114 protein-coding genes, 2 tRNA genes and 1 other RNA gene (1 of these 117 running past the window's edge) are annotated in these 111,227 nt (G+C 58.0%); 51 read left to right on the top strand and 66 right to left on the bottom strand.

Features of this window, described 5'->3' with window-relative positions; translation table 11 throughout:
• Together AC2FF8_RS00585 and AC2FF8_RS00580 are read right to left on the bottom strand one after the other, a co-directional pair.
• A protein-coding gene (locus AC2FF8_RS00585) for a DUF2059 domain-containing protein (protein ID WP_496878665.1) crosses the window boundary here: on the bottom strand, positions 1-744 show its 5' portion. Its footprint begins 57 nt before the window's first position; 744 of the gene's 801 nt are visible here — the first part of the coding sequence; the start codon lies at positions 742-744; its stop codon lies beyond the left edge, outside the window.
• A complete protein-coding gene (locus AC2FF8_RS00580) occupies positions 744-1,586 on the bottom strand; it encodes a DUF2059 domain-containing protein (protein ID WP_496878664.1) in 843 nt (280 codons plus the stop codon). Before AC2FF8_RS00580 ends, AC2FF8_RS00585 begins: the two co-directional genes overlap by 1 nt.
• A 123-nt stretch (positions 1,587-1,709) precedes the next feature.
• Here AC2FF8_RS00580 and AC2FF8_RS00575 point away from each other — a divergent pair.
• The 9 genes from AC2FF8_RS00575 (at position 1,710) to AC2FF8_RS00535 (ending at position 10,474) form a co-directional block, all read left to right on the top strand.
• Positions 1,710-1,799, top strand: a tRNA-Ser gene (locus AC2FF8_RS00575).
• A 261-nt stretch (positions 1,800-2,060) separates the two neighbouring features.
• Positions 2,061-2,585: a hypothetical protein gene (locus AC2FF8_RS00570; protein ID WP_496878663.1), complete on the top strand. Its 525-nt coding sequence runs from the start codon at positions 2,061-2,063 to the stop codon at positions 2,583-2,585.
• Positions 2,586-2,784: 199 nt separating this feature from the next.
• Complete coding sequence (locus AC2FF8_RS00565) at positions 2,785-3,813, top strand: alcohol dehydrogenase catalytic domain-containing protein (protein ID WP_496878662.1); 1,029 nt, start codon at positions 2,785-2,787, stop codon at positions 3,811-3,813.
• Positions 3,814-3,888: 75 nt separating this feature from the next.
• A complete protein-coding gene (locus AC2FF8_RS00560) occupies positions 3,889-4,764 on the top strand; it encodes a branched-chain amino acid ABC transporter permease (protein WP_496878661.1) in 876 nt (291 codons plus the stop codon).
• A gap of 3 nt (positions 4,765-4,767) precedes the next feature.
• Complete coding sequence (locus AC2FF8_RS00555) at positions 4,768-5,865, top strand: branched-chain amino acid ABC transporter permease (protein WP_496873571.1); 1,098 nt, start codon at positions 4,768-4,770, stop codon at positions 5,863-5,865.
• Positions 5,862-6,626, top strand: coding sequence for an ABC transporter ATP-binding protein (locus tag AC2FF8_RS00550; protein ID WP_496873572.1), 765 nt, complete (start codon positions 5,862-5,864; stop codon positions 6,624-6,626). Before AC2FF8_RS00555 ends, AC2FF8_RS00550 begins: the two co-directional genes overlap by 4 nt.
• Positions 6,623-7,396 (top strand): ABC transporter ATP-binding protein, encoded by a 774-nt coding sequence (locus AC2FF8_RS00545; protein ID WP_496878660.1) that lies wholly within the window; start codon positions 6,623-6,625, stop codon positions 7,394-7,396. Before AC2FF8_RS00550 ends, AC2FF8_RS00545 begins: the two co-directional genes overlap by 4 nt.
• 5 nt (positions 7,397-7,401) lie before the next feature.
• On the top strand, positions 7,402-9,288 hold the full coding sequence (locus AC2FF8_RS00540) for an AMP-dependent synthetase/ligase (protein WP_496878659.1): 1,887 nt from the start codon (positions 7,402-7,404) through the stop codon (positions 9,286-9,288).
• Positions 9,289-9,313: 25 nt separating this feature from the next.
• On the top strand, positions 9,314-10,474 hold the full coding sequence (locus AC2FF8_RS00535) for an ABC transporter substrate-binding protein (RefSeq protein WP_257600713.1): 1,161 nt from the start codon (positions 9,314-9,316) through the stop codon (positions 10,472-10,474).
• A 71-nt stretch (positions 10,475-10,545) separates the two neighbouring features.
• Here the strand turns inward: AC2FF8_RS00535 and rpsI are convergent, their stop codons facing one another.
• On the bottom strand, positions 10,546-11,031 hold the full coding sequence (gene rpsI / locus AC2FF8_RS00530; protein WP_152457951.1) for a 30S ribosomal protein S9: 486 nt from the start codon (positions 11,029-11,031) through the stop codon (positions 10,546-10,548).
• Positions 11,032-11,037: 6 nt separating this feature from the next.
• Complete coding sequence (rplM, locus tag AC2FF8_RS00525) at positions 11,038-11,496, bottom strand: 50S ribosomal protein L13 (RefSeq protein WP_152457950.1); 459 nt, start codon at positions 11,494-11,496, stop codon at positions 11,038-11,040.
• A 242-nt stretch (positions 11,497-11,738) separates the two neighbouring features.
• Between rplM and AC2FF8_RS00520 the strand changes: the two genes are divergently transcribed.
• Entirely contained in the window at positions 11,739-12,104 is a 366-nt protein-coding gene (locus AC2FF8_RS00520) for a nuclear transport factor 2 family protein (protein WP_496878658.1), read from the top strand.
• A 3-nt stretch (positions 12,105-12,107) separates the two neighbouring features.
• On the opposite strand, the gene AC2FF8_RS00515 is transcribed toward AC2FF8_RS00520, so the two are convergent.
• Complete coding sequence (locus AC2FF8_RS00515) at positions 12,108-13,511, bottom strand: aminotransferase-like domain-containing protein (protein WP_171168210.1); 1,404 nt, start codon at positions 13,509-13,511, stop codon at positions 12,108-12,110.
• Positions 13,512-13,610: 99 nt separating this feature from the next.
• Between AC2FF8_RS00515 and AC2FF8_RS00510 the strand changes: the two genes are divergently transcribed.
• On the top strand, positions 13,611-13,838 hold the full coding sequence (locus AC2FF8_RS00510; protein ID WP_152457947.1) for a DUF1127 domain-containing protein: 228 nt from the start codon (positions 13,611-13,613) through the stop codon (positions 13,836-13,838).
• A 62-nt stretch (positions 13,839-13,900) separates the two neighbouring features.
• Here the strand turns inward: AC2FF8_RS00510 and AC2FF8_RS00505 are convergent, their stop codons facing one another.
• A complete protein-coding gene (locus AC2FF8_RS00505; RefSeq protein WP_170344338.1) occupies positions 13,901-14,344 on the bottom strand; it encodes a PaaI family thioesterase in 444 nt (147 codons plus the stop codon).
• A gap of 58 nt (positions 14,345-14,402) precedes the next feature.
• On the opposite strand from AC2FF8_RS00505, the gene AC2FF8_RS00500 reads away from it, so the two are divergent.
• From AC2FF8_RS00500 to gluQRS, 4 genes are all read left to right on the top strand, one after another.
• Positions 14,403-15,188 carry an enoyl-CoA hydratase gene (locus tag AC2FF8_RS00500; protein ID WP_170344339.1) on the top strand — a complete coding sequence of 262 codons (786 nt, stop codon included), beginning with the start codon at positions 14,403-14,405 and terminating at the stop codon, positions 15,186-15,188.
• Positions 15,189-15,441: 253 nt separating this feature from the next.
• Positions 15,442-16,782 (top strand): methylenetetrahydrofolate--tRNA-(uracil(54)-C(5))-methyltransferase (FADH(2)-oxidizing) TrmFO, encoded by a 1,341-nt coding sequence (gene trmFO, locus AC2FF8_RS00495; protein ID WP_496878657.1) that lies wholly within the window; start codon positions 15,442-15,444, stop codon positions 16,780-16,782.
• Between the two features lie 37 nt (positions 16,783-16,819).
• The gene (locus AC2FF8_RS00490; RefSeq protein ID WP_496878656.1) at positions 16,820-17,434 is read left to right on the top strand and encodes a class I SAM-dependent DNA methyltransferase; all 615 of its coding nucleotides are present in this window, start codon (positions 16,820-16,822) and stop codon (positions 17,432-17,434) included.
• Positions 17,431-18,312 carry a tRNA glutamyl-Q(34) synthetase GluQRS gene (gluQRS, locus tag AC2FF8_RS00485; protein ID WP_496878655.1) on the top strand — a complete coding sequence of 294 codons (882 nt, stop codon included), beginning with the start codon at positions 17,431-17,433 and terminating at the stop codon, positions 18,310-18,312. The genes AC2FF8_RS00490 and gluQRS overlap by 4 nt, the downstream gene beginning before the upstream one ends.
• Before the next feature lie 10 nt (positions 18,313-18,322).
• Here gluQRS and hisI read toward each other — a convergent pair whose 3' ends face one another.
• A complete protein-coding gene (gene hisI / locus AC2FF8_RS00480; protein WP_425078239.1) occupies positions 18,323-18,712 on the bottom strand; it encodes a phosphoribosyl-AMP cyclohydrolase in 390 nt (129 codons plus the stop codon).
• A 48-nt stretch (positions 18,713-18,760) separates the two neighbouring features.
• On the opposite strand from hisI, the gene AC2FF8_RS00475 reads away from it, so the two are divergent.
• Positions 18,761-19,213, top strand: a complete 453-nt coding sequence (locus tag AC2FF8_RS00475) for an iron-sulfur cluster assembly scaffold protein (RefSeq protein WP_496878654.1) — start codon at positions 18,761-18,763, stop codon at positions 19,211-19,213.
• 59 nt (positions 19,214-19,272) lie between these two features.
• Entirely contained in the window at positions 19,273-19,911 is a 639-nt protein-coding gene (locus AC2FF8_RS00470) for a MarC family protein (RefSeq protein ID WP_496878653.1), read from the top strand.
• A 183-nt stretch (positions 19,912-20,094) separates the two neighbouring features.
• Here AC2FF8_RS00470 and AC2FF8_RS00465 read toward each other — a convergent pair whose 3' ends face one another.
• The 5 genes from AC2FF8_RS00465 to sciP form a co-directional block, all read right to left on the bottom strand.
• Positions 20,095-20,217 carry a hypothetical protein gene (locus AC2FF8_RS00465; RefSeq protein WP_256367496.1) on the bottom strand — a complete coding sequence of 41 codons (123 nt, stop codon included), beginning with the start codon at positions 20,215-20,217 and terminating at the stop codon, positions 20,095-20,097.
• A 112-nt stretch (positions 20,218-20,329) separates the two neighbouring features.
• A complete protein-coding gene (gene recG, locus AC2FF8_RS00460; protein WP_496878652.1) occupies positions 20,330-22,420 on the bottom strand; it encodes an ATP-dependent DNA helicase RecG in 2,091 nt (696 codons plus the stop codon).
• Positions 22,417-24,669, bottom strand: coding sequence for an NAD-dependent DNA ligase LigA (gene ligA / locus AC2FF8_RS00455; RefSeq protein ID WP_496878651.1), 2,253 nt, complete (start codon positions 24,667-24,669; stop codon positions 22,417-22,419). Before ligA ends, recG begins: the two co-directional genes overlap by 4 nt.
• A gap of 123 nt (positions 24,670-24,792) precedes the next feature.
• A complete protein-coding gene (gene ctrA / locus AC2FF8_RS00450) occupies positions 24,793-25,509 on the bottom strand; it encodes a response regulator transcription factor CtrA (RefSeq protein WP_152457936.1) in 717 nt (238 codons plus the stop codon).
• 86 nt (positions 25,510-25,595) lie between these two features.
• A complete protein-coding gene (gene sciP / locus AC2FF8_RS00445; RefSeq protein ID WP_170344350.1) occupies positions 25,596-25,889 on the bottom strand; it encodes a CtrA inhibitor SciP in 294 nt (97 codons plus the stop codon).
• A gap of 128 nt (positions 25,890-26,017) precedes the next feature.
• Between sciP and mnmA the strand changes: the two genes are divergently transcribed.
• On the top strand, positions 26,018-27,163 hold the full coding sequence (gene mnmA / locus AC2FF8_RS00440) for a tRNA 2-thiouridine(34) synthase MnmA (RefSeq protein WP_170344352.1): 1,146 nt from the start codon (positions 26,018-26,020) through the stop codon (positions 27,161-27,163).
• Here the strand turns inward: mnmA and AC2FF8_RS00435 are convergent.
• The 19 genes from AC2FF8_RS00435 to AC2FF8_RS00345 form a co-directional block, all read right to left on the bottom strand.
• A complete protein-coding gene (locus AC2FF8_RS00435; RefSeq protein ID WP_496878650.1) occupies positions 27,160-27,705 on the bottom strand; it encodes a carboxymuconolactone decarboxylase family protein in 546 nt (181 codons plus the stop codon). The genes mnmA and AC2FF8_RS00435 overlap by 4 nt on opposite strands.
• 101 nt (positions 27,706-27,806) lie before the next feature.
• On the bottom strand, positions 27,807-28,382 hold the full coding sequence (locus AC2FF8_RS00430; protein WP_171168233.1) for a hypothetical protein: 576 nt from the start codon (positions 28,380-28,382) through the stop codon (positions 27,807-27,809).
• The gene (lpxB, locus tag AC2FF8_RS00425) at positions 28,375-29,541 is read right to left on the bottom strand and encodes a lipid-A-disaccharide synthase (protein ID WP_496878649.1); all 1,167 of its coding nucleotides are present in this window, start codon (positions 29,539-29,541) and stop codon (positions 28,375-28,377) included. The genes AC2FF8_RS00430 and lpxB overlap by 8 nt, the downstream gene beginning before the upstream one ends.
• Positions 29,541-30,335, bottom strand: a complete 795-nt coding sequence (locus AC2FF8_RS00420; RefSeq protein WP_496878648.1) for an LpxI family protein — start codon at positions 30,333-30,335, stop codon at positions 29,541-29,543. The genes lpxB and AC2FF8_RS00420 overlap by 1 nt, the downstream gene beginning before the upstream one ends.
• 4 nt (positions 30,336-30,339) lie before the next feature.
• Entirely contained in the window at positions 30,340-31,125 is a 786-nt protein-coding gene (gene lpxA / locus AC2FF8_RS00415) for an acyl-ACP--UDP-N-acetylglucosamine O-acyltransferase (protein ID WP_257600698.1), read from the bottom strand.
• Positions 31,122-31,595, bottom strand: a complete 474-nt coding sequence (gene fabZ, locus AC2FF8_RS00410) for a 3-hydroxyacyl-ACP dehydratase FabZ (RefSeq protein WP_117869011.1) — start codon at positions 31,593-31,595, stop codon at positions 31,122-31,124. The genes lpxA and fabZ overlap by 4 nt, the downstream gene beginning before the upstream one ends.
• Positions 31,596-31,668: 73 nt before the next feature.
• On the bottom strand, positions 31,669-32,184 hold the full coding sequence (locus AC2FF8_RS00405) for an OmpH/Skp family outer membrane protein (RefSeq protein WP_425079029.1): 516 nt from the start codon (positions 32,182-32,184) through the stop codon (positions 31,669-31,671).
• Positions 32,185-32,253: 69 nt separating this feature from the next.
• A complete protein-coding gene (gene bamA / locus AC2FF8_RS00400) occupies positions 32,254-34,614 on the bottom strand; it encodes an outer membrane protein assembly factor BamA (RefSeq protein WP_496878647.1) in 2,361 nt (786 codons plus the stop codon).
• A gap of 127 nt (positions 34,615-34,741) precedes the next feature.
• The gene (locus tag AC2FF8_RS00395; RefSeq protein WP_263618400.1) at positions 34,742-34,870 is read right to left on the bottom strand and encodes a hypothetical protein; all 129 of its coding nucleotides are present in this window, start codon (positions 34,868-34,870) and stop codon (positions 34,742-34,744) included.
• 78 nt (positions 34,871-34,948) lie between these two features.
• A complete protein-coding gene (rseP, locus tag AC2FF8_RS00390; protein WP_170344366.1) occupies positions 34,949-36,301 on the bottom strand; it encodes an RIP metalloprotease RseP in 1,353 nt (450 codons plus the stop codon).
• Positions 36,302-36,305: 4 nt separating this feature from the next.
• Positions 36,306-37,478, bottom strand: a complete 1,173-nt coding sequence (gene dxr / locus AC2FF8_RS00385; RefSeq protein WP_496878646.1) for a 1-deoxy-D-xylulose-5-phosphate reductoisomerase — start codon at positions 37,476-37,478, stop codon at positions 36,306-36,308.
• Positions 37,478-38,260, bottom strand: a complete 783-nt coding sequence (locus AC2FF8_RS00380; RefSeq protein ID WP_170344370.1) for a phosphatidate cytidylyltransferase — start codon at positions 38,258-38,260, stop codon at positions 37,478-37,480. Before AC2FF8_RS00380 ends, dxr begins: the two co-directional genes overlap by 1 nt.
• Complete coding sequence (uppS, locus tag AC2FF8_RS00375) at positions 38,257-38,988, bottom strand: undecaprenyl pyrophosphate synthase (RefSeq protein ID WP_170344372.1); 732 nt, start codon at positions 38,986-38,988, stop codon at positions 38,257-38,259. Before uppS ends, AC2FF8_RS00380 begins: the two co-directional genes overlap by 4 nt.
• A gap of 9 nt (positions 38,989-38,997) precedes the next feature.
• Positions 38,998-39,561: a ribosome recycling factor gene (gene frr / locus AC2FF8_RS00370; RefSeq protein WP_496878645.1), complete on the bottom strand. Its 564-nt coding sequence runs from the start codon at positions 39,559-39,561 to the stop codon at positions 38,998-39,000.
• 182 nt (positions 39,562-39,743) lie between these two features.
• Positions 39,744-40,739: an acryloyl-CoA reductase gene (acuI, locus tag AC2FF8_RS00365; protein ID WP_425078228.1), complete on the bottom strand. Its 996-nt coding sequence runs from the start codon at positions 40,737-40,739 to the stop codon at positions 39,744-39,746.
• An 89-nt stretch (positions 40,740-40,828) separates the two neighbouring features.
• On the bottom strand, positions 40,829-41,932 hold the full coding sequence (locus AC2FF8_RS00360) for a dimethylsulfoniopropionate demethylase (RefSeq protein ID WP_496878644.1): 1,104 nt from the start codon (positions 41,930-41,932) through the stop codon (positions 40,829-40,831).
• Positions 41,933-42,463 carry a DinB family protein gene (locus tag AC2FF8_RS00355; protein ID WP_496878643.1) on the bottom strand — a complete coding sequence of 177 codons (531 nt, stop codon included), beginning with the start codon at positions 42,461-42,463 and terminating at the stop codon, positions 41,933-41,935. It lies immediately after the preceding gene.
• Complete coding sequence (locus AC2FF8_RS00350) at positions 42,460-43,164, bottom strand: DUF1326 domain-containing protein (RefSeq protein WP_152457918.1); 705 nt, start codon at positions 43,162-43,164, stop codon at positions 42,460-42,462. The genes AC2FF8_RS00355 and AC2FF8_RS00350 overlap by 4 nt, the downstream gene beginning before the upstream one ends.
• Before the next feature lie 4 nt (positions 43,165-43,168).
• A complete protein-coding gene (locus AC2FF8_RS00345; RefSeq protein WP_496879258.1) occupies positions 43,169-43,933 on the bottom strand; it encodes a DUF2182 domain-containing protein in 765 nt (254 codons plus the stop codon).
• Positions 43,934-44,048: 115 nt separating this feature from the next.
• Between AC2FF8_RS00345 and AC2FF8_RS00340 the strand changes: the two genes are divergently transcribed.
• The 10 genes from AC2FF8_RS00340 (at position 44,049) to AC2FF8_RS00295 (ending at position 51,720) form a co-directional block, all read left to right on the top strand.
• Positions 44,049-44,780, top strand: a complete 732-nt coding sequence (locus AC2FF8_RS00340) for a FadR/GntR family transcriptional regulator (RefSeq protein WP_480684375.1) — start codon at positions 44,049-44,051, stop codon at positions 44,778-44,780.
• A 117-nt stretch (positions 44,781-44,897) separates the two neighbouring features.
• Positions 44,898-46,298 carry a selenium-binding protein SBP56-related protein gene (locus AC2FF8_RS00335; protein ID WP_496878642.1) on the top strand — a complete coding sequence of 467 codons (1,401 nt, stop codon included), beginning with the start codon at positions 44,898-44,900 and terminating at the stop codon, positions 46,296-46,298.
• Between the two features lie 13 nt (positions 46,299-46,311).
• Entirely contained in the window at positions 46,312-46,965 is a 654-nt protein-coding gene (locus AC2FF8_RS00330) for a hypothetical protein (RefSeq protein WP_170344381.1), read from the top strand.
• Positions 46,966-47,023: 58 nt separating this feature from the next.
• Positions 47,024-47,674: a TenA family protein gene (locus AC2FF8_RS00325; RefSeq protein WP_170344382.1), complete on the top strand. Its 651-nt coding sequence runs from the start codon at positions 47,024-47,026 to the stop codon at positions 47,672-47,674.
• A gap of 15 nt (positions 47,675-47,689) precedes the next feature.
• Positions 47,690-48,052 carry a DUF4345 family protein gene (locus AC2FF8_RS00320; RefSeq protein WP_170344383.1) on the top strand — a complete coding sequence of 121 codons (363 nt, stop codon included), beginning with the start codon at positions 47,690-47,692 and terminating at the stop codon, positions 48,050-48,052.
• 36 nt (positions 48,053-48,088) lie between these two features.
• Positions 48,089-48,461, top strand: a transfer-messenger RNA (tmRNA) gene (gene ssrA / locus AC2FF8_RS00315).
• Positions 48,462-48,562: 101 nt separating this feature from the next.
• Entirely contained in the window at positions 48,563-48,994 is a 432-nt protein-coding gene (locus AC2FF8_RS00310; RefSeq protein WP_170344384.1) for an ester cyclase, read from the top strand.
• A gap of 125 nt (positions 48,995-49,119) precedes the next feature.
• Positions 49,120-49,935, top strand: a complete 816-nt coding sequence (locus tag AC2FF8_RS00305; RefSeq protein WP_496878641.1) for a chromate resistance protein ChrB domain-containing protein — start codon at positions 49,120-49,122, stop codon at positions 49,933-49,935.
• Positions 49,932-51,185 carry a chromate efflux transporter gene (chrA, locus tag AC2FF8_RS00300; RefSeq protein WP_496878640.1) on the top strand — a complete coding sequence of 418 codons (1,254 nt, stop codon included), beginning with the start codon at positions 49,932-49,934 and terminating at the stop codon, positions 51,183-51,185. The genes AC2FF8_RS00305 and chrA overlap by 4 nt, the downstream gene beginning before the upstream one ends.
• A 76-nt stretch (positions 51,186-51,261) precedes the next feature.
• Entirely contained in the window at positions 51,262-51,720 is a 459-nt protein-coding gene (locus AC2FF8_RS00295; protein WP_170344387.1) for an SspB family protein, read from the top strand.
• A 27-nt stretch (positions 51,721-51,747) separates the two neighbouring features.
• Here AC2FF8_RS00295 and AC2FF8_RS00290 read toward each other — a convergent pair whose 3' ends face one another.
• On the bottom strand, positions 51,748-52,311 hold the full coding sequence (locus tag AC2FF8_RS00290) for a hypothetical protein (protein WP_425078221.1): 564 nt from the start codon (positions 52,309-52,311) through the stop codon (positions 51,748-51,750).
• A 205-nt stretch (positions 52,312-52,516) separates the two neighbouring features.
• On the opposite strand from AC2FF8_RS00290, the gene fumC reads away from it, so the two are divergent.
• From fumC to AC2FF8_RS00270, 4 genes are read left to right on the top strand one after another with little or no spacing between them, the layout of a single operon-like run.
• Positions 52,517-53,911 (top strand): class II fumarate hydratase, encoded by a 1,395-nt coding sequence (gene fumC, locus AC2FF8_RS00285; RefSeq protein WP_224855678.1) that lies wholly within the window; start codon positions 52,517-52,519, stop codon positions 53,909-53,911.
• On the top strand, positions 53,911-54,087 hold the full coding sequence (locus AC2FF8_RS00280) for a DUF4169 family protein (RefSeq protein WP_170344391.1): 177 nt from the start codon (positions 53,911-53,913) through the stop codon (positions 54,085-54,087). Before fumC ends, AC2FF8_RS00280 begins: the two co-directional genes overlap by 1 nt.
• Positions 54,084-54,305, top strand: a complete 222-nt coding sequence (locus tag AC2FF8_RS00275; RefSeq protein ID WP_170344392.1) for a ribbon-helix-helix domain-containing protein — start codon at positions 54,084-54,086, stop codon at positions 54,303-54,305. Before AC2FF8_RS00280 ends, AC2FF8_RS00275 begins: the two co-directional genes overlap by 4 nt.
• A gap of 58 nt (positions 54,306-54,363) precedes the next feature.
• Positions 54,364-54,966: a DNA-3-methyladenine glycosylase I gene (locus tag AC2FF8_RS00270; protein WP_496878639.1), complete on the top strand. Its 603-nt coding sequence runs from the start codon at positions 54,364-54,366 to the stop codon at positions 54,964-54,966.
• Between the two features lie 4 nt (positions 54,967-54,970).
• Here the strand turns inward: AC2FF8_RS00270 and AC2FF8_RS00265 are convergent, their stop codons facing one another.
• The 4 genes from AC2FF8_RS00265 to AC2FF8_RS00250 all read right to left on the bottom strand — a co-directional run bounded on the left by AC2FF8_RS00265 (position 54,971) and on the right by AC2FF8_RS00250 (position 59,289).
• Positions 54,971-55,852 (bottom strand): fructose bisphosphate aldolase, encoded by an 882-nt coding sequence (locus AC2FF8_RS00265; protein WP_170344395.1) that lies wholly within the window; start codon positions 55,850-55,852, stop codon positions 54,971-54,973.
• A 73-nt stretch (positions 55,853-55,925) separates the two neighbouring features.
• Positions 55,926-57,275 (bottom strand): cytochrome P450, encoded by a 1,350-nt coding sequence (locus AC2FF8_RS00260; RefSeq protein ID WP_496878638.1) that lies wholly within the window; start codon positions 57,273-57,275, stop codon positions 55,926-55,928.
• Entirely contained in the window at positions 57,272-58,474 is a 1,203-nt protein-coding gene (locus AC2FF8_RS00255) for a hypothetical protein (protein ID WP_496878637.1), read from the bottom strand. Before AC2FF8_RS00255 ends, AC2FF8_RS00260 begins: the two co-directional genes overlap by 4 nt.
• Positions 58,475-58,536: 62 nt before the next feature.
• The gene (locus AC2FF8_RS00250) at positions 58,537-59,289 is read right to left on the bottom strand and encodes a cytochrome c biogenesis CcdA family protein (RefSeq protein ID WP_210092321.1); all 753 of its coding nucleotides are present in this window, start codon (positions 59,287-59,289) and stop codon (positions 58,537-58,539) included.
• 106 nt (positions 59,290-59,395) lie between these two features.
• On the opposite strand from AC2FF8_RS00250, the gene AC2FF8_RS00245 reads away from it, so the two are divergent.
• Positions 59,396-59,629, top strand: coding sequence for a sulfurtransferase TusA family protein (locus AC2FF8_RS00245; protein ID WP_210092320.1), 234 nt, complete (start codon positions 59,396-59,398; stop codon positions 59,627-59,629).
• Between the two features lie 49 nt (positions 59,630-59,678).
• Here the strand turns inward: AC2FF8_RS00245 and AC2FF8_RS00240 are convergent, their stop codons facing one another.
• The 8 genes from AC2FF8_RS00240 to purC form a co-directional block, all read right to left on the bottom strand.
• Positions 59,679-62,561 (bottom strand): Rne/Rng family ribonuclease, encoded by a 2,883-nt coding sequence (locus tag AC2FF8_RS00240; RefSeq protein ID WP_496878636.1) that lies wholly within the window; start codon positions 62,559-62,561, stop codon positions 59,679-59,681.
• 508 nt (positions 62,562-63,069) lie between these two features.
• The gene (locus AC2FF8_RS00235) at positions 63,070-64,404 is read right to left on the bottom strand and encodes a sigma-54-dependent transcriptional regulator (RefSeq protein ID WP_050603452.1); all 1,335 of its coding nucleotides are present in this window, start codon (positions 64,402-64,404) and stop codon (positions 63,070-63,072) included.
• 12 nt (positions 64,405-64,416) lie between these two features.
• Positions 64,417-66,099 carry a sensor histidine kinase gene (locus tag AC2FF8_RS00230; RefSeq protein WP_371809329.1) on the bottom strand — a complete coding sequence of 561 codons (1,683 nt, stop codon included), beginning with the start codon at positions 66,097-66,099 and terminating at the stop codon, positions 64,417-64,419.
• Between the two features lie 132 nt (positions 66,100-66,231).
• Entirely contained in the window at positions 66,232-66,900 is a 669-nt protein-coding gene (gene purQ, locus AC2FF8_RS00225; protein WP_496878635.1) for a phosphoribosylformylglycinamidine synthase subunit PurQ, read from the bottom strand.
• Positions 66,901-66,911: 11 nt separating this feature from the next.
• Positions 66,912-67,955 (bottom strand): zinc-dependent alcohol dehydrogenase family protein, encoded by a 1,044-nt coding sequence (locus AC2FF8_RS00220; RefSeq protein ID WP_496873600.1) that lies wholly within the window; start codon positions 67,953-67,955, stop codon positions 66,912-66,914.
• A 4-nt stretch (positions 67,956-67,959) separates the two neighbouring features.
• A complete protein-coding gene (purS, locus tag AC2FF8_RS00215; RefSeq protein WP_117872765.1) occupies positions 67,960-68,190 on the bottom strand; it encodes a phosphoribosylformylglycinamidine synthase subunit PurS in 231 nt (76 codons plus the stop codon).
• 115 nt (positions 68,191-68,305) lie between these two features.
• Positions 68,306-68,971: a MarC family protein gene (locus AC2FF8_RS00210; RefSeq protein ID WP_496873602.1), complete on the bottom strand. Its 666-nt coding sequence runs from the start codon at positions 68,969-68,971 to the stop codon at positions 68,306-68,308.
• A 139-nt stretch (positions 68,972-69,110) separates the two neighbouring features.
• On the bottom strand, positions 69,111-69,866 hold the full coding sequence (purC, locus tag AC2FF8_RS00205) for a phosphoribosylaminoimidazolesuccinocarboxamide synthase (RefSeq protein ID WP_117869044.1): 756 nt from the start codon (positions 69,864-69,866) through the stop codon (positions 69,111-69,113).
• Between the two features lie 187 nt (positions 69,867-70,053).
• Between purC and AC2FF8_RS00200 the strand changes: the two genes are divergently transcribed.
• On the top strand, positions 70,054-70,371 hold the full coding sequence (locus AC2FF8_RS00200; RefSeq protein ID WP_152457893.1) for a DUF1476 domain-containing protein: 318 nt from the start codon (positions 70,054-70,056) through the stop codon (positions 70,369-70,371).
• A 121-nt stretch (positions 70,372-70,492) separates the two neighbouring features.
• Entirely contained in the window at positions 70,493-71,506 is a 1,014-nt protein-coding gene (gene bmt, locus AC2FF8_RS00195; RefSeq protein WP_171204712.1) for a betaine--homocysteine S-methyltransferase, read from the top strand.
• 11 nt (positions 71,507-71,517) lie between these two features.
• Here the strand turns inward: bmt and AC2FF8_RS00190 are convergent, their stop codons facing one another.
• The 10 genes from AC2FF8_RS00190 to AC2FF8_RS00145 form a co-directional block, all read right to left on the bottom strand.
• Positions 71,518-72,294 carry an enoyl-CoA hydratase-related protein gene (locus tag AC2FF8_RS00190; protein ID WP_480684388.1) on the bottom strand — a complete coding sequence of 259 codons (777 nt, stop codon included), beginning with the start codon at positions 72,292-72,294 and terminating at the stop codon, positions 71,518-71,520.
• Positions 72,295-72,369: 75 nt separating this feature from the next.
• Positions 72,370-72,825 (bottom strand): cytochrome c-type biogenesis protein, encoded by a 456-nt coding sequence (locus AC2FF8_RS00185; protein WP_171204710.1) that lies wholly within the window; start codon positions 72,823-72,825, stop codon positions 72,370-72,372.
• Positions 72,822-74,786 carry a heme lyase CcmF/NrfE family subunit gene (locus AC2FF8_RS00180; protein WP_480684390.1) on the bottom strand — a complete coding sequence of 655 codons (1,965 nt, stop codon included), beginning with the start codon at positions 74,784-74,786 and terminating at the stop codon, positions 72,822-72,824. Before AC2FF8_RS00180 ends, AC2FF8_RS00185 begins: the two co-directional genes overlap by 4 nt.
• A gap of 75 nt (positions 74,787-74,861) precedes the next feature.
• A complete protein-coding gene (locus tag AC2FF8_RS00175) occupies positions 74,862-75,440 on the bottom strand; it encodes a holin family protein (protein WP_496878634.1) in 579 nt (192 codons plus the stop codon).
• Positions 75,431-76,042 carry a holin-associated N-acetylmuramidase gene (locus AC2FF8_RS00170; protein WP_496878633.1) on the bottom strand — a complete coding sequence of 204 codons (612 nt, stop codon included), beginning with the start codon at positions 76,040-76,042 and terminating at the stop codon, positions 75,431-75,433. Before AC2FF8_RS00170 ends, AC2FF8_RS00175 begins: the two co-directional genes overlap by 10 nt.
• Before the next feature lie 118 nt (positions 76,043-76,160).
• Positions 76,161-76,607, bottom strand: coding sequence for a cytochrome c maturation protein CcmE (ccmE, locus tag AC2FF8_RS00165; RefSeq protein ID WP_170344431.1), 447 nt, complete (start codon positions 76,605-76,607; stop codon positions 76,161-76,163).
• Positions 76,608-76,614: 7 nt separating this feature from the next.
• The gene (argC, locus tag AC2FF8_RS00160; RefSeq protein WP_496878632.1) at positions 76,615-77,643 is read right to left on the bottom strand and encodes an N-acetyl-gamma-glutamyl-phosphate reductase; all 1,029 of its coding nucleotides are present in this window, start codon (positions 77,641-77,643) and stop codon (positions 76,615-76,617) included.
• Positions 77,644-77,737: 94 nt separating this feature from the next.
• Entirely contained in the window at positions 77,738-78,547 is an 810-nt protein-coding gene (locus tag AC2FF8_RS00155; protein WP_496878631.1) for a glutamate racemase, read from the bottom strand.
• 8 nt (positions 78,548-78,555) lie between these two features.
• A complete protein-coding gene (locus AC2FF8_RS00150) occupies positions 78,556-79,434 on the bottom strand; it encodes a lysophospholipid acyltransferase family protein (RefSeq protein ID WP_170344436.1) in 879 nt (292 codons plus the stop codon).
• A gap of 78 nt (positions 79,435-79,512) precedes the next feature.
• Positions 79,513-82,932 (bottom strand): indolepyruvate ferredoxin oxidoreductase family protein, encoded by a 3,420-nt coding sequence (locus tag AC2FF8_RS00145; protein WP_496878630.1) that lies wholly within the window; start codon positions 82,930-82,932, stop codon positions 79,513-79,515.
• A gap of 169 nt (positions 82,933-83,101) precedes the next feature.
• On the opposite strand from AC2FF8_RS00145, the gene AC2FF8_RS00140 reads away from it, so the two are divergent.
• The 5 genes from AC2FF8_RS00140 (at position 83,102) to grxD (ending at position 89,669) form a co-directional block, all read left to right on the top strand.
• Positions 83,102-84,010 carry a LysR family transcriptional regulator gene (locus AC2FF8_RS00140; protein ID WP_170344440.1) on the top strand — a complete coding sequence of 303 codons (909 nt, stop codon included), beginning with the start codon at positions 83,102-83,104 and terminating at the stop codon, positions 84,008-84,010.
• 270 nt (positions 84,011-84,280) lie between these two features.
• A complete protein-coding gene (locus AC2FF8_RS00135) occupies positions 84,281-86,527 on the top strand; it encodes a mechanosensitive ion channel family protein (protein WP_257600666.1) in 2,247 nt (748 codons plus the stop codon).
• Positions 86,528-86,708: 181 nt separating this feature from the next.
• A complete protein-coding gene (gene purL / locus AC2FF8_RS00130) occupies positions 86,709-88,868 on the top strand; it encodes a phosphoribosylformylglycinamidine synthase subunit PurL (protein WP_496878629.1) in 2,160 nt (719 codons plus the stop codon).
• A 135-nt stretch (positions 88,869-89,003) separates the two neighbouring features.
• Entirely contained in the window at positions 89,004-89,240 is a 237-nt protein-coding gene (locus AC2FF8_RS00125; protein WP_117869058.1) for a BolA/IbaG family iron-sulfur metabolism protein, read from the top strand.
• Positions 89,241-89,306: 66 nt separating this feature from the next.
• Positions 89,307-89,669: a Grx4 family monothiol glutaredoxin gene (gene grxD, locus AC2FF8_RS00120; protein WP_171116094.1), complete on the top strand. Its 363-nt coding sequence runs from the start codon at positions 89,307-89,309 to the stop codon at positions 89,667-89,669.
• Between the two features lie 6 nt (positions 89,670-89,675).
• Here the strand turns inward: grxD and AC2FF8_RS00115 are convergent, their stop codons facing one another.
• From AC2FF8_RS00115 to AC2FF8_RS00105, 3 genes are read right to left on the bottom strand one after another with little or no spacing between them, the layout of a single operon-like run.
• Positions 89,676-90,023 carry an MliC family protein gene (locus AC2FF8_RS00115; protein WP_425078206.1) on the bottom strand — a complete coding sequence of 116 codons (348 nt, stop codon included), beginning with the start codon at positions 90,021-90,023 and terminating at the stop codon, positions 89,676-89,678.
• Positions 90,020-90,415, bottom strand: a complete 396-nt coding sequence (locus AC2FF8_RS00110; RefSeq protein WP_117869062.1) for a cell division protein ZapA — start codon at positions 90,413-90,415, stop codon at positions 90,020-90,022. The genes AC2FF8_RS00115 and AC2FF8_RS00110 overlap by 4 nt, the downstream gene beginning before the upstream one ends.
• Positions 90,415-91,269, bottom strand: a complete 855-nt coding sequence (locus tag AC2FF8_RS00105) for a hypothetical protein (protein ID WP_496878628.1) — start codon at positions 91,267-91,269, stop codon at positions 90,415-90,417. Before AC2FF8_RS00105 ends, AC2FF8_RS00110 begins: the two co-directional genes overlap by 1 nt.
• A gap of 236 nt (positions 91,270-91,505) precedes the next feature.
• Here AC2FF8_RS00105 and tkt point away from each other — a divergent pair, with 236 nt between their 5' ends.
• A complete protein-coding gene (gene tkt, locus AC2FF8_RS00100) occupies positions 91,506-93,530 on the top strand; it encodes a transketolase (protein ID WP_496878627.1) in 2,025 nt (674 codons plus the stop codon).
• Between the two features lie 45 nt (positions 93,531-93,575).
• On the opposite strand, the gene AC2FF8_RS00095 is transcribed toward tkt, so the two are convergent.
• Entirely contained in the window at positions 93,576-93,983 is a 408-nt protein-coding gene (locus tag AC2FF8_RS00095; protein WP_496878626.1) for a hypothetical protein, read from the bottom strand.
• Position 93,984: 1 nt separating this feature from the next.
• Complete coding sequence (locus tag AC2FF8_RS00090; protein ID WP_425078201.1) at positions 93,985-94,944, bottom strand: DUF808 domain-containing protein; 960 nt, start codon at positions 94,942-94,944, stop codon at positions 93,985-93,987.
• A 182-nt stretch (positions 94,945-95,126) separates the two neighbouring features.
• Between AC2FF8_RS00090 and gap (AC2FF8_RS00085) the strand changes: the two genes are divergently transcribed.
• From gap (AC2FF8_RS00085) to gap (AC2FF8_RS00075), 3 genes are all read left to right on the top strand, one after another.
• Positions 95,127-96,128, top strand: coding sequence for a type I glyceraldehyde-3-phosphate dehydrogenase (gene gap, locus AC2FF8_RS00085; RefSeq protein ID WP_496878625.1), 1,002 nt, complete (start codon positions 95,127-95,129; stop codon positions 96,126-96,128).
• 72 nt (positions 96,129-96,200) lie between these two features.
• Positions 96,201-96,344, top strand: coding sequence for a hypothetical protein (locus AC2FF8_RS00080; protein ID WP_170344457.1), 144 nt, complete (start codon positions 96,201-96,203; stop codon positions 96,342-96,344).
• A gap of 82 nt (positions 96,345-96,426) precedes the next feature.
• Positions 96,427-97,431 (top strand): type I glyceraldehyde-3-phosphate dehydrogenase, encoded by a 1,005-nt coding sequence (gap, locus tag AC2FF8_RS00075; protein ID WP_496878624.1) that lies wholly within the window; start codon positions 96,427-96,429, stop codon positions 97,429-97,431.
• On the opposite strand, the gene coaD is transcribed toward gap (AC2FF8_RS00075), so the two are convergent.
• From coaD to AC2FF8_RS00060, 3 genes are all read right to left on the bottom strand, one after another.
• Positions 97,423-97,914, bottom strand: a complete 492-nt coding sequence (gene coaD / locus AC2FF8_RS00070) for a pantetheine-phosphate adenylyltransferase (protein ID WP_117869068.1) — start codon at positions 97,912-97,914, stop codon at positions 97,423-97,425. The two genes, gap (AC2FF8_RS00075) and coaD, sit on opposite strands and share 9 nt — an antisense overlap.
• Before the next feature lie 85 nt (positions 97,915-97,999).
• Positions 98,000-98,437 (bottom strand): CBS domain-containing protein, encoded by a 438-nt coding sequence (locus AC2FF8_RS00065; protein ID WP_170344460.1) that lies wholly within the window; start codon positions 98,435-98,437, stop codon positions 98,000-98,002.
• 60 nt (positions 98,438-98,497) lie between these two features.
• The gene (locus AC2FF8_RS00060; RefSeq protein ID WP_170344461.1) at positions 98,498-99,400 is read right to left on the bottom strand and encodes a LysR family transcriptional regulator; all 903 of its coding nucleotides are present in this window, start codon (positions 99,398-99,400) and stop codon (positions 98,498-98,500) included.
• Positions 99,401-99,504: 104 nt separating this feature from the next.
• On the opposite strand from AC2FF8_RS00060, the gene AC2FF8_RS00055 reads away from it, so the two are divergent.
• Both AC2FF8_RS00055 and AC2FF8_RS00050 read left to right on the top strand, forming a co-directional pair.
• Positions 99,505-101,004 carry a CoA-acylating methylmalonate-semialdehyde dehydrogenase gene (locus AC2FF8_RS00055; protein ID WP_170344463.1) on the top strand — a complete coding sequence of 500 codons (1,500 nt, stop codon included), beginning with the start codon at positions 99,505-99,507 and terminating at the stop codon, positions 101,002-101,004.
• Between the two features lie 204 nt (positions 101,005-101,208).
• Positions 101,209-101,793: a L,D-transpeptidase gene (locus tag AC2FF8_RS00050; RefSeq protein ID WP_171116564.1), complete on the top strand. Its 585-nt coding sequence runs from the start codon at positions 101,209-101,211 to the stop codon at positions 101,791-101,793.
• 67 nt (positions 101,794-101,860) lie between these two features.
• On the opposite strand, the gene AC2FF8_RS00045 is transcribed toward AC2FF8_RS00050, so the two are convergent.
• Positions 101,861-102,337 (bottom strand): fasciclin domain-containing protein, encoded by a 477-nt coding sequence (locus AC2FF8_RS00045; protein WP_170344465.1) that lies wholly within the window; start codon positions 102,335-102,337, stop codon positions 101,861-101,863.
• Between the two features lie 71 nt (positions 102,338-102,408).
• Complete coding sequence (locus tag AC2FF8_RS00040) at positions 102,409-103,260, bottom strand: class I SAM-dependent methyltransferase (RefSeq protein ID WP_425078198.1); 852 nt, start codon at positions 103,258-103,260, stop codon at positions 102,409-102,411.
• Between the two features lie 137 nt (positions 103,261-103,397).
• On the opposite strand from AC2FF8_RS00040, the gene AC2FF8_RS00035 reads away from it, so the two are divergent.
• The 5 genes from AC2FF8_RS00035 (at position 103,398) to AC2FF8_RS00015 (ending at position 107,956) form a co-directional block, all read left to right on the top strand.
• Complete coding sequence (locus AC2FF8_RS00035) at positions 103,398-104,513, top strand: carboxylate-amine ligase (protein WP_496878623.1); 1,116 nt, start codon at positions 103,398-103,400, stop codon at positions 104,511-104,513.
• A gap of 112 nt (positions 104,514-104,625) precedes the next feature.
• Positions 104,626-105,768 (top strand): acyl-CoA dehydrogenase family protein, encoded by a 1,143-nt coding sequence (locus AC2FF8_RS00030; protein ID WP_171725308.1) that lies wholly within the window; start codon positions 104,626-104,628, stop codon positions 105,766-105,768.
• A gap of 7 nt (positions 105,769-105,775) precedes the next feature.
• Positions 105,776-106,816, top strand: coding sequence for an enoyl-CoA hydratase/isomerase family protein (locus AC2FF8_RS00025; protein WP_496878622.1), 1,041 nt, complete (start codon positions 105,776-105,778; stop codon positions 106,814-106,816).
• 3 nt (positions 106,817-106,819) lie between these two features.
• The gene (gene mmsB, locus AC2FF8_RS00020) at positions 106,820-107,692 is read left to right on the top strand and encodes a 3-hydroxyisobutyrate dehydrogenase (protein ID WP_171725306.1); all 873 of its coding nucleotides are present in this window, start codon (positions 106,820-106,822) and stop codon (positions 107,690-107,692) included.
• A gap of 72 nt (positions 107,693-107,764) precedes the next feature.
• Complete coding sequence (locus AC2FF8_RS00015; RefSeq protein ID WP_480684408.1) at positions 107,765-107,956, top strand: YgaP family membrane protein; 192 nt, start codon at positions 107,765-107,767, stop codon at positions 107,954-107,956.
• Positions 107,957-107,994: 38 nt separating this feature from the next.
• Here AC2FF8_RS00015 and uvrA read toward each other — a convergent pair whose 3' ends face one another.
• Together uvrA and AC2FF8_RS00005 are read right to left on the bottom strand one after the other, a co-directional pair.
• Positions 107,995-110,853, bottom strand: coding sequence for an excinuclease ABC subunit UvrA (gene uvrA, locus AC2FF8_RS00010; protein ID WP_496878621.1), 2,859 nt, complete (start codon positions 110,851-110,853; stop codon positions 107,995-107,997).
• A gap of 177 nt (positions 110,854-111,030) precedes the next feature.
• Positions 111,031-111,107, bottom strand: a tRNA-Asp gene (locus AC2FF8_RS00005).
• Positions 111,108-111,227: the final 120 nt, after the last annotated feature.

The following is a 111,227-nucleotide window of genomic DNA, read 5'->3' as shown; positions in this document are numbered from 1 at the left end:
ATCGTTGAACATGCGGTCAAAGCCGTCGAACAGCGCCTCATTCAGGGCGCGCCCGGTTTCGGTTCTGGAAAACGCAATATTCTCGCGCATCTGGGTCTCGTCCAGAGGCCGATAGGCCATCAGAAGAAAAGAATAAAGCCACGCCTCGGTTTCAGCTGCGCGGCTCTCTTTCTGTGACAGAAGTTCGGCCAGCAATTCCTGATCGTCGCCTTGCGCGTCGATATCAAGACCCTGAAAGAAGCTGTAATCTGAACTCAGCGACCCCTGAACGTTCTTTTCGACAAGGTCATTGGCCTGGATGTACTCATCGACCAACTCGAACCGAGTCGAGTCGCGTTCAACGGACTCATAAGATTCTCGGGCCATGTCCTCGATGGCCTGGTCCGACATCGCCTGCCGGGCCGAGTTTTCCAGCGACACGATCGTCTGACCAAGGTCGCTTTCGAAAAACAGGATCGCCTGATCGAGCTGCGCAACTGAAAGACCTGCCTCAAAGGCATCCGTCAGGAATTGCTGCATCCAGACCGGGTCGTAGATATCTTTGACCTGCGCTTCAAAATATGCGCCGCCGGTATTGTCCAACAGCGTTTCGTCAAGTTCCTCGCGGTGCCCCTGCCCTTCCTGTACGAGAATTTCCATCACATGCGAAAGGTGCATGGCCTGCGCCAGCCGGTCGACCCTTTGATCGGCCAGCAATTGAGCGCCCCACAGAACAAACGCAATCGTCAGAAAAACGCGGTGCATCAAATATCCTGTGCGGGATGCAGCTCGGCCATTCGGGCCGCAAGAACTTCGAACCGCATGGCCATGATCTCGTATTGGATCGCGTTCAGCAATTCATACACTTCCTGCATCAGGGGTTGTTCCAGCGCCTCGACATACGAGTCGACATCCGCATCGGAAAAGTCCTGATAGGTATAAGCTGCGCCCGCAAGGCTGGACAGTTGCAGCGACTGGCGCATACCGGCTTCGTTCCGCTTCATCAGCGCACGCAATTCATCGGCATCCAGTTGCAGTTCGATGACACCTGATGCGCTGGCTGCCAGAAGAAAACGCACCTGAATTTCTTGCAGGGCCCGCACCGCGGTACCGGTCGAATCGATCGCGTTGTTCATGCGCTTGAAACTTTCGACCCGTTGCGATCCGTCCTTGATCAGGTCTGAAATGATTTTTTGACCTTCCAACTGCTTGGCTTCATCGTCCTCAAGCATATGCGAGGCGTTTTCGGCCTCGACCAGGCGCTGACCCAGGTCGGATGCATAAAAGTCTACCGCGTGCGTCAGCGCCTCATCACTCAGGGTTTGTTCCAGGATGGAAACCGCAGTCTCGTGCATGGCCCCAACATCAAAAACTTCGTCCGCCAGGCGGGCCCAGTCCGAGCCAAATCCCTCAGGGTCGATCCCCAGCATCTGTGGGGCGGACCTCGAGCTCAGCGCGATGCTGTCCAGGGCGACGTCAAACCCGGTTGTGGTCAGAAAGGCCTCTATCCGATCGCGGCTGGCGGCGGAAAGTTCCAAAGGGATCAGAACAAGCGCAAAGAGCGGGGCCAGAAACCAAAAGGCAGAGCGGCGTAGAAACTGTGTCATACCTATCAGACTAGGAGTTTTGCGCTGGCAGGCAACGGAAAATCCCCGGTTTCGCAAAATCCCGAATTTTCTGCTTGCACCCCTGCCCGTTCCTCACTAAATCCCCCCCTCACAGACCCCCGCGGAGAGGTGCCGGAGTGGTCGAACGGGGCGGTCTCGAAAACCGTTGTGGGTGCAAGCCCACCCAGGGTTCGAATCCCTGTCTCTCCGCCACTTTTCCAATGCTGGCTCAATGCTGCCTTTTGGGTTCACGATAAACGCCTGAAAATTGGTTGCGCCTGCGGTCCTTTCCCGGCGGATCGCTGCCAAAACAGGGCGCGTCACCTTTGTGCAGGCGTGTTCTTGCCGCGTTTCCAGGGGCAATGAGCATAGCCCGGCTTATACTCTATTCTGCTGAGAATTATTGGGAATTCCCCTTTGTACCTGAGTTATTTTTGGCGCATCCCGGCGACACATTTTCCAAAGGAGACACACATGTCGCGTACTCTCATTCTTGCCATCGTCATCGCCGCAATTGGCGCTGGCGGGTATTTCTATCTGAATCAACCCGAACCCACACCCGCTGAGCGTTTGGAAACGGCGGCAGAAGAAGCCGCCGAAGCGGTGACAGACGCGGCTTCATCCGCACAGGACGCTGCCTCTGACGCTGTTGATGCCGCGACCGAACAAGCCGCCGAAGCAGCTTCGTCGTTGGCGGATCAGGCAAGCGAAGCGGCGTCATCGGTTGCGGATCAGGCCTCTGACACCGCCCAGGAGGCCAGCGATCAGGTGGCCGCGCTGGCCGGTCAGGGGCAGGAGTTGCTGAACTCATGGATTCAGGAAGGCAAGCTGGACCCGACCAACTTCGACTATGATGGCATTATGGCATCCCTTCAGGACAGCACTCTGGCCACCGATCTGAAGGATCAGGCGATCAAGACTGTGAATGATATCAGGGACTCGCCTGAAACGATTGTTCAGAAAATTCAGGAACTGACCAACCTGCTGACCCAACAGTAGAGTTTTGAAGGCCGATCCACGGGTCGGCCTTTGCCCCAGAGCGCATCTGCGCTGCCCCTACGTTAGGGCGTCGTTGAATTGACCTCCTTCGCGGCTTTTGATTGGCTGTGCCTGACAAACAGCCTGCACCTTGCCCGTACTATCGGGGGCTTTCCAGATATGGTGCGCGCTGTGCTTTAGCCATTTCAAGGATGACCCGATGACCGACCTGCCCCAGACTATGTTCGCCGCAATCCTGAAGCATGACGGGTATTCCGGCACGGCCACCGGACCGGCCATTGAAAACGCCGCCGACTGGTTGGAAGAAGCCGAAGTTCCCACGCCGGAACCCGGCCCGGGTCAGGTGCTGATCCGGTTGCGCGCGGCTTCGGTCAATCCGTCAGATCTGCATTTCATCAAGGGTGAATACGGGCAGCCGAGGGTCAAGGGATCCCCCGCCGGCTTTGAAGGATGCGGAGACGTCGTGGCCGCCGGCAAGGGCGCCGAAGCCCTGCAAGGGCAACGCGTCGCGTTTGTTGCCGCCGGATCGGGGGCCTGGGCGGAATATGTCGTTACGCAGATGCAGATGTGCATCCCGCTGCGCCCTGATATCTCGGACGATGATGGGGCTGCTCAGATCGTCAATCCAATGACGGCGATGGCCATGGTGGATATGGCCAAGGCTGATGGCGATGCCTTTGTCGTATCAGCCGCGACCAGCCAATTGGGCAAGCTGATGTGCAGCCTTGGCCGCGACCTGGGGTTGAAGCCGATCGCTTTGGTGCGCCGGGCCGAGACGACAGGGATGTTGAAAGACATTGGCGCGGCCGAAGTGCTGGTGACAACCGATGAAGACGTTGTCGCCAAGTTTGCGGATCTGAGCGCGCAGCTGAAACCGCGCGTGTTTCTGGATGCCGTGACGGACCGGTTGTCTGAACAACTGTTCTGCGCCATGCCCAACCGGGCGCGCTGGATCAGTTATGGCAAGCTGTCTACCGAGGCGCCGACGCTGACGCAGACCGGTCAACTGATCTTCATGAGCAAGCGGATCGAAGGCTTCTGGCTGACAAACTGGATGATGTCGACCCCGCCCGCCGATCAGATGCGCGTCGTGGCCGAGGTTCAGGCCCGGTTTGCCGACGGGCGCTGGAAAACGGATGTTTCGGAACATCTTAGGCTGAAAAATCTTGTGCCAAATCTGGCGGATGCGCTGAAAAAGAGTGACGGCAAGGTGATTATCACGCCATAGTAGAACAAACCCGCGTCACCGCAGGATACGCGCGGGCAGAACGCGACACCGGCAAACCGGTCGAGGGAGGACAGTTTGGATAACGCACAGCTGCTGATCAGCGGACTGGCAAACGGGTGTGTCTATGGCCTGATCGCGCTTGGCTTTGTTCTGATCTACAAGGCGACCGAAGCGGTAAATTTCGCGCAGGGCGATTTCATGATGCTGGGGGCCTTTGTCACCATCGGCCTGACCAATACCGAGTACATGGGTCTGCCGTTCTGGCTGGCCCTGCCGATATCACTGGGGATCATGGGGGCATTGGGATATCTTCTGGATCGCCTGATCATCCGTCGCCTGTTTGGCGAAAGTCAGACAGCCGTTGTTATCCTGACCATCGCCCTGGGCTTTGTGATCCGTTTCGTGGCCGGATTGATCTGGGGGCACGAACCGCAAACACTGCAAAACCCGCTGGCGGGGAAAGATCTGCGCTTTGGCGGCCTTGTGCTGGGGCTGGAGGATGTCGCCGTGATCGTCGTGACCATCCTGCTGACATGGGGCCTTTACGCCTTTTTCAAACGCTCCAAACTTGGGCTGGCGATGCAGGGGGCGTCGCAAAACCAGCTGGCAGCGTATTACATGGGCGTACCTGTCAAGCGGGTTCAGGGGTTCATCTGGGCGCTGGCCGGTGTCGTTGCGGGGATTGCGGGCATTCTGTTCGCCGCCAAGGGCGCGGTGGATCCGACAACCGGATTGCTGGGCATCAAGGCATTTGCCGCCGCCGTTATCGGAGGTTTCGGAAGCCTGCCCGGTGCGTTGGCCGGTGGACTTATCGTCGGCGTGATCGAACCTTTTGCCAGCCGCTATATCGCGGCGGGTTACAGCCAGATCGCGCCATACGCCCTGCTGCTTGCCGTGCTGATCTTTCGCCCCAACGGGTTGTTCAGTCAGGTTCGGGTCAAAAAGGTCTGAGCCATGCGGATCGTCTTCAAAACCGACTACATGCAGGATATCCGCCCGTGGAAAGACCGCTATCAGCTTGTCCTGTATCTGATCCTTCTGACGGTTGTTGCCGTAGCCCCCTGGTGGCTTGACGAGTTCTATCTGGGTGAACTGACCAACGTCCTGATCTGGGCCATTGCCGGGTTGGGCCTGATGATCCTGACCGGGCATACAGGGCAAGTCAGTCTGGGCCACGCGGCCTTTCTGGCCTTTGGCTGCTATGCCAACGTCGCCCTGATAGAAGCCGGGGTGCCCTTTCTGGTTGCTTTCCCGCTGGCGGGCATTCTGACCGGGATAGCGGGCGTGACGGTCGCGATCCCTGCCCTGCGCCTGCATGGCATCTATCTGGCCATCTTCACCATGGCGCTTTCGATCCTGATGGACGACATCATCGTTCTGTCCGAACCCATCACCGGCGGTGTTGCGGGCAAGTATGTCGGCGGGGTCGAAATCTTCGGCCATCTGGTAGACCGCTGGGGAACGCCCGATCAGTTCTTCTGGCTGGTCCTGACCGTCGCCGTTCTGGTCACACTGGGATATATCAACCTGCTGCGCGCGCCTTTGGGCCGCAGCTTCATCGCTGTGCGCGACTCTGAGGTTTCGGCCCAGGCGATGGGAATCGATATCGCGCGGACAAAGATGATCTCTTTCGCCTTGTCCTGCGCGGTGACGGGCTGGGCCGGGGCGCTGATGGGGTTGTTCGCCGGAGCGTTCAACAACGAAACCTTCAGTGTTCTGATCTCGATCCAATTGTTGATGATGATCGTGATCGGTGGGCTTGGGTCGATCCACGGCGCGTTTCTGGGCGCGATCGTGATCGGGTTCCTGCCGCAGTTTCTGTCGATCTCAAAAGAATATGCCGGCGCTCTGTTCGGTGGCAGTACGGTGGCCATTCCGGGATTGGAGTTCGGCATCTTCGGCATGATCCTGATTGCCTTCATCCTGTTCGAACCCATGGGCATCTATGGCCGCTGGCTGAAAATCCGCACCTGGTTCGAGCTGTTCCCCTTCTATCGAAAGGACATGTTCAAACGGCAGAAGTCTTATCTCAAGACGGAGCGTCTGAGATGAGCTTGCTGGAGTTCGAAAATGTCACCCTCAAGTTCGGCGGCCTGACGGCGGTGGATGACCTGTCATTCGATGTTCGGGAAGGTGAGGTTTTCGCCATCGTCGGTCCAAACGGTGCGGGCAAGTCCACTGTTTTCAACCTGATTTCCCGGTTCTACGATCCCGTTGACGGGGCGATCCGGTTTGACGGGCATGATCTGCTTCAGGTCAAATCGTCCGGCGTCGCCGCCTATGGCGTGGCGCGGACCTTTCAGAACATCGAGCTGTTCGAACACGCCACCGTTCTGCAAAACCTGCTGGTCGGGCGGCACCGCCACCGCAGGACAAACCTGATTTCCGAGATTCTGTTCACCCCGTCCGCAAAGCAACAGGAACTGGAAAACCGCGAGAAAGTGGAACGGATCATCGACTTTCTCGACCTGCAAGCCTATCGCGACAAGATGATATCCGGGCTGCCCTACGGCGTACGCAAAGTGGTTGAAGTTGCTCGCGCTTTGGCAACCGACCCCAAATTGCTGCTACTGGATGAGCCGGCCTCGGGGTTGTCCGTCGAAGAGACAACGGACATGCGTTGGTGGATCGATGATATCCGACGGCAGATGGGCATCACCGTTTTGATGGTAGAACATGACATGGGCCTGGTCTCGGGCGTGTCAGACCGGGTTCTGGCCATGGCAGATGGTGCCAAACTGGCGCTTGGAACCCCGGCCGAAGTTCAATCGCACCCGGCGGTGATCGAAGCTTATCTGGGGAAAGCCTCATGAGCGCGCCAATCCTGAAAATCCGAAATGTCGAAAGCTTCTACGGCCCGATAATGGCCATTCGTGGCGTTTCTCTGGATGTTCACGAAGGTGCGATTGTCTCGATCCTTGGCGCAAACGGTGCCGGCAAGACGACGTTGATGAAAACCGTCTCGGGTGTGATGGACCCGGAAAAAGGCACGATCACCTTTGATGGAGACGACATTCAGGGGGCCGAGCCGCATACCGTCGTCCAGCGCGGGATTGTGCATGTGCCCGAAGGGCGCGAGGTGTTTCCCCTGCTCACCGTCGATGAAAACCTGAGCCTCGGCGCGTATACGCGATCGGACAAGGCGCAGATCGACCAGGATCGCGAGCTGGTTTTCAGTTACTTTCCCGTTCTGAAAGATCGCCGCACGCAAGAGGCCGGCACCCTGTCAGGTGGGCAGCAACAGATGCTGGCAATCGGACGTGGGCTGATGGCCCGCCCCCGCATCATGCTGCTGGATGAACCGTCACTGGGTCTGTCACCGCTTTTGGTGCAGGAAATATTCGCCATTCTGAAACGTCTGAACGAAGAACAGCATATGACAATGCTGCTGGTCGAACAGAACGCCAATGCTGCATTGGAACTGGCGCATCATGGTTACGTGATGGAGGTTGGACGCATCGTCATGGACGGCGCTGCGGATACGTTGCTGAAGTCCGAGGACATCCAGAACTTCTATCTAGGCGTGCGGGAAGAAGGCGCGCGCGAAAACCGCCGTTGGAAGCGCAAGAAGACGTGGAGGTAAGCAAGATGGATGCGACGCCCCTCGCCCCGCAGATCAGGATCAACGGCATTGAGCTTAATGCAACACCCGGACAACGCCCGTTGCGCGTGGATGGGTGCACCACCATCAGTGCGCTGTTTCAAAGCCGTTGTGCGGAAATGGGGGATCGAACGGCCCATCGTGAAAAGGACTTGGGCATCTGGAAGTCATATTCCTGGGCCGACTACTGGCAGCACGCCAAATGGATCGGGCTTGCCCTGCGAAAGCTGGGTTTGAAGCGCGGAGACGTTGTTTCGATCCTGTCCGAGGACCGCAAGGAATGGATGTGGTTCGACATGGGCATTCAGTGCGTCGGGGGCATTTCTTCTGGCGTCTACACCACGGATTCCGCCAATCAGCTGCAATATCTGGTCAACGACAGTGGCAGCAAGTTCCTGATCGTCGAGGACGAAGAGCATCTGGACAAGTTTCTGGAAGTCGAAAATCAAGTTCCGGATCTGGTCAAGGTGATCATTCTGGAGGGCGAGGGCTTGCATGACCTGACCCATCCACGCTGCATGATGGTCGACGATCTTTACGCTTTGGGCCAGCAGGCCGAACAGGAAGATCCGGAACGGTTCGAAGCCGAAATCGCACAGGCCAAACCTCAGGACACAGCTTTGCTCGTTTACACATCCGGCACCACCGGCCAACCCAAGGGTGCGATGTTGAGCCATGAAAACATCCTGGCCGGCATCGAGGCCGGTGCCTGGTCACTGCCAACACAGGCCAGTGACGAACAGCTGTGTTTTCTGCCGCTCTGCCACATTCTGGAACGCGACGTGTCTGTCTATTACCCTCTGGCCGCCCGCTGCACCGTGAATTTCGCGGAAAGCCCCGAGACGGTGTTTGCAAATCTGCAAGAGGTCTCGCCCTCGACCTTCACGGCAGTGCCGAGAGTTTGGGAAAAGATCCATGCGCAGGTGCAAATCCTGGCGCAGGATGCAACGGCGCTGGGTCGAATGGCATACGGTCTTGCCCTGAAGGCCGGCGCGCGCCGGGCCGAATACGTGAGTTCGGGAAAACCCGTTCCCGCCGCCATCGCGGCCCGGTTCTGGTTCTGGGATCAGTTGGTTCTGAAGAATTTGCGTCGGATGCTGGGCTTGGACAAGCTGCGCCGGGGTGGCACGGGTGCCGCGCCTATCTCGGCGGATTTGTTGAAATGGTACTGGGCCATCGGAGTGCCGATCGTCGAGGGCTTCGGCATGACCGAAACGTCCGGCCTTGCCACACTCAACACCGTGGAAAGCAACAAGATCGGAACCATCGGCAAGGTCGTCCCGGGGTGCGATATCCGTATCTCGGACGAAGGTGAAATTCAGCTCAAGGGCATGAACATCTTTCAGGGCTATTGGCGCAACAACGCCAAGACGGCGGAAAGCTTTACCGCCGACGGCTGGCTGCGCACCGGCGATATGGGGCATATCGACGAGGACGGTTTTGTCACCATCACCGGCAGGTTGAAAGACATCATCATCACCGCCGGCGGCAAGAACATCACCCCGGCCGAAATCGAAAGCCGGCTGAAGTTCAGCCATTACATCTCGGACGCGGTGATCATCGGCGACCGGCGCAAATACCTCACGGCGCTGATCATGATCGATCAGGAAAATGTCGAGAAATATGCGCAGGACCAGAAAATCCCGTTCTCGAACTTTGCTTCGCTCTGCGCCGCGGCCGAGGTGCGCGAACTGATCGGCGCCGAAGTGGCCGCGGTGAACAAGGAATTCGCACGGGTCGAACAGATCAAGGGTTTTCGCCTGATCGACGTTCTGCTGACCGCCGAGGATGACGAGCTTACCGCCACGATGAAGCTGAAACGCGGCCTGGTCGAAAAGAAACACGGACATCTGATTGAAGACATGTACACTTAGCCAAAGAATTTTCGGGAGGAGAAAGATGAAGAAGTCACTCAAATGGCTGGCCGCAGCCACGGCGTTGACCGCCTCGGCAAGCATCGGTTCGGCTCAGACACAGGGCGTTACGGACGAAGAGATAGTCATTGGGTCCGTCAACGACCTGAGCGGCATCTTTGCCGCAGTGGGTGTTCCGGCAACCAAAGGTGCCAACGTGGTATTCGACCGCGTGAACGAAGCCGGTGGCATACACGGGCGCAAAATCCGCTATGTGGTCGAGGACAACGGCTATCAGATGCCGCGTGCGATGCAGGGCTACAACAAGCTGCTGAACCGCGACAAGGTGTTCGCCATGCTGCAATCGCTTGGCACGCCGATGAACATGGCCGGGTTCAAGCTGTTGGATCCCAAGGGTATTCCCAACGTTGCACCTCTGACCGCCGCGCGTCAGATGTTGCAGGAGCCGATGCGGAACAAGTTCACGTCTTTCTCGACCTACTATGATCAGGCGCGTGTCGGTGTGAAATATCTGGCCGGCGAATTTGGATCAAAGACGGTCTGCACCATGTATCTGCCAACAGATTTCGGTGAAGAAATTCTTGAAGGCAGCAAGGCCGGCGCCGAAGAGGCCGGGATCGGTTTTGGATCTGAAACGACCCACAAGCCGGATGAGACGGATTTTGTCGGATCTCTCAGCAAGCTCAAGGAAGAAGGCTGCGATATCGTCACCATGGCGCTTGGGGTGCGTCAGGCGATCACCGTAGTTGGCACCGCCAAGAAGATGGGCCTGACGGACATGAAGTTCCTCGGCACTTCGGCCAGTTTCCTGACTGTCGTGGCACAGGTTCCCGGAGGGGTGACTGACGGGTTCTATGCGGCAGCCTCGTGGCAGGATCTGTGGGCGCGTGCAGATCAACCTGCCCCGGCGGCGTTTATCGAAGAATACAAGGCCGCCACGGGCGAAGACCCGGTTGGATTCGCCATGTTGGGCTATTCCGCCGCCGAAATGATGGTTAAAGCGCTTGAGGCCGCGGGCCCTGACCTGACGCATGACAGCTTTATCGAGGCGATGGAGTCACTGGACTATCAGGATGATCTGGTCGGCAACCATATTTCCTATGGCCCGGACGATCACCAGGGGGCGGATACGGTTTTCGTCAACGTGGTTGAAAACGGCGCGTGGAAGCTGGTTTACGAAGAATAAGATTTCCCGCAAAAACAATGCAAAAGGGCTCGCAATTGCGAGCCCTTTCTTTGTTGGGTTTTCCCGGCGAATTAACGCTTGGAGAACTGGAACGAACGGCGGGCTTTGCGCTTACCGAATTTCTTACGTTCCACAACGCGGCTGTCGCGGGTCAGGAAGCCAGCGGCTTTCAGGGCGCCGCGCAGGTTGGGATCGTACAGTTGCAGCGCTTTCGAGATGCCGTGCTTGACCGCACCGGCCTGACCGGTCAGGCCACCACCTTTGACGGTGGCGACAACGTCGAACTCGCCTTCGACACCAGCAACCTGGAACGGCTGGCGCAGGATCAGTTGCAGAACGGGACGTGCGAAATAGACGTCCTGATCCTTGCCGTTCACGGTGACCTTGCCGGAACCCGGCTTGATCCAGACGCGGGCAACAGCGTCTTTACGCTTGCCGGTGGCGTAGGAACGGCCCAGCTCGTCACGTACGGGTTCACGCACGATGACTTCTTCGGCCACGGTTTCAACGCCTGCGACGGCGCTCAGCTCTTCGAGAGTATTGATCTGATCAGCCATCGGTCATTAGCTCCGGGTGTTTTTCTTGTTCATGGACTTGACGTCCAGAACTTCGGGCGCTTGCGCCTCGTGGGGATGCTCGGCACCGGCATAAACGCGCAGGTTGGTCATCTGCTTGCGCGACAGGCGGTTGCCCGGCAGCATGCGCTTGACCGCTTGGGTCACGACGCGTTCGGGATGTGCACCTTCCAGAATCTGCTGTTTGGTGCGCGACTTGATGCCGCCCGGGTGGCCAGTGTGCCAGTAGAAGTTCTCTTCGCGCTTCTTGCCGGTCATCTGGATCTTGTCAGCGTTGATCACGATGACGTTGTCGCCCATGTCCATGTTCGGGGTGAACGACGCTTTGTGCTTGCCACGCAGACGCATGGCGACGATCGAGGCAAGACGGCCCAGAACAACGCCCTCGGCGTCGATCAGGATCCATTTCTTGTCGATGTCTGCAGGTGTTGCAGAGAAGGTTTTCATGGCAGGATAGTCCTGTTTGATGTGAAAGACCGCCCCAAGCGAGGCGGCCCGAATTCGATGGATGCGTATCTAGACACCCACGATTGCCACGTCAAGCGACCCAATGCTAATTAAATAGATTTAAAACAATAACTTACAAAATAGGTATTATTTTACCCCATATTTCTGATGTGGAATTCTCCCAAATTCAACACTCTGATACACTAGATAGGAATTGATCGCGTCCAGCCACGGAGAGTTGCATGCAGGATTTGATGTACACAATTGAAAGTTACGGTGCCGCCTGGCAGGAAAAGTCCTCAGGAAAACGGATTGAGTTCTTGGCGCATTGTTTTGCGGAAAACGGTCGATATGTGGATCCAACAGCTGATGTTTCGGGGCGTGAGCGTTTGAATGCTCATATTGGAGAGATTCTTGAAAGCTCGAATGGGCGCGTTGAAATCACCAGCAGTCCGGTTTCGCACCACGATGTCGTTCACTTCACTTGGCATATGGTGGCGCCCGACGGCGCAATCATGGTGGCCGGGCATGATTTCATTCGATTGGACGAAGATGGAAAGATCGCTCATCTGGCCGGATTTTTTGGCGATCCGCCCCCGCTGACCTGAATGCTAGACGCTGATCTGTTCCGGTGGATTGTCCAGCAACGCGCGCAGCCTCAGCATTGCGTCTTCGAACCGTTCCAAAGAAACGTGACCATTCATGGCGATGCGTACTGCATTCGGCGCGCGCCCATCGCGCAGGGCAAATTCATCCGCTGATCTGAGTTGAATGCCTTCTCGTTCGGCCGCGCGGCTGAACGCGGCAGAGCGCCACCCCGATGGCAGGTTCAGCCAGACAAAAGGCACGTCAGGAGCCCAGTTCAGATCGAACCCCCCCAGCGCATTGACGGCAATCCGGACATAGTCACCCATCCGCTTGCGCACATCCTGGGCAATTTGGCGGGTACGCGGGTCCGACAGCAGCAACCGCGTGAGTTCGGCCAGGGGTTGAGCCAAGCCAAAATACCCATATTCGGCAGATCGACGCAGATCGACACTGCGATCCTTTGGAGCAATGGCGAAACCCACGCGCAGCGCCGGTGTGAGTATCTTTGAAATGGACGACACGTGCCACCCTCGCTCGGGTGCAAGGGCGCGAAAGCTGGGTTCTTTGGCGTCCCCCATTCGATAGCAATCATCCTCAACGATCTGGACATCAAATTTCCGTGCGATCTCAACGATTTCTTTGCGTCTTTCCAAAGGCGTGTGTGTTGCGGTCGGGTTTTGAACTTCGGGTGACACGCATACCGCCTGCGCCGGGGTTTGGCGCAGAACATGTTCCATTGCTTCGGGATCGATACCCCATTTGTCCATCCGAATTCCGACCACCTCGGCGCGCATCAACTCTCCGGCACGACGAAAACCGGCGTAAGACAGGTCTTCAACCAAAACGACCGGCTTGGGCCCTTGCAGGATGGTTTGAAACACCAAGCATAGCCCATTCTGCCCCCCATGGGTCAGGACAATGTCATCATCGTTCAGTGGCCCCAGCGGAAGATCCGACAGCCAGTCAACCACAGCCTGTCGCATGGGCTGGTACGCATCGCGTGTGGGGTAGTTCATGAATAATGCGGGATCGGATTGAGAGACTTTCTGCAAGCACTCGCGGATCAAGGACACCTGCCCCATATCCACCAGCCTGGGGCTGAACAGGCTGACATGGTGGGTGTTCTGCGCCTCGGCCAGATGAAGCTGCCGGGACCAGACATCATCCAGAATCGGAGATTTTGGCGGGGCTACGAATGTACCACGTCCGACCTCGGCTTGTAGCAACCCCTCATCGGTGAGAATCGTATAGGCGCGCGCGACAGTGCCGGGTGTAATTTGCAATCGATACGCTAGCTCCCGCACCGGTGGCAGTTTGGTGCCGATATCCAAAGTTTTGTTATCAATAGCTTTTCGTATTGTGTCGGCAACCAAAGTATACTTTGGCCCCTTGGACTTTGGCAGCGCGCTTGGCCAAATTGTATCCATTACAATTCTTCCTTTGCCTTAGACACAATTTCAAATGTATCAAACTTATGTACCAAGCAATACTGTTTTGTGTCAATACAATTTGAAAGGAATTCCGAGATGACACGCACAATGCACACCCCCGCCCTTCTGCTGCTGAACGACAGCCCACGGCTGCCTCTGCTCGCTGCTCTGGCCGTGCGGTTTGCGGCGGCGGTCACTCAATGGGAACGCCGCCGCCGCAGTCGCGTCAATCTGAGCTATCTGGATGACCGTCTGCTTCAGGACGTCGGGCTGACCCGCCATCAGGCTGGCCGGGAAACAAAGCGCTTTTTCTGGCAGCCCTGACTGATCCCCAGTCCCAATTTATTGGGACCTCTTCCTGGGCCGGGGCCTGTCCCCGGCCTTTTTTATCCGAAATTCGCGGCAGCAGACCCTGCCGGCGGCAGGGAATAGGTCATCGTTGCCCGCGCAACCGGAAGATCACTGCCTTCCGAGTACAAAAGCACATCCCCAACGGCCAGTGTTCTTCCCAGCTTCAACAGACGACAGGCCGCAATCATATCGGCGCCACCATCCGGTTTGCGCAGGAAATCAAAAGAACTGTTGGTGGTGACGGCCAATGACTGACGCCCTTTTCGTGCCAGAACCATCGCATAGACACTGACATCGGCAAGCCCGAACATCGACGGGCCTGACACCGTGCCTCCGGGGCGCAGGTGTTGGTCCTGAACCACAAGGCGCATGGTGATCGTGTCTTCGGTCAAGTCTTCGACAACGAAATCCTTGTGTACCTGAGGGAACACCTCTTTGAGGTATTGTGACAGTTCGTCCCGGTTCATTTCCAAAGCCATACTTCCCCTCCTGCTCTTGCCGACCTAGAGTTGGCCCAACTTGGGATCGGAGGGCAAGATGACAATTCTGGAACGTAACGACACTGGCGCGGTTGCAAGGCTTACGATGAACGCGCCGGACCGGCTGAACGCATTGAGTGACGAGATGCTGGCTGCGCTGCAAGCCGAGCTTGATGCACTGCGCGACGACAGCGCGATCCGGGCCGTGGTCCTGTCGGGGGCAGGAAAGGCGTTTTGTGCCGGGCATGATTTGAAACAGATGACCGCCGGACGCCAGTCGGAAGATGGCGGCAAGGCCTACTTTCAAGATCTCTTTTCCCGTTGCGCCCGGATGATGATGTCGATCCAATCCCTGCCGCAACCCGTTATCGCGCAAGTCCATGGCATTGCGACCGCCGCCGGGTGTCAGCTGGTTGCAACCTGCGACATGGCGGTGGCCGCCGAAGGTACACGGTTTGGCGTCAACGGGGTCAATATCGGCCTGTTCTGTTCCACGCCGATGGTGGCTCTCAGCCGCAACATCCCCAGAAAGCAGGCTTTTGAAATGCTGACCACCGGCGAGTTCATTTCAGCGGAACGCGCCGCTGATCTGGGCCTGGTAAACCGTGTCGTTCCTGAAGAGGCGCTGGAACAAGAAGCCAACGGGCTGGCGGAACTGGTCGCATCCAAGCTTGGCGTGGCCGTGAAGATCGGCAAGGAAGCGTTCTATCAACAGCTGCAAATGCCTTTGGATCAGGCTTATGCCTATACCGGAGACGCAATGGCGCAGAATATGTTGTACCGCGATACAGAAGAAGGCATTTCCGCCTTTATTGAAAAGCGCCCCCCGAATTGGACCCAATGACGCAATTGTTTTGAACATTTTTTGCCACTGTTTTCATTTTAGCACTTTCCAAAAGGGCAACTCTGTGGCAAAGCTGGGTCGAGGCTAAGGCCTCAGTACACTTTTGGGTCGCCGTGGGCGGAAGGTCCCTCCAGCTGGTCTCTCTCACCAGCGCTGACATTCCCGCAGCGGCGACCCCAAGACCCCTCCACCAGATCGGTCACAAAAAATACGGCAGTTGCGCCTGTCTGTGCGGTGCCCTATGTGGCTGCACATGACACAAGTTTTGCATATCGTGGGCGGTGGAATGGCCGGGTCCGAAGCGGCCTGGCAAGCCGCTGAAATGGGCGTTGACGTGATCATTCATGAAATGCGTCCCACCGTTGGCACCTTCGCACATCAGACAGGAAACCTGGCGGAAATGGTGTGTTCAAACTCATTCCGATCGGATGACGATGAACAGAATGCCGTCGGTCTGCTGCATTGGGAAATGCGGGCAGCCAATGGGTTGATCATGACCACAGCCCATGAACATCGCCTGCCGGCCGGTGGTGCGCTCGCCGTGGATCGCGATCCCTTTGCCGAAGATGTCACCGCAAAACTCCGCGCACATCCGCGTGTGACGGTAACAGACGAAGAAGTGACCACCCTTCCCGATGATGGGCAGTGGATCTTCGCGACCGGTCCGTTGACCTCACCTGCACTGGGGGAAGCCATCCGGGCGGAAACGGGATCGGACGCGCTGGCGTTTTTCGATGCGATCGCGCCCATTGTCTACGCCGACAGCATCGACATGAGCAAAGCGTGGATGCAATCCCGGTACGACAAAGGCGAGACCGAGGAAGAGCGCACGGCTTACCTGAACTGCCCGATGGACCGTGATCAATACGAGGCTTTCATCGACGCCCTTCTGGCTGCGGACAAAACCGAGTTTCACGAAGGTGAGACCGCAGGCTATTTTGATGGCTGTCTTCCGATTGAAGTCATGGCCGAACGCGGACGCGAGACTCTGCGCCACGGTCCGATGAAGCCGGTTGGGTTGACAAACCCTCATGCGCCTGACGTTAAACCTCATGCCGTTGTTCAGTTGCGGCGCGATAACGCATTGGGCACATTGTTCAACATCGTAGGGTTCCAGACCAAGATGAAATACGGAGCCCAGACCGACGTGTTCCGCATGATCCCCGGTCTGGAAAACGCCAGCTTTGCCCGGCTGGGTGGCATCCACCGCAACACGTTCATCAACTCTCCCACCCTGCTTGATGCGCAGATGAGGTTGAAATCCAAGCCCAACATCCGCTTTGCCGGGCAGATTACGGGCGTCGAAGGCTATGTTGAAAGTGCCGCGATGGGATTGCTTGCCGGTCGCATGGCCGCCGCGGAAATACTGGGTCGTGACTTGCCCGAAGTGCCCAAGGACAGTGCAATGGGTGCGTTGATCCATCACATTACCGGCGGGGCCGAAGCCAAGACGTTTCAACCGATGAACGTAAACTTCGGCCTGTTCCGCCCCGTGGACGGCCTGAAAGGCGGGCGGCGCGGCCGGAAGGACAGGTACAAGGCCTATACCGATCGCGCCAAGGCAGAATGGCAAACCTGGTTGGATCAATGCTGACTGGACGCGCGGCGTGATCTCGGCCTAGCATGCCGGGATGAGCGACAAGTTCCTGAACAGCACCTACAATCTCGACACGCCTGAAGACACTGAAACGCATTATCAGAATTGGGCCGCGACCTATGAAAAAGAGGTCGCGGAACAGGGATATGCAACCCCGGGACGGGTGGCCGCGGCTTTGTGGCAATTCCACCCTCACCCCCAAACGCCGATTCTGGACTTCGGCTGCGGAACGGGGCTTTCCGGTCTCGCCCTGCGGGCGGCGGGATTTGAGGTCATCGATGGTATCGACCCCACACCAAAAATGCTGGAAGAGGCAGAGGCCAAGGGTGTTTACCGAACCCTTACCGGGTTTGACATCGCCAAGCCAGCCCCGCTCAGGCCCGGAGCGTATTCGGTGATCACGGCCATCGGTGTCATCGGTCAGGGCGCGGCGCCGCCCGAGACATTCGACCTGTTGATGCATGCCTTGCCAAATGGTGGGTTGTTGGCGTTTTCCCTGAACGACCATGCGCTGTCAGATCACAAATTCACCTGCCGAGTGACGGATTGGGTCGACATGGGTGCCGCACGTTTGCTATTTCGTGAACACGGGCCGCACTTGCCCGGCATCAACCTTAACTCTGACGTGTATGTATTAGAAAAAGCGTGACTTTCGTAACGCGTTTCGCGCCATCCCCGACTGGCCCGCTTCACCTTGGGCACGCCTATTCTGCGATGATCGCCAGCGACATGGCCAGATCCGAAAATGGACAGTTCTTGCTGCGCATCGAAGATATCGATCGGTCCCGCTCGCGTCCGCACTGGGAGGATCAGATCTACGATGACCTCAATTGGTTGGGGCTGACCTGGCCGGAACCGGTTCTGCGTCAATCAGATCGGCTGAGTATCTATGATCGCGCGTTGGATCGGTTGTGGAAAAAGGGTCTTCTGTATCCTTGCCTGTGCAATCGCAAAGATATTGCCGCCGCCGCAAGCGCGCCCCAGGAAGGCGCGCCCTTGCTTGGGCCAGACGGAATTATCTATCCCGGTACGTGCCGAAAAGAAAACCAGGGTATAGACTTACGCCAGAAACCTCATCCAAGAGACCAAGTGTTGCGACTGGACGTTGCCAAAGCCTGTCGAACAATCCGCGATCCGGCCAGGTTCCAATTCTTAGAACTGGGCTCCGGCCCCGGTGGCGAAACAGGAACAATTGCTTTTTCCCCGGATGAGATGGAAGCCAGTGTGGGCGATATCGTTCTGGCTCGCCGAGACATGGGCACGTCCTACCATTTGTCCGTCGTTCTTGACGACGCGGCCCAGGGGATCACCCGTGTGGTTCGCGGTCAGGATCTGTTCGAAGCCACCCGCATCCATGTTCTGCTTCAGGTGCTGTTGGATTTGCCTACACCCGAGTATTTCCACCACGATCTGGTCCGCGATGACGCCGGCAAACGGCTGGCGAAACGCGACGATGCGCGTGCGATCGCGAAATACCGGGCCGAAGATGCCAGCCCGGCAGACATCCGGCACATGGTGGGGCTTTGATCTGGCTCGGTTACTCCATTGGGGCCATCAGTTCGGTCTCGGCTCCGTCCCGCACCGCAGTATAAAAGCACGTCCGGCGGTTGGTGTGACAGGCAGCACCGGTTTGACGCACCAGAACCAACAGGCAATCGCGGTCACAATCGATGCGGAAGTCCACCAGTTCCTGCACATGGCCCGAGGTTTCGCCCTTGATCCAGAAGGACTGACGCGAGCGTGACCAGTAGGTCACCCTGCCCGTTTCCAGTGTCTTTTCAACGGCCTGCGCATTCATCCATGCCATCATCAGAACTTCACCCGACACCTCGTCCTGCGCAATTGCCGGAATCAGTCCCGCTTCGTTATATTTCAGAGTCGATGGATCAAACGCGACGGGGTGAGACATGACAAAAACCTTTTGCATCCGTTGGGCTGGCCACTATGTATGAGGAACACACGACGAGGGAAAGCCATGAGCGGCGAGAACGACCTGATCAAGCTGTATTCCGGACGCATTCTGGCGCTGGCGGCGGACATCCCGCATCTGAACCGGTTGGAAAACCCGGATGCAACGGTCAAGAAACGCGCGCCTCTTTGCGGCTCTACCGTGACGGTTGATCTGAAGGTTCAGGATGGTCGCGTCAGTGCCTTTGGACAGGACGTGAAGGCCTGTGCGTTGGGTCAGGCATCCGCTTCGTTGGTTGGCGACGCAATCATTGGCGCAACGCGTGCTCAGGTCGAAGCGGCGCGCGATCAGCTTGCTGCGATGTTGAAAAAGGATGGCCCCGCCCCGGACGCGCCCTTTGACGGTCTTGAGGTCCTGATGCCGGCGCGGGACTACAAGAACCGCCACGCGTCAATACTGCTGGCACTGGACGCCACTGCGGAAGCCATGGCGAAGGCGGAACAGGCCCATTGCGCCTGATTGTAGCTATTTGAGACAAACCCGTTTACCTTCCGCACAGATTTAAGGAGGGATGGGTATTGAATAATCTGCTTGAGCATTTCGTGACCCTTTGGGTCGTCATTGACCCGATTGGTACAATTCCCGTTTTCATTGCCGTCACTGCGGGGCTGGAGGCCGCCGCGCGTCGCAAGACAGCTTTGTTGGCATCGATAATAAGTGCCGGTGTTCTTTTGTTCTTCCTAGTGTTTGGGCAACTGCTGATCGAAGCGCTGGATATCGGTTTGAATTCATTTCAGGTCGCAGGCGGTATCATCCTGTTTCTGTTCGCTCTGACCATGATCTTTGGCGAAAGCAAACAGGAAATAGAACAGCGTCAGGCAGAAGAGGATCAGGAAGACAAGTACCACAAGCAGAATCCCGCGATATTTCCTCTTGCCGTTCCATCTCTGGCTTCACCCGGTGCGATGCTGGCGGTCGTCATCCTGACGGACAACCATCGATACAGTGCGGTAGATCAAGGAATTACCGCGTTGGTCATGCTCTCGGTTCTGGTTATTGCCTTTATTCTCATGCTTCTGGCGGAACCGATCATTCGCCTGATTGGTCACTCAGGAGCAGCGATCATCAGCCGTATCATGGGGATGATCCTGGCCTCGGTCGCGGTCAATTCGGTCCTGTCCGCATTGCTTGAGATTTTCAAAACCGGCCAGCTGTAAAAAAGCCGCCGCACCTTCCGGGCGAAAGGGCGGCGGCAGGCATTGCGTGTCTCGCGTGGGGTCCGGATTACCGCACGGGGCCGAGGCATGGCCCCTCAAGGGGTTTGGGACAGGCAGGTCACCCTTGACTGAAATGGGGATGACAGCGCGGTTTTTTCGGCACGAGATCGCAGGCAGAAAGGCTTAGAATCCAACCGGAAGGTGCAGGGCGACCATCAGGATCACGACCAGAGACATCACGCCCACGGCATCCTGTAGGATTGTCGATTGCGAGCGGCTGAATACGGTCTTGATCTGGGTCAGCATAGGGTCACCTCCGGTCAGAGTTTTAATCTTTTGTTGACCTTTTGTTCTCATATTTACCCGAGTCGGTAAAGAACTTTTTGAGAACATTTGTGAACTTTTTGGAACTTCCTGCCTAACCTACTGAAATCAAACGGATCGCCTGATCCTGTTTCATCAGCCACAAAACTACGCGCGCCGCGCGGCCCCGGTCCGAGGTCAGCTTGGGATCCGCATTCAGCAATGCCCGGGCATCGGATTGGGCCACGGCCATCAAGCCGGCCTGACGCTCCAGATCCGCAATGCGGAACTTCGGCAGACCGGACTGAGCGGTTCCGATCAGATCCCCAGCACCACGCATTTCCAGATCGGTTTCCGAGATACGGAACCCGTCTTCGGTTTCGCGCAGAACCTCCAACCGCTTACGTCCCCCCTCGCTGAGCGGTGGTTGATACATCAACAAACACGTCGATTCCGCATCACCACGGCCCACGCGACCGCGCAATTGATGCAGTTGGGCCAGACCAAAGATTTCGGCCCGTTCGATGACCATGATCGTGGCATTGGGCACGTTGACCCCCACTTCAATGACGGTCGTGGCCACAAGAACCTTGGTGGCCCCATTCTGGAATGCAGACATTGCCGCGTCTTTTTCGGCCGGCGGCATCTGCCCATGAACCAGCCCGACCACACCTTCACCCAATATGGCACGCAAGCGTTTGAAACGTTCTTCAGCGGCCGTCAGGTCCGAAACCTCTGATTCATCGACCAAGGGGCAGACCCAATAGCACTGCCGCCCCTCATCAATCGCGCGACGCAGGTGGGATACGACCTCGTCCATGCGCTGCGTGCTGACTATCGCCGTCTTGATCGGTTTGCGCCCCGGCGGCTTTTCGTCCAGCACCGACACATCCATGTCGCCATATTGCGCCAGCGCCAGACTGCGTGGAATAGGTGTGGCAGTCATCACCAATACATCCGCGCCCTGCCCTTTTTCCGAAAACTCCATCCTCTGACGCACGCCAAACCGGTGCTGTTCATCAACTATGGCCAAGCGCAGCGCCTTGAATTCAACATCACTCTGAAACACGGCGTGGGTGCCGACCAGAATTTGGATATTGCCATTTTTCAAAGCCTCAAGCTTGGCGCGCCGCTCTGCGCCCTTGTCACGCCCGGTGAGCAGTTCAAGCACCACTCCGGCCTCTTCCGCCAACGGGCGCAACCCTTCCAGATGTTGGCGCGCAAGGATCTCGGTCGGGGCCATCATCACACCCTGTCCGCCTGCCTCGACCGCGATCAGAAGGGCCATGAAGGCCACCAATGTCTTGCCGGCCCCCACGTCACCCTGCAACAATCGGTTCATGCGGGCGTCCGATGCCATATCGGCCGCGATTTCCTCGATCGCGCGGCTTTGCGCGCCGGTCGGACGATAAGGAAGACTGGCCAACACCCTGGATTGCAACGCGCCTGTCCCTACGCTGACGACACCACGGGATTTCCGCTCTCGCTGACGCGCCAGAGCCAACGTCATCTGATGCGCGAACAGCTCGTCATAGGCCAGACGCTGACGCGCGGGCGCAAACGCTGAGACATCATCAGCCCCTTGAGGATTGTGACCGGCTCGAATTGCCGAAATCCAATCCGGCCAGTTTTGCTGTGCCATCTGCGCAGGGTCGATCCATTCCGCCAGCTCAGGCGCACGCGCCAACGCGCTGCGGCTGACCTTGAACGCCGTCTTCTGGGTCAACCCATGTGTCAGATGGTATACCGGTTCAAATTCCGGAATCTCACCGGCTTGCTCGACCGGCAACATATGATCCGGATGCACCATCTGAGCCATGCCGTCGAACAGCTCCAGCTTGCCCGAGATCACACGGCGCGCGCCCTGAGGCAGCACTTTCTTCAGATAATCCCCGCGCGCGTGAAAGAACACCAGCTGAAAATCGGCCTGACTATCTTCGACATGCACGCGGTAAGCGCCCCCCTTGTTGCGCGGCGGCCTGTGTGGGCCGACCGTCACTTCGACCGTCAACGTCGCAGGCAGATCGACGCCCTGAATCGTCTCTCGCCGACGTCGGTCGACGACGGCATAAGGCAGGCCGAACAGAACGTCGCGTGGGCTCTCAACGCCGGCCTGTTGCAGGACTTGCGCGGTCTTGGGGCCGACGCCCTCGAGTGTCTCCAGCCCCGCAAACAGCGGGAACAGCTGTTCCGGCCTCCCGCTCATGCGCCTTCGATCAGCTGCAACCAGCCATCCTCATCCAGGGTTTCGATACCCAGCTCTGCCGCTTTCCTGGCTTTCGAACCTGCACCGGGCCCGGCGACCAGAATATCGGTTTTCTTGCTGACGGAACCGGAAACCTTCGCACCCAACGCCTCGGCCCGGGCCTTGGCCTCGGCGCGGGTCATCTTTTCCAACGTCCCGGTGAACACAACCGTCTTGCCAGCCACCGGGCTGTCTGAGGCGGGCGCATCAGGTGCGATTATTTTCAATTCCTTGCGCAACGTATCGAACGCGCGCCTCTCTTCCACGTTCGAAAACGCATCGGAGAGAGACAGACCCAGCGTTGCGCCGATCCCGTCAATTCCGATCAATTCCGCCCAGGCGGCATTGGCATCCGGCGGAACACACGCCGCAGCGATGGCAGCATCCCGCGCTTCCTTGACACGCGCCCGACGACCTTCTGCCAGCGCGGCCGCCCGTTCGGCATCTTCCGCCGCATCCGCTTGCCGCTGCGCCAGAGCTGCCGGGCGAGCGGTGTCCAGGGCTTGTGTCAGGGTCTCCCAATCGCGGTAATACAGCGCCAGATCGCGTGCTCCGACTTCACCTACATGTCGAATACCCAAAGCAAACAACAGGCGCGCAAACGGAATGGTCCGCTTTTCGTTGATCGCGGCAAACAGATTTCTGGCCGAGGTTTCCCCCCACCCATCCCGGTTTTTCAGCCGAGCCAGATTGGCCCTGTCACGCTGTTCCAATGTAAAGATATCCGCCGGAGTCTTTATCGGAAGGATCGGATCATCATAGAACATCTCGATCTGTTTCGCGCCAAGGCCTTCAATGTCAAACGCTTTGCGCGAGACGAAATGTTTCAGTTTTTCAACGGCCTGCGCGGGGCAAATCAAGCCACCGGTGCAGCGGCGGACCGCATCGCCTTCTTCACGGATCGCCTCGCTTTGACATTCCGGACACCGTGTCGGAAAGACAAATGGCTGCGACCCAGGCGGGCGTTTGGACAGATCAACATCAGACAGCTTCGGGATCACATCCCCGGCGCGATATACCTGAACCCAGTCACCGACACGTATATCCTTGCCATCGCGGATCGTGCCACCCTTGGCATCACGTCCCGCGATATAGTCTTCGTTGTGCAATGTGGCGTTGGACACGACAACACCACCCACAGTCACTGGATGCAACCGGGCAACCGGGCTAAGCGCGCCTGTGCGACCGACCTGAATGTCGATCGCCTCCAGCCTCGTCCAGGCCAGTTCGGCCGGAAACTTGTGTGCGATCGCCCACCGCGGCGTGGTTGAGCGAAACCCCAAACGCGCCTGAAGCGACAGATCATTCACCTTGTAGACAACCCCGTCGATGTCATAGCCCAAGGTGGAACGTTGCGCTTCGATATCCCGGTAATGCTCCAACATCTCTTGCGTCGTTGCGCACAGACGGGTCAGCGGATTCGTCGAAAAACCAAGTGATTTAAGCCGCTCGATCGCCCCCATCTGCGAGTCGGACAATGGTTCCGAAACCTCTCCCCAGGCGTAAGCAAAGAAACGCAGCGGGCGCGAGCGCGTGATTTCCGGATCCAGTTGTCGCAAAGACCCCGCCGCCGCGTTGCGCGGATTGGCAAAGGGTTTGCCGCCTCGCTCGGCCTGCCGCGCGTTCAACGCCTCGAAATCCGCATGAGACATGTAAACCTCACCCCTGACTTCCAGAACCTCGGGCGCGTTTTGCAGGTGCTGTGGTATATCGGATACGGTGCGGGCATTGGCCGTTACATTTTCACCGACTTCACCATCTCCACGCGTCGCAGCCTGAACAAGCTGTCCGTTTTCATACCGCAATGACAGGGACAGGCCATCAATCTTGGGTTCGGCCGTGTAGGCAAGGCTTTCCCCAGAGCCAAGGCCCAGGTATTTCCGGATCGATCTGTCGAAATCTGCCACGTCCTCATCATCGAAAGCGTTGCCCAGCGACATCATGCGCACGGCGTGCGTGACTTTCGAAAAACCATCAGCAGGCTTTGCACCCACTTGATCCGTCGGGCTGTCGGGACGTTTGAGATGAGGGAAGCGCGCTTCTATCTCGGCATTGCTGCGTTTGAGAGCATCATAGTCGGCATCCGACATGTCAGGCGCGTCAGCCGTGTGATACAGCGTGTTCGCTTTCGACAATAGTTCGGCCAGACGTGCAAGTTCGGCACGTGCCTCATCTTCTGTCAGCTCGGATATGGAAATCGGTTTACTCATGGCCTCGCCCTGTCACGCGTACTTGGACCTCAGTGATAGGGCGAGGCCATGGCCAGGTCCAGACGTGCTGAGCCGTGAGTGCAATGTGCCGCCCTGGACCACCGGCGGCACTGGTGTTTCAAATCAGAGACCGACTGCCATCCGTGTTTCGTCCAGCGTGTTGCTTTGCGGATCTCGCAGCACATAGCCACGGCCCCAGACGGTTTCGATATAGTTCTCACCGCCGGTCGCATTGCTGAGCTTTTTGCGCAGTTTGCAGATGAACACATCGATAATTTTCAGCTCGGGTTCATCCATGCCGCCATAGAGGTGATTCAGAAACATTTCCTTGGTCAGAGTCGTCCCCTTGCGCAGGCTGAGCAGCTCGAGCATCTGGTATTCCTTGCCGGTCAAATGAACGGTCTTGCCATCCACTTCCACGGTTTTTGCATCAAGGTTCACCGCAATACGCCCTGTATGAATGATCGACTGCGAATGCCCTTTGGAACGGCGGATAATGGCATGGATGCGCGCCACCAATTCTTCGCGATGGAAGGGCTTGGTCAGATAATCATCCGCACCAAATCCAAAGCCTTTGATCTTGCTTTCAGTATCATCAGCGCCGGACAGAATCAGAATCGGCGTTTCCACCCTTGCGATCCGCAACTGGCGCAGAACCTCATGCCCGTTCATGTCCGGCAGGTTCAGATCCAGCAAGATCAGGTCGTAATCATAGAGTTTCGCCAGATCGATTCCTTCTTCGCCAAGATCCGTCGCATAGACGTTCAGGTTCGCATGCGTCAGCATCAATTCGATGCTTTTGGACGTGGTCGGATCATCCTCGACTAGAAGTATGCGCATTTTTCACTGCTCCAATTCGGGTCAATAATTCCAATTGAAATTAAACCTGACCAAGAATGGTTAATCTGACGTTACCGTTGAATCATTTATTCACGCTCTCCTTTAGGTTGTCGATACTTTTTTAGCGCCGTCGCTTTCAACGCCTCGACGCCGTGTTCCGCGACCAAGGAAACCCAACCGTTGAATTCTTCGTCGCTCAGGCCGTATTTCTTTTTTGCGTCAGACAGGCTGATCAGCCCGTAAAGCACGCCGCGCACGACAAGAATTTTGCGTGACGCCACCCATCGCCTTGTGTTCGCCGGCGGTAAATCCGCATGCGTCAAAATGGATCCATCCGGCAGAGCAACAGACCTTGGCCCTTCAACTTTGTGCAAATACATCGCTTTACCCTTCTTGCTGCACCAAAGCTGACCTCAGCCTACTTAAAGTCGCGTGAAACCGCCCCTTGAGAGTGTGTAGAATTTTCTTATATTCTGCCGGTCTTTCTTAACCCGGACTGGAATCTGCAATGGCCCTCGATACCGAGACCCCTCTGAACTCGCTTGGCTTTGCCAAACCGCCCTCGGAAACGCGGGTCGTTGTGGCGATGTCGGGAGGCGTCGACAGTTCCGTTGTCGCGGCCTATCTGGCCGATCAGGGCTATGATGTGGTCGGTGTGACGTTGCAGCTTTATGACCACGGCGCGGCGTTGGCCAAGAAAGGTGCCTGTTGCGCTGGCATCGATATTCATGATGCGCGCCGCGTGGCGGAAGAGCGTGGATTTCCACATTACGTTCTGGATTACGAGAACATCTTCAAGGATGCCGTGATCGACGAGTTCGCAGACAGCTATCTGGCAGGCGCGACGCCGGTTCCCTGCATCCGCTGCAACGAGCGCGTGAAATTCAAGGATCTTCTGGAAACCGCCAAGGATCTCGAGGCAGACTGCATGGCTACCGGCCACTACATTCAGCGCAAGATGGGCGCCAACGGTCCGGAACTGCACAGCGCCGAAGACGCCAATCGCGATCAGTCCTATTTCCTGTTCTCGACCACACCCGAGCAACTGAACTTCCTGCGTTTCCCGCTGGGCCACCTGCCGTCAAAAGACGCAACCCGTGAGATGGCGGCGCAGTATGGGCTGTCCGTGGCGGACAAGCCCGACAGTCAGGATATCTGCTTCGTACCTGACGGCAACTATGCCAGCGTCATCGAAAAACTGCGCCCCGGAGCTGCGGAACCCGGCGAGATCGTTCACGCCGATGGCCGCGTTCTGGCGCAGCACAACGGTGTAATCCACTATACGATCGGGCAGCGTCGCGGTCTTGGCATCGGCGGCCTCAGCGAGCCGCTTTACGTCGTCAAACTGGACGTCGACAAAAAGCAGGTCGTTGTCGGCCCGAAAGAGATGCTGGCAACGCGCGTCGTTCCGGTGCGCGAGATCAACTGGCTGGGCGATGAACCCTTCACGTCACGCGATGAATGGCACCTGTCCGTCAAGGTCCGCTCGACCCGCCCGCCGCGCGAGGCGATCATTCGGCCGCTGTCGGACACCACGGCCGAGGTCGAACTGCTGACCCCCGAGGAAGGTATCTCGCCAGGGCAGGCCTGTGTGTTTTACGCGAACGAGGGCAGCCGCGTATTCGGCGGCGGCTGGATCTGGCGCGGGTATTAAGCTGAAACCGGTTTGACCTCGGGTTCGATCTGAATCTGCAATGCATCGTTGAACCGATTGAACGCACCGCACAAGGCGATGCGCCAGGTCAGTTCGACGATCTGAGCATCCGTGAACCATTCCCTCAGCTCCGCCACGTCGGCATCCTTCATGCGGCCCGACCGGATCGTCACGGCTTCGGCATAGCGGACAACCGCCTTGTCACAGGCATCCAGTTCCGGATGATCCTCGACGTCTGGCAGACGCGCCGCACCTTCGGGGCTCAGCCCCGCCACGGCCAGCAGCGGTGTGTGATGCGAGACGCAATAATCGCAGGCATTCAGTTTCGAAACCGTCACCATGGCCAGTTCCAACGCACGGCGCGGCAGGTTCTCCTGCTCTCGCAAGGTTGTCAGCATTCCCATGACATGGTTCAGAACCGGAGGGCAATACGCCGCAACGCGGGCCCAGTTGTCAAACGGACCATACGCGCCCAATGCTGCGTGGGATGCGCGCGCGTCGGCGGTCATGTCCTGATCCGACAAAGGGGGAATGCGGGTCATGTCGAAAGCTCCTTTATCTGGATCACGATACCTTGGACCTGCATCACTGCAACAGACCTTTGCAGGTCACATATGCGAGACGAAGCGCTCTCTTTGCCGGGTCACAGCATGTCGGTGGGAGAGTTGAAGAGAATATAGAGCCCGACGCAGACCATGATATATGGCGCAATCCGATCCAGCCGGGCAACGCGCGGGCCAAGGCTTTTGGCGTGGGGTGCCCCCCATGCCGCAACAACAACCAGCAAGGCGGCCGCGCTGGCGGCACCGATCAACGCCACGACCCGATAGGACGGCGCCGAATCCGCAAGCAGAGGGGTCATTACCGCAAAACTGTCTATCGAGAGGCTCAGGAAAAGCGTCACCACCGAAGTCACGGCCCCTTTTGACACAGCACCTTCGTTGTCCGCCTCGCGAAACTGATGCCAGATTCCGCGCAAGCCAAACACCAATGGGACAAGGCCAAGGTAGCCGATCCAAAACGGAAGGCCGCTCTGGTTCAGGCCCACGGCCACGGTCATGGCCAGGGAAAGTACGATCGTCTGAGCGACGGCAAAGCCCACGATCGCACGGCGCTGTTCCATCACCAGAATCAAGCCCAACAAGACAGCAAGATTGTCCAGATTGGTAGAGATCATCGCGATCCCCGCAGAGACTGCAAACAGCGCGTGATCAAGCATTGCGTGGCTGCATTCTGTTCAATACCGCCCGCGCCGCGCGCAAACCAGGTGCTTCGCCCCCTCGCCCCAACCTGTCCATTGTCAGGTTCATGGCGTGCTGTTGAGCGTCGGGTGCGTCGGCTACCTTTCGCAAGGCTTCGGCGATCTTTTCAGGCTGACAATCATCCAGCAGGCATTCCGGCACGGCGCGCGTGTCCGAGACCAGATTGACCAGAGTAACGGTGTCCAGATTGACCATCCGTTCTGCCACCTTCTGCGTCAGCCAGTTGAGTTTGTACGCAATCACCATCGGCGTATTCTGCGCCGCAAGTTCCAGCGAAACCGTCCCCGAGGCCGCCAGGGCAAGATCTGCGGCGCCAAAGGCTGCACGTTTGTCGGCTGTGGCTTGCTCTGCGCCTGCATTGCGAGGGTCCAGCACCACGGGGGTGCCGGGCCATTTTCGAACCACGTCATTTACCAGATCGGTTGTCGCACCAACGGTCGGGATCACCACGCGGTAATTCGGGTGGGCATCGACGAACAACCGTAACGCGCCGCCGAAAGACTCTGCAAGGCGTTCGATCTCACCCCGCCGTGACCCGGGCAAAGCCAGCAGGATTGGGGCGTCAGCCAGATCGAAGCGGTTCCGAAAGGCCGAGATCTCGTCTGGTGTGGCAATCGGCTCGCTGGCCACAGGATGACCGACAAAGTCGCAGTCCATCCCTGCCCGCTCCATGTACGGAGGTTCAAAAGGAAGAAGCGCCAGCACATGATCGATGACCTTTGCCATCTTGTCTGCACGCCCGGGGCGCCAGGCCCAGACACTGGGCGCGACATAATGCACGGTTCGGATTTTGCTGTTGGCTTTGACGATCTTGGCGACGCGCAAGCTGAAATCAGGGCTGTCTATGGTGATCAATACATCCGGTTTCGTGTCCAGCACCGCCTGTGCTGTCTCGGAAATACGCCGTTTCAGGTGGAAAAACTTCGGCAGAACTTCAACAAGCCCCATGACCGAAAGCTCGGACATTGGAAACCGGCTGCTCAGACCCTGCGCTTGCATCAACGGGCCACCGACCCCGTCGAATTCAACATCAGGCACCAGGGTTTTCAACCCCTCCATCAGCGCGCCGCCCAACCGGTCACCCGAAGGTTCACCAGCGACCAGAAAGACACGCATCAGACCGCCCGCTCGCGGATATAAAGGAACAGACCCAGGCGATTGCATTCAGCGATGACGCGATCTTTTTCCAGAACCAGCACACCGCCTTTTTCCAATACGATCCCGGACAAACCTGCCGCAACCGTATCGGTGACGGTTTCCGGCCCGATAGCGGGCAAATCGGCGCGCCGATCCTGATCGGGTTTGGGACCTTTGAACAGAATGCCGCCGCCTGCGTCGGGGCGTTGCGTCAGGGAGTGCAGCATCCACGCGGTACCGAACACCCCCTCGATGGCCAGCGCCTGCCCTTTGGATACGGCGCAGGCCTGCCCCGTATCCGCTGCCCCCATTGCCCGAAGAATCCCCGCGGCGCGGTCAGCGTCGGCCATGTCGGCATCCGAGGGCTGGGCCTCGGTCAGACATCCCACAGGCGGCAACAAACCGGGCGCGATCTCATGCGCGGCCCGCAAGTGTAGACCGGCCCCCTCGAGAATTCCGATCACGGCGCGCAAAGCTCCGTCATCCCCGGACAGGATGGCCTTTTGGATGATCGGAACCAGTGGCAGCGTCGCGGCGTCGATGCGCGAGGGGTCGATTGGCGGGCGCCGAACAGCGCCGGCCAGACAGATTTCAGTCACGCCCCGCGCCTTCAGGTCAGCGATGAAACTGCCCAGCTGTTCCAGAGGAAACACGACATCTGCGCTCAGGGTGTCCGGCAGAAACCCCTCCATCGCGCAGATCAGGGGACGTTCTGCCAACTGCGCAACAACTTCGGTCGGCAGCGCCCCGGTTCCCGCAATCAACGCAAGCATGACCCTATTTCCTCGGGGTCAGGAATGATCGGTCACTATGGCCGGTGACGAAATCCACGATCTGCTGCACATAGTCGCTTTCGTTGCCTTCACCGATCCGGCTGGCGCGATCCATAAAGGTGCCTTCGCCGTCGGACAATTCCTTGAAGGCCGCGCGCAGCGCCGAGATATCTTCGCGTGATACACCCTTGCGCTTGAGACCGACAAGGTTCAAGCCATCCAGCTCACCTCGCGACGCCTGTACCAGGCCATAAGGAATAACATCCTTGGGCACCATGGTCAGCGCGCCAATAATGGCCCCGCGTCCAACGCGCACCCATTGATGCAGCCCCGAAATGCCGCCGACGATCACGTCGTCTTCGACGATGCAATGCCCCGCCGCGCCTGCATGGTTGACCATGATCACACGGTTGCCGATCTGAACATCATGGGCCACGTGAACCCCCGCCATCAGCAGGCAGTCGTCACCGATCCGCGTGACACCACCGCCACCTTGGGTTCCGGTATTGATTGTCACATGCTCGCGAATGCGATTGCGTTTGCCAATCTCAAGACGGGTGTTTTCGCCACTGAACTTCAAATCCTGAGGGATCTCACCAATCACCGAGAAATTGAACACAACGGTATCTTCGCCGATCGAGGTGTCACCCGTCACGACCACGTGCGATTTCAACTCGACCCGATCGGCCAGTTTCACCTGTGCGCCCACATGGCAGAAGGGACCGATGATGCAATCCTGTCCAATCTGCGCACCGTCTTCGATAATTGCGCTGGGATGGACTCCGTTCATGTTGTTTTTTCCATATCCCAGTCGACATAGGCCGAGAATTCCGCCTCGGCGGCCACGTCACCTTCGACGGTGGCACGGCCGCTGAACTTGAACAGCTTGCCGCCTTTTTTCCCGCGCACGGTTTCCACATGCATTTCCAGCACATCACCGGGCACGACCTTGCGACGGAATTTGCACTTGTCGATGCTCATGAAGTAAATCAACAGCTCGGTGTCGATGACGTCCATTCCAACACCCAGCATCACACCGGCGGTCTGTGCCATTGCCTCGACAATGGTGACGCCCGGCATGATCGGCGTACCGGGGAAATGCCCCTGAAAATGCGGTTCATTCATGGTGACATTCTTGATTCCGCGCGCCGACTGATAGCCCGAAATATCTACCACCTTGTCGACAAGCAAAAACGGATAGCGGTGCGGCAGAATCCTCTGGATCAGCTGAATGTCTGCGCTTTTGGTTTCTGTGCTCATGGTGCAGATATCCCGTTTTGGATGTTTCTTTTTTTGCGTGGTTAGCAATACAGCACTGCAAGGGCAAGCGAACCTATTCGCCCTGCCCCTCTTGCAAATCGCTTCCATCACCAATCGCGGCGTTTATTCGGAGGATCGCGGCTTCGGTGATGTCGGACGTGCTGACGACGACATTGGATCGCTCGATCATCACGCTGGCCCCAATTTCGCGCAACAGATCGACAAGTACAGGGCGCACGATCTCGGAAAAGGTCTGCTGGGCTTCTTCGCTGCGACGGGCCAGAACGTCCAGCTTTGCCCTTTGCCCCTCGCGATGGGACTGAACCTTGAGATCAAACGCCTCGGCCAGGGGGCGGAACTCGTCGGCCGTCATGATGGCGCGCTGCTCGGTGAGTTCCTTTTCTTCGCGGCTCAGTTCCGCGACAATCCGTTGGTTTTCTTCGGCCAGTAACGCGCTTTCCTTTTCGATTTCGCGCAAAACGCGCTGACCGAAGGCAGACTTGGCAAACAGCTCTTCACTGGACAGGGTGACCACACTGGCTTGAGGCACACCAAGCTGCTGAGCATCTGCCAAAGGCGCCAGGACCATCGTCAAAAATGCACACAGGGCCCAAAGCGGGCCCCGTGTTCTGCCAAGCAATCTGTTCAGCATCGCGGATCAGAACCGGGCCTGGATCGTAAAGTCAAAGTTCTGCTCCTTGTCGAAAGATTCTTTCTTGAGAGGCTGCGAAAAGTTGAACTGCAACGGCCCGAACGGAGTTTCCCACAGCACCGAAATGCCGATCACGTGGCGGATCGATCCGTTTGCACCGACAATAGTTGAACCTGCCGTATTGACGTTGTCGATGTTGTAGAGGTTGCCGACATCATAGAACAGGCCACCACGCAGCCCCAGTTCCTCGGGCAGTCCCAGCGGGAAATCGGTTTCGAACCGAGCAACCCAGTAATAGTTGCCCCCGATTGCGTCATCCTGACCGTTGGACAGGTCACGCGGTCCGATACCCGCTGGTTCGAAACCCCGGAAGGTATTGGGGCCCAGCACGAACCGGTCCACAGTACGGCTGAAATCGCTTCCGCGCCAGTGCAGAGCGCCCAGCTCCATCGTTGCCCGAAGCACCACCTCTTCGTTCCATACTCGGGTTTGCGCGATACCACGCGCCGTGGTCTTGAAGTATTTGTTGTCCCCACCAAGTCCGGCGGCATCAACGCCAATCTCGAACAGAAAGCCGGTATTGGGGTCCAGACCGCCGAGACGGCTGTCATAAATGTAAGACAGTCCCAAAGAGCTGGACGTCCGTTTGCCCTGCGCGATTTCAGAAGCAATCACCGCACCGTTAACTTCGTTGTCCTGCTGCGTCATCTCGCTGCGGTCCCAGCGATAACGGAGCCGCAGCGCCGACAATTCACCAATCGCATAGGTCAGCTGTGGTGCAAAGAAAAGACTGCTTGTGTCGTAACTTGCAAACCCGGAATTGGTGGCCGACAGCCCCAGACCAATGTCAAAGCGCAGCTTGCGGCCCAGCAGGTAAGGCTCGGTGAAGCTGAGCGTGTATTGTTCCGAGTCCTGCGCGGTCGAGATCGACACACCGAGGTTCTGGCCACGACCCAGGAAGTTGGATTCGTTCAGACCGACCGCAATCCCGAAACCGTCCGTAACCGAGTAGCTGCCGCCAAGGCTCAGCGAGCCGGTAGGTTGTTCTTCAACGTCCACATCCAGAATGACCTGGCTGGGCGACGATCCTTCGCGCGGTTCGACTTCCGCGACAGCGAAGAAACCCAGGGCATTGATGCGCTCGGCGGCCTGACGGATTTCGCGGGGATTGAACGGGTCTCCTTCGACGGTGTCGAACTGACGGCGGATCACCCGGTCCAGGGTGGTTGTGTTGCCTTCAATATCGATCCGCTCGACAAAAATCCGAGGACCTTTTGTCAGGACAAATTCGATATCCAAAGTCAGATCGCGGTCATTGCGTGTGACACGTGGTTCCACCCGAAGGAAATCCACGCCTTGTTTCAGACCCAGACGTTCCTGGCGTGTAATGGAGTTTTCAACCAGAGACGGTGTATAGGTTACGCCGGGTTTGATCTTCAGCGCGTCCTGATAAGGGGCCGGATCCACGCCCGGAATCTCACTGACGGTCGTGATCTTACCGAACGAGAATTTCTGGCCTTCGGTTACATTCATCACCAGGAAAAACGCATCCCGTTCACGGGTAAATTCGACGTTGGCGCTGTTCACGCGGAAGTCGACATAGCCTCGTGACAGGTAGAAGTCCCGGATGACCTGCTTGTCGAACTCGATACGATCGCCGATGAACGTGTCGTTCCGGAAGAACGTCCGCAGAAACGTTGCCTGCTTGGTTTCCAGAACGCGGCGCAAGCGTCGGTCGGAAAAGGCACGGTTGCCGACAAAGCTGACACGTTCCACCTCGATGGTCGTGCCTTCGGCCACTTCAAAAACCAGATCAACCCGGTTGTCGCTGCGGCGGATAATCCGAGGGATCACGGTCGCGGCAACACGGCCTTGGGCTGAATACACTTCAGCAATCATATCGGCGTCAGACTCGGCCACCTGCGGGGTAAAGACGCGGCGCGGCTGAGATTCGATGACGTCCAGCAGAACGTCGTCCTTGACACGGGCGTTGCCCTCGATGCTGATCTGGTTGATCGTCGGATATTCCTGAACCGAGATGACCAGCGTCGAGCCGCGCGGCGTCAGTTCGACTGTTTCAAATACACCACTGTCAAGCAAACGCTGATAGGCATCATTGAGCTGACCCGCAGTTACGGTTTGGCCAGGTTCGATTCCCGTCCGGGCGATGATCGTACCGGTTTCAATCCGGCGATTGCCCTCAACATCAAACGAATTGATCGTATAGTTTTGCGCCTGTGCTGCATGCGGAAAAGTAATTAAGCTTGCAGCAACAAAAAGGAAAAGAACCGCTAGCGCCTGCCACAAAATATTGTTTGTTGGCATTTGCTGCCCGCAGGATGTGCCCGCCCCTCGCCTGTCAGTCATTTTATGCTCTACCCAGAATTTAAGACTTTAATGCTGAGTAGCGGGATTGAATGAGCTTGTCAAAAGGCGAAATCGAAGCAACCGCGCAGACTGCCAGTCAATTTGTCGACGTTGATTTCAGCAAGAATCACATGGCCGCCAAATAGGCGGCACCTGCCATAGCCAAAGCCGTAACCGCAAAGCTCAGCAGAACATCCCAATTCAACACGAACAGGAAGCTAAAGCTCTGATACGATCTTTTCAGCGTTTTGGTCATGGCTTTTCCCTCAGACGCAAAGAGAATAGCGCCCAATTAAGGCGATAATGCGGCTCAATTTTGCACCGAGCGCCACAATCAGCAGAACAGATCGTTGCTTACTGAAAACAGCATGAGGGTGAGGATTATCGTGATCCCTAGCCCCATGAGCACCCGCAAGGCCCCGTCACTGGGTGGTTTCCCTGCAATGGCTTCATAGGCGTAGAACACGAGATGCCCGCCATCCAATGCCGGGATCGGAAACAGGTTCAGCAATCCGACCGCCGTCGACAGAACCGCGATGAAGAAAATGAAGTTCTGCGCCCCCTGGCTGGCCATTGCCCCCGAGGTTTCGGCGATTCCGATCGGCCCCGAGATGTTGCAGGTGCTGATTGCACCCGTCACCATGTGCCACATGCCCGATAGCGACCCTTCGATAATGCGACCCGTCTGCCTGACACCGCCGGTCAGTGAATCCAGAATACCAGCTGGTTCAGTTGCCGGCTCCAACATCATGCCCCCGATGATCCCAATCCGCCAATGGGTGACGAAACCGCCTTCCGGCTGAGGTTCATCCGTGCGTCGGGGGGCCAATGCGAATTCCAGCTCGGATCCATCCCGCCAGACGTCCAACAGCAGAACCCGGCCGTCGGACCCTTCGACAAAATCCTTCAGCTGCTCGAAGGCAAAGATCGGTTCCCCGTTCACCGCCGTGATGACATCGCCTTGTTTCAGTTGAATATCCATCGCCGCGCTGCGTGGGGCCACTTGGCGGATCAGGGGTGGAAACATCCATGGTGCTTGAACATCCAGGGTTTCACCGTCCCGGATCACCGTGTAGTCCAGAACCGGTTCCACAGGCAGCGCCTCGATAAAGTCCTGCCAGGCCCCCTCTTCATCATAGTCAGGTGTCGGAATACCGGCGATGGCCGTGATCACGTCACCTTCTCTCAGTTCCTGCACGGTGCCGGGCAAGGGTTGCAACGATCCGACTGTCAGCGGCTCTTTCGATACGCCCTGTGACCAGAAGATCAGACCGAAAACCAGAATGGACATTGCAAAATTGAAGACAGGCCCGGCCGCGACCGTGGCGGCACGCGCCCACAAAGGGGCGCCGTGCATGGTGCGGCGCAGTTCTTCCGGGCTTTGGGTTGCGATGCCTTCCATCGCCTCTTCATCCTTGCCGGATGCGGCATTGGCATCGCCCAGGAACTTTACATAGCCCCCAAACGGCAGCAACGCGATCTGCCATCTGGTTCCCCGCTTGTCGATACGGCTCCACAGAACCGGGCCAAACCCGATCGAGAAGACCTCGGCATGGATACCGGACCAGCGCCCCACAATGTAATGTCCGTATTCGTGCACCGCGACGATGACCGACAACGCGATGACAAACGCGACAATCGTCCAGAGAAGATTGCCAAATTGGGGGATTAGCGAAAGTACGTCCAAAATTCTATCCTGCTCGTTCCACCACAGTGTCATCGACCCACTGACGTGCCAGATGGTCGGTTTGCTGTACGTTATCAAGGGTCATCGGGGCATCAATAAGGCTGTCTGACACGTCAAACCTGTCCAGGACCGCGGCGACGGCATCAGCCATATCCAGAAACCCGATCCGGCGTGCGATAAAATGATCCAGCGCGCGTTCCTTGGCGGCATTGAAAACAGCGCCTGCAAGGCCGCCACGCTCCATCACGTCCCGCGCGAGCTTCAGGGCCGGATACCGCGCCAAATCCGGTTCATTGAAACGCAATTGCCCCAGCTGGGCCAAGTCAAGCCGCTGTATTGGCAAGTCCCGTCTTTCGGGCCAATGCAGCGCGTAACCGATTGCGTGGCGCATATCGGGTGCCCCCATATGGGCCATCATCGCACCATCACGATACCCGACAAGGGCGTGTACTATGGATTCCGGATGCACCAGCACTTCGATTTGATCCGGCTCGACACCGAAATATTCTTTTGTTTCTATGACTTCCAACGCTTTGTTGAACATGGAGGCGCTGTCGATGGTGATACGCTGCCCCATATCCCAATTCGGATGGCTGGAGGCCTGTTCCACAGTCGCGTTTACCAGTTCACTCAGGTGCCAATCACGGAACGCCCCGCCACTGGCGGTGATGATCACACGCTCGACTGTTTCAACGTCTTCACCGACCAGAGCCTGAAACACCGCCGAATGTTCGCTGTCGACCGGCAGCAATCGCGCACCATGCTGTTTGGCCGTTTCCAGAACCAATGACCCGGCGCAGACCAATGTCTCTTTGTTGGCCAGTGCCAGGGTCGTTCCCTGTTTCAACGCTTCGATTCCCGGTGCCAACCCGGCCGAGCCGACAATGGCCGACATAGTCCAATCCGCCGGACGCGCAGCAGCTTCGACGATGGCGCCGGGGCCCGCAGCCGCCTCGACGCCACTGCCGGCCAAAGCGGAACGCAGGTCATCAAGCCGGTCTTCATGAGCGGTGACGGCAATATCGGCACCCAACCGACGCGCATCATCCGCAAGTTTTTGAATATTGGCGCCACCGGTCAAAGCCACGACGTCATACTCGGACGGTGCGCGCGAAATCAGATCAATCGTATTCTGCCCGATCGACCCGGTGGCCCCGAAAACAGATACCTTTCGCATTACATTTCACCCGGCGAATAGATCAGCCCTGCGATCAGAACAAACAGCGCGGCGCCCATCATGCCATCAAACCGATCCAGAAAGCCGCCATGACCCGGTATCAGGTTCGAACTGTCTTTGACGCCGAACTTACGTTTGACTGCGCTTTCAACAATATCACCGGCCTGGCTTGCCATTGAGGCCAAAACGGAAACAACGACAAAAGCGAATCCAAAGCCGGCCATGCTTGCAAAAACCGCGCCGACACATGCCGCGGCGGCCCACCCGCCGGCGGTTCCCGACCACGTCTTCTTCGGGCTGACTTTGGGCCAGAACTTCGGGCCGCCAACCGCCTTGCCCACGAAATAGCCCGCGACATCCGTGGCGACCACGACCGCGATCAGCCAAACCATCCAGCCAAAACCGAAGCTTTCCCGGATAGAAATGAAACCCAGCCCGGCCCCGACGATCCAGACCACAAACAGCCCGAACAGAACCTTCGAGCGACTGATCTGCCCCACACCCACAAGCGCTGGCGCGAGTACGACCGGCAAAGTATAAATCGGCGGCAGATGATAGCTGAGAACCACGGTGACGCTTGTCAGAATTCCCAATTGAACGGCCACGCCGCGGGCCTGCGGGTCGATCATCCGAACCAATTCCCACGTCATCAGACCACAGGCTGCGGCGATGAAGGTTTCGAACCACCACCCGCCAAGCCAGACCTCGATTGATCCGATCACGACCAGAACAGCAGCAGAAAGAACCCGTGTTGTCAGGTCAGACCATCGGCCGTCTCTCATGCCAGAACCGCTCCGAACCGCCGATCTCTTGAGCCGTAATTCTGGCACAGACGGGCCAGTTCATCAGCAGTGAAGTCCGGCCAGAGCGTATCGATGAATTCGTATTCCGAGTAAGCCGACTGCCACAGAAGAAAATTTGAAATCCGCGCTTCACCGCTGGTTCGAATCACAAGGTCGGGATCAGGAAGAACACGCGTATCCAGATACTTGGGAAGGGTTTCTTCATCCACCTCTTCGGGTTTCAGCCGCCCTTCAGCCACATCCCGCGCCAGACGCTTGGTGGCGCGCGCGACCTCGTCGCGCCCACCGTAATTCAGCGCGACGGTCAAATGAACCAGATCGTTGTTTTTGGTTTCTTCTTCCAGCGAGTCCATCAACTCGATCAACTTGGAATCCAGCCGGACCCGGTCTCCGATGAACCGAACCCGGATGCCATTATCCGCGAGTGTCCGGGTTTCCTTGATGATATAGCGGCGGAACAGGTTCATCAGACCAGCCACCTCGACCTGGGTCCGCTTCCAGTTTTCAGTCGAAAACGCGAACACCGTCAGGTACTTGATTCCCAATCCCGGGCAGGCCTCGACAACCTCACGCACGCGCCGCGCCCCGGCATGGTGGCCGAACAGCCGGGGACGGCCGCGCGCCTGCGCCCAACGACCATTGCCATCCATGATGATGGCCACATGGCGCGGGCCGGACTCCAGCTCGGTTTGCGGGTCTTTTGGCATCAGTCCGGCTCAGACCTGCATGATTTCGGTTTGCTTGGTTTCAAGCGCAGTATCCACGGCCTTGATCATCTCATCCGTCATGTCCTGAACTTCACTTTCCCAAAGCTTCTGGTCATCTTCCGACATGCCGTCCGCTTTGGCCTTCTTGATCTGATCCATGCCATCGCGACGCACGTTGCGGATCGCAATGCGCGCGCTTTCCGCGTACTGACCCGCGACCTTGCTCAATTCGCGGCGGCGTTCTTCGTTCAATTCGGGTATCGGCAGCATTATGATGGTGCCGTTCAATTGCGGATTGATCCCAAGGCCGCTTTCGCGGATGGCCTTTTCCACCTTACCGACCAGTGACTTGTCCCAGACGTTTACAGTAACCATACGCGGTTCGGGCACGTTCACGGTGCCCACCTGGTTGATCGGTGTCATCGAGCCGTAAGCGTCAACCATGACAGGTTCCAGCATCGAGGCCGATGCACGCCCTGTTCGCAATGATGCAAATTCGGTTTTCAGATTGGCCATTGCGCCATCCATGCGGCGCTGCAGATCATCGGTGTCCAGTTCGAAGTCGTCAGACATTCTGCTCACTCCCCGTCTTCAGGTACTCTTTGGATGGGTCTTACGCCATCGCAATTGGGATGTATAGCAATCATGATCGGGAATTGTATCAATGGCCAGAGGTGTTGCGACCAATTCGGACAAACATCGTTTTCCGGAACCTGGCCGAGTTCCTCCGGCCAGGTCGAGTTCACGGGTCAGCCTCAGGCGTTCACGTCCACCACGACACGCCCCTTGACCTGGCCCTTCAGAATGTCGGCGCCCAATTGCGGCAGATCGGACAGACCGGCCGGTTGAACCATCGCTTCAAGCTTGTCCATCGGCAGATCCGTGGCGATCCGTTTCCACGCGCGCACCCTGTTGTCATAGGGCTGCATCACGCTGTCGATACCCAAAAGGTTCACACCGCGCAGAAGGAACGGAATCACTGTCGCAGGCAAAGCAGCGCCCCCTGCCAAACCAACCGCGGCAACGGAGCATCCGTATTTCATCTGGCCCAGAACACGCGCCAGCATGGCACCGCCCACAGCATCAACGCAGCCCGCCCAGGTTTCGCTTTCAAGGGGGCGTTTTGTGGTCTCGTTCAGGTCGTCGCGCGGCACAATGGTCGTCGCACCAAGTGATTTCAGATAGTCCCCGGTTTCAGGCCGTCCGGTGACCGCGGCGACCTCATAGCCCAAATTGCCAAGAATGGCCGTGGCCACCGACCCGACACCACCCGCGGCCCCGGTCACCAATACCGGTCCACGATCCGGGGTCAGCCCATGATCCTCCAGCGCCATGACCGCCAGCATCGCAGTGAACCCGGCGGTGCCCACGGCCATTGCCTGACGCGTTGTCAACCCATTGGGCAGCGGCACCAGCCAATCGGCCCGCGCGTTGGCTTTTTGCGAATAGCCGCCCCAGTGAGCTTCGCCCACGCGCCATCCGGTCAGAACAACCTTGTCACCGGGTTTGTAGCGGTCATCCGATGAGGCTTCGACCGTGCCGGCGTAATCAATGCCGGGGACATGTGGATAGGCTCGCACCAGCCCGCCCCCTTTCGGAGACAGGCACAGGCCGTCCTTGTAGTTCACCGTGGAATATTCGACCGCAACCGTGACATCACCATGTGGCAGGTCATCCACCGACAATTGTTTGATCGAGCCGGTGGCAATTCCGCTCTCTTCATCCTTGTCCATCACAAGTGCATTGAACATCTGTCATTCCTTTCGTGTTCAGTGACCAGCCCATGTCGGCAGCTGGTTCAAAGTATCCCGAGGTCGACGCGGCAGCGCCCATGATTCTGCTAGATCCAGAAATGCGATTGCACGGTCGCGCGGCGCATCCCGGCCGGTGTTTCCACTTCCAGTTCCGTCCCGGCATCCCAATGGCTCAGGCGCACCATACCGATCGCCACATTGGTTTCAAAATCCGGAGACCAGGCCGCCGAAGTCACCTGCCCCACACGCTTTCCGTCCGCAAACATACCCCAGGGACGATCGCAACCCGGCACCGGATCACCATCAATGGCGATAGGTCGGATTTGCTGCACCGGCCCTTCCTTGGCGACACGCAACAGAGCGTCCCGACCGATGCAGCCGATCGCTGTGTGCGTGTTGCAGAACTTTCCCAGACCGCATTCATGCGGGGTGTTGTCATCGGTCATGTCGTTCCCATAGGACAACAAACCGCCCTCAATGCGTTCGATCAGGTTCGGGCAACCCGCGCGCACGTGCAGGTCTTCGCCGGCGGCAAACAGGGCGTTCCACAAAGGCATGCCGATATCGCCACCTTCCACGTATATCTCGAAACCACCCTGTTTCGAATAACCGGATCGCGCGACGGCCAGATCGCGCCCCTCGAACTCGAACAGGTCGAATTTGAAGAAACGGATGTCCCGCACGCGGTCCCCGAAGACACGGGCCATCAGCTCGTCCGCCTTCGGGCCCTGAACGGCAAGCGGCGACACGTCCGGTTCGTCCACCAGCACATCCAGACGGTAGCCAACGGCGATACCCTTGACCCAGAGCAACAGATCGCTGTCTGCAATCGAGATCCACCAGCGGTCTTCAGACAGCTTCACCGCGACCGGGTCGTTCAACATGCCGCCGGTCTCATCAACGATAGGCACATAGAAACACTGCCCCGGAAGCATACCGCGCAGATCACGCGGGGTCAGCATCTGCATCAGGCGCGCAGCATCAGGGCCACGCAATTCAACCTGCCGCTCGCACGACACATCCCAGACCTGCACATGGTTCTTCAGGTGCCGGTAATCGGCTTCAACGCTTTCAAAAACCGTCGGCAACAACATACGGTTGTAGACCGTATAGCCCTTGACCCCGGCAGCTTCGACCCCTTCAGAGAACGGAGTGCGCCGCAAGCGGCGTGACGCGGAAATCTGTGGCATTCATACCTCCTGAGGCATAAAGACGATATCACTCACAGGCGCTTCCGAGCCCGTCTCGGTCAGCATTTTATGCACTTGCCCCCTGTGGTGGGTCTGGTGATTGAAGAAATGGATCACGCACAACGCGTAAGACATTGTGACATCAGCCTCTTTCGCGGCGGAATACCACGTGAACGAGCCGGTCAGCGGATCGTCCCCCAACCCTTCGGCCCAGTTCAGGATACGCGCGTCGATCTTTTCGCGTAACGCCAACCAGCTTTGCAGGTCCGGGCACAGGTATACACTTTCATGGATACCCCCGCCGGCCTTGTGAATAGTGCCGCCGGGCCCGTCGCGCTTTTCGAAACGCGACATCCACATCCAGTCGCCCCACAACAAATGGTTTACCGTGCCCATGATCGAGCCAAAGAACGCCCCGCGTTCGAGGGTCAGTTCCTTGGATGTCAGAGATTGCAAAAACTCTGCCAACTGCTTGTTCTGCCAGTGATTGTACCGCGCCATTTCCTGCGCATACGCGCCCGTGATCATCATTTTGGCCCGTGCCAGTCGATGGGGCAGATTTCAGCGGACTTGCCGCCAAAGTCCCAGACCCGGCCATAGTCGCGCACCTTCGATTTGGTGCCACGCGCCACGATGATGTCAGGTCCCATCCAGTATTTGGAGTTTGAAACCATCACCGGATGCTCCGGATCCTTGCCCGCAAGCATCTCGATCTCGCCCTGGATTTTGCGACCAATCGCGATCCGACGTTTGTTTCCGTCACGCTCAATCTGGACCGGAGCTCGTTCCGCGCCAATGATCTCGCTGACCAGCATGGTAAACAGACCGGTGGTGCCGCCCGCCTGACCGCTGAAGATTTGCAACAAACCGTTATAAGCCTTGCCGCTTGCGCGCTCGTCGACATAAGCGGCGACTTTCCACTGGCCTTCACCCATCCGGCCCGGAATATCGACCAGCAACCCGACATTCAGACCCGACAGATCCTCGCCTTCATAGTGGCCCTCATCAACGATGATACCCATCCACGCATGACAATGACCTTCCGTCGGAGGATGCGCGCCCAGTGACACCACGCAGGGGCAGAACACGTCACATGAACAGTTCAGGATCAACTCGCCCTTGATGGCCCATTCCGTCGGGCTCATCTCTCGCCGCTTGGGATTGGGCATGCGGCTGTCGATGCGCTGACTGACGGGCAGCCGATCGGCGTCTGGTTTTCTGTTTTTAGCCATTGGTTTATCCTCCGTAGCTAATTGGATACACGAGCAGGATAAGACCGCCCGCAATCAGCACAAACCCCATCGGACGGGTCACGGCGTGCCCGATCTGAGGAAGTTTCTCCAAAACCATGAACAGGGTCGCGAGCCCCATCCACAACAGGCTCATGACACCGCCAACAAAGCCAAGTGCCATGAAGCCCCAGCAACAGCCGACGCAAAAGGCGCCAAGACCCAGGCCCATGCGCACGCCACCTGCAAAACCGGTTCTCCAATGCCCCAGGAAATAGGTCATCGGGGCATGGCAGACACCGTGGCAAACCTCTTTGGCGCGGGAAAACTGGAAGGCGCCCACGGCAATCATCAGACCGCCCGCGACCCAGCCGGATTTGGCAATTCCCAGCATATCGACAACGCCGCCAAACAGCAGAACCAGCTGAATTCCTGCGATCAGAGCCGCAAACCCGACCCAGACGACGGAATACCCGGCCAGAACCCCCAGCCAGCCGGCGCGGCTGCCATTTGCACTGCGGATCAGGTCATCGTAACTGCGCAGGGTCGGGATCAGGGTGGGCAGCATCATGGCCGCCATCATGATCGCCCACATTGAAAACAGCGGACCGAACTCGGCCATCGGCATATACATATCCATGCGCGGATCCATCGCGGCCATCGCCTGCCCCATCGGCCCCGGACGGCCGATCAGATCGAGGTCCATGTCCCGGCTCATCGAGAACATGACCCACCACGCCCACAGGATCAGAACATAAAAGCCCAGCCACATTCCGCTGCGCAGCCACGTACGACTCACTTCGGCCTCCCGACTCAACTCCCTTGCTTTTCAAATGTCAGACTTTTAAATGTCAGACAAATAAAAATTTGCCCAAGGTCGTCTGAAGATGAAAACCGCGCCCCGAAAAACCGCAGACCTGTCTGCCCAGATCGCCCAGGCCATTCGGGATGCGATCGTTTCGGGTGAGCTGATCGTGGACGCGCGCCTGCCCTCTGAAGCCGAACTGTCGGATCAGTTCCAGGTCTCTCGCCCCACAGTGCGCGAGGCGCTGAAACGACTGGCAGCGCAGTCGCTGATCCGCACCCAACGCGGCGCTTCCGGCGGGGCGTTTGTCAATCGCCTGAGCTTTGAGGATGCCTATTCTCAGCAAGTCACGACTTCGACATTGCTGCTGTCGATGAATGCGGTCAGCTTCGATACCGCATGCGAGGCGCGATATGCCCTGGAAAGGGCCTGTGCGCCCTTGTCCGCGCAGCGGCGCACGGCAGATCACCTGGCGACCATGCGGGCGGAAATATTCCGCCAGTCCCAACCGGGCCTGACGGACGAAGCCTTTTGCGCCTCGGACGTGACTTTCCATCGCGCGCTGGTGGATGGGGCTGGAAACCCGGTCCTGTCTTATCAGCTGGCGGGCGCCGTGGAAGCGATGCAGCCCTTGATGAATATGATCACCTTCACGGCGCGGTCCCGCGAAGAGATCATCGGACTGCACAGCAGAATAGTGGACGCGCTAGAGGCAAAAGACGCGGACACCGTAGACTCCGCCCTGATCGGTCTGGAACGTTACACACGACGGCTGGCCCATGACGTGGCCAAGAGCAAACGTAAACCCAACTGAGGGCGGCATTCGAAACAAGATCAGAACAAGGGGCACACGAGCAGGCAGATTGTCATCCGGCGCCAAGACCGGAACTCTCAATATGAATTGAAGATCAATGACTTACGGGAGGACGTTATGAACCAAAGACCGGACCCAAGTTTTTATCCATCCGCAAAACTGGCGATGGAGGGCCCCGCTGAGACACTTGCATTCACGCTGATGCTCAGCCCTGACTTTTCACAACCCGACGGACTGGCGGTTGTGAATGTCGATCCAAGCTCGGACGATTTCGGAAAGATCGTGCATCAGGTGATCATGCCCGAAAAGGGCGACGAGTTTCACCATTTCGGTTGGAACGCCTGTTCTTCGGCCCTGTCGCCGCTCAGCGGTCACGCGTTTCTGGAGCGGCGCTATCTGATCATCCCGGGCATCCGGTCCAGCCGGATTTATGTCATCGATGTCAAAAACCCGCTCGAAGCCAAGATTCACAAGATCATCGAACCCGAAGAAGTCTTTGCAAAGACAGGGTATTCCCGTCCGCACACGATCCATTGCGGGCCTGAAGGCATCTATGTCAGCACCCTTGGCGGTGGCGGTCCTGACGGCACAAATGGCCCTCCGGGCATTTTCATCATGGATTGCGAAACCTTCGACATCATCGGGCGCTATGAGATCGAGCGCGGCGTACAGGACAAGCATTATGATTTCTGGTGGAACCTGCCGCGTGACTACATGGTCAGTTCCGAATGGGGCCTGCCACCGCAATTCGAAAACGGGCTGGTGGCCGAAGACCTGTTGTCCAATAAATACGGCCACCGCATCCATTTCTGGAACCTTCGAAACCGGACGAATATTCAAACCATCGATCTGGGTGAAAACCATCAGATGGCCTTGGAAATCCGCCCCGCTCATGATCCCGTAAAGCAATACGGGTTCTGCGGCGTTGTCGTCGATACAACGAACCTGCAAGGTGCAATCTTCACCTGGTGGCGCAATGAAGACGGCACGTTCGAAGCCAAGAAGACCATAACAATCGATCCGCAACCCGCTGATCCCGATGATCTTCCCGAGCTTCTGAAGGGCTTCTCTGCCGTTCCGCCGCTGGTTACCGATATCGACCTGAGCCTGGACGACAAGTACCTCTACGTCGCCTGCTGGGGTACCGGCGAGATGCATCAATACGATGTTTCCGACCCGATGAACCCCACCCTTGCCGGCAAGGTCGAAATTGGAGGGATTGTAAAAAAGACCAAACATCCCAACGGCCAGACGTTCGGCTATGGTCCACAGATGGTCGAAATCAGCCGCGACGGCAAACGCGTCTACTGGACCAATTCGCTCTATTCCACGTGGGACGACCAGTTCTACCCCGAGGAAGGCGGTGCGGCCATGGTCAAAGCTGATGTCGGCGAGAATGGCGGGCTGACACTGGATCCGAAGTTCTGGGTGGAGTTCCCCAAAGGGTATCGCAGCCACCAGATCCGGTTGGAGGGCGGAGACTGTTCAACCGACAGCTTCTGCTATCCGTCGGTCTGAGTTGGAATTTTTGATGTCATCAACGGCTGGCCTGTGGCTGGCCGTTGTTCTGAGCGGCGCCTATCACGGCCTGAACCCCGGCATGGGCTGGCCGCTGGCGGTGTCTTCGGCTTTGATGGAACAACGCCAATCCGCCCTGTGGAGCGCACTCGCGGCTTTGGCTGGCGGGCATTTCGTGGCCATGCTGGGCGTACTTCTGCCTTTTGCCCTGATGGCCGTACTGGTCGATTATCAAAATGAAATCCGTATCGGCGCGGCCCTGGTCGTCATTGGCATGGGCCTGTACATCGCGATAACCCGCCGTCATCCCCGCTTTCTTTCGCGGATCCCGCCAAGCAGGCTTGCGCTTTGGTCTTTTCTGGTGGCGCTTGCCCACGGGGCCGCCCTGATGCTGGTTCCAATCTATCTGGGCCTTTGTGCCGTGGATGAACTGGACGCGGGACATCAAGCGATTTCCCAGATCATGACGACGAACACCCTTTTGGTTCTGGGCGTCGCCGCGCTGCATACGGCCGCCATGGTTCTGGGTGGCGGGCTGTTGGCCTTTGCGGTCTATCGTTGGCTTGGCCTGCAATTCCTGTCGCGCAGCTGGTTCAACCTGGAGCTCATCTGGGCCCTGAGCCTCATTCTGGTCGGTGGTCTGGGTCTTTGGTCCGCACTCGGCTGACCTTGTACTTTGTTTTGAAACGCGCTTTGTCTGCATCAAGACAAAACGGAGCTTCCGAATGCAGGACCAAACCCGCCCAACCGATGTGCTGCGTCAGGGTAAAATCGACGACTGGACGGCCGCCACGACCCATGCCTTCACCCGCGAACTGTCTGACGGCACCCTGCCCGAGGATAAAATGCGCTGGTACCTGCAACAGGATTATCAGTTCGTCGACGGCTTCGTGCGTCTTTTGGCCAGCGCCATCGCGCATGCGCCGACCCTTGCAGACAGCGTCCCGGCCGCGCAGTTTCTGGCGGTGATCACAGGCCCCGAGAACACTTACTTCCTGCGCGCGATGGACGCTTTGGGCACTGAGCCCAGCACCGAGCCCGCGCCCGCCACACGGGCGTTTCAGGATCTGATGGCCGAAGCCGCAGCCTCTGGCCGTTATCAGAACATGCTGGCGGTTCTCGTCGTGGCGGAATGGGTTTACCTGAGCTGGGCCAGCCCGGAAAACCCGCCCAAAGACGGCTTGCCGTTCTGGTTTGCGGAATGGATCACGCTACATGCGGGCGAAGGGTTCGAAAGCGTCGTGGAATATCTGCGCAGTCAGTTGGACAACGTCTGGCCGACGCTGGATGCGGCTGAACAGGCCGAGGTCACGCGACTGTTTCATCGCGCCATCGAGCTGGAACGTGATTTCTTTGACGCCGCCTACGCGGCCTGAACCCAGGAGGCCGCCATGGTCGCAACTCTGAACGTCATTGCAGCATTGCTGACCATCGGGTTCGGCGCGTTCGGGTTTCTAGCCCCGGCCCACACCGCGTCGGCCCTGGATCTGGCCCCGACCAACAGCACGATGGGGTTGTCCGAGATGCGCGCCTCGGTCGGTGGTTTGTTTGTTGTGACCGGGATCGCCGTTATCTGGCTGAACAACCCAATGGCCTATGTCATGCTGGGCATTGTCTATTCCGGTGCAGCGCTGGGCCGATTTGTGTCGGTCGCGCTGGACAATCCCCCCTTGGCCAAGGCGTTGATCTTTGGGGGAATCGAACTGGTTCTGGCGGTTTGGCTTATCTCTGCAAACTTCAACAAAGCCACCTAACGGATTGGAAATATAGGATACGGCAGACTTCATTCTGAGTTTGCATCCATCCATCACCTCACCTATATAAGAGATGTCCTTCGGGACTATGGACATAAACGCGCTCGTAATAAGCGGATCGGACCCGGGGGCGGTACCCGGCGGCTCCACCATACACCTTCTGGGGGTATCCTTCGTTTGGGGATCACTTTCAGAACCGGGGGGCCGAAATAGGATCGACGAACGTCTAAAGGGGTTAGCTTTGTCTCGGCTGTCTGCCACCGTTACCGGCGAAAACAGTACAATTGCAAACGACAATCGTGCTCCGGTTGCAGTTGCTGCGTAAGCAGTAGCAAGACCGAAACTTAAGCCCTTGCGCCTAGCCGCGTAAGGCGGGGTTCGCAGGTACCTGGCAACAGAAACCTGCATTAATCCCCCACATGTCTGAATTTATTTACCCGTCCCTTGGCGGATTCAGAGTTTATTCATTCCTTTTTGCCATCGTGCTAGCACTTGGACAGGAGAACTGGGATGACGAATTCAGAGATACTCAGAAAGTGGTACTCCGAAGTTTGGGAAAATGGAAACACCGAAGCGATTGATCAGTTCTTCGCGCCCGAAACGATGGCCGAGGGGCTGATTCCGGAAATGCAGGTCGGTGCGGACGATTTCCGGGATCTGGTCATGGCGTTCCGCCATATTCTGGGGGACATCAAGGTCGAGTTGCCCAAGATCATCGAAAACGGCGACTGGGTGTCTGCCATTCTGCATGTTCGTACTTTTCGGGCCGACAATGGCGCGCCACTGGAAGTCACGGGCCAGGTCATGGCACGGTTCAAAGACGAAAAGATGGTCGAGGCTTACAATCATTTTGACTTCATCTCGTTTTTTGAAGAACTGGGCCAGTTTCCATCGGACACCCTGCCCGTATGCATGACAGGGCAGCGCCTGGACTGGGCGTGAATACAACGCAATCTTGACCCCCATGACCCTTGCGCGGTAGCAAGTGCCATGGGGTAAGATTGCGAACGCCCCGTGAGGCGACAGCCCAAGTTTCGCATGTATCCGCGGTTACAAGGAAACATGCCATGGCATCGCCCAGCTCTATTTCTCCCAAGCAACTCCTGCGTCTGATTGGCACTCCGAATGCGCCCGTTCTATTCGACGTCTGCCTGAATGACGATTTTGAAGAAGATCCCTATCTGATCCCCGCGTCAATCCGGCACCCGGTCACAGATCTTCAGGGGCTGAAATGCAAGACCTCCGGCCGCTCGGCTGTGATTATCTGTCAAAAGGGCAAAAAGCTGAGCCAGGGCGTTGTATCCTGGTTGCGCAGCGAAGGGCATCAAGCCGAATATCTGGAAGGTGGTATGTATGCTTGGCGCGAATTGACCGACGCGCCACGTGTACCCGCAGCCCGCATTCCTGAACGGATTGGAGGCCATACGCTGTGGGTCACGCGCCACCGACCAAAGATCGACAGAATCGCATGTCCCTGGCTGATACGCAGGTTTGTTGATCCCGACGCCAAATTCCTGTTTGTGGCACCCGGCGAAGTCGAAAGCGTTTCGACTGCTTTCGGGGCGTCACCATTTGATATCGAGAACACGTTCTGGAGCCACCGGGGCGACAATTGCACGTTTGACACCATGTTGGATGAATTCGATCTTCACTCTCCTGCACTGGACCGGTTGGCGACGGTCATCCGGGCAGCGGACACGAACCGGCACATGCTTGCGCCCGAAGCGGCGGGATTGTTGGCGGTTTCGGTCGGGCTTTCAAGGCAGTATCGCGATGACCATGAAAACCTGGAGGCCGGGATAACCCTTTACGACGCGCTGTATCGCTGGGCGCGCGATGGGTTTGACGAAAGCCATGACTGGCCCACCGGGCGAACGTCATGACACCGACACTGGCCGAGATTACCAAGGTCTTCGGCAGGATCGGCCTGCTGTCTTTCGGCGGTCCTGCGGCTCAGATCTCCTTGATGCATCAGGAATTGGTCGAGCGTCGACCCTGGCTGGATGAACAGACGTACCTGCGCGCCCTGTCTTTGTGCATGCTGCTACCGGGTCCCGAGGCGATGCAGCTGGCAACCTATGCGGGGTGGCGTCTGCGCGGTGTTGCCGGCGGGCTGATTGCCGGCAGCTTGTTCGTGTTGCCCGGCGCGGTGGTGATTGCGGTTCTGGTCGCGCTCTATTCAGCGTTTGGCGATATTCCCTTGGTGCAGTCGGCCTTTACGGGCATCAAGGCAACCGTCATCGTGATCGTTTTGCAGGCGCTTCGCAACCTTTCGCGCAAGGCATTGAACGATCGAGAGCATCGGACAATCGCAATTCTGTCTTTCCTGTCCATTTTTCTGCTGAACCTCCCGTTTCCGGCGATCATTTTCGCTGCCGCTTTCTGGGGCTATGTGACCTTCAAAGGATCCGTTGAAACGCCGAAACGAGAAGGAACACCACAACTGGCGCGGTCTCTGCGAACGATTGCTGTCTGGTTGCCCCTTTGGTTGGGCCCGCTTGTCGCTCTGAGCGTCACAGGCCATCAACTGCTGAGCGAGTTGGGCTGGTTTTTTGCCCGACTCGCCGTTGTGACCTTTGGCGGCGCATATGCCGTATTGGCCTATATGACCCAAACCGTTGTCGACCAGTACCACTGGATCAGCACGGATCAGATGATTGATGGGCTGGGTCTGGCGGAAACGACTCCGGGGCCGCTCATACTTGTCACTCAATTTGTCGCCATGCTGACCGGGCAACTGACCGGCGGGTTCACCTTGGCACTTGCCGCTGGCGCGGTTGCATTGTGGGCGACGTTCGTTCCGTGCTTTCTTTGGATTTTTCTTGCGGCCCCATATCTCGACCGTCTGGCCGCGCATCCCCGCCTGTCCGCGGCCCTGCATGGAATCACCGCGGCCGTCGTCGGAGTGATTCTCAACCTTTCCGTGTGGTTCGCCCTGAATGTTCTTTTCGAATCGGTGACTGAAAAATCATGGGGTCCTGTGGCAATCCCCACGCCGCAGTTATCCGCGTTGGATATTACCGCAGTAAGTCTAACTATTCTTGCTGGGGCCTTGATTTTTCGACTGAAATTAGGGATGGGAACTGTATTGGTTCTGATGTCGGTGGCCGGGCTGGTTGCACACAATATCTGATCAATCCGGTCATACCCGCCCTTTCGTTTCCGAACAAAACCCCTATGCTGAGCATAACCACTTTTGAGGATCACACATGTCGCAAGGCATCGATTATGGAAACCTGATGCACACCGCCATGCGCGGCTTGATCAAAACAGTGCTGAAGGAAGTTTCTGAAACCGGCCTACCCGGGGCGCATCACTTTTTCATCACCTTCGACACACGTGAAGATGGTGTAGAAATCGCCGACTGGCTGCGTGAACGCTATCCCGAAGAAATGACCATCGTCATGCAGCACTGGTTCGAGAACCTCGAAGTCGGAGACGTCGGCTTTTCCATCACTTTGAACTTTGGCGACGCCCCGGAACCGCTGTACGTCCCCTATTCCGCAATCAAGACTTTCGTGGACCCATCCGTGGAATTCGGCCTTCGCTTTGAAAGCCCGGAAGACGAAATCGAAGAAGATCAGATCATCGAAGACGACATCGAAGTCGAAGAAGAAGAAATTCATCACGATGCGGATATCGTGTCGCTGGACAGCTTCAGGAAATGAACCTTCAAACCCCGCCCGGCGCGGGGTTTATCGTTTCATCAGAAAAGTCTCGACCGACCGGGATTTTTGACCATCTATGAATCGTGAAAACGCAAGGTTCAGCCCGCCCTCGGCCAGCGTACGGTCGAATTGCTGCAACTCATATCCTCCGTCCTCATCTATAAACAACGAAAACACAGTCAGCGTGTCGCCGACAATGCGGCCCCATACAAACGGCTCGCCCTTCATCGGGTCCAATGGCACTTCGTGACCAAAGACATTGCGCTTCATCGCCGCCGAAAACACATCAGGGCGGTCTGACGGAACAAAATCTATCGAGAATTTCTGGTCCTTAACACGTCCGTCCGGCTTGTATGTCGTCGTCCGCCAACTGACGTTGAAGCCGTTCTTGGTCTCGACAATGGAAACGCTCATGTCGCGGGGCGTTGTCGTGCCATCCGCGTCCACTACTTCGGCTGAACCGACATAATCTCCTATGAACGGTGTAATCTCTGCCGCGCGGGCCTGCAAACTCAGAATCGACAGCCACAAAGCGCAAACTGCAAGTATCGCGGCAGCTTTCTCAAGCTTAAGGCGATGTAAATTTGGCATTTTATCCTCCTGGGCGGTCATTTCTCTATTGTAGCCCAGAGGTGTCCGCAAACAATGCACATTCCCCGCCAATAACGATTAAAGTGACGCACCCCGCGCCTATACCTTTGACGTCCTTGAGTTTAAGGTGCGCGCAACTGGCCGATTGCGTCACGGCGTGGCTGCGGCTAAACGGCATACAACTGCATACCAGACGGAGTGACCGATGTCTCAAACCCGCACAGAATCCGACAGCTTTGGCCCGCTCGAGGTTCCTGCCGACAAATATTGGGGCGCGCAGACGCAGCGCTCGATCATGAATTTTCCCATCGGCTGGGAAAAGCAGCCGGTCGCCATCGTGCGCGCGCTGGGCGTGATCAAGAAAGCCTGCGCCATGGAAAACAAGGCAACGGGCAAACTGGACGCAAAGATAGCAGATGCGATCATTCAGGCCGCAGGCGAGGTGATCGAGGGCAAGTTCGACGACAACTTCCCGTTGGTCGTGTGGCAGACGGGTTCGGGCACCCAGTCGAACATGAATGCGAACGAGGTCATCGCCAACCGAGCCATCGAGATTCTGGGCGGCAAGATCGGATCCAAAGACCCGGTACACCCGAATGACCACTGCAACATGGGACAGTCGTCGAACGACACCTTCCCAACCGCCATGCATATCGCAACGGCGATGAGCGTGCGTGACGTGCTGCTTCCGGGGCTTGAGAAACTGGCGTCCGGGCTCGAGCAGAAGGCCGAGGAATTCAAGGACATCATCAAGATCGGCCGAACCCATACGCAGGACGCGACACCGCTGACACTGGGTCAGGAGTTCAGTGGCTATGCACACCAGATTCGTCAGGGGATCGCACGCGTACATGCGGCGATGCCGGGGATTTATGAACTAGCCCAGGGCGGAACGGCCGTTGGCACCGGCCTGAACACCCAGCACGGCTGGGACAAAGCCGTCGCAGGCCATATGGCCCAGATCACCGACCTGCCCTTCGTGACGGCGCCGAACAAGTTCGAGGCGCTGGCCGCCCATGATGCCATGGTCTTCCTGTCGGGCGCTTTGGCGACGATTGCCGGCAGCTGCTACAAGATTGCAAACGACATTCGTTTCCTGGGCTCCGGGCCTCGTTCCGGCCTGGGTGAGCTGATTCTGCCGGAAAATGAGCCCGGCTCGTCGATCATGCCCGGCAAGGTAAACCCGACGCAGGCCGAAGCGCTGACGCAGGTCGCCGCGCATGTGATGGGCAACAACGCGGCGATGAATTTTGCCGGGTCGCAAGGTCATTTCGAATTGAACGTCTACAATCCGATGATGTCCTACAACCTGCTGCAATCGATCCAGTTGCTAGGGGATGCCACCGACAGCTTTACCGAGCGGATGCTGCTGGGCATCAAAGCGAACGAGCCGCGCATCGACAAACTGATGAAGGAATCGCTGATGCTGGTCACGGCGCTTGCCCCTACAATCGGTTATGACAATGCGACCACCGTTGCGAAAACCGCTCATAAGAACGGCACCACCCTCAAGGAAGAAGCCATCGCACTGGGCTTCGTGGACGAAGCGACCTTTGATGCCGTCGTCCGTCCCGAACAGATGATCGGCCCGAAAGACTGATGGGCAAGCCGGTCAATCTGAACCGGTATCGAAAAGAAAAAGCGCGGGCCGTGAAAAAGGCCCGCGCCGACCGGAACGCCGTCGCGTTTGGGCGAACGAAAGCTGAAAAAGAAGTCGTGAAGCTTCAACAGAAAAAACAAAAGCGCGACCTCGACAATCATGAGCTGGACGAATGAGCGGCCGCCCTGTCAAACGCTCTTTGACCCTGAAAGGGCATCGAACCTCGGTATCACTCGAGGATGAATTCTGGCGTGCTTTTCGCGAGATCGCTCAGGAACAAGATAAGCCAATCAATGTCTTGGCGGCTGAGATTGATGTGGAGCGCGACCCGGAAACGGGTCTTGCATCGGCCATACGCGTCTTTGTGCTGAACTGGTTCCGAAACCCTGATTGAGACTTGTCACGCCGTCGCCTCGACGTGTAACGTGAGCTGGAACAAAAAGGGTACAACCATGAGCGACACCATTACCGGGCCGGATGGGCAGCAAAGATGCACATGGTGTCAGGCCGCGCCTGAATTCTTTGAATATCACGACAATGAATGGGGTTACCCTGTCGACGATGACCGACGGTTGTTTGAAAAACTGTGCCTCGAGAGCTTTCAGTCAGGCCTCAGCTGGCGGACAATCCTGAACAAGCGCGAAAACTTCAGGAAAGCCTTCTGCGGATTTGATTTCAACAAGATGGCCGCGTTTTCTGATGCAGATGTGGAACGCCTGCTACAGGACGCCGGGATCATCCGTCATCGCGGCAAGATTGAAGCGGTGATCAACAATGCGCGTTGCGCGCAGGACCTTGTGGCCGCCGAAGGATCTCTGGCGGCTTATGTCTGGCGTTATGAGGCTGAAACGCCTCCGCCCCCGCAAACAGCATCCACGTCACCCGAATCCGTGGCCATGTCGAAGGATCTCAAGAAACGGGGGTGGAAGTTTGTCGGCCCTACAACCGTGTTTGCGTTCATGCAGGCCATGGGGTTGGTCAATGACCACGCCGAGGGCTGCATCGGCAGAAAAAAAGCGGCACAGATGCGCCGCTCTTTCATCAAACCTGCCTGACGGATCAGACCGAGGCTTTGTAAATCTTGTCGATGTTGCCACCCAGAGCCGCGTTGAATTCGGCATCTGACTGCTGCTTCGACAGACCTTCGGTCAAAGCCCGCGAGAAGGATGCGATCATTTTGCCGTTTCGGCTCAACAGGTCGCAGGCTTCTTCCGTCGAATAACCGCCCGACAGGGCCACAACCCGCAATACCCGCGGGTGGTCTGCCAGCGCGTCATACAGGTTTGCCTTTGTCGGGATCGTCAGCTTCAGCATCACTTCCTGACCCTCGGCCAGTTGATCGAGGTTCTTGAGGATTTCAGCCTTCAGGATGTCTTCTGCTTCGGCCTTGGTTTCCGAATGGATGTTCACTTCGGGTTCCACGATCGGAACCATACCGGCATCGGTGACTTCGCGGGCGACGTCGAACTGTTGCGCAACCACCGCCGCGATGCCGTCGGCATTCGCTTCGTGAATGACCGAGCGTTCCTTGGTGCCGAACACACCATCGGCCTTGGCCAGGGTCTCGGCCAGACCGGGGATCGGTTTCATCATCTGAACGCCATTTGCCTGTTCTTCCAAGCCTTTGTCGATCTTCAGGAAAGGCACGATACCTTTGACCGACCACAGGTAATCGGCAACCTTGCGGCCTTCGATCTCTTCGCCCAGGGTACGCTCGAACAGGATTGCACCAATCACTTTGTCCTTTGTGAAATCGTCGGCCAGAATGATGCGGGCACGCATCTTCTGGATTTCACCGAACATCTCTTCGTCTGAGTTGTAGTCGGATGCCTCGACACCATACAACGCAAGCGCTTTCGGGGTTGATCCGCCGCTTTGATCCAGTGCCGCGATAAAGCCCGTGCCGTTGATCATCTGCGCGCGCTGTTCTGCTTTGGACATATTGTTTTCCCGTTCAATGATGATTCCGATGTTCCTCCCCGCATACAACAGGGCGTGAACCGATGGTAGGTTGTTAGCGCTCAAACAGGCGCAACCATATGCCATCTTTGGATCGAACCGTCAGATGCGCGACCGGAACAGGTGTTTTTCCCGGGATTGTTTCGAACCTGAAACGGCGCAAGAGCATCGACAGGATCAGCGGCCCTTCGACCATTGCAAACCCGGCCCCGGTGCACACTCGGGGGCCCGCAGAGAACGGGATGTAAGCGTCGCGCTGGCAGCGCTTGCCGTTTTCCGTGCCCCAACGCATAGGATCAAAACCATCCGGATCGTCCCACAAACGCGCCTGACGGTGCAAATGCCACGGGCTGATCACGATTTGCGCGCCAACCGGCACATCCCGGTTACGGAACCGTTCGGGGCACGTGGCCTCGCGAACCATCATGGGCACCGGAGGATAAAGACGCAGCGCTTCGCGAAACACATCCCGGCTGATCCGGAGTTTTGAAACACAGCCAAATGAAGGATCATCCAGAACGGCGGCCTCATCTGCAACCTTCTGTTGCCATTCCGGGTAAAGGGCCATCAGGTACAGCGTCCAGGCCAAGGCCGACGCACTGGTTTCATGCCCGGCAAGAAAAAAGATCGCTACCTGATCAACCATCTCGTCGGGGTCGAAGAACTGTCCGGTTTCGGGATCAGCCGTCGTCATGATCTTGGTCGCAAGATCATCAGGTGCCGTTCCGTCCTTGATGGCCTTTGCGCGTGTTCTGGTCAGTTCGGCAATCAGCGCCCTGATATCCCGCGCGTTTTGTTTGGTCGCCCTGGAATGAAACCGGGGCAGCCACTTTGGCAATGGAACAAAAGCCGCGAGATTCAGCAAAGGTTGCGCGCGTTGATAGGCTCGGAACTTTTCAAACACCTGGCTGGCGATAGCGTTTTCGATGGGAACGGAAAACAGGGTGCGGAATATGACGTCCGCCGCGGCGTGGCTTGTCTGTTCTTCGAATTCGAGTTCCCCGCCGACACAAGGTCGCAGCCGTTCCACACACGCCTCGGCAGCGGCCAGCATGGCCGGGAATGTATCCTTCAGACGCCCGCCTTCGAACGCCGGATCGATAATCCGCCGCTGTCGTTTCCAGACCTCGCCATTGGTCAGAAACACCGAATTGCCAAGCAACGGCCGCAGGCCTTCGCTGATCCTGCCGGATTTGGGGAAATCGTCAGGCCGTTTCCTGAGAACGGTTTGAATCAGGTCCGGTTGATTGATCAGGAACGATCGGAAGAACGGGGTTTTGAATTCTGCCATCCACGCGCGATACAACCGGGCTGGCTGCGCCGACAGCAGGTCATGTCTGAACAGTTTCACATAGCGAAGCAAAGAAACCTTATCAGGGCGCGGGTCTGGCTTGGGCGGGGTCATGGGCGTACCGAGGTGAACTTGGACACAGGCGTCTCGATGCGGCTGCGCGAAGCCTCACGATCCGCAAACCTTTGCTTCAGCGTCAAAGGGCCAGCCGTTATCCGGAAATAGTCATAGCTTCCCGGCTTGTCGAACGCGCAAAGGTACTGAAAGTGCAGGCGAAAAAACCGCCATCGCAAAACCTTCCAGCGTTCCGGAGACAAGGTTTGCGTGAAAGCCGCCGACAGGACCAGCGGCCAACGTTTGTCGGCGTCGGCCACGCCCGTGACCGCAACCGGATCGCAAAGCGCAAAGGCGCAGCCATCACCTGGGGCCGAGACATCGATCCAGGTGAGTTCGGACCGCGTGGACAGGAAATGCAGATCGGACCGCAAATCGTATGCCCGAGGCAGAAACGAAACCATCGGAACCACCTGCCCCAAGCTGAGGAAAGACAGTGCTGCCCGCCGCTCCTGCACGTTCATTTTTCGGATCAGCCCGGCCAGAACAGACGCCCCAAGATGCGCGCCCGAGCTGTGGCCAACGACCAGCACCTCATCCACATCGGACTTCAGCGCAGCTTCGATCGTCTCTCGGAACGAAGCCAACCTGTCCCTTAGCTCGACCGGCATTTGCCCGTTCAACTGCGCTGAATAGGCGTAATCATGCATCAGGTAATACGCAAACAGCCGGTTGTCGACCTTGCGAAACCATAACAACAGCGCAACGGCTGCGGCCGCTCCCGGGAACAGCCCCCACCAACCGGCCATGGCTATGCATGCCCATGCCACCGCAAGCGCGATCAGCAGCTGAGACACCAACATCGCCACTGGATACAACGCCGCGATCACCGGGCCCTTGCGCAATCGCATCAGACGCCACAACGTACCGGTTGATATGTAAATCCACGCCGTGCGGGCCAATTGCCAATAGGTCGCCGGGATCGAGACCGACATGCTGTCGCGCACGATGTCGGACCACACCAGAACCTCGAATTCCGTTTCAACGGTCAGGCCATCTTGTTCCGAGGTCACGCGCCAGCCAAAACGTCCGTCCGTTGTCTTTTGGGCGATTGCGATCTCGTACCCCGAGATCCGGGCCTGTTTCTGAGACTCGGTGCGATACAGCTCGCGATATCGCCGGGGCGGCATCGGATCATAGCCGGGAATATAGAACACCCGACGTCTGCGCACTTGCCGCTGATTTTTGTGACTGCTCATGCCCTTACCTTCTGATGCGCAGGTTAACGCAGGCTTGAGGTCAAGGTAAGTGCGTCAGTTGATCACCCGAAGTTTGCCAACGCCGGAAAAGTCTCCAGCAACCACCAGCTGAAGCGGGTGAAAAGCCCGGTTATCAGCATGATGCCCACAAACAGCAACAGCCCGCCCATGACCTTTTCGATCGTGCCCATATACGGTTTGATCCGGTTCATCACGGTCATCGAGCGATTCAGGAACATGGCTGCCAACAAGAACGGAATACCCAAACCCGCAGCGTAAACCCCCAGCAGAAACGTGCCACGCGCGACCGACGCTTCGTTCGCCGCCAGTGACAGGATCGCCCCCAGTTGTGGCCCAATGCACGGGGTCCAGCCGAATGCAAAAGCAAGGCCAAGGATATAGGCACCAAAGACCGACCCACCGGAATCGCCGGTTTCAATCCGTGCTTCGCGATCCAGAAAAGGAATCCGGAAGACATTCAGAAAGTGAAGGCCAAAGACGATGACGACGGCACCGGACAGCTTGGCGAACAGCACCTGATTTTGCAGCACAAACGCACCAAAGGCCGATGCGGTAAAGCCAAGCAGCAGAAAGACGGTCGACAGGCCCATGACAAAGAACAGCGCCGACATGGTCGCCTTGCGCCGCGCGCGGGCCTCGTCCTGCATCTCATGTATGGTAACGCCGCTCATATACGCCAGATAAGGCGGTACGATGGGCAATACGCAAGGCGACAGAAAGCTGATCAAGCCACCCAGTAGCGCGACGAACATGGCGGGCAGAAGTCCCGCGTCTATGATTTCGATTCCGAACATGTTTCTGCACATATGTGATGAAGAGCGATCCGTCACGGGGCCAAACGGTCACATCCTCGTGCACGGAATCTGGACAATATTACAACTTCACCCTATCCCGAAAATCATGTCAGAAATTTCAGATACCCTGGACGCCTTGGGCCTGTTGTGCCCCTTGCCCGTCCTGAAAGCCCGCAAACGACTGAAATCCATGCCGGACGGCGCCGTTCTGCGGGTTCTGGCCGATGATCCTGCGGCCATCGTGGATGTTCCGCATTTTTGTGCCGAGGCCGGGCATAGACTGCTTTCGCAGGACACTGACGGCGCACATCAGATCTATCTGATCCAAAAATCCAGCTGATCTTTGTTTCAGGTCAAAAAAAGGCGGGCCAATCAGCCCGCCTTTTTCGTTAACTTCCCAGCGACCACCAACCGCGTCGTTTGGGCTTGGCCGGTACAGGCTCAGGCTCTTCCGCTACGCCTTCAAGCACTGGCTCGGGCGTTGCTTCCGCTGGCCCGTCTTCGGCAGGATCGTCGGTTTCCGTAATTTCAGAGGCTTCTACAGCTTCCGCGGACGGCTTTTCCGCCTCATCCGCTTCTTCAACCGCTGGTGCCGCATCCACACCGTTTGCAGGTTGCTCTGCCGGCAGCGGAGCATCAGCCTGTACTTCGGCTGGTTCGGCGGCCACCTCGACCTGCTCCGCCACGTCCTCGGCGCTTTCGCCCTCGATGAGCTCACCGGTTTCCTCGGCTGCCGGTTCTTCGGTCACGGCCTCCGCTGTCATGACGGCTGGTTCTTCAGACTGTTCCGCAACTTCTTCGGCAACCACGTCTTTCTTGCGACGACGCGGGGCGCGTTTGCGCTTGGGCTTGGCCGGTTTTTCTTCCTCCGAAGCCTCAGCTTCAGCCGGTTCAGCATTTTCAACGACAGGCGTATCGCCCTCTGCGTCTTCTTGTGCGGGCGCTTCACCCTCTTCAGCGATCTGCTCGGGCGCATCGCCATTGCCCGAGCCTTTCTTGCGGCGACGACGGCGGCGCTTGCGCTTGGGCTTTGCCTCTTCTTCGGTCTGAACGGTTTCCTCTTCGGCCTCTTCCGCGTCCGATGAATCGACAAGATCCATCAGTGACGCATCAACAGAAACAACGGGCGCCGTGGCCTCGGGAACGATCCGGCTGGCCGTCTTGAACTTCTCCATCGAGAAGTCCGGGCTGACCAAATGGATATCCCCTTCAATCCTCACCGAAAGCCCATACCGCGCTTCGATCTGCGCAATATGTTCTCGTTTCTGGTTCATCAGGAAGTTGGCGATGCTGACAGGGCAGCGCACCAAAACTTCGCGCGAACGGCGACGGGTACCTTCCTCTTCGATCTGACGCAGGATCGACAAGGCCATGTTGTCGTCCGAGCGGATCAGGCCGGTGCCGTGACAGGCCGGACACGGCTGTGTCGTTGCCTCGATCATGCCGGGGCGCAGACGCTGACGGCTCATTTCCATCAAGCCAAAGCCCGAAATACGACCCACCTGGATGCGCGCTCGATCGGTTTTCAACCGCTCTTTCATGCGCTTTTCAACGGCCGCATTATTCTTGCGCTCATCCATATCGATGAAATCGATCACGATAAGACCGGCCAGATCGCGCAGGCGCAACTGGCGTGCAACCTCTTCAGCGGCCTCAAGGTTGGTCTTGAGTGCGGTTTCCTCGATCGACCCTTCCTTGGTGGCACGGCCCGAGTTCACGTCGATCGCCACCAGCGCTTCCGTCACGCCGATCACGATATAACCACCGGATTTCAACTGTACGGTCGGGTTGAACATCCCCGCCAGATAGCTTTCCACCTGATAGCGCGCGAACAGCGGCAGCGCATCTTCATACCGTTTCACGTTCTTGGCGTGAGACGGCATGATCATCTTCATGAAATCCTTGGCGATGCGGTACCCGCCCTCGCCTTCGACCAAGACTTCGTCGATATCGCGGTTGTAAAGATCTCGGATCGACCGTTTGATCAGATCGCCTTCTTCATAAATCTTTGCCGGCGCGATGGATTCCAGTGTCAGCGCCCGGATCTGCTCCCACAAGCGCTGAAGGTATTCATAGTCGCGCTTGATCTCGGACTTGGTTCGCTTGGCCCCGGCGGTTCGAATGATCAAACCCGCCCCGGTCGGCACATCGATATCCGTTGCGATCTCTTTCAGTTTTTTCCGGTCCGCCGCATTGGTAATCTTGCGGCTGATGCCACCGCCACGTGCGGTATTGGGCATCAAAACACAATACCGTCCTGCCAGCGAAAGATAGGTCGTCAGCGCAGCACCCTTGTTTCCGCGCTCTTCCTTGACAACCTGCACCAGCAGAACCTGACGTACTTTGATGACTTCCTGTATCTTGTAACGACGCGGACGCGGTTTGCGCGGCGGCCGAATGTCTTCGCTGTCATCCTCATCGGCAACCGATTCAATCGATGCGTCTTTAGATGCAGCGTCCGTGCTTTGGCTGTCGCTACCGTCCTCATCCGCGTCCAGTTCATCATCCGCAGCTTCAACAAGTTCTTCTGTTTGCTCGGGCTCGGATTGGGCTTCTTCCCCTTCCGATTGAACCTCTTCACCGGTTTCCACTGCCTCTTCGGCCTGGTCCTCCGCGTCGTCGTCCGACGCCTCGACAGCCTGTTCAGTGGCTTCCTCGGCTACGTCGTCTAACGCAGCCTCATCCGACGCGGTTTCGGTTGCGTCATCAGTGGCCGGCGCGTCATCGTCAACTGGCTCCTCTACCGGAGTTTCAGCGACGACTTCCATCGGCGACGTTCCTTCCGGAACCTCAACACCTGCTTCTTCACCCTCGTCCAGATCGATGGTTTCCATGCCGGTTGGTTCGGTCGAAACCTCCATCGTTTCAACCGGATCATCCGATTTCACGTCAGCAGCCTTCGAGCGAGACCGAGACCGCCGCTTCTTGGATTTGGCCTCTTCTGCCTCATCGCGCGCCTTCATTGCCTCGGCAATTGCCTCGGCATAGGCGCGCTCTTCCTCCATCAGCGCCTCACGGTCGGCGACGGGGATCTGGTAATAGTCCGGATGGATTTCCGAGAATGCCAGGAAACCATGCCGGTTCCCGCCATAGTCTACAAAGGCCGCCTGAAGCGATGGCTCAACCCGAGTTACTTTTGCAAGATAGATGTTGCCGGCAAGCTGGCGTTTGTTTTCGGATTCAAAATCGAACTCCTCGACCTTGTTTCCGTCAACCACCACGACACGGGTTTCCTCCGCGTGGGTGGCATCGATAAGCATTTTCTTAGCCATTTGTCCTTGGTGCACCGCGCCAAACGCGTTGTCCTGACCTGTCCAGGCGGACAGGCGCTTTTGGGGAGGTGTCTTGTCAGGGCGATATCAGACGGCGCGCGGCAGGGTCTGGCGCTGTGGCCCCCTGCCCGTTCTCTCAATCGTTGCGCGCGCGTCATCGCGGTTCTTCTCCGACAGGTGCGTCTGAACGCTGCCTGCCCATTTATTCCTTTCGCCCGGGGATCCCGGGCTCAGGTACTCCACTGCCCCTTCAGGGGCATAATCGGTCTGCTGAACCGCGAGGTCTTGACCCTCACCAACGGATCAGCAGCGAAACTCAAAGATTCGGGACTTGCAGGCGTCAAATTCGCCCGGCCCGTTCCGCCACAATAAAAGCAACCCTGTGGAAAAGACAATGGGCAAACTGCATTCCGCCCCCAAACCAACGGTGCAGCCCCCTTCATCTGGCCAAAAATATCCCGGGGAAGGCGCCACAGGCGACGGGGGCAGAGCCCCCAAATCGCATCGCTTACAGATAGTCCGAACGCTGAAGGCCGTATTTGGCCATCTTCTCGTTCAGCGTCCGGCGAGGAAGGCAAAGCTCGTCCATGACGGACGCAATCGAGCCTTTGTGCCTGCGCATCGTGTTGTCGATCAGCATTCGCTCGAACGCTTCGACATATTCCTTCAACGGCTTGCCCTCGGTCGTCATCACCGGCTGCATCTCTTCGTGATCGGACATCAACAGAGACGCGATGGTGCCCGAGCCACGGCGCGACTGAAGCACCGCCCGTTCGGCAATGTTGATCAACTGACGCACATTGCCGGGCCAAGGGGCCTGCAACAGTTGCGCAGCCTCCTGCGCGCTCACCTGGGGTGCATCGCAACCGTATTCCTCGGCAAACTGCTCACTGAGGCGGGTGAACAGGGTCAGGATATCTTCGCCCCTCTGCCGCAACGGCGGCATGGTGATGCGCAGCGCCGCCAGGCGATAGAACAGGTCCGGGCGCAGCACGTCTTCAGACGTCTTGCCCGCCTCCTGCAGGTTCGAGATGGCTACGATCCGGGTTTCCGCAGGTGTGCCCTGCTCGTTCATCACGCTCAGCAGCTTGGCCTGCAACGTATCGCTCAACGCTTCCACATCTTCCAGAACCAGCGTTCCACCCCGCGCCTCTTCGATGGCAGGCAGTTGCGCATCCTCGGGCATCATGGGGCCAAAGAGACGCTTAGCCAGTGCATCCTCTTCAAGCGCGGCGCAGGACACCAGGACAAATTTCTTGCCTGCACGGCTGCCAACGGCATGAAGCGCGTGAGCCACAAGCGTTTTCCCGGTACCGGTTTCACCGTCGATCAACACATGGCCGTCGGCCTGGCCGAGATCCAGAATATCCTCGCGCAGCCGCTCCATGACCGGGCTGGCACCGATCAGCTTGTTCATGATCTGCGTGCCACCGGACAGCTCGCGCCGCAGCGCACGGTTGTCCAGTGTCAGTCGGCGCGCATTGCTGGCGCGTTTGGCCAGCTCGGACATACGGTCTGGATTGAACGGTTTTTCAAGGAAGTCAAACGCGCCAACCCGCATCGCCTCGACCGCCATCGGAACATCGCCGTGACCGGTGATCATGATCACCGGCAGGGTGCTGTCGGCCCCCATCAGCTTTTTCAGAAGCTGAATGCCGTCCATTCCGGGCATCTTGATGTCCGAAATAACAATCCCAGGATAATCCGGACCCAGAACCTTGAGCGCATCTTCCGCGCTGGCAAAGGTTTCCGTGTCATATCCGGACAAAGCAAGCCATTGGCTGATCGATTGGCGCATGTCCTGTTCGTCATCCACAATGGCAATTTTCATGGCCTGTGCCATAGTCATTCCTCGTTATTCCGCGGCCTCGAGGCCGTCGCTTCCCAGTGCTGGCAACTGCATTTCAAACACCGCACCGCCGTATTGGCCGTTGCGCGCAGTCAGCCGTCCCCCATGGTCGTTCACGATCCCCGACGAGATGGCAAGCCCCAGCCCAACTCCATCTCCGGGTTGTTTGGTGGTATAGAACGGTTCGAACAGGTTCTCGATATCTTCGATCCCATGCCCGTTGTCGCGCACGGTCAGCACAGCCGTGTCACCCGCCGCCAGGATGATTTCCACATCCGGCTCTGCCACTGATTTGGTGGCGTCCAGCGCATTGCGCAAGAGGTTGACCATCACCTGCTCGATCCGCATCCGGTCCCCCATCACCACCACCGGTTCTTCCGGCAGGATCTGGGTGATCTTCACATGGCGCTGGCGCAACTGCGGTTCCATCATCGACAAGGCCGAGGCCAGCGCTTCGCCAAGATTTACAGGTGAAAACGCATCTGCCCCCTTGCGGGCGTAAGATTTGAGCTGCCGCGTAATCGCCCCCATCCGTTCAATCAGACCATCGATGCGCCCGAAACTTGCCAACGCTTCTTCCGGCCGGTTTCGACGCAACAGCAGACGGGCACCGGCCAGATAGGTTTTCATTGCAGCCAGCGGTTGATTCAGCTCGTGACTGACGGCCGCTGACATCTCACCCAGAGCAGCAAGTTTCGAGCTTTGGGCAAGGGTCTGTTCGGCCAAATCCAACGTCTTTTCAACCCGTTCGCGCTCAGCGATTTCCCGCTGTAGCCTGGCGTTCAATGCGCGAAGCTCTGCCGACTCGCGCTGAAACAAGGTCATGCGCAACGTCGCGCGTCGGCTCAGCGCGTAGAACGCCAGTGCCAGAAGAATCGCAAAGCCCATGATCTCGAGCGCCAGAACGCTGTTCACTTTCTCGCGGATCGAGGCATAGGTCGTGAATGATGTCATTTGCCAGCCGCGGAACGGGATGCGCGTTTCCAGACGCATTACCGCCTCGCCTTGAAGGTAGGCGTCAGGCGGCAAAGCGGTCCAGTCGGTCGTTGCGCGAATGGCCCGCTGGATCGCCCCTTGCGGCGGTTGACGCAGCAGGGCCGCCCCCTCATCCAGACCCCGCCAGCGCGGTTCGGTGGACAGAATGATGGTTCCGGTGCTGTCAGTGACCATCACCGCATCCGAAATACCGGCCCATGCCTGTTCAAACTTTTGCAGATCAACTTCGACAACGATCACGCCAAGTATTTCCGCGCTGTTTTCAAGCCGTCGGGAATAGACAAAGCTGTATCCGCCGGATTCCTTGGGAATAACGGAAAAGATCGTCGCATTTGACCGGATCGCGTCCACAAAATAAGGAATATTCCGGTGCGCCTCACCCAGCCTGTTCCGGTCCGTCGCCGCAACCGTTCGCCCGTCTCCATCCAACAGCATCAACGACGCCGCACCGATTTCCTCTACGAACGAAATCAAACGCTGCGTCGACAGCGAATAGTCCCTGGATTGCAGTGCCGAAATCAGGGTCGGGTCCCGCGCCAGCAACTGGGGCACGATCGAGTTGCGGCGCAGTTCGCTCAGCAAATTGCCGGAATACAGCGCAAGGCGCAGCTCGGCCCGGTTGCGGGTGGATTCGGTGAACCTGTCAGTCAACAAGCGGTTGGTGGTCCAAACCGTTGCGATTGTTGCCACCATCAAAACAAGAACAGCCAGCCGCAGCCGCCACCCCAACGGGGCGCCGCGAAACGGTTTCAGCAGCTTTGACCAGCCTGATCGCACGTCCGAGTTCATGATCAGACGTTACGCGCGGGCGCGCGTGACCTCAAGTCACGCCGCTTCAAACACACCTGACAATGCGCGGAACAGCGCCGCCCCGTCGGTGCCGCCATGCCCTTGATCGGCCGCGCGTTCGGGGTGCGGCATCATACCAAGAACACGACGGTTTTCGGAAAGGATCCCCGCGATATCACCGACCGAGCCATTGGGGTTCTCGGTATAGGTGAATGCGATCCTGTCCTGATCTTTCAATACCGCCAGCGTTGCGTCATCCGCGAAATAGTTGCCGTCGTGATGCGCGATCGGAATACCGATCACGTCGCCCGCATTGTAGCCGCCGGTAAAGACGCTGTCGCTGGTTTCAACTTTCAGGCCCACAGTCTTGCAGATGTATTTCAACCCGGCATTGCGCAACAGCGCCCCCGGCAGGATCCCCGTTTCCGTCAGAACCTGAAATCCGTTGCAAATCCCCAAGGCGTAACCGCCGCGTTCGGTGTGATTGATCACGGCCTTGCAGATCGGAGATTTCGCGGCAATTGCACCACAGCGCAAATAGTCGCCATAGGAAAAACCACCTGGGACGCCCACGATATCAATGCCTTCCGGCAGCGCGGCATCCTTGTGCCAGACCATGTCGACCTGAAAACCGGCCTGCTCAAAGGCGACCGCAAGGTCTCGGTCACAGTTTGATCCGGGGAATACGATTACGGCTGCGCGCATGGCGGGCCCTCCTACGAGACAAAATCGGTGACGACCGCAACGCCCGGAGGGGTTGGATGGTCAAAGGCGGCAAGCTCGGCGCTCACCTGGTTGAGAGATATTTTTCGCGTGACCAACGGGCTCAGGTCAATTCCGCCGCCCGCGATCAGCGACAACAAAGACGGATAGCGCCAACTTGGCATGCCGCGCGTTCCGAAGACGGAAAGCTGACCGGAATAAAGAACATCCATCGGTAACGCCATCTGCGTGTGATCCCCGGCTGGCATCCCGATCTGCACCATGCGCCCCATTTTACGCAGGGAACGCATTGCGGAAACGGTCGTCACTTCAACGCCAAGCGCCTCGATCGCGACATGGGCACCGCCACCGGTGAGATCCTTCACCGCCTGCGGCGCATCGCAGGTTGCCGCATTGACCACCGCGTCAGCGCCCAGAGCCTTGGCATAATTCAGTTTATCATCCGTGATGTCGACAACCACGACACGTGCGCCAAGCGCCTTGCCCAGCAGCAAAGTGGAAATCCCGACACCACCGCCGCCGAAGACGGCAATCCATTCACCGCCCTGCACCTGTGCCCGTCCGACCAATGCCTGCCAGGCTGTCGTCACGCGGCATCCCAACGCGGCCGCAATGTCCGGCGCTATGCTGTCCGGCAAGGGCGTCAGGTTCGCATCGGCATGGGCCACCGCGACATATTCCGCAAAAGCGCCGTCACAGGTGAACCCCGGTACAACCTGATCGGGGCAGATCGTCTGATGACCCTGCGCACAATCCGGACACCGGCCGCAAGCCAGAATGAAAGGTGCGATCACCCGATCCCCGACACGCCACCGGGTGACGCGCGCGCCGACGGAAACCACCTCTCCGCAATACTCATGCCCGGGGGTGATGGGCAAGACGACGTCCGGATCCGAACCAGACCACGCGTGCCAGTCTGACCGGCACACGCCGCAGGCCAGCACCCGCACGACCACGCCGTCCTCCGCGGGTGCGGGGTCCGGGATCGTCGTTACCTCGAGCGGCTGTCGGGAGGTGATCAGACGCGCGGCCCGCATTCCATCAGACCAGTTCGATCTCGTAGCGTTCGATAACCGTGTTGGCCAACAGCTTTTCGCACATCTCGGTCACATCTGCTTCGGTCGCGCCGTCGGCCAGTTCAAGGTCGATCACCTTGCCCTGGCGGACACCTTCGACCTGATCAAAGCCCATTGCACCCAATGCGTGCCGAACTGCTTCGCCCTGCGGGTCCAGCACCCCGTTCTTGAGCATCACATGAACCCGTGCTTTCATTTTGGCAACTCCACCTGCGGCCCGCAATCCGAGGCCCATTTCGTTGCGCGGGGGATAGCGCGCCAAATGGCTTTCGACAACCCTGTTTGCAAAGCAGTTTGCCGCAGCAATCCAACTATCCGCCTTCTTTGGCCAATCCCGGATAATGCGCGTCAATCGCATGGAACGTGCCGGTCAGAACCATCTCGACCGCGACGGCGACCAGAAGGATTGCCATGATCCGGGTCAGGACATTGATCAATGTCTCACCCAACAGGCGCGAGATCTGATCTGCGAACAACAATCCCAGCCCCACGATCGCGCAGGCAATCAGGATCGCCGAACCCAGCGTCACGATTTCGGCGCCGTTCGACAGTTGGTGCGAAAAAACGATCGTGATGGCAATCGTGCCCGGCCCGATGGTCAAAGGTATCGCCAGCGGTACGACGGCGAAATTCAGTTTCCGCTCGTGCCCGTCTTCCATCGCGGCCTGATCGCCCGGTGGCCGGTCTTCGGCCTTCAACATCGACATCCCGATACCGAAAATGATGATCCCCCCGGCAATCCGGAAAGCCGGCACATCAATGCCGAACACCCCAAGCACTTCTTCCCCGATCACGACAGCGGTCAGAGCAATGACGGTAACCGAGATCATGACAACAACCGCAACGTGGCGGCGTTCAGCCGCCGAGCAGTTCTTCGTCATGCTCAGAAAAATCGGGATGTTGTAAAGCGGATTGAAGATTGCAAGCACGGCGGCCAGAAACTTCAGAAATACTGTCTGATCAAACAGTTCCGCCATTTGACACCCATCCTGAACCTTTTGCGCCTGCCCGTGGCAAACATGCTTGGGAAACGGGAAGCTGTCAAATTCAACCGCGAACGAAAAGGCGCCGCAAACACGGTTGCGGCGCTTTGGCGAGGTTCCGACCCAACCCTGCTCAGTTGATCAATGTCGGTTTGGTGACATTGTTGCTGGGCAGGACACCCAGTCGGCGTGCAACTTCGGAATAGGCGTCGGTCAAACTGCCCAAATCGCGGCGGAAGACGTCCTTGTCCAGTTTCTGGCCGGTTTCGATATCCCACAGGCGGCAGCTGTCAGGGCTGATTTCGTCAGCAACGATCAGTCGCTGATAGTCGCCTTCAAACACGCGGCCGATCTCGATCTTGAAGTCGACCAGACGAATGCCCACCGCCAGCATCACACCGCTCATGAAATCGTTCACCCGCAGGGCGAGGCTGAGGATATCGTCCATGTCCTGCTGGCTGGCCCAGCCAAAGGCGGCGATGTGTTCTTCGGTGACAAGCGGATCACCCAGCGAATCGTCCTTGTAGCAGTACTCGACGATCGGACGCGGCAGTTGCGTGCCTTCTGCAATGCCCAGGCGCTTGGACATCGATCCGGCGGCATAGTTGCGCACGATCACTTCCAGCGGAACGATTTCGCAGTTGCGAACCAGCTGTTCACGCATGTTCAGGCGGCGAATGAAGTGGTTCGGAATGCCGATCTGGGTCAGGCCGGTCATGAAGAATTCGGACAGGCGATTGTTGAGCACACCCTTGCCGTCGATCACGTCCTTCTTTTCCGCGTTGAAGGCGGTGGCGTCATCCTTGAAATACTGGACGATCGTGCCCGGTTCGGGGCCTTCGTACAGAATCTTGGCCTTGCCTTCATAGATTTTCTTGCGACGCGCCATAAGCGACCTTTCCACTCTGCACAGAGGGAATGAGTCCCCTCACGTTGGCGTCCTCATAGTCCAAGCACCCATTTCCCGCAAGTTCATGTACCCGAGAGGCTTTGACGCAGCGCAAATCCCTTGCGCAAGAGACGTCGTATAGTCATATCATCAGGAAAGAAGATGTAACCCAAGAGGTCCTTACCCTATGACCACGTTCGACGAACGCGAAAACGCCTTTGAAGCCAAATTTGCCCATGATGAAGAGATGCAGTTCAAGGCACAAGCCCGCTGCAACAAGCTTTTGGGTCTGTGGGCTGCTGAAAAACTGGGTAAATCCGGTGCCGACGCCGAGGAATATGCAAAGACGGTCGTGATTTCCGACTTCGAGGAAGCCGGGCACGAAGATGTCGTTCGCAAGGTTTCGGGCGATCTGGGCAACCTGTCCTCGGACGAGGAAATCCGCGCAAAAATGGCCGAGCTACTGCCGGAGGCCAAGGCACAGGTCCTGAGCGAGACCAACTGAGCCTTCGGCGTCTGACTCATGATCTTCATGAGTTTTATGAATTTGATTTGACGCCTTGGTCATGAGACACGGGGCGTCTCTTTTTTTAACGGCGTTTTGCGCCTTTTCCTGGAACAACCCTATGACAAACGCGCTGAGCAAGCTTCTGGAATCCAATGACGCCATTCTGGCCGATGGTGCCACGGGGACGAATCTGTTCAACATGGGCCTGCAATCTGGTGACGCTCCCGAACTCTGGAACGTGGATGCCCCGGACAAGATCCGGGCTCTGTATCAGGGGTCGGTTGATGCAGGCAGCGACCTGTTCCTGACCAACACATTCGGCGGCACGGCGGCACGGTTGAAATTGCATGACGCCCACAACCGCGTGGGCGAACTGAACCGCATCGGCGCAGAGCTGGGACGCGAAATCGCCGACAAGGCCGGACGACCAGTCGTCGTTGCAGGATCGGTCGGCCCAACCGGGGAAATCATGGAACCGGTCGGCAGCCTGTCGCACGCGGAAGCCGTGGAAATGTTCCACGAACAGGCGGAAGCGCTGAAAGAAGGTGGCGTGGATGTTCTGTGGGTGGAAACCATCAGCGCCCCCGAAGAGTTTCGCGCCGCCGCCGAAGCCTTTGCCCTGACCGACATGCCCTGGTGCGGCACAATGAGCTTTGACACGGCCGGACGCACGATGATGGGTGTCACCTCGGCCGATCTGGCCCAGCTGGTCGAAACTCTGCCGAATCCTCCCATCGCCTTTGGTGCAAATTGCGGCACCGGCGCGTCCGACATTCTGCGCACCGTGCTGGGTTTTGCCGCGCAAGGCACTGAACGCCCGCTGATCTCGAAGGGCAACGCAGGCATTCCGAAATACGTGGATGGTCACATCCATTATGACGGAACACCCGAACTGATGGGGCAGTATGCCGCCATGGCGCGGGATGCCGGCGCGACGATTATTGGCGGGTGCTGCGGAACCATGCCCGACCACCTGCGCAAGATGCGTGAGGCGCTGGACAGCACGCCGCGTGGTGAACGCCCGACGCTCGATCAGATCACTGATGCGCTGGGTCCGTTCACATCCGCCTCGGACGGGACGGATGACGATGCGGCGCCGGAACGCCGCACACGCCGCCGCCGCCGCGCATGATGCCAACCTGATCAGCGCCCTTCGAATTTCGGAGGGCGTTTTTCCATGAAGGCCACGACACCTTCGGCAAAATCCCTGGAGCGGCCACATTCGCCTTGCAGGTGCGCCTCGGTCGCAAGCTGCTGTTGCAGGGTGTTTTCATACGTTCCGCGAATGGCCCGCTTGATCGCGCCATAGGCGGCCGTGGGTCCTTTTGCCAGATACCCCGCCCTTTTGCGCCAATGATCGGCGAAAGCGTCATCCGGCACGGCTTCCCAGATCATGCCCCATTCATCCGCCTGCTTTGCAGTGATCTTGTCGGCAAACAAGGCCGCGCCCATCGCTTTGGCCAACCCCATCTGACGGGGCATGAACCATGTTCCCCCGGCATCGGGAAGCAGACCGATACGGGCAAATGCCTGAAGAAAATAGGCGCTTTCCGTGGCAATCACCACATCGGCACAAAGGGCAAGGTTCGCGCCTGCCCCGGCCGCCGGTCCGTTCACCGCGGCAATCGTGGGTACCGGGCAATTGTGGATCGCTTCCAACATCGGTTCGTATTCATCGCGCAGCGACCGTTCCAGATCGATCTTGCCGGTTGAAGACGCATCACCCAGATCCTGCCCCGAACAAAACGCGGGACCAGCACCGGTGATGACGACACAGCGCGCCTTGACCGCTGCATCTTTCATGGCGTGCGTAATCTCTGCCCGCATCTGAGTGGTCAGGGCGTTCATCTTGTCCGGCCTGTTCAGCGTCAGAACCGCCAGACCGTCTGCAATCTCCAGAGCAACCGTTTCGTAATTCATGAAAACCCTCCCGTCGCGCCATGTGTTTTTGCACACTTACTGGCCCGGACGGGACGGGAAAAGCAGAACCACGCGTCAGTCTTCAAGAATTTGACGCAGACGTTCTTTTTCGTCCTCACTCAACGCGACAGAGTCCACCGAAGCACGGGCCTTGGCCCGGGTGCGGAGAAAGTTCAGCCCAACCGCGGCAGCGATCAACAGCATGATTGGCCCGGCCAGCCACAAAAACAGGTTCGAGCCGCTGGCAGTCGGTTTCAGGAGCACGTATTCGCCATACCGGTCAACGATAAATGCGATCGCCTGTTCATCCGTATCCCCAGCCACCAACCGTTCCCGCAACAACACGCGCAGATCACGCGCCAGATCCGCGTTGCTTTCGTCGATGCTCTCATTGCGGCACACAAGGCAGCGCAGCCCGGCGCTGAGATCCCGCGCCCGCTGTTCCAGAACCGGATCATCCAGAACCTCGTCAGGCTGCACCGCAAAGACAGGGGTTGCGAGCATCATCACAATCAGAACAAACCGTTTCATTCCGCAGGTACTCCGCCGACCGGGGTTTTTCTTGCGCCTGCGGCCACACGGAAGCGCCTGTCACACAGGCTCAGGACACCGCCAAGCGCCATCAGGATACAGCCGCCCCAGATCCAGTTTGCCAGCGGCTTGATATAGGTTCGCATCACCCAGCCACCATCTGCCTGTCGATCGCCGATCACGACGTAAAGGTCCCCGAGGAAACGATAATCGATCGCCGCTTCGGTCGTGGGCATCCGCGCAACGGGGTAATCCCGCTTTTCGGGATGCAATGTCCCGATCGGGCGGCCATTCTTTTCAATCAGAACATCCGCCGTGGTCGAGAAATAGTTCGGCCCTTCAACCTGACGGACGTCTTGCAATGTCAGCGTGAACTGTCCGACTTCGAAAGGTTGGTTGAGTTGGGCGACGCGAATATCCTCGTCCTCCCACGCAGTCAGACCTGCGATGGCAAAGATGGTAACTCCCAGCCCGGTATGAGCGACGGCTTTACCCCAATCCGCCCCCGGCAGACGGAGCAAGCGTTTCAGGCTGCCGTTGCGCCCCGTACGGCTCCACAGATCAACGATGGCGCCAAACGTAATCCACGCCCCAAGGAACAGACCCACCGGCCCCAAAGCGCTGCGGCCGGTCTGCATCGCCCAAACCAGCAAAGCAATCGCCAAGGCCAGACCAAAGGCATAGCGCAGCGACCAGGCCGTTTTTCCAATCCGTCCCCGTTTCCACGGCAACATGGCCCCAATGGGAAGGATCAATCCCAACAAAACCATGAAAGGAGAGAATGCTGCGTTGAAAAACGGCGCCCCGACCGAGAGTTTGCGATCAAACATCATCTCGGCCACCATCGGCCACATGGTGCCGACAAAGACCACGAAACAGCTGACCGCCAGCAGGACATTGTTTACGATCAGCGCGCTTTCGCGGCTGACCATGCCGAAGACACCCTTGGCCTCCATCGCCTGCGCCCGCGCGGCAAACAAAGTCAGCGCCCCACCGATGAAAACCACCAGAATGAACAGGATGAACACCCCGCGTTCCGGGTCATTGGCAAAGGCGTGAACCGAGGTCAGCAACCCCGAACGAACGATGAATGTCCCGATCAGCGAAAACCCGAAGGCAATGATTGCCAGCAGGATGGTCCAGCTTTTCAGCGCCTCGCGCTTCTCGACAACGATTGCCGAATGCAGCAGTGCTGCCGCCAGAAGCCACGGCATGAACGAAGCGTTCTCAACCGGGTCCCAGAACCAGAAACCGCCCCAGCCCAGCTCATAATAGGCCCACCAGGACCCCAGCGCGATACCGATGGTCAAAAACACCCAGGCAGCAAGTGTCCATGGGCGAACCCAGCGGCCCCATGCCGCATCGATACGCCCTTCGATCAGCGCGGCGATGGCAAAACTGAACGCCATGCTCAGCCCCACATAGCCGAGATACAGAAATGGCGGGTGGAAGGCCAAACCGGGATCCTGCAACAGCGGGTTCAGATCCCGCCCGTCAAACGGCGCAATTGCCAGCCGGTCAAACGGGTTCGAAGTCAGCAGAATGAATGCGAAAAACGCGACCGCGATGGATGATTGTACCGCCAGCACACGCGCCTTCAGGCTTGGGGGCAACCCGCCCCCGAAGAAAGCTGCCATCGCTCCGAACAGAGTGACAATCAGCACCCACAGCAGCATCGACCCCTCGTGGTTCCCCCACGTCCCGCTGATCTTGTAGATCATCGGCTTGGCCGAATGACTGTTTTCGACCACGATCCGCAGCGAAAAGTCCGACACGATGAAAGCCCAGATCAGCGCACCGAAGGAAAATGCAGTCAGCAGGAACTGGACGATGGCAGCAGGCTCGGCAAAAGCCATCCAGCCGGTCCAGTTTTTTGACGCACCGATCAGAGGCACCACGCTTTGCACGATGGCGACGAAAAAGGCGAGGATAAGGGCGAAGTGGCCAAGCTCTGTAATCATGCCCCGGAATATACTCCGAGGCCGAACCGGGGGCCATTAACTTTCGCATGATCCGGGGGCACATAGTGTCGCGGGTCAAAGCCCCCGAAGCTTGCGCCAATCGGTCAACGCTGGATTCGCGTCAGGAATCGAGGCGTTCTGTATCAGGTTGGCATCGGGGCCGGGGTCGGCGACGCCCGGGCTGTAGCTGCGCATGGCCCGCACCGTTTCTATGTTCTCCATGACCGTCGGCAGGCGTTGCATGGCTGCGCCTATATCCCGCTGAAAATCCTGCATTTTGCTCTGATGGCGCGCGCCAAAATAGAAAGACACAATCGCGCCCAGCAACCACCAAAGAGGTTCCGGCACCAGTGCAATGCCCTGCATGCGTTCGGCGAACCACAGCGGATCCACCATTGCGGCAACAAACAATCCCAGCGTTCCAAGCGCCAATGCCGGGCGCGGCAACCGGTTCACACCATCCATGACGCGGTCGAACAGGCCTTTTTGAGGAACCACGAACTCTCCGCCGAACTGCATCATTGCCTGGCTTTGCAACGCTGTTGCTCTCTCAGCACGGGACTCGGCGTTTTCCCGGTATATTTCAACCGTCTCACGCACAGCGTTGCGACCGCCCCCGAACAGCAGTGCCAATACCCCCGAGATCAACCCCATGCCGCAACCCTTTCCTTGAATTCACTTTCCGTCAGACGATAGCGTGGCGACAGAAACTCTTCGGCCCGTTTGATCCAGCCTCCTTTGCCACCAGATCGGGTGCGCGCGTATTTTCTGGATGCCGGGCGTTTGTCGGCGAGCCGAAAATAATAGTTCCGCCGCGCCACGCCGTACGCATCGCGCAACGCGTCGGGATCTGGTCGGGCCGCGTCTTCGCACGCCTGCGCCGTTTGCGTGCCGATCACGCCATCTACCACGACGTCAAACCCCATTTCACGCAAAAGCCGTTGCAGGATTGTTACTGCTTGCGCACCGGCATTGACGTACATGTCAAAGACAGGGGCGTGCAGAATATCCGGCAACAGCGCGATGCGTGGCTTTTCAAAGTAGTGCTGAACAAAGATATCGACCGCCTCGCGCTGAGTAAGCGCCCGGACATCCGCCACGTCAACCAGCCCATCCCCGGTCAGATCCAGTCCAAGCCTGCGCATCGTGTGGATCGTGACACCATATTTGGTTGCCCCGCCCGGATCGTCCGGATCATTCACGAATCCGCCTTCCCGAAGCACAATTTCCTTGGCAATCTGCCGAACCGTTTGCATAGCGCCCTCATTTCGTTGAATGGCACTGACGATCCCGAAAAAGAATTAACAAGCCTGAACGACCAAGGGCGCTGCCCGCATCCCGCGCGCAACGCCCTCAACATGGATATTGGTCAGGTCAGCTTTCTTCAGCCTCTTTGTAGACGCCCTGCTCTTTCAACGCGTCCACGACTTCCTTCGGCATATAGGTTTCATCATGTTTGGCAAGAATTTCAGTGGCTTCAAACACACCGTTCACGTAACGCCCGGTGCCGACCATGCCCTGATTTTCCGAAAACAGATCAGGCAGGACCCCGGTGAAAGAAACCTTGACGCTTTCGCCGCCGTCGGTGACGACAAAATGTACGGTTTCGCCCTGCCCACGGATGATCGAACCTTCTTCGACCAGGCCGCCAATCCGAAAGACCTCGGTCGGCTTGGGCGGTTCGGCAATCACCTGGCTTGGCGAGCGGAAAAAGTTGATCCCGTCGCGCATGGCATAGCCAATCAACGCCGTCGATGCCACCAAGGCAACGATAGCTACCAGAATGACTTGTACTCGGCGACGTTTCTTGAGCGTTTTCATACCATCCTCACGGGAATAACGGTGCCATCATCAGGCCCCGGGTTTCAATCTCACCTAACATCAGGTTGGCGTTCTGCAAGGCTTGGCCGCTGCTACCTTTTGTCAGGTTATCCAGCGCCGCGATCACGATCGCACGCCGTTCGATCCGATCTGCCACAACACCGATATGACAGAAGTTGGACCCGCGCACATGGTGGGTCGACGGTGTCTCGCCCATCGGCAGCATCTGAATGAAAGGCTCATCCGCATAAGCTTTTGCAAGCGTTTCATAGATGCTCAGCGGGTCACCTTTTACGTAGGTCGTGGCCAGAATGCCCCGGTTTGCAGGGATCAGGTGCGGGGTGAACTGCACATGAACCGTACGCCCGGCCAGTTTGGAAAACTCCTGATCGAACTCACCCAGATGCCTGTGGGTCCCGCCGACGGCATAGCCGTTGGTGCCCTCACTCAGTTCGGCATGCAGCAGGTTTTCCTTCAGCGACCGCCCTGCCCCGGAAACAGCGCATTTCAGATCCAGCACGATATCGTCCAGATCAATCACCCCGGCAGAAACAAGCGGCCGCAGAACGTATTGACCGGTTGCCGCGTTGCACCCTGTGCCCGCCACCAGCCGCGCGTCCCGGATTTCGTCGCGGTAGAACTCGGTCAGGCCATAAACGGCCTCTTCCTGCTGCGCGATCGCGGTATGCGGGTTGCCGTACCACTTTTCATATTCGTCCGGGTCAGTCAGCCGGAAGTCAGCAGACAGGTCGATGATCTTCAGATCCTTGGGCAGCGCACTGATCACTTCCTGGCTGGTCTTGTGCGGAAGGGCACAAAAACACAGATCGATCCGGGAAAAATCGATCTCGGAAATCTTGCACAGATCCGGCAGGTTCATGTGGCGCAGATGGGGGAAAACCTGCGCCATGGTCATCCCCGCCTTGCGTTCGGCGGCCAGCGCGACGATTTCCATGTTCGGGTGCTCGGCGATCAGCCGCACCAGTTCCGCACCGGTATAGCCCGAGGCGCCCAGAATTGCGATTTTATGGGTCATGTCAGACCTCTTCTCAACGTGTGTCACATGTTACGACCGCCGATGCGACGGTCTTGGAATAATGAAAGCAGAACGGCCGCGTCCTTGACCTAAGTCAGGCGGCCTCGAATGTGATTTTTCGTCGGAGGAACTGGGTCGCCCGATCGCTCACCACATTGGGTTTCCCCGTCGTCAGGAAGCCTCCCGGGCCGGTACCCAGCATGTTGGGGTGGCGATGCAGGTAATCCGCAAGGCTTTCAGCAACCAGCTCTCCCTGGCTGTAGACCTGCACGTCAGGTCCCAATGCCGCCTGAAATGCTTCGGCCATGAGCGGGTAATGCGTACAGCCCAGAATGGCGGCCTGCGGTTCGGGCATCTTGCGCTTGAGGGCTTCCACATGGCTGCGCACCAACGCCTCGGCAAGGATCATGTCACCGTCTTCGATGGCATCCACGACACCACCACATGCCTGCGCCTCGACATCCACGCCAATTGCCCGGAACGCCAGCTCGCGCTGAAAGGCACGGCTGGACACAGTGGCGGGCGTGGCGAACAAGGCGACATGCTTGACCGCCACTTCGCGTGGTGGGGAGTTGTCGCCCCATTGCCGTTCGGTCAGGGCTTCGATCAATGGGACAAAGACACCAAGAACCCTTTTGCCGTCGGGCACGCCTTCTTCCTGCATCCGACGCAGCGCCGCCGCGCTGGCGGTGTTGCAAGCCAGAATCACCAGATTGCAGCCGCGATCCCAAAGGTCCTGCACGGCCTTTCGGGTCAGCTGATAGATGTCCTCGGCATCGCGCACACCGTACGGGGCATGCGTGCTGTCCGCGTAATACAGGAAATCAACGTCAGGCAGACGTGTCTGCGCGGCGCTCAGGACGGTCAGACCGCCCAATCCGGAATCAAAGATACCTACTGCCATTAGCCCCTTCAGGCGCGATGCCGTTCCTCAAATTCATAGCCATAGTCATATGACTTCAGCGGTGTCGGAGACAGCTCATACGTCGCTTTGCGCAGGAAATCCATCATCTTGCGCGTATCCTTGCCCAGCGGATCCAGAATGTCGCGCCCGATAGGCGTGCCAATCACCACTTTGACCGGGGTATCGACACGCTTTTTGAACTCCTTGATCAGCAAGCCCATGCGCAGGGTGTTGTGCATATGGCTTGCTATCTGAAACAAACGTGACGTGTGCCCGTCGAAGAACACCGGAACGACGGTGGCATTGGATTTCGCCACCATGCGGGCCGTGAAACCGCGCCACCCCGGATCCATGGGATGCGCGAACGGATTGACGCCGGTGCTGACCGTACCCCCAGGGAAAATCCCGATCGCGCCGCCATCGCCGAGGTAATTCAATGCGGTTTTCCGCGTATCCAGATTCAGTTTCACCGCTTCTTTGGTTTCATCAAACGAAACAGGCAAAACGATACGGTTCAGGTCTTCGGCCTTGCGGAAAACGCGATTTGCGAGAATCCGGAAATCACCACGGGTCTGCGACAATATATGCCCCATCATCAGCCCATCCAGAATTCCATACGGATGGTTTGCAATCAGGATAAGCGGACCCTCTTTGGGGATATTCTCCAGTGCGCCACCAACGACATCCAATGTCAATCCATAGCGATCGACCATGACCGACCAGAAATCCCGACCCTTTGCAACTTCTTGTTCGTAGCCGTCCGCCCGTTTGATCAGACGCAACCGTCCCGTGGTGTTCTCCATCAGCCTGATGACCAGCCGCCCCCCCTTGGTTTCGGCGGAATGCGCATACGAGATGTCACGAACGACATGACGGCGAGAAGACATGTAGGGCTCCGTTTTGCTGCGCGCAAAATAAATGCAAGCAACAGGTTTGACCAGCTATCGTGACACCCTTGTGACGAATTACTCTGCCGCGGCTTGCAATTCAGGCCCACCGCTGCGGATGACCGCCAGCAGCTCCTCTCGCCGTTTGGCAGCCTTGGCCTCGTTTTCCCGCAGTACCGGCCCAAATCCGCGGATATCCAGCGGCAAGCAGGCCAGGGCGGCAATCGCATCACGGGTGTCCTGCGACACCAGGGGCAGAACCTCGCGCATATCCTTTTCATACTGTCGGATCAGGGCGCGCTCCATCTTGCGTTCGGATGAATACCCGAAAAGGTCAAGTGGTGTGCCGCGCAATGCCTTTAGTTTGGTCAACAGTTTCAACGCAGTCATGATGGATTCGCTGAAGGCACGCTTTTTCGGCCTGCCATTGCTGCCCGATCCGCCGAATATCGGCGGGGCAAGGTGAAAGGTCATCTTGAAGTCACCATCAAACTCGGCCGCCGCTTTTTCCCGACTGGTCAGAAGAAGGCGCGCAACTTCGTATTCGTCCTTGTACGACAACAGCTTGTGATAGCCTTTTGCCACCGCTTCGCGCACATCCGCGTCCTCTACACTGTCCACCAGCTTGCGGTACCGCCTGGCCAGCCGTGCACCTTGATAGTCCGTCAGGTGCTGCGCGCGAAACGCGATGATCTGGTCCAGTGTCTTAGGCATCTCGGCCACGGTTGGCGAAAGGATGGATTGTACTTCGTCTGGATGCAGAACCGCCCAACGGCCGACATCAAACGCGCGCTTGTTGCGTTCGACTGCTGTGCCGTTCAACTCGATGGCCTCGAATATCGCCTGACGGCTGACCGGCAACAGTCCGCGCTGCCAGGTCGCGCCGAAGATCATCATGTTGGAATAGATTGAATCCCCCATCACCGCGCGCGCCAGTTCGGTCGCATCAAACAGCGAAACATCTTCTTTCAGCCGCGCTTGCAGGGCCAGTTCCAGCTGATCCACCGGAATGCGGAACTCGGTATCACGCGTGAAATCGCCCGTCACCGTTTCGTGGCTGTTCACGACGGCCCCCGTACGTCCGGTGCGCGTCAGGCCCAGCGTCTTGGCGCCGGCCGAGACCACCAGATCACCGCCGATCAGCGCATGGGCCTCGCCTGTGGCGACGCGTATCGCGCTAATGTCCTCGGGGCGGTTGGCCAATCTACAGTGGATGTGGACTGCGCCGCCTTTCTGCGCCAGGCCCGCCATCTCCATCATGCCCGCGCCTTTTCCGTCGATCTGCGCCGCCTGCGCAAGGATCGCGCCAATGGTGACGACCCCCGTACCGCCAACGCCGGTAATCACGACGTTGTGCGTACCGGTGATCTTCGGCAGATCCGGCATCGGCAAATCCGGCAGATCAATTTCGGTCGTCGCCTCTTTGCGAATTTTCGCGCCCTCAAGCGTCACGAAAGACGGGCAGAAACCGTTCAAGCACGAGTAATCCTTGTTGCAGCTCGATTGATCAATGGCTCGCTTGCGGCCCAGCTCAGTCTGTTTGGGAACGATCGACACGCAGTTTGACTGTACACCGCAATCGCCGCAGCCTTCACAGACATCGGTGTTGATGAACACCCGCTTGTCGGGATCGGGGAATGTACCGCGCTTGCGCCGGCGGCGCTTTTCGGCGGCACAGGTTTGAACATAAACGATGACCGATACGCCCTCGATCTCGCGAAACTTCTCCTGCACCTGCATGAGGTCGGCACGCTCGTATGTCTGGACGCTGTCGGGCAGAGCCTTGAAGTTGACGTCTTCCTTTTCGTCATAAACCAGGGCCACCTCTCGGACACCCATTGCCTTGACCTCGGCAACGATCCGTTCGGCCGTCAGGCCGCCCTCATTCTCCTGCCCGCCGGTCATGGCGACCGCGTCGTTGAACAGGATCTTGAAGGTGATGTTCGTTCCTGCGGACAACGCAGCCCGGATCGCCTGAACGCCCGAGTGGTTGTACGTGCCATCGCCAAGGTTCTGGAACACGTGCTTGGTCGTCGAAAACGGCGCCTCGCCGATCCAGTTGGCGCCTTCCCCACCCATTTGCGTAAATCCGGTCGTCTCGCGATCCATCCATTGTACCATGTAGTGACAGCCGATGCCGGCATAGGCGCGGCTGCCTTCCGGTACCTTGGTCGAGCTGTTGTGCGGACAGCCGGAACAGAAATACGGAAGCCGTGTCGCAATTTCCTGCGCGTTGTCAGCCCGGCGCGCTTCTGACAAAGATGCCAGCCCGGCCCGGATACCATCGGTCTCTCGACCCTCTTCAATCAGGATTTCGCCCAGCTTTTCAGCGATCATGATCGGGTCAAGCGCACCGCGCGTCGGGAACAGTTCTTCCCGGTGCAACGCCCCGGCCCCGCCTTTGTACCAGCCATAGACCCGGCGTCCGCGCCGGTCGTCAAAGATGGCCTCCTTGACCTGAACCTCGATCAGCTTGCGCTTTTCCTCGACGATCACGATCAGATCCAGCCCCTCGGCCCAGTCGTGGAATCCGGCCATATCCAGCGGGAAGGTCTGCCCCACCTTGTAGGTGGTAATGCCCAGACGCTCGGCCTCGGTTTCGTCGATATTCAGAAGCGAAAGCGCATGTGTCAGGTCCAGCCAGTTCTTGCCCGCCGCGACAAAGCCGATCTTGGCGCCGGGTTTGCCCCACATCCGCCTGTCCAGCTTGTTGGCGTGCGAAAACGTCTCGGCCGCGAACCTCTTGTAGTCGATGACACGCGTTTCCTGCATGTGCGGCGTGTCCCCCAACCGGATGTTCAATCCGCCATCCGGCATATCGAATTCAGGGATGACCACCTGCATCCGGTCCGGACTGCCATCCACGACCGAGGTGACTTCGATCGTGTCCTTCATCGTCTTCAGGCCGACCCAGACACCCGCGAATCGGCTGAGGGCAAATCCATAAATGCCATAGTCGAGGATTTCCTGAACGCCGGCAGGGCTGACGATCGGCATATACATGTCGACCAGCGACCATTCGGATTGATGCAGCACCGTCGAGCTTTCGCCGGTATGGTCATCCCCCATCGCCATGAGCACACCGCCATGTTTGGCTGTACCCGCCATGTTTGCATGGCGCATGACGTCACCGGACCTGTCGACGCCCGGACCCTTGCCATACCAAAGCCCGAATACCCCATCGAATTTGCCGTCGCCGCGCAGCCCCGCCTGCTGGCTGCCCCAAAGCGCGGTGGCTGCCAGATCTTCGTTCAAACCGAACTGAAACGTGACATCGCTTTCGGCCAGCGGCTTCTGGGCCCGCATCATTTGCTGATCTACGGCCCCCAAAGGAGACCCGCGGTATCCAGTGACCAATCCAGCGGTGTTAAGACCCGCTTGCCGGTCTCTGGCCTTTTGCATCAGCATCAAGCGCACAAGCGCCTGTGTTCCGTTCAGAAGAACCGGGCTTTTTTCAAGATCGAACCGGTCGTTCAGCGTTATCTGTGGCTGGCTCATCAGACGTCTCCCCTCGTCAGATCAGTGTGCTTTACTTGGGTTCATTTTAGGTCATAAATTCTGACCTGTATAGAATTTATCCACTGATATGTAACGATTTCGTCCTTTGAATGTAGAACTTGTTACCTATTTCATATAGGGCTTCTGAAAGATAACGAAAGTTGCGGCGATGGATTGGGACAAGCTTAGAATATTTCACGCGGTGGCCGATGCCGGCAGCCTCACGCACGCCGGAGACAAGCTTAATCTGTCTCAATCCGCCGTAAGCCGACAGATCCGCGCATTGGAAGAGTCTCTGGATGCCACACTGTTCCACCGCCATGCACGGGGGCTGATTCTCACCGAACAGGGCGAGTTGTTGTTCGACGCCACATCCGCCATGTCGAAACGGCTGGATGCAGCAGCGGCGCGCATTCGGGACAGCGAGGAAGAAGTCTTTGGTGTTTTGCGGGTCACGACGACCTTCGGCTTTGGCACACTCTGGCTGGCACCGCGTTTGCCCAAACTGTACGAGCAATACCCTGATCTGAACATCGACCTGATGCTTGAAGAACGCGTTCTGGATCTTCCGATGCGCGAAGCGGACGTCGCCATCCGCATGAAAGAGCCCAGCCAGGCCGATCTGGTGCGCAAGCGCCTGATGACAGTTCAGATGGTACTATATGCAACCCAGGACTATATCGAAAGCCACGGCGGCATGTTGCAGTCCCTGGAAGAGATCAAGAACCACCGTCTGATCTGCCAGACCCCTGCGGCACCGCAGGTTGGGGCCGGCGCAGCCATGGTGCGCCACCTGATGACCTACAATCCGGCATCCTTGTTGACGGTAAACAACTATTTTGGCGTGCTTCAGGGCGTTTTGCACAATCTGGGCATCGGTGTTCTGCCCGATTACGTAACACAGGATTTTCCGCACCTCGTGCCCATTCTGTCAGACATCGAAGCCGCAGATGTTCCGGTCTATCTGGCCTACCCGGAAGAATTGCGACACTCAAAGCGAGTTGGCGCGTTTCGTGACTTTGTTCAAGACGAAATCATCGCGCAGCGCAAGCAATTGAAACAGATGGGAAAATTGTAGCTATGCGCAAACAGCATATCGGACATGAATAGATCACAGGGTTAATTGTCTTGAACGTTAACAAACTGACCCCTAAATGAGCACTCGAAGGCGGTGATGCTGAAACGCTCATCATCTTCATACCTCCCTGTTGGACTACGGCCGAGCTTATAGCTCGGCCCTTTTTTTTGGCCTGACCCTGCATTAAGTCAGCGAAAGCTCTGGGAAAAATACACGCATAGGCATATGATCCCCAAAAAACGATACAAATTCGTGTTTGAGGGAAAATACATGTTCCACCTACCCCGCCTCGTTCTGGCGATCATCTCCGCAATATTCTTGGCGGTGCCGCTATACGCACAAGACACCGGTTCAACTTCTACTGTGACCATTCCGGAAGACCTGACACCCGAACAGGTCGACGATCTGGTCGCGCGCATGTCCGATGACCAGGTTCGCGCCATTCTATTGGAACGCCTTGATGCCGTGGCGGAAAAACAAGCTGCCGAGAAAGCGAACGTAGAAGACCCGTTGACTGAGATAAGCGATATCTGGGCAGCCATGGTCACGTCCTGGACGCATGTTCTGACCACCGCTCCCAACATCATCACGGCACAGATAACCGCGTTCAGCAATTTTAGCGATACGTTCGGAACGACTGGTGTCTTTACTCTGTTTGGGCTTGTCCTCTCAGTGCTTGTCGTCGGGTTCATAGCGGAAAAGCTGTTCATCTTCCTGACCCGTCGCTGGCATGAAGCAACTGAAGCGGCGGGCGAGGCCGACCTTTGGGGCGCCGTCAGTTACCTGTTTCGCCGGTTCTGCCGCGAAATCGCCGGTCTGATCGTATTCTATGTCGTGATCCGCGCGGTTGGCCGCGGTCTTCTGACCACGGAACAGATCACCTATGCTGCACCGTTTGTATTCTATCTTATCTGGGTGCCGCGTTTGGGCGCGGCTGCGTCACGGTTTGTTCTGGCGCCGGAGAAGCCGCAATTCCGGTTGGTCAATATCGACGACCACTGGGCCAAGTACCTGCATCGCAACCTGATCGGATTGTTGATCCTGATCGGATTCACGCTGTTCGTCGTTCGGTTCAACGCGCTCAATGGCATCACGGGTGACGATACCCGCATTGGCTTCTGGCTGAACGCGGCAATTCACGTCTATATCGCCGTAATCGCCTGGACCGCGCGTGAAGGTCTGTCGCAGATGATGCTGGGGACGGACCCGGATCACACAAAATTCGATGAAGAAGTTGCGCACTATTACCCCTATTTTGCCATCGGCGTTTCGGTGGCAATCTGGCTGCTGGTCGAATTTCTGGTCGCACAGCGTGATCCAGCGACATTGAGATTGCTGACCGGCGGCGCGCATTTCACGACGATGTTCTGGTTGTTGATTGCCCCTGCGCTGGATACGCTGATCCGTGGTCTCGTGCGGCATTTGCAACCGCCCATGTCGGGCGAAGGCCCTCTTGCCGAACGCGCCTACCGTTCCGCGAAACGCAGCTATATCCGGATTGGTCGCGTTATCGCGGGCTTGGTCGTGGTCTTCATGATTGCACGCGCGTGGCACCTTGACCTGCGCAATGTCGCGTCGGCCGGTGTCAGTGCCGAAGTTGGCGGTGCCGTGATCGAATTCCTGCTGATCATCGCCGTTGGCTATATCCTGAACGAGGTCGTCTCGCTGTGGATCAACCGCCGATTGGCCAGGGAACAGACTGCGGCCGAGGCGCTGGACGAAGAAGCAGGCGGTGAAGGCGGCGGAGCCGGCGGTTCTCGTCTGGCGACGGTTCTGCCCCTGATGCGTATCACGGCCCAGATCACGATTGCCGTGATTTTTGGCCTGTTGGCGCTGGGCGCATTGGGCATCAATATCACACCGCTTTTGGCCGGTGCCGGTGTTCTGGGTCTGGCGATCGGTTTTGGTGCGCAAAAACTGGTTGCTGACATCGTGGGCGGCGTTTTCTTCCTGATAGACGATGCCTTCCGCGTCGGAGAATATGTCGACGTCGGCGGCACGATGGGAACGGTCGAGAAGATCTCGGTTCGCTCGATGCAGCTGCGTCACCACCGAGGTGCCGTGCATACGATCCCGTATGGTGAGATTCAGAAGCTGACAAACTTCAGCCGCGACTGGGTCATCATGAAGCTGAAGTTCACCGTGCCGTTCGATACCGACCCCAACAAGGTCAAGAAGATCTTCAAAAAGATCGGCGCCGAAATGATGGAGGACGAAACCCACAAGGATGGCTTCCTGCAACCGTTCAAATCGCAGGGCGTGTTCGACTTCGACGATGTCGGCATGATCATCCGTGGCAAGTTCATGGCCAAACCCGGCAAGCAGTTCACCCTGCGCAAAGAGATCTTCAACCGGGTCAAGGCGGCCTTCAAGGAAAACGGCATCGACTTTGCCCGCCGAGAGGTGCGCGTGGCGATACCGGGGCAGGAAGAGGCCGAAAACCTTACCCCGGAACAGAAGGCCGCTGTAGGCGCCGCAGCCGCAGCTCAACTCAACAAAGACCAGGGGTCAGCGTAACCGTCACGGTTTACGCCTTGGATTTTGCGCCAGTACAGTGGTGCATTCCTTCGGAACCGGCAGTGATGCCGGTTCCGTTTTTCTTTGAAAGACGCAACCTGCGCCGTCTTGACCCTTTCCACACGCGCGCGCTTGCCCTACAAGGCGCGCAATCTCGGCCCACTTGGACACAGGACAGAAGATGCAAGAGCCCGCCATCACACCCGATCTGATTGCCGCACATGGGCTCAAGCCCGAGGAATATGACATGATCCTCGAGATCATCGGGCGTGAACCTACTTTCACCGAGCTTGGCATTTTCTCGGCCATGTGGAACGAGCACTGTTCCTACAAATCTTCGAAGAAATGGCTGCGCACCCTGCCCACCTCTGGGCCTCAGGTGATTTGCGGACCCGGTGAAAACGCAGGCGTGGTCGATATTGGCGACGGTCAGGCTGTGGTCTTCAAGATGGAAAGCCACAATCACCCGTCTTACATCGAACCCTATCAGGGTGCGGCAACCGGCGTGGGGGGCATCCTGCGCGACGTCTTCACCATGGGCGCACGCCCCATCGCGTCCATGAACGCATTGTCCTTTGGCGAACCCGGCCACCACAAGACCCGTCAACTGGTCAACGGCGTGGTCGAGGGTATCGGCGGCTATGGCAACTGCTTCGGCGTGCCTTGCGTCGGTGGCGAAGTCCGCTTCCACCCTGCCTACAACGGTAACTGCCTGGTGAATGCATTTGCAGCCGGTCTGGCCGACAGTGACAAGATCTTCTACTCGGCAGCCTCGGGCGTGGGTATGCCCGTCGTCTACCTGGGTGCAAAAACCGGTCGCGACGGCGTGGGCGGCGCAACCATGGCATCCGCCGAGTTCGACGACACCATCGAAGAAAAGCGTCCCACCGTTCAGGTCGGCGACCCCTTTACCGAAAAACGCCTGATGGAGGCGACGCTGGAACTGATGCAGACCGGTGCGGTGATCTCGATCCAGGACATGGGCGCGGCGGGCCTGACCTGCTCGGCCGTTGAAATGGGCGACAAGGGTGGCCTTGGCGTGCGCCTTGATCTGGAAAACGTCCCACAGCGCGAAGAAAACATGACAGCCTATGAAATGATGCTGTCCGAATCTCAGGAGCGTATGCTGATGGTCCTCAAGCCCGAGCTTGAAGCCGAGGCCCGCGCCGTGTTCGAAAAATGGGATCTCGATTTCGCGATCGTCGGCGAAACCATTGCCGAAGACCGCTTCCTGATCATGCATAACGGTGAAGTCAAAGCCGATCTGGTTCTGTCCAAATTGTCTTCTACCGCGCCGGAGTATGACCGCCCATGGGAGCCTACGCCAGAGGCAGAAGAACTGGCCGAAGTGCCTCAGATCGACCCGATTGACGGGCTGCGCGCCCTGCTCGCTTCGCCCAACTACGCAGGCAAGCAGTGGGTCTATGAACAGTACGACACCATGGTGATGGCGGATTCCGTCCGCACGCCGGGTCTGGGTGCGGGCATGGTCCGCGTCCACGGGACCGACAAGGTGCTTGCCTTCACATCCGACGTGACCCCGCGCTATGTGCGCGCAAACCCTTTTGAGGGCGGCAAACAAGCCGTGGCTGAGGCCTATCGCAACCTCACCGCCGTCGGAGCCAAGCCGCTGGCCACCACGGACAACCTGAACTTCGGCAACCCCGAAAAGCCCGAGATCATGGGCCAGTTTGTCGGCGCCATTCAGGGCATCGGCGCCGCAGTCGGCGCGTTGGATATGCCGATCGTGTCGGGCAACGTCTCTCTGTACAATGAGACCGACGGACAGGCCATTCTGCCGACCCCCACCATTGGTGCAGTCGGCCTGTTGCAGCACTCGGACGAAGTCATCGGCAACGAGGTGCGCGAAGGTCATGTCGCGCTGGTGATCGGTGAAACCAAGGGACATCTGGGTCAGTCCGCCCTGTTGGCAGAGGTCTTCAACCGCGAAGACGGCGATGCACCTCATGTCGATCTGGATGCCGAAAAGCGCAACGGTGATTTCATCCGCGCCAACCGCGAGATGATCAAGGCCTGCACCGACCTCAGCGATGGCGGTATCGCTCTGGCTGCCTTCGAACTGGCAGAAGCCGCCGGCGTTGGCGTATGTCTGGACGACGCCCCGACTGAATTCCTGTTCGGTGAAGATCAGGCCCGCTATCTTGTTGCCTGCAACTTCGATCAGGCCGAGGCATTGATGATTGCGGCCGGTCAGGCCGGTGTTCCGCTGAATGCGGTTGGTCGTTTCACCGGCGAAACGGTCAGGATCGGCAGCTCGGAAGCCTCGCTTGATGAACTTGCCGCGATTTACCGCAACAGCTTTGCCGAGGCCGTGGCCTGACAACGCGACACGAAAACCAATCAAAACCCGCGCTGTGAACCGGTGCGGGTTTCGTTGTTATTGCATGTGCCGGTGCCCTTGCACGCCCGGTTCATGCGCTCTACATCTTGGGAAAGACCTTCTGGAGTTACCTACATGCCGATGAGCGCCCACGAAATCGAACACCTGCTGCGCGAAGCCTTTCCTGATGCCGAGATTCAGGTCGGCGGCCAGGATGGTGTTCATATGTCTGCCATGGTGGTGGATGAAAGCTTTCGCGGAAAGAACCGGGTACAACAGCAGCGTGCCGTTTATGCCGCGCTGAAAGGCAAGATGGATGGCCCGGACGGAGAATTGCACGCGCTGGCGCTGACCACCAAAGTGCCGGAATAAGCTTCTCGGCTTCTTTCGAGGCGAACATATGACTCTCCCTTTGGAGAAACGAACAGGAAACGCAAAATGACCGATGTGAAAACCCAGATCGACGAAACCGTCAAAGCCAATGACGTGGTGCTGTACATGAAAGGTACCAAGGAAATGCCGCAATGCGGGTTTTCCTCGCGCGTGGCCGGCGTTCTGAACTATATGGGCGTCGAATACACCGACGTGAACGTGCTGGCCGACGAAGATGTGCGTCAGGGCATCAAGGATTATTCCGACTGGCCGACCGTGCCGCAGCTGTATGTCAAGGGCGAATTCGTAGGCGGTTGCGACATTATCACCGAAATGACCCTTTCGGGTGAACTGGACACGTTGTTTGACGAAAACGGTGTCGGCTACAACAAGGAAGCAGCCGACAAAATCCGCGAAGCAAACGCGTAATCCGGCCTACCGGCTGGAACAGTCCTGATAAATCACCTGCTCATTGGCGGCGCCTGCCGCCAAATAGCTGATTGATGCGTTCCAGCCTTTTGAGCGCAGGATATAGGTTCCTTCGGCTCCGAGAGACTCATAGCGGATGCCCGACCCGCTTTCGACCTGGCGCATCGCAACCAGAGTGTTGTCCACCATCGTCGCCGCCGCGCCTGAACCGTCGGGCGCGTTGAAATAGGTCACCGGCAACGGAACTCCGTTCTCACAGGTAAAGGTGACAGACAGAATGTCGATTTCGGCGAGCGCCGCCGTTGCCGGGAAAACAAGCAGAGCACCGCAGAAGAGATTGCGCAGGTGCGTCATTGTGCTGTTTTCTCCTCAACCACCGAAGCCAGCGCTTCTGCACGTGCCGCCAGTTCTGCCAGCGTATCCGTGACGGATGGCGGGACGACCGCGACTTCAATGCGCTCGGGCTCCGGCGCAGGCGCGTTCCTCAGCGATTGAAGCTCGGCCTCGGCCTCGGCCAGCTTGGCCTCTAACGCCTTGACCTTATCTTCCGTTGCCGCCGTTTTGTCGGCCAGCAGCAACCCCGCCATCAGCAACATGCGCGCTTCCGGCATCCGCCCGATCTGATCGGACAGTACCTGCGCTTCGTCATCCAGCATTTTGGCAGCCGCGTGCAGAAAGGGCTCTTCCCCGTCCCGGCAGGACACGTCAAAACCGCGCCCGCCGATATGAATTGTTACCTCGGGCATTACTCTACCTCACCTTCTACAAGTTTTGCCTGCGACAGCAGAGGTTCCAACCGTGCCAACACGGCCTGCGCTTCGGCGGCATCCGAAGCCTGCGCGGCACGTGTCGCCTCCAACTCGGCGACGGTGGCGCGGTTCAGCAATTCAGCATCCGTCAGCCCTTCTGCGGCCGCAGAACGCAATTCTTCGACCGAATTCCGCAACTGTTCGTTCGCCTTGCGCATACGTTGCAGATCGTCATCCAGCCGGGACATCGCAGCGCCATGGCTGGCCCGTTCGGCCCGCAGCATCTCAAGCTCTGCGCTCAGTTCATTGACCCGTTCCGTATCTTCAAGTTCGGCCTTGAGGCGGCTGTTTTCCGCCTCAACTTCTTTTGCCTGAGCAAGCAATTCACGCATTTGCTCAAGCTCGGCCTTCAACGCCGAAGGATCTTCGATGCCGTCAAGTTCGGCACGCAGCCTTTCGTTCTCGGCCTTCAACGCTTCCAGTTCAGCACTGTTGTCCAACGCCGCCTTGGCCTCGGCCAGCTCGGCGCGGGCTGCTTCAACAGACGTGATTTTTGCTCTGGCTTCTTCCAACTCTGCGCGCAACGCATCTGTTTCGTCAGAGTCGGCTGGGGCTGTCCTCAACTCTTCCAGATCGGCACGCAGCCCGTCCACTTGCTGTTCGTGCTGCTCCTTCAGGGTTTTCAGGCGTTCCTGAAGCTGTGCATTGGCGACTCTTTCGTCTTCAAGTTCGGCTTGAAGCCTCTCACTTGCCTCAGCATTCCGGGACGCACCGCCCAACCCCTCGACGCCCGCACTGATACGGTCCATCGCCGCAACAATGCGGTGCTGTAGTTCCTCTAACTGGCTCATGCCCCTGTCACCTCTTTATCAAGATTCATTCTGTCGCGAAGTGATCCGAATCAAAACCGAATCCCGCCTGCTGACAGTCTAACGGAATGCGACAGAAAATACCCACTGTTTGGTTTCAACCACTTGGGCCGCACTCTTCACCCGCCCAGTGCAATCAAAGCCCAGTTCCGCTTGCACTTTGGGTGCTGAATGGTATTGAGCCCGCAATCTGCTTTTTATCCAAAGGAACAACGCCCGTGGACCTGACTGCGCTGCGCAAAGCCAACCCCGAACACTGGGACAAAGCTGCGGCAATCCGCACCCTGACCCTTGACGCCGTCGCCGCCGCAAATTCCGGCCATTCCGGAATGCCCATGGGCATGGCCGATGTTGCGACCGTTCTGTTCGAAAAGCACCTGAAATTTGATGCCTCGGCCCCGAACTGGCCGGACCGCGACCGGTTCATCCTGTCGGCTGGCCATGGTTCGATGCTGGTCTATTCGCTGCTCTATCTCACCGGTCACGCCGATGTGACGCTGGACGAGATCAAGAATTTCCGCCAGTTGGGCGCAAAGACCGCGGGTCACCCCGAAAACTTTCTGATCGACGGTGTTGAAACCACCACCGGGCCTCTTGGTCAGGGCATTTCCAACGCGGTGGGCTTTGCCATGGCCGAGGAAATCCAGCGCGCGCATTACGGCAAGAAAGTCGTGGATCACTATACTTACGTGATCGCGGGCGACGGCTGTCTGATGGAAGGCGTCAGTCAGGAAGCGATCACATTGGCCGGCCGCCACGAGCTGAGCAAACTGATCGTCTTCTGGGACAACAACAACATCACCATCGACGGCACTGTCGATATTGCCGATCGCACCGATCAGGTCCGCCGGTTTGCGGCCTCTGGCTGGCATGTGATTGAAATCGACGGCCATGACCCCAAAGCCATCGATGCGGCCATTGTTCAGGCGAAAAAGTCCAGGAAACCAACCATGATCGCCTGTGAAACGCATATCGCTTTGGGTCATGCTGCGCAGGACACTTCGAAAGGTCATGGCGCACTGACAGATCAGGATCAGCTGAAAGCCGCGAAAGAGGCCTATGGCTGGCCCCACGGCGCTTTCGAAGTTCCTGGCAACGTCAAATCCGCTTGGGAAGCCATTGGCGCACGTGGCGCAGTCGAGCGTGCCGCTTGGGAAGAACGTTTCGCACAATTGTCCGAGCGCAAGCAGGCCGAATTCAAACGCGCCTATGCGTTTGAGGCCCCCAAGCGACTGGCTGGTGCCATTCGTGCGTTCAAAAAGCAGATGTCCGAAGAACAGCCGAAGCTGGCCACCCGCGCCTCTTCTGAGAAGGTTCTGAACGTCGTGAACCCGATCATGACCGAAACCGTTGGGGGTTCGGCTGACCTGACCGGATCGAACAACACCAAGTCGGCTGATATGGGTGTCTTCCTGCCGGAAAACCGCAAGGGCCGCTATATTCATTACGGTATCCGCGAGCACGGCATGGCCGCAGCGATGAACGGTATGGCCCTGCATGGTGGCATCCGCCCCTATGGCGGCACGTTCATGGCCTTCACCGATTATGCCCGCCCATCCATGCGGCTGGCGGCACTGATGAAGATCCCGTCGGTTTTCGTGATGACCCACGATTCGATCGGTCTGGGCGAAGACGGCCCGACCCACCAGCCGGTGGAACACCTGGCCATCTCGCGCGCGACGCCGAACACCTATGTGTTCCGCCCCGCCGATACAATCGAAACCGCAGAAGCCTGGGAACTGGCACTGACCTTCAAAGACAGCCCCTCGGTGCTGTCGCTGACCCGCCAGGGCGTGCCGACCGTTCGCAAGGATCACAAGACCAAGAACCTGACCGCACAAGGCGCCTATGTTCTGGCCGAGGCCGAGGGCAAGCGTCAGGCGATCCTGATTGCAACAGGTTCAGAGGTTTCGCTGGCAATGGAAGCCAAGGCGATGCTCGAGGCCGAAGGCATCGGTACCCGCGTCGTCTCCATGCCCTGCATGGAGCTGTTCGCACAGCAGGACGAAGCCTATCGCAAGCGCGTGCTGCCCGCCGGTCCGGTTCGCGTCGGTATCGAGGCCGCCGTGCGCGCCGGTGGCTGGGATCGCTGGCTGTTGGGCGAGCGTGGCCGCGAAGCCAAGGCAGGCTTCATCGGCATGTCCAGCTTTGGCGCCTCGGCCCCTGCCGGTGAGCTGTACAAGCATTTCGGCATCACGACCGAAGCAACCGTTGCCAAAGTCAAGGAATTGTTGGGGCAGTAAATCAGTCCCATCTGATCGAGCAAAGGGCGGCCCTGGCCGCCCTTTTCAATTGGGTTCAGCGTTAACCCGAAGTGCAAGTTCTTCGTAGGCTTTCAGAGCGTAATCCAAACGCAACTCATACCGTCCTTGCACCACCACTTTCTCAGGGGCTTGCAAACCGAGGCATGCCAACGCCTGGCGAAGATGTGTTCCGGACAGCGGAACATAGGTGGCCGATTGCCCCACCAAAGCGTTGTAGAAGCGTCCCCCGAACCAATTACTACGCTTCTGCGCCTTCAACGCGGTATCAATACGGAAATGCAAGAAACCATACAGCTCAGTTTCATCGAATGGGACTTCGTCGGCCGCAACACTCAAAGCCGATAGAAATGAAGCTCCGCCGGTTGATCCGCGCTTACCGACTTGCCGAACCAGAGGGCCATCAATCATTGCGGCCAGACGATAACGGGTCAACTCAGTGTATCGCCTTCTTGTTTAACAGTGGTGAAATGATCCGGGTTGCCACCGGGATCAAAACCAATCCCCAGGCCAGACCGAGAACCCCATCCATCGTCGCCTTGGACAACCATTTCACCGCAGCCGTCCAGCCCTCAGGTGCGGAATACGCAATCACCTTGGCCAAATCGTAGATCTGATGCTGCAACCAGCCAAATCCAAGCACCTCCATCCCGTGGATCACAATCGAGCCGCCGACCCACAGCATCGCCGCGGTTCCCACAATCGACAGGGTTTTCATCACCCCGGGCATCGCTTTGACCAAGCCGCGCCCCATGCCACGACCAACGGGAGTTGGAGCGTTATTCGCCAGAAACAGCCCCACGTCATCCATCTTCACGATCAACGCCACCGACCCATAGACGGCCACCGTCACGCCGATCCCCACAACGGCCAGCGTCGCGGCCTGCATCCACAGGTTCGGGGCTTCGATGGCCGCCAATGCAATGGTCATGATCTCGGCAGACAGAATGAAATCAGTTTTGATGGCGCCCTTGACCTTTTGTTCCTCCAGATGGCCCGGATCGCGGTTCTTCATGTCTTCCTCAATGACATGGCTGCCATGAGGAAACAGAACGTGAAAAATCTTCTCGGCCCCTTCGAAACACAAATATGACCCGCCAAGCATCAACAAAGGCGTGATCAACCACGGCGCAAAATTGGCCAGCAACAAAGCCACAGGCAGCAAGAGTATGATCTTGTTGAAGACCGAACCGCGCGCGATGCGCCAGATGATCGGCAATTCCCGCGCCGGGGCAAAGCCCTGCACGTATTTCGGTGTCACCGCCGCGTCATCAATGATCACACCAGCGGTTTTGGCCCCCGCCTTGCCCGCTGCCGCAACCACATCATCCACTGATGCCGCCGCAACTTTGGCAATGCCCGCCACATCGTCCAACAGGGCCAAAAGACCACTCATCGCGTTTCCCTTCACATCTGCTGCTGCAAACCGGACCCTACCTGATCCAACGGCTAGCGCAAGCGTTAGCGCAACCGGCGCAGGTTTGCGCTAACACCTTAAAAATATGCCGTTTTTGCCCTTTTGAGATTCCCTTTTCGCCGCTATATGGCCCTGAAAGCAAGCGCATCTGGAGACGTCATATGACCATCAAGGTCGGTATCAATGGTTTTGGCCGTATTGGCCGCTGCACCCTGTCGCACATCGCCGCGTCCGGGCGCAACGACATCGAAGTGATCAAAGTCAACGCAACTGGCCCGTTGGAAACCTCGGCGCATCTGCTGAAATATGACAGTGTTCACGGGCGGTTTCCGCGCGACGTCAACATTGACGGCAACACCATGGATCTGGGTCGCGGCCCGATGCAGATGTTCTCGACCTACGACATGACCGAGTTGGACTGGGAAGGCTGTGACGTCGTTCTCGAATGCACCGGCAAGTTCAACGATGGCCTGAAGGCCAAAACGCATCTGGAACGTGGCGCTGGCAAGGTTCTGCTGTCTGCTCCGGGCAAGAACGTGGACAAGACCATTGTTTTCGGCGTCAATCACAACACGCTGGCCGCCAATGACAACATGGTCTCGAACGGTTCGTGCACGACCAACTGCCTCGCCCCGCTGGCCAAGGTACTGGACGAAGGCGTCGGCATCGAACACGGCATCATGACCACCATCCACGCCTATACAGGCGACCAGCCTACGCTGGACCGTCGCCACAGCGACCTCTACCGGGCCCGCGCTGCGGCAATGTCGATGATCCCGACCTCGACCGGCGCGGCCAAGGCGCTGGGTGAAGTTCTGCCAAACCTGAAAGGCCGTCTGGACGGTTCCGCCATTCGCGTTCCGACCCCGAATGTTTCGGCGGTAGACCTGACGTTCCGTGCCTCACGCGACACCTCGACGGCGGAAATCAACGCGATCGTCGAAGAGGCCGCCAAAGGCCCGATGCAGCGCGTTCTGGGATATGAGCCCGCTCCGCTGGTGTCGACCGACTTCAACCACACCGAGGAAAGCTCGATCTTTGCACCGGATCAGACCCGCGTTGTCGATGACCGCATGGTCCGCGTTCTGGCCTGGTATGACAATGAATGGGGCTTCTCGGTCCGTATGGCCGACGTTGCTGTTGCGATGGGCCGCCTTAACTGACCCTTCGGACTTCGCTTGTACCTTGATGCCCGCTCAGGTTATCTGAGCGGGCATTTTACGTTCGGGACAGCCATGACCAACCAAATCGCTATCTGGCTCGGCCTTCTTCTGCTCGGCGGTATCATGCTGGATGTGGCGCTGTATGGCACCGAAGATCTGCTTTTCCTCGGAAAGAAGCTTTACGACTTCCTGGACTGGCTCGCTTTCTGGCGGTGACTGAGGTTTTCCTTGACATTTCGCTTGATTTGGCTTTGTTAGCGCTAACTCATCTTGCTGAGACATTTGGACGGAGCAGACCATGACCTTGAAACTGGCGATCAACGGATTTGGACGGATCGGGCGCGGGGTTCTGCGCGCGGTGATGGAAAGCGGACGTACGGACGTTGAGATCGTCGCGATCAACGATCTTGGCAAACGCGACATGAACGCGCATCTCTTTGAATTTGACAGCGTTCACGGCCGCTACCCCAACCCGGTCACGCTCAGCGATGCAGGTCTGGACGTGGGTCGTGGTCCAATTCGGCTGAGCAGCGAGCGCAACCCCGAGGATCTGCCCTGGTCGGATATTGACGTCGTTCTGGAATGCACGGGTGTGTTTCGTACGCGCGAGGCGGCGGAACGTCACTTCAAAAACGGATCCCGGAAAGTTCTGATCTCTGCCCCTGCAAAGGGCGACGGCGGTGTGAAAACCATCGTCTTTGGTGTCAACGATAGCGAACTGACCGCCGAGGATCTGGTGGTCTCAAACGCGTCCTGCACCACCAACTGTCTGTCTCCTGTTGCTGCGGCTCTGGATGCCGGCCTTGGTATCAAGCACGGCAACATGACCACTGTTCACGCTTACACTGCCAGCCAGCCGGTGCATGATACAGTTGGAAAAGATCCCTACCTGTCCCGAGCGGCGGCGCTGTCGATGATCCCCACGACAACCGGTGCGGCCGCTGCCGTGGGCCTGGTGCTGCCGCAACTCAAAGGGAAACTGACCGGTCAGGCCATCCGTGTTCCAACCCCGAATGTCTCGGTCGTTGATCTTGTGGCCGAGGTTTCACGCCCCACGACCGAAGAAGAGGTCAACCAGCTGTTCGTCGATGCGGCTGCCAAAATCCCCGGCGTGCTTGCCGCGGAAAGCCGCCCTCTGGTCTCCATTGACTTCAATCACGATCCGCACAGCTCGACCGTTTCACTGGCTGAAACCAAAGTCACTGATGGCACATTGGTTCGTGTGCTGGCGTGGTATGACAACGAATGGGGCTTTTCGAACCGGATGCTGGATACGGCGGCCGCAATGGGTGCCCTAGCCTAACCGCTGTTTCAGCGCTTCATTGACTCGGGGCGTGACGAATTTCGACACGTCCCCGTTCAACCGGGCGATTTCCTTCACCAGCTTGGACGCAATTGCCTGATGGCGCGCTTCGGCCATCAAAAAGACGGTCTCGATCGAATCGTCCAGAGCCCGGTTCATGCCGACCATCTGAAACTCGTATTCGAAATCGGCGACCGCCCGCAGGCCCCGTACGATGATTTGCGCGCCTACATCCCGCGCGCAGTCAATCAGAAGGTTTTCGAAGGGATGCGCGATGATTTCGGTTCCGGTCTGTTCCGAAAGCCGGGCGCATTCCGCCTCGATCATGGCCACGCGCTCTTCCAGCGAGAACAGAGGGCCCTTGTCCCGGTTGATGGCCACACCGATAACCAGTTTGTCCACCAAAGCTGCCGCCCGACGGATGATATCGATATGCCCCATCGTGATGGGATCAAAGGTTCCAGGATACAATCCAACCCGCATCGCGCCCTCCTGCGCAACAAAATTTCTGCGCAAGCAAACATAACTTTGCTGCGGGTGCAAGTGATTGCTTGGGCAAGCCTTGGCGTCAGTGCCCCATTATCATGCCCTCGAGGGCATCTTTTTCCATCGCAAGTTCGGCAAGCTGGGCCTTCACCACATCACCCAAAGTGACAATGCCTACGAGTTTTCCGTCTTCAACCACCGGCATGTGGCGAAAGCGCCCCTCTGTCATGCGGGACATGATGTCTTCCACGGTGGTCTGGCGCGTCGCCGTGACAAGGTTCTGCGTCATGTACGACTTTACCGGTTGGTTCAGACAACCACTGCCGCTGGCCGCCAGTTCCCGGACGATGTCACGTTCCGACAATATGCCGGCCGCGGTTTCGCCACCGTCGTCGGAAACAACGACCGTACCGATGCGCTTGTCCGCAAGAATCTTCGAGGCCTCTGAGATTGTCGCCGTTGACGCCACGGTCACGACACCATCTGTCGCTTTGGACTTCAGGATGGCCTGAACTAGCATGAAGAATACCTCCGGAATAATAACACTTATTCCAAAGCGTTGCGCGATTGCCGCGACCTGTCAAGCGTCGGGGCCTGCTTCCAAACGAAGCACTTCATCGCGAATGCCGCGTGTCAGGGCATCAGCAAAGCGGTTCAACCGCTCGTTGCGCTGGTCTCCCTGATGCCGGACCAGATAGAAGCTGCGCGTCAAACTCACTTGATCCGTCAGGATTTTCCGAAGCCCCGGGTGGAACGGCAAGGTGAAATCATGTGCCACGCAAACGCCAGTTCCCAGGCAGACCTGCCGCAGTTGAACCGACACCGAATTCGATGCAAGAGCGACACGGTCAACGCCAATATCATTCAGGTAATCCAGTTCCCGGTCAAAGATCATGTCGGGGATATAGCCGATCAACCTGTGGCCCTTCAGGTCAGCGATGCTCCGGATCGGATCATGTCGTTTCAGATACTCTTCGGTCGCGACCATGTGCAGCTTGTAGTCGCTGATTTTCTTCACCAGCAGCTGACCGGCGGTCGGCGCACTGACCGTAACCGCCATATCCGCCTCGCGACGGGACAGGTTGATCACGCGCGGAAGCGCAAGGATCTGAATGTCCAGATCAGGGTTTGCGTCGCTGATTTTGGCACACACCTGCGGCAGCAGATAGTTGGCACTGCCGTCCGGCGCACCAATCCTGATTTGCCCGCTTAGCGTTTTCGTCGGTCCTGTTACCGCCCCGGCCGCCGCGCGCATCGCTTCTTCTGCGTGCAGCCCGTGTTCCAATAGCCGCTGTCCCGCCGGGGTCAGAACATAGCCTTGCTGCGACTTGGTAAACAATGTGGAATCAAGCGTTGCCTCCAAGCGTGCTATGCGCCGACCGGCGGTGGCAGGGTCGATCTTCAGGATGCGACCAGCGGAAGACAGGCTTTCCTCGCGCGCGACCGCCAGGAAAATCCGCATATCATCCCAATTTGGGGTCATTTTGATCCCTTTTGCATTTTTGCAAAACTCTTTTGAGACATTGCCTCTGTTCGCCGGATTTCTGCAAGCCTATTCTGCGCGCAAATCTATCGGAGGAGCTATTGATGCAAGACCTGACCCATTTCCTGAACGGCGAAATGGTCGCCGGAACGTCCGGTCGTTTCGACGACGTCTACAACCCGGCAACGGGCGAAGTTCAATACAAGTGCCCGATGGCCAGTGCAGCGGAAACCACCGCCGCGATCGAGGCCGCCGCCGCCGCCCAGCCCGCATGGGGCGCAACCAACCCGCAAAAACGTGCGCGCGTCATGATGGCCATGGTCGGCCTGATGAACCGCGACATGGACAAACTGGCCGAAGCGCTGAGCCGCGAGCACGGCAAAACCATTCCAGACGCCAAGGGTGATTTGCAGCGTGGTCTGGAAGTGATCGAATACTGCATTGGTGCGCCACAGATGCTGAAGGGTGAGTTTACCGACAGCGCGGGTCCCGGAATTGACATGTATTCCATGCGTCAGCCTTTGGGTGTTGTCGGCTCGATCATGCCGTTCAACTTTCCGGCCATGATGCCGCTCTGGCACGTCGGCCCCGCGCTGGCCTGCGGTAACGCCGTTGTTCTGAAACCGTCCGAACGCGACCCGTCCGTGCCCCTGATGCTGGCTGAACTGTTCGTCGAAGCCGGCCTGCCCAAAGGCGTTTTCCAGGTCGTAAACGGCGACAAGGAAGCGGTTGATACCATTCTCGACAGCGAGATCATTCAGGGCGTCAGTTTTGTCGGCTCAACCCCGATCGCGCAGTATATCTACAGCCGCGCAACGGCGAACGGAAAACGCGCCCAGTGCTTCGGCGGCGCCAAGAACCACATGATCGTCATGCCCGACGCTGATCTGGATCAGGCCGCTGACGCGCTGGTCGGTGCCGGTTTCGGTGCGGCAGGCGAACGCTGCATGGCCGTTTCGGTGGCTGTTCCCGTGGGCGAAGAGACCGCGGACGCACTGATCGAAAAACTGGTGCCGCGCATCGAAAAGCTGAAGGTTGGTCCCTACACTGCCGGCGATGATGTCGACATGGGCCCGGTTGTGACCGCCGCCGCGAAACAGCGCATTCTGGGCCTGATCAACTCAGGCGTCGAACAGGGTGCGAAACTGGTTGTCGACAACCGCGACTTCAGCCTGCAAGGCTATGAGGACGGCTTCTTTGTCGGCCCGCACCTGTTCGACAACGTGACCCCCGAGATGGACATCTACAAACAGGAAATCTTTGGCCCGGTTCTGTCCACCGTGCGCGCGGGTTCGTACGAAGAGGCCCTTAAACTGGCGATGGATCACGAATACGGCAACGGCACCGCGATCTTTACCCGTGACGGCGACACCGCACGTGACTTTGCCAGCCGGGTCAATATCGGCATGGTGGGCATCAACGTTCCGATCCCGGTTCCGCTGGCCTATCACACCTTTGGCGGCTGGAAGAAATCCATGTTCGGAGACCTGAATCAGCATGGTCCGGACAGCTTCAAGTTCTACACCCGCACCAAAACCGTGACCGCACGCTGGCCGTCGGGCATCAAGGAAGGTGGCGAGTTCAACTTCAAGGCCATGGACTGATCCCACAGCTTCCTGACGCTTGAAGCCCGGCCCGTTCAACGGTCGGGCTTTTTGCATCTTTCCGCCGAAAAACCTGCTTTCGTCCGCCCGGTCACAGGAAATTCAAGTGGTTCACTCTGGAAAAAAACAACCAATGCCCATATTTTGGCGCCAACAGATTACCGAGCAGTGAACTTATCGGAGGCAAACTTGTCCCAATCCCGTATGACCCGTCGCTCTGCCTTGCTGGGCGTGGCCTCTTTGGTGGCAACACCTGCCCTTGTTCGGGCGCAAAGCACGGATGCTTTCCCGGAAACGGAAGACGCGATCAGTACGCAATTGCCGGTCCGGCGCAACATATCGTCCTTCTCGCAGCAGAACTGGCAGGACCATTTCGATGAATTGGGCGTCGGGTGCCTGTTGGCCGATATCACCAGCCGCGCCGTCCATTACTGGGGGCCTGACGGCACCTACAAACTGTACCCAAGCTCCGTACCCATGAGCGAAGAGCTTACCAAACGCGGGTACACGAAAGTCGTGCGCAAAACCGAATTCCCAAGCTGGACCCCCACGGCATCGATGCGCGAACGGGACCCATCGCTGCCGCTTCGGATGGAAGGTGGCGACCCCGGCAACCCACTGGGAACCCGCGCCATGTATCTGGGTTGGCCTGCATATCTGGTTCACGGAACGCACGACACGCGAAAGATCGGTCGTCAAAGCTCATCAGGTTGCATCGGCCTGTACAACCAGCATGTCGAAGAACTGTATCCGCTGGTCAAGGTCGGAACACAGGTTCGCCTGGTCTGATCCCCCCTTCTGACAAGCCAAAGCCCCGGTCGATCGCCGGGGCTTTGTTGTTTTCGGAACCCGGCGTTTATTCCGGCAGGATCACCGCGTCGACGACGTGGATCACTCCATTGCTGGCTTCAATGTCTGCCTGCACGACTTTGGCGTCGTTCACTTTCACGCCGTTTTTGGCATTGACGCTCAATCGATCGCCCTGAACGGTCAGAACCTTGGCGCGTTTGCCTGCGATATCACCGGACATAACCTTGGCCGGAACCACGTGATAGGTCAGGATGGCGACCAGTTGATCCTTGTTTTCGGGTTTCAAAAGCGTCTCGACAGTGCCTTCAGGAAGCGCGGCAAAGGCTTCGTCCGTGGGTGCAAATACGGTGAACGGACCTTCCCCTTTCAGTGTATCAACCAAACCTGCGGCCTGAACGGCGGCAACCAAAGTGTTGAACGACCCGGCGGCAACGGCGGTGTCGACGATATCAGCGGCCTGAGCCTTGAGCGGCATGGCGAATGCAAGTGCGGCGGCTGCGCCCATGAATGTACGACGGAACATGGCTGTCTTCTCCTCTCCAGCTTGTTATGGAAAGGGGTACGGGGCTTTTGCCGCAATGGATCACTCTGGTTTCAGTTTTCCTTGAGCTGCACCCAAATGCTCTGCGCCCGCCCCTCGGTCAGAAAGGGCAAGGCGGCAACGGCATCGGGCCGATCCTGTTGCAGGTAATATCCCGGCCAAAGCATTGAATACGCGCCAGATTGAAGCAAGCTGTGCAACACGTACTGCTCTCCCCAACCTGGGCAGTCATAGAAGAAGCGCTTGGGGTATTCATAGGGCAAAAACACGTCGTGAACGTGGATCACCACGCCGGTGTTGAGCGAAGGTATGATGCGGCAGAACAGATGGGCGACATCGTTGCTCATCCGCACAACATGGCTGGAATCGATGAACAGAATGTCTCCGGCCTCCAGCTCTGCGAACAGGGCCGGGTCTGTATCTTCAAGACGTTTCTGCTCGAACCGGTCGACCACATGGGCGATATCGGCGCGTGGGTACGGATCAACCGCGGTAATGGTGGTATCCAGATTGCCGTCGATGATTGCCTGACGGGTCACACGGGTGGAATTGCCGCATCCGACCTCGATCACGCGCTTGGGCTGAAAGCGGCGGATCATCAGATACAACGCATCCGCATCCGGGCTGTCATAGTAACCATTGCCGGTACGATAACCGGTCTGGTTGCGTGCGGGATCTTTCAGCGCCTCAAGGGCTGCTTTGTGACGCTCGTATTCCGCCACAAGTTGAGAGATGTCGAACCCCTCCATCCCCGGCGACAACGCATAGGCGGGGCGCGTCAACCCTCCTGCCGCTTCGAAGGCTTCCAGCCGCGCCCGTTCATCCTGTTCCGTAACTCTGTCGACCAGTTTCACCCCCAATTCTTCAAGGGCTGCGTTGATCTTCGGGAATTTTCTGGGTTTCAAGGCGCTGGCTCCGCGATCTGTGATGCAATGTTCCTTACCGTTGCAAACCGTTTCACTGCAAGGGCAAGCCGGGCAAACCCTTGGCAAAACGAAAATTTCCGTATTCACTGATGGAGCTGACAACTGCGAGGGGCCCCATGCAGCAGGAATTTACACTCGGGATCGAAGAAGAATACCTGTTGGTGGATCGTGACAGCCTGCAATTGTCCGAAGCCCCCGAAGCGTTGATGGCGGCCTGCCAAAGCGATTTCGAAGGTCAGGTCAGCCCCGAGTTCCTGCAATGCCAGATAGAGGTTGGAACCAGACCACACACCACGGTCGCTTCAGCGCGCGAAGATCTGAAGCGGCTGCGGTCATGCGTGTCGAAACGGGCGGGTGAATACAACCTGTCCCCTATCGCCGTCTCTTGCCATCCCTTCGCCAACTGGAAAGATCAACACCACACCCGGAAAGAACGGTACGACGCGTTGCAACACGCACTCGGCGGCGTTGCCCGGCGGATGCTGATCTGCGGGATGCATGTTCATGTTGGGGTCGAAGACCCTGCGCTTCGGGCCGACCTTATGCCGCAACTGTCATACTTTCTGCCGCATCTCCTGGCGCTGTCCACATCTTCGCCTTACTGGAACGGCGAGGATACCGGCCTGTCTTCATACCGGCTGACGGTGTTCGACAACCTGCCCCGCACCGGGCTGCCGCCAGTTTTTGCCAGTTGGAGCGAGTATGAACGGACCACGGGTATTCTGGTCGAGCTTGGCGTCATAGAAGACACCACCAAGATCTGGTGGGATCTGCGCCCTTCGCATCGTTTCCCGACTTTGGAAACACGGATCATGGATGTTCAGCCCCGGCTGGAGCACACGTTGTCGTTGGCGGCGCTGGTCCAGGCCTTGACCCGGATGCTGTGCCGCCTGAAAGACCGCAACCTGCGCTGGCGGCAATATGATCGTTTCCTGATCGGCGAAAACCGCTGGCGCGCTCAACGATACGGAGTGGGTGAAGGGCTGATTGATTTCGGCGACCGGTCGGTCAAGCCCATGTCTGAACTGATCGGCGACCTCATGGGGTTGTTGGCTGAAGACACCGAAGCGCTTGGCACGATGACTGAACTCGCACGGCTCAGGCAGATTGCTGAAAACGGCACCTCTGCCACGCGCCAACGCCGTACTCATGCCGAGGCAACAGCGCGGGGGGACGATCCGGGGCAAGCCGTCGTGCGCCACCTGATCGAGGAGTTTCACGCCGATCTCTGAACGTTTCCGGCTTGTGATCCGTTTCAACCGACTCATTGTTGCGCCTGCAAAATTTCTGTAAGAATTCAGAAATAAACAACCGTTCAATTCATTGCCGACGGGAGGGAGCGTCATGGATTTCGCACTCAGCGAGGAGCAAACAGCCATATTCGACATGGCGCACGCGTTCGGGCAGGAAAACATCGCCCCCTTTGCGCGCCAGTGGGAGGCAGACGGAACCATTCCCAAAACCTTGTGGCCCCAGATAGGCGAACTTGGTTTCGGCGCGCTTTACGTATCCGAGGAAAGCGGAGGCTCAAACCTGACCCGCCTGGATGCCACGCTGGTTTTCGAGGCCCTGTCGATGGCCTGTCCTTCGGTCGCTGCCTTCCTGTCGATCCACAACATGTGCGCCAAGATGTTGGACAATTTCGCGGATGACGACCTCAAGGCACGCATCATGCCGGATGTTCTGAGCCTGAATACGGTTCTGAGCTATTGCCTGACGGAACCCGGTTCCGGCTCTGACGCGGCGGCGCTGAAAACCCGCGCCGAACGGACCAACGAAGGTTATACGTTGAATGGCACCAAGGCGTTCATCTCGGGCGGTGGCTATTCGGATGCCTATGTTTGCATGGTACGCACCGGTCAGGATGGGCCCAAGGGGATCTCGACCGTATATGTCGAAGACGGCACGCCGGGGCTGAGTTTTGGGGCGCTGGAACAGAAAATGGGCTGGAAAAGCCAACCCACCGCGCAGGTTCAGTTCGACGACTGCAAAATTCCCGCAGGCAACCTCGTGGGCACCGAAGGCGACGGCTTCAAATACGCGATGATGGGCCTCGATGGCGGGCGGCTCAATATCGCGGCCTGTTCTCTTGGGGCTGCCCAAGCCGGGCTTGATATGACCCTGCAATACATGTCCGAGCGCAAGGCGTTCGGCCAATCCATCGATCAGTTCCAGGCGCTTCAGTTCCGTCTGGCGGATATGGAGATCGAATTGCAGGCCGCCCGCACCTTCCTGCGTCAGGCGGCGTGGAAACTGGACAACGGCGCGCCCGATGCCACGAAATTCTGCGCCATGGCCAAGAAATTCGTGACCGAAACCGGATCGAAGGTGGTGGATCAGTGCCTGCAACTGCATGGCGGGTACGGATATCTTGCGGATTACGGCATCGAAAAGCTTGTGCGCGATCTTCGCGTGCATCAGATTTTGGAAGGCACGAATGAGATTATGCGCGTGATCGTTTCACGCCAGTTGCTCGCCAATCGCTGAGGCCCCGATGTCAGATATTGAAATCCGCACCACAGGCCGTGCCGGTCGCATCACCCTGACCCGTCCTCACGCGCTGAACGCGCTGAGCTATGACATGTGCATGGCCATCGACACGGCGATGCGCAACTGGCGGGAAGACGATGCCGTTGACCTGATCGTTCTGGACGCCGAGGGGGAAAAAGCCTTTTGTGCGGGGGGTGACATCGCCGAACTTTATGAAACGGGCACCAAGGGCGATTATGCCTATGGTCAGAAGTTCTGGCGCGATGAATATCGTCTGAATGCCCTGATCTTCGAATATCCCAAACCGGTCATCAGTTTTCTTCAGGGGTTTACCATGGGCGGAGGTGTCGGAATCGGCTGCCATGGCAGCCACCGCGTCGTCGGAGAAAGCTCCAGGATTGCAATGCCGGAATGCTCGATTGGCTTGGTTCCGGATGTCGGCGGGTCTTTGATGCTGGCCCTTGCACCGGGGCGACTGGGTGAATTCCTTGGGACCACGGGCTTCAGAATGGGGCCTGCGGACGCGATCTTTGCGGGGTTTGCCGACCATTTCATACCGCAATCGCAATGGTCTGATCTGATCGAATTGCTGGAAGCGTCTGGAAATGCGGAACTGGTGGCCGATCATGCCGAAACACCACCCAAGGGCGAATTGGCAGAGTTGCAAACCGAAATCGACAAGCATTTTTCCGGTGAAACTCTGGGCGACATCCTGATCAGCATGCGCAATGACGATCAGGAATTTGCAGACAAAACTCTGGAAAAAATAACGAAAAACGCGCCGCTTTCCGTGGCCTGCACGATCGAGATGCTGCACCGTCTGCGTGGCCCCTCGCTGACCATGCGGCGCGCGTTGGAGATGGAATACCGCTTTACCCACCGGGCGATGGAGCATGGTGACTTTCTGGAAGGCATCCGCGCGCAGATCATAGACAAAGACCGCAACCCGAACTGGCAGTTTCCCGATATGGACGTCCCCCTGGTGGCCGTCTCGAAAATATTGCAGCCATTGGGTGCGGACACCCTGACATTCGAGGAGGACTGAGAGATGCAGATCGGGTTCATAGGGCTGGGAAACATGGGGGCACCCATGGCGGCCAATCTGGCAAAGGCCGGCCATCAGGTTCTCGGATTCGACACGGCAGGCGTTGCCGTTGACGGGGTGACGCAGGCCGGTACTGCGACCGAAGCCGTCGCCTCTGCCGATGCAGTCATTACCATGCTGCCGAATGGCGCCATCCTGCGGTCAGTTGCGGATCAGATCATTCCCGCCATGGCGAAGGGTGCTGTGCTGATCGATTGCTCGACAGTTGACGTGGACAGCGCGCGCGCAGTCGCGGAACAGGCCAGCGGCGCTGGTCTGCTGTTCGTCGACGCTCCGGTTTCGGGGGGTGTCGGCGGCGCGGCAGGTGGCACCCTGACTTTCATGGCCGGTGGGTCAGACGACGCATTTGCAAAGGCTGCTCCTCTGTTCGACATCATGGGGCAGAAAGCGGTTCACTGCGGCGAAGCCGGAGCAGGCCAGGCCGCCAAGATTTGCAACAACATGATCCTCGGCGTCACCATGATCGCCACGTGCGAGGCCTTTGCCCTGGCCGACAAACTGGGTTTGGACCGCCAAAAGATGTTCGATGTGGTCAGCACCTCATCGGGGTACAGCTGGACAATGAACGCCTATTGCCCTGCCCCAGGCGTTGGCCCGCAAAGCCCTGCCGACAATGACTATACTCCTGGATTTGCAGCCGAGTTGATGCTGAAGGACCTGCGCCTCAGCCAACAAGCCGCATCCAGTGCGGATGCGGATACACCGATGGGACAGGCCGCGACTGCACTTTACGAGCAATTCGTCGAAAACGAGGACGGTCTGGGCCGCGATTTCAGCGCCATGCTGCCTCGGTTTGAAAAGCGTGGGCGAAGTTGATCCAAGTCATATTCCACCCACGGAATGTTTGATATCCAAAGGGTGCAACCTATTGGAAAGGATTCTTACGTGATGACCAAAAACATGGGTGGACTCGACAAAACGCTTCGGATCGCAATAGGCATCGCGCTTATTCTGGGCGCTCTGTTGGGATACGGAACCTGGATGTGGATCGGCATCGTGCCGTTGGTCACGGGTCTGCTGAATACATGCCCGATATACTCGGTGTTGGGCATCAGCACCTGCCCAACCAAGAAAAACTAGATTGGACAGGCGGTGGAGCGAAGACAGCCTGAAGCCGCCTACTCCGCCGCCACCCGATCCGGGTTGAGCATGGTTTTCAGATACCTACCGGTATGGCTGCGTTCGACTTGAGCGATTTCTTCAGGTGCTCCGACGGCTACGATCTCACCACCGCCGTCGCCGCCTTCAGGCCCGATGTCGATGATATGGTCGGCGGTTTTCACCACGTCGAGATTATGCTCGATCACCACGACGGTATTGCCCTGATCGACCAATTCATGAAGCACTTCCAACAGCTTGCGCACATCTTCGAAATGCAGACCCGTGGTCGGTTCGTCCAGGATATAAAGCGTCCGCCCGGTTGACCGTTTCGACAGTTCCTTGGACAGTTTTACACGCTGCGCCTCACCACCCGACAGCGTGGTCGCCTGTTGACCCACCTTGATATAGCCAAGACCAACGCGGGCCAGCGCATCCATCTTGTCGCGGATTGATGGAACGGCCTTGAAGAACTCCTGCGCGTCTTCCACCGTCATATCAAGCACATCCGCAATGGACTTGCCCTTGAACTTGATCTCGAGCGTTTCGCGATTGTACCGCGCGCCTTTGCAGGTTTCGCAGGTGACATAGACGTCGGGAAGGAAGTGCATCTCGATCTTGATGACGCCGTCGCCCTGACAGGCCTCACAGCGGCCGCCCTTGACGTTGAAGCTGAAACGACCCGGCTTGTATCCCCGCGCCTTGGCCTCGGGCAGCCCGGCGAACCAGTCGCGGATCGGGGTGAAGGCGCCGGTATAGGTTGCCGGATTCGAACGCGGAGTCCGCCCGATCGGGCGCTGGTCGATATCGATGACCTTGTCCAGATGCTCCAAACCCTTGATTGTCTCACACGGCGCAGGCGTTTGACGCGCGCCATTCAGGCGCATCGAGGCGGTCTTGAACAACGTCTCAATCGTCAGGGTCGACTTGCCGCCGCCAGATACACCCGTGACGCAAACAAACTTGCCCAAAGGAAATTCGGCCGTCACGTCCTTGAGGTTGTTGCCCGAAGCCTTTACCACCGTTACCTTTTTCTTGTTCCCCTTGCGCCGCTCGGCAGGCACTGGAATCTCGCGTACGCCCGACAGATACTGCCCCGTGATCGAGGCCGCATCGGCCGCGATCTGCTCGGGCGTGCCGTGGCTGACCACCTGCCCGCCATGCACGCCTGCACCGGGACCAATGTCGAACACATAATCGGCTTCGCGGATGGCTTCCTCGTCATGTTCGACAACAATCACGGTGTTGCCCTGATCCCGCAGATTCTTGAGCGTACCAAGCAACCGGTCATTGTCACGCTGGTGCAAGCCGATCGAGGGCTCGTCCAACACGTAAAGAACCCCGGTCAGGCCCGAGCCGATCTGGCTGGCCAGACGAATACGCTGGCTTTCGCCGCCAGACAGCGTTCCACTTGAACGAGACAGCGTAAGGTATTCCAACCCAACGTTATTCAGGAAGCCCAACCGCTCGCGGATTTCCTTCAGAATGGCCCGGGCGATCTCGTTCTTCTGAGCGCTCAGATGGTTCGGAGCATCCTCGATCCAGGCAAGCGCTTCGCGGATGGACATTTGCACCACCTGACCGACATGCAGCCCGGCGATTTTCACGGCCAAGGCTTCGGCGCGCAGACGATACCCTTCGCAGGTGCCGCATGGACGGTTGTTTTGGTACCGCTCGAATTCCTCACGGATCCACGCGCTGTCAGTTTCGCGATATCGCCGTTCCATATTCGGAATCACGCCTTCGAAACTGCGCGTAACCTGGTACACCCGTCCGCCCTCGTCATAGCGGAACTGGATTTCCTCATCGCCAGAGCCCCGCAGGAACACCTGCTGCACTTTGCCGGGCAGGTCTTTCCAGGGCGTGTTCTTGTCAAACTCATAATGGCGCGCGATGGCTTCGATGGTCTGAAGGAAATACGGCGACTTGCCTTTCCTCCATGGCGCCAGGGCCCCGTCATACAGTTTCAGCGTCTGATCCGGCACCACGAGTCGCTCGTCAAAGAACAGCTCGACCCCCAACCCATCACAATCCGGGCAGGCTCCGAATGGCGCATTGAACGAAAACAGGCGTGGTTCAATCTCGGGGATAGTGAAACCGCTGACCGGGCAGGCAAAGTTTTCGCTGAAGGTAATACGTTCCGGCTCCCCTTCCCGTGGGGCCGTTTCCAGAATCGCGATGCCATCGGCCAGGTCCAACGCGGTGCGCAGGCTGTCGGCAAGGCGGGTCTCCATCCCCTCGCGCACGACGATCCGGTCAACGACCACGTCAATGTCATGGCGGAACTTCTTGTCCAATGTCGGGGGCTCGTCCAGTTCGTAGAATTGGCCATCCACCTTCACGCGCTGGAACCCCTGCTTGCGCAGTTCCAGAAATTCCTTCCGGTACTCACCTTTCCGGTCGCGCACGATTGGAGCCAGCAGATAACCCCGCGTGCCCTCCTCCATCGTCATGATGCGGTCGACCATGTCCTGCACCTGCTGCGCCTCGATCGGCTGGCCGGTGGCCGGGCTGTACGGCGTACCTGCGCGCGCGAACAGCAGGCGCAGGTAATCATAAATTTCGGTAACGGTCCCCACAGTCGAACGTGGGTTCTTCGAGGTCGTTTTCTGTTCAATGGAGATCGCCGGAGACAGTCCACTGATATGGTCAACATCGGGCTTTTCCATCATGTCGAGAAACTGCCGCGCATAGGCAGACAGGCTTTCGACATAACGGCGCTGACCTTCGGCATAAATCGTGTCGAACGCCAGCGACGACTTGCCCGAACCGGACAGCCCGGTGATCACCACCAACTGATCCCGAGGGATATCGACATCAATGCCCTTGAGGTTATGCTCGCGCGCGCCGCGCACCTCTATATTCTTCAGCTCAGCCATTTCCGGCCCCCAACAAACAAGTGGTTTAGAGATAGGCGAGCTTGCCCGAGTCTCCAACAGAAAAGTTAGAACATTTAGTGAACGTACAGGTTTTCGCCGACCAAATCAAACCATGGGCATGGAATCGTACAGCGCAATGCCTGGCTATCTGGCGGACCGACGGTTTTGAGAAGAAAATGGCGCGGTTGACGGGGCTCGAACCCGCGACCCCCGGCGTGACAGGCCGGTACTCTAACCAACTGAGCTACAACCGCGCATCTATTTCATGGCCTTTATCCTGGACCAAGGTTGGCAGCGATGGCGCGGTTGACGGGGCTCGAACCCGCGACCCCCGGCGTGACAGGCCGGTACTCTAACCAACTGAGCTACAACCG

This window comes from Ruegeria sp. YTSA144 (genome assembly GCF_059610125.1).
Note: the sequence above shows the minus strand (reverse complement) of the source record. Positions and strands in the feature narration are given on the sequence as shown.

Coding starts and splice junctions, on each gene's coding strand:
- trmFO (WP_496878657.1), top strand. CDS start 15,442: ATGACACAAGTTTTGCATATCGTGGGCGGTGGAATGGCCGGGTCCGAA.
- AC2FF8_RS00405 (WP_425079029.1), bottom strand. CDS start 32,184: ATGGTCCTGGCGCCTTTGGCAGATGCTCAGCAGCTTGGTGTGCCTCAA.
- AC2FF8_RS00055 (WP_170344463.1), top strand. CDS start 99,505: ATGCAAGACCTGACCCATTTCCTGAACGGCGAAATGGTCGCCGGAACG.
- AC2FF8_RS00330 (WP_170344381.1), top strand. CDS start 46,312: ATGTCATCAACGGCTGGCCTGTGGCTGGCCGTTGTTCTGAGCGGCGCC.
- AC2FF8_RS00140 (WP_170344440.1), top strand. CDS start 83,102: ATGGATTGGGACAAGCTTAGAATATTTCACGCGGTGGCCGATGCCGGC.
- AC2FF8_RS00270 (WP_496878639.1), top strand. CDS start 54,364: ATGAGCGACACCATTACCGGGCCGGATGGGCAGCAAAGATGCACATGG.
- AC2FF8_RS00550 (WP_496873572.1), top strand. CDS start 5,862: ATGAGCTTGCTGGAGTTCGAAAATGTCACCCTCAAGTTCGGCGGCCTG.
- purL (WP_496878629.1), top strand. CDS start 86,709: ATGCAAGAGCCCGCCATCACACCCGATCTGATTGCCGCACATGGGCTC.
- AC2FF8_RS00265 (WP_170344395.1), bottom strand. CDS start 55,852: ATGTCCAAAGCAGAACAGCGCGCGCAGATGATCAACGGCACGGGCTTT.
- ctrA (WP_152457936.1), bottom strand. CDS start 25,509: ATGCGCATACTTCTAGTCGAGGATGATCCGACCACGTCCAAAAGCATC.
- dxr (WP_496878646.1), bottom strand. CDS start 37,478: ATGCGAAAGGTATCTGTTTTCGGGGCCACCGGGTCGATCGGGCAGAAT.
- AC2FF8_RS00500 (WP_170344339.1), top strand. CDS start 14,403: ATGACAATTCTGGAACGTAACGACACTGGCGCGGTTGCAAGGCTTACG.
- uppS (WP_170344372.1), bottom strand. CDS start 38,988: ATGCCAAAAGACCCGCAAACCGAGCTGGAGTCCGGCCCGCGCCATGTG.
- AC2FF8_RS00275 (WP_170344392.1), top strand. CDS start 54,084: ATGAGCGGCCGCCCTGTCAAACGCTCTTTGACCCTGAAAGGGCATCGA.
- AC2FF8_RS00505 (WP_170344338.1), bottom strand. CDS start 14,344: ATGGCTTTGGAAATGAACCGGGACGAACTGTCACAATACCTCAAAGAG.
- AC2FF8_RS00570 (WP_496878663.1), top strand. CDS start 2,061: ATGTCGCGTACTCTCATTCTTGCCATCGTCATCGCCGCAATTGGCGCT.
- AC2FF8_RS00465 (WP_256367496.1), bottom strand. CDS start 20,217: ATGCTGACCCAGATCAAGACCGTATTCAGCCGCTCGCAATCGACAATC.
- AC2FF8_RS00355 (WP_496878643.1), bottom strand. CDS start 42,463: ATGATGATCACGGGCGCGTATGCGCAGGAAATGGCGCGGTACAATCAC.
- AC2FF8_RS00025 (WP_496878622.1), top strand. CDS start 105,776: ATGTCAGATATTGAAATCCGCACCACAGGCCGTGCCGGTCGCATCACC.
- AC2FF8_RS00180 (WP_480684390.1), bottom strand. CDS start 74,786: ATGATTACAGAGCTTGGCCACTTCGCCCTTATCCTCGCCTTTTTCGTC.
- AC2FF8_RS00245 (WP_210092320.1), top strand. CDS start 59,396: ATGTCAGAAATTTCAGATACCCTGGACGCCTTGGGCCTGTTGTGCCCC.
- AC2FF8_RS00290 (WP_425078221.1), bottom strand. CDS start 52,311: ATGCCAAATTTACATCGCCTTAAGCTTGAGAAAGCTGCCGCGATACTT.
- AC2FF8_RS00230 (WP_371809329.1), bottom strand. CDS start 66,099: ATGGTGGCAACAATCGCAACGGTTTGGACCACCAACCGCTTGTTGACT.
- sciP (WP_170344350.1), bottom strand. CDS start 25,889: ATGTATTTGCACAAAGTTGAAGGGCCAAGGTCTGTTGCTCTGCCGGAT.
- AC2FF8_RS00345 (WP_496879258.1), bottom strand. CDS start 43,933: ATGTGGCTGGGCTTTTATGTTCTGATCCTGTGGGCGTGGTGGGTCATG.
- AC2FF8_RS00515 (WP_171168210.1), bottom strand. CDS start 13,511: ATGGATACAATTTGGCCAAGCGCGCTGCCAAAGTCCAAGGGGCCAAAG.
- AC2FF8_RS00580 (WP_496878664.1), bottom strand. CDS start 1,586: ATGACACAGTTTCTACGCCGCTCTGCCTTTTGGTTTCTGGCCCCGCTC.
- fabZ (WP_117869011.1), bottom strand. CDS start 31,595: ATGAGCACAGAAACCAAAAGCGCAGACATTCAGCTGATCCAGAGGATT.
- lpxB (WP_496878649.1), bottom strand. CDS start 29,541: ATGCGTGTCTTTCTGGTCGCTGGTGAACCTTCGGGTGACCGGTTGGGC.
- AC2FF8_RS00435 (WP_496878650.1), bottom strand. CDS start 27,705: ATGACCCGCATTCCCCCTTTGTCGGATCAGGACATGACCGCCGACGCG.
- hisI (WP_425078239.1), bottom strand. CDS start 18,712: ATGCAAAAGGTTTTTGTCATGTCTCACCCCGTCGCGTTTGATCCATCG.
- AC2FF8_RS00115 (WP_425078206.1), bottom strand. CDS start 90,023: ATGACGCACCTGCGCAATCTCTTCTGCGGTGCTCTGCTTGTTTTCCCG.
- AC2FF8_RS00565 (WP_496878662.1), top strand. CDS start 2,785: ATGACCGACCTGCCCCAGACTATGTTCGCCGCAATCCTGAAGCATGAC.
- AC2FF8_RS00035 (WP_496878623.1), top strand. CDS start 103,398: ATGCAGCAGGAATTTACACTCGGGATCGAAGAAGAATACCTGTTGGTG.
- AC2FF8_RS00395 (WP_263618400.1), bottom strand. CDS start 34,870: ATGACCAAAACGCTGAAAAGATCGTATCAGAGCTTTAGCTTCCTGTTC.
- AC2FF8_RS00340 (WP_480684375.1), top strand. CDS start 44,049: ATGAAAACCGCGCCCCGAAAAACCGCAGACCTGTCTGCCCAGATCGCC.
- mnmA (WP_170344352.1), top strand. CDS start 26,018: ATGGCCCTCGATACCGAGACCCCTCTGAACTCGCTTGGCTTTGCCAAA.
- AC2FF8_RS00305 (WP_496878641.1), top strand. CDS start 49,120: ATGGCATCGCCCAGCTCTATTTCTCCCAAGCAACTCCTGCGTCTGATT.
- AC2FF8_RS00065 (WP_170344460.1), bottom strand. CDS start 98,437: ATGCTAGTTCAGGCCATCCTGAAGTCCAAAGCGACAGATGGTGTCGTG.
- fumC (WP_224855678.1), top strand. CDS start 52,517: ATGTCTCAAACCCGCACAGAATCCGACAGCTTTGGCCCGCTCGAGGTT.
- AC2FF8_RS00510 (WP_152457947.1), top strand. CDS start 13,611: ATGACACGCACAATGCACACCCCCGCCCTTCTGCTGCTGAACGACAGC.
- AC2FF8_RS00125 (WP_117869058.1), top strand. CDS start 89,004: ATGCCGATGAGCGCCCACGAAATCGAACACCTGCTGCGCGAAGCCTTT.
- bamA (WP_496878647.1), bottom strand. CDS start 34,614: ATGACTGACAGGCGAGGGGCGGGCACATCCTGCGGGCAGCAAATGCCA.
- AC2FF8_RS00080 (WP_170344457.1), top strand. CDS start 96,201: ATGACCAACCAAATCGCTATCTGGCTCGGCCTTCTTCTGCTCGGCGGT.
- AC2FF8_RS00030 (WP_171725308.1), top strand. CDS start 104,626: ATGGATTTCGCACTCAGCGAGGAGCAAACAGCCATATTCGACATGGCG.
- purS (WP_117872765.1), bottom strand. CDS start 68,190: ATGAAAGCACGGGTTCATGTGATGCTCAAGAACGGGGTGCTGGACCCG.
- AC2FF8_RS00255 (WP_496878637.1), bottom strand. CDS start 58,474: ATGAGCAGTCACAAAAATCAGCGGCAAGTGCGCAGACGTCGGGTGTTC.
- recG (WP_496878652.1), bottom strand. CDS start 22,420: ATGAGCGGGAGGCCGGAACAGCTGTTCCCGCTGTTTGCGGGGCTGGAG.
- AC2FF8_RS00380 (WP_170344370.1), bottom strand. CDS start 38,260: ATGAGAGACGGCCGATGGTCTGACCTGACAACACGGGTTCTTTCTGCT.
- AC2FF8_RS00175 (WP_496878634.1), bottom strand. CDS start 75,440: ATGGGGTTGATCTCGGGGGTATTGGCACTGCTGTTCGGGGGCGGTCGC.
- AC2FF8_RS00210 (WP_496873602.1), bottom strand. CDS start 68,971: ATGGCGGAACTGTTTGATCAGACAGTATTTCTGAAGTTTCTGGCCGCC.
- AC2FF8_RS00105 (WP_496878628.1), bottom strand. CDS start 91,269: ATGAGCCAGTTAGAGGAACTACAGCACCGCATTGTTGCGGCGATGGAC.
- rplM (WP_152457950.1), bottom strand. CDS start 11,496: ATGAAAACCTTCTCTGCAACACCTGCAGACATCGACAAGAAATGGATC.
- AC2FF8_RS00240 (WP_496878636.1), bottom strand. CDS start 62,561: ATGGCTAAGAAAATGCTTATCGATGCCACCCACGCGGAGGAAACCCGT.
- acuI (WP_425078228.1), bottom strand. CDS start 40,739: ATGTTCAATGCACTTGTGATGGACAAGGATGAAGAGAGCGGAATTGCC.
- chrA (WP_496878640.1), top strand. CDS start 49,932: ATGACACCGACACTGGCCGAGATTACCAAGGTCTTCGGCAGGATCGGC.
- AC2FF8_RS00520 (WP_496878658.1), top strand. CDS start 11,739: ATGCAGGATTTGATGTACACAATTGAAAGTTACGGTGCCGCCTGGCAG.
- AC2FF8_RS00420 (WP_496878648.1), bottom strand. CDS start 30,335: ATGCTTGCGTTGATTGCGGGAACCGGGGCGCTGCCGACCGAAGTTGTT.
- AC2FF8_RS00200 (WP_152457893.1), top strand. CDS start 70,054: ATGACCACGTTCGACGAACGCGAAAACGCCTTTGAAGCCAAATTTGCC.
- purQ (WP_496878635.1), bottom strand. CDS start 66,900: ATGCGCGCAGCCGTAATCGTATTCCCCGGATCAAACTGTGACCGAGAC.
- AC2FF8_RS00325 (WP_170344382.1), top strand. CDS start 47,024: ATGCAGGACCAAACCCGCCCAACCGATGTGCTGCGTCAGGGTAAAATC.
- ccmE (WP_170344431.1), bottom strand. CDS start 76,607: ATGAAAACGCTCAAGAAACGTCGCCGAGTACAAGTCATTCTGGTAGCT.
- frr (WP_496878645.1), bottom strand. CDS start 39,561: ATGTCTGACGACTTCGAACTGGACACCGATGATCTGCAGCGCCGCATG.
- AC2FF8_RS00475 (WP_496878654.1), top strand. CDS start 18,761: ATGAGCGGCGAGAACGACCTGATCAAGCTGTATTCCGGACGCATTCTG.
- ligA (WP_496878651.1), bottom strand. CDS start 24,669: ATGAGTAAACCGATTTCCATATCCGAGCTGACAGAAGATGAGGCACGT.
- AC2FF8_RS00280 (WP_170344391.1), top strand. CDS start 53,911: ATGGGCAAGCCGGTCAATCTGAACCGGTATCGAAAAGAAAAAGCGCGG.
- AC2FF8_RS00220 (WP_496873600.1), bottom strand. CDS start 67,955: ATGCGGGCCGCGCGTCTGATCACCTCCCGACAGCCGCTCGAGGTAACG.
- AC2FF8_RS00110 (WP_117869062.1), bottom strand. CDS start 90,415: ATGCCCGAGGTAACAATTCATATCGGCGGGCGCGGTTTTGACGTGTCC.
- AC2FF8_RS00170 (WP_496878633.1), bottom strand. CDS start 76,042: ATGCAAACGGTTCGGCAGATTGCCAAGGAAATTGTGCTTCGGGAAGGC.
- AC2FF8_RS00310 (WP_170344384.1), top strand. CDS start 48,563: ATGACGAATTCAGAGATACTCAGAAAGTGGTACTCCGAAGTTTGGGAA.
- AC2FF8_RS00430 (WP_171168233.1), bottom strand. CDS start 28,382: ATGCTTGATCACGCGCTGTTTGCAGTCTCTGCGGGGATCGCGATGATC.
- uvrA (WP_496878621.1), bottom strand. CDS start 110,853: ATGGCTGAGCTGAAGAATATAGAGGTGCGCGGCGCGCGCGAGCATAAC.
- rpsI (WP_152457951.1), bottom strand. CDS start 11,031: ATGGCTGATCAGATCAATACTCTCGAAGAGCTGAGCGCCGTCGCAGGC.
- mmsB (WP_171725306.1), top strand. CDS start 106,820: ATGCAGATCGGGTTCATAGGGCTGGGAAACATGGGGGCACCCATGGCG.
- AC2FF8_RS00050 (WP_171116564.1), top strand. CDS start 101,209: ATGACCCGTCGCTCTGCCTTGCTGGGCGTGGCCTCTTTGGTGGCAACA.
- AC2FF8_RS00260 (WP_496878638.1), bottom strand. CDS start 57,275: ATGACCCCGCCCAAGCCAGACCCGCGCCCTGATAAGGTTTCTTTGCTT.
- AC2FF8_RS00145 (WP_496878630.1), bottom strand. CDS start 82,932: ATGAGCCAGCCACAGATAACGCTGAACGACCGGTTCGATCTTGAAAAA.
- AC2FF8_RS00250 (WP_210092321.1), bottom strand. CDS start 59,289: ATGTTCGGAATCGAAATCATAGACGCGGGACTTCTGCCCGCCATGTTC.
- gap (WP_496878625.1), top strand. CDS start 95,127: ATGACCATCAAGGTCGGTATCAATGGTTTTGGCCGTATTGGCCGCTGC.
- AC2FF8_RS00090 (WP_425078201.1), bottom strand. CDS start 94,944: ATGAGTGGTCTTTTGGCCCTGTTGGACGATGTGGCGGGCATTGCCAAA.
- AC2FF8_RS00150 (WP_170344436.1), bottom strand. CDS start 79,434: ATGTCTTCTCGCCGTCATGTCGTTCGTGACATCTCGTATGCGCATTCC.
- AC2FF8_RS00335 (WP_496878642.1), top strand. CDS start 44,898: ATGAACCAAAGACCGGACCCAAGTTTTTATCCATCCGCAAAACTGGCG.
- bmt (WP_171204712.1), top strand. CDS start 70,493: ATGACAAACGCGCTGAGCAAGCTTCTGGAATCCAATGACGCCATTCTG.
- AC2FF8_RS00350 (WP_152457918.1), bottom strand. CDS start 43,164: ATGGCTAAAAACAGAAAACCAGACGCCGATCGGCTGCCCGTCAGTCAG.
- AC2FF8_RS00490 (WP_496878656.1), top strand. CDS start 16,820: ATGAGCGACAAGTTCCTGAACAGCACCTACAATCTCGACACGCCTGAA.
- AC2FF8_RS00185 (WP_171204710.1), bottom strand. CDS start 72,825: ATGAAACGGTTTGTTCTGATTGTGATGATGCTCGCAACCCCTGTCTTT.
- coaD (WP_117869068.1), bottom strand. CDS start 97,914: ATGCGGGTTGGATTGTATCCTGGAACCTTTGATCCCATCACGATGGGG.
- AC2FF8_RS00555 (WP_496873571.1), top strand. CDS start 4,768: ATGCGGATCGTCTTCAAAACCGACTACATGCAGGATATCCGCCCGTGG.
- AC2FF8_RS00155 (WP_496878631.1), bottom strand. CDS start 78,547: ATGGCAGTAGGTATCTTTGATTCCGGATTGGGCGGTCTGACCGTCCTG.
- AC2FF8_RS00360 (WP_496878644.1), bottom strand. CDS start 41,932: ATGCCACAGATTTCCGCGTCACGCCGCTTGCGGCGCACTCCGTTCTCT.
- gap (WP_496878624.1), top strand. CDS start 96,427: ATGACCTTGAAACTGGCGATCAACGGATTTGGACGGATCGGGCGCGGG.
- AC2FF8_RS00015 (WP_480684408.1), top strand. CDS start 107,765: ATGACCAAAAACATGGGTGGACTCGACAAAACGCTTCGGATCGCAATA.
- grxD (WP_171116094.1), top strand. CDS start 89,307: ATGACCGATGTGAAAACCCAGATCGACGAAACCGTCAAAGCCAATGAC.
- argC (WP_496878632.1), bottom strand. CDS start 77,643: ATGACCCATAAAATCGCAATTCTGGGCGCCTCGGGCTATACCGGTGCG.
- AC2FF8_RS00190 (WP_480684388.1), bottom strand. CDS start 72,294: ATGAATTACGAAACGGTTGCTCTGGAGATTGCAGACGGTCTGGCGGTT.
- AC2FF8_RS00535 (WP_257600713.1), top strand. CDS start 9,314: ATGAAGAAGTCACTCAAATGGCTGGCCGCAGCCACGGCGTTGACCGCC.
- AC2FF8_RS00295 (WP_170344387.1), top strand. CDS start 51,262: ATGTCGCAAGGCATCGATTATGGAAACCTGATGCACACCGCCATGCGC.
- AC2FF8_RS00320 (WP_170344383.1), top strand. CDS start 47,690: ATGGTCGCAACTCTGAACGTCATTGCAGCATTGCTGACCATCGGGTTC.
- AC2FF8_RS00135 (WP_257600666.1), top strand. CDS start 84,281: ATGTTCCACCTACCCCGCCTCGTTCTGGCGATCATCTCCGCAATATTC.
- AC2FF8_RS00045 (WP_170344465.1), bottom strand. CDS start 102,337: ATGTTCCGTCGTACATTCATGGGCGCAGCCGCCGCACTTGCATTCGCC.
- AC2FF8_RS00540 (WP_496878659.1), top strand. CDS start 7,402: ATGGATGCGACGCCCCTCGCCCCGCAGATCAGGATCAACGGCATTGAG.
- AC2FF8_RS00060 (WP_170344461.1), bottom strand. CDS start 99,400: ATGACCCCAAATTGGGATGATATGCGGATTTTCCTGGCGGTCGCGCGC.
- AC2FF8_RS00545 (WP_496878660.1), top strand. CDS start 6,623: ATGAGCGCGCCAATCCTGAAAATCCGAAATGTCGAAAGCTTCTACGGC.
- lpxA (WP_257600698.1), bottom strand. CDS start 31,125: ATGAACGGAGTCCATCCCAGCGCAATTATCGAAGACGGTGCGCAGATT.
- purC (WP_117869044.1), bottom strand. CDS start 69,866: ATGGCGCGTCGCAAGAAAATCTATGAAGGCAAGGCCAAGATTCTGTAC.
- AC2FF8_RS00235 (WP_050603452.1), bottom strand. CDS start 64,404: ATGGCACAGGCCATGAAAATTGCCATTGTGGATGACGAACAGGACATG.